The following is a 115,343-nucleotide window of genomic DNA, read 5'->3' as shown; positions in this document are numbered from 1 at the left end:
CGGAGATACCATGCCAGCCAGCGTTCGGGCTCAATGCCGGGGTTTTGCTTACCGAATAAGCGCAAAAAAACTGCGCGAAGCGTTGTGCACTTGCCTTTCTTTACGTTCGCTGATGCTGTTGTACATGCAGGCCCTCCTCACCCAGGTCGCACAGACGGCGGCGTGCAACAGGCTGCATCGACTGGACGAGCAATTGTGCCGGTGGCTGCTGATCGACATCGATCGTTCGGGCACTAGTGATTTGCAAGTGACCCAGCAACTTATTGCGAATATGCTCGGCGTGCGTCGTGAAGGGGTGACTGAGGCGTCCGGCAAGCTTTGCGAAGCCGACCTGATCCATCACAGTCGTGGCCACGTCCGGATCCTCGATCGAACAGGGCTCGAGGCGCGGTCATGCGAATGCTACGAGATCGTCAGACGCGAATTCGACCGGCTATTGCCACGACGCATCACGGCGATGGAAGTTACGCGCTGAGGAATGATCTATCCGCGTCCGAATGGGACACCTGGGCGGGCATCCAGAATGACGGCGCTGGGTTGCCCCTGCTGTCCCTGCGCCAGGCATATTATCGAGCGCAGGTCGCAGACCATGTGCTCAAAACAACCTGCCTGTAACCAGCCTTAGGTCTGCCGACGCACCAATTCGGACGGCAGGACGTCACGGGGTAGCATCCGCAGCGCGCCGGCGCGAGCCATTCAGCGCACCGGATCGAACCTATCTCGCCGTTCATTCTTGCCAACTCCGTTAGCGCTTCTTGAACGCCATCCATGGTGTTCGGCTGCACGCAATCGTTCAAATCGAACCTGACGATATCGTTATATCGGGGAAGGCCGCATTTGACTACCGGCGGCGCATGGAGCAAAAGAAGAAGGCGCGTCTCGAGATAAATGGACTGGCCCGATCTTTCGCGTCACGGCTGGAGTCTATTGCCACATCTGACGTCATACCGTACACGTACTGCTTCAGAGGCATCCGTTTTTCGCCTTGGTCGCAATTCTAGTACCATATGATGTTTGCCGCGACGACCGCAGCATCACGCCATCGCTCCTGCCTCTATGTGTCCTTCACGTTCGGCACGTTGCGCTACCGGCTGCGTGCGGTGGTTCCCGGTAAATCGCGCAGGAGGTGAATCGTTATAAATTTTCAATCTCGCCTCAATTGAAAGGACCCGGCAAATGTTGAGCGTTTTGACACATTTCTTATGCTTCACATTCGGCGTGATCATTGGCGTTTTCGTATGTGCATTATGTGTCGCACGTTCCAGAACGCCACGAGAAGATAAATAATTTTTTCTTCGGAACGCGCAAGGAGGCGGCTATCTCGAGTGCAGGGATGCAGCAGGACGAGAATTCCCCGTTCAAAACCGCGACCCTGCCCCGCCCGTGCAGTGCGCCCGTTCGTCAATTGCGCTCATCTGTCCGTTCGTTCCTGCCCGTACGGCGGCTGACGACCTGATTCACCACGGACCCGGCGATGCCTACTGGATAGCGTGCGTTCGCGCACAGTACGGCTGAATGCGACTCGCTATCGTCGTGGAAACGCATGACGTGCCGAAAAGTCGGTTACGGCATCCGGCAACGCCGTTCAATTTCCTCGCTGTTAGCATGTTGGGCATGCTCTCTCCCGATTCAACGACCTGATGTAAGACGCTGTAATCGTTTCGTAGTACCGATATAGTTGATTCAATGTATTTTACGGGGGCACTTCTATTATCGGCAGACGAAATACCGTTCCAATTTGAGGAATACGTCGATGGACCACTTGCCTTCCCTTTCGATTACAGTCCGATCGGTCGGTGAACGTCTTCATTTATTTGCCCGCGAAATGCCGAAGCTGATACGCGATTGCTAGGCGGAGATTGCTGCTGTCACCGTGTTGACGGTTACGCTCGCAAGTGCCTACGTGGTTTTTTGCAACGCAAATGTGCACGACCAACGCGCTCGTCCGTGTGGATCTGTCCGACCTCAATGAACTTGGGGTTTCGCCGCTGGATCGGCAAAACCTGCCACCAGCCCCGTCCTTGTCCAATGAGAAAGCAGCGATGCAAAGCCGTTCGGTTGCGGAGTCGGTCATTCAGCGCTTCGATTACGACATATCGACTCCTCCCAGGCCGTTTCTTATTCGGGGTGCAATCGCGGAGAAATTTGCTGTGAATGCCGACCACGATAAGAGCAGCGGTCTCGTCGAGATCACCTACTCCGTCGACCTTGCTCGCGACGTCGAGCTTGCGCAAACGATCCACGTCGACACGGTGGAAAGCGGCAAACAGCCGCTAAGACGGGATCCGCAAGGGGTACGTAGAGCGCCTCTCGGTCATATCGGCTTTATACAATCAGTGCTTCGTCCCCTGCTCGCCACTTTCGAACCACGTGGTTCGCTCTATGTCGAATCCGCTTGTTCGTCGTCGCGGCAGCGCTTGCTATGGCGTGCCTCGACACTCGGAGAGGCTTGAGAGAAACCGCTATGAAAAGGACGGAGAATACTCGAGTACTGGTGTTCGTGTATGCCGGATACATCATGAGGTACATCTACCTCATTGTTGTCATTCCCTTCTACGGGCGCGTACTCGGTCTCACCGAATATGGTCGCGTGCTGGCGGCGATGTCGCTGATGAACGTGATCTGGATGCTGGTGAGCTACGGCTTTACCGTTGTCGGCATGCGAGACGTGTCCAAGGCGCACGTGCGCAGCGAATACAACGCGATTTTTTCCTTGCATGTGAGCGCCCGCGTGCTGATGGGGTTGCTCGGCGGGATAGTGGGTCTGATCGCCACGTTCTGCTCGCCGGTTCTTTCAGAACGTCCGACTATCGGCATCCTCGCGACAATACTTGGCATCGTGTCCGGGTCGAATCTCGGCTGGCTTTTCCAGGGGCGCCATCGGTTTCGCACGCCGATCATCCTCGAGGTCGTTGGATTCGCGATGAGTCTCGTTTTAGTGCTCTCGATCGTCCGCAGTCCTTTGGATTCCTCATGGGTGTTGGGAAGTCTGCTGATCGCAGGCGTGAGCACTTCGATGATTGCATATGGTCTGACAATCTACGACATCGGACTACCGCGAATCCGGCCGACCGGCGTCAGTCAGCTAATCCGTAGCTCCACCATGCTGTTCTGTTACTCCACGGGATCAGTCATTCTGATGTCGTTTTCCACCTATCTGCTTACGCTTCTGTCGACACCGACACAAGTCGGCTACTTCGGTGCCGCGGAACGCTTTGCCACCATTGGACTGAGCCTCATGGGGCCGGCAGCGCAGGTTTTCGTTCCGACCATCTCGCGGCAGCTTGCGCAAGGCGACCATGACGGCGCGCGCGCGACGACTCATCGGGGCGGTGCATTGCTGATCGGCTACGGACTGCTCGCACTTTGCGGCGCGCTCGTCCTATCGCCATTGCTGTTGCCACTGATTCTCGGCGAGGCGTTCGCGCCGAGCGCTCCTGTATTGCAGTGCTTTGCGTGGATGTTTCCCTTTGCCGCATTCAATCAATTCATCAGCTTTTACGTGTTCGTTCCGCTAGAAAAGGACCGCTCGCTCGCTCTGGCCGGGGTGACGACCGGGCTCGCCAACCTCGCCGCGGCGCTCTATCTTGCACCTCGGCACGGTGCGATGGGCATGGCATTGGCGCGGGTGATCAGTGAGGCGACGCTCTCGATGATGCTGCTCGGCCTTGCAGGGCGCTTTGGCCTGTTGACAGACGTCAGGCGGAAGTCTGCTCGCGCGTTTGCGAAAGTGTGTTTTGCGTGCGGTGTCGGCGCGGGGGCGAGAGATACTGACGATGAAGGTTGACGAAAACAAAAAACACGCGGTCTTACGTTAGGCCACAAAAGTCCTCAAAAATAGCATAGACGTACCGCTGGGTTTGACACATCGCAAGACCGGGGCGCGCGCAGCGGCCGCAACTTAGGGCCGCCGCGACGACGTTCCTGCCGTTTCACCAATGTTGCGGCTAACTCGCGCGCAAAACGGCAGTGCACAACGCGTCAACGTCCTCATCATCGAGAATTCTTTCGCGGAGAAATTGCTCGAAGTGACTGATCACCGCCTCACGCGCCGAGCGCGAGAAGAGCGCGTGATCCACCCGCTCCAGCACCTTCACCCTCACGTTCTTCAGCTCCCCGAGTTCGCTGCCGTTGGGTCCAAAATAAATCGACAGCTCCTCGAGCCCTGCGTCGAGTGCGCCGTACACCAGCGACGTCTGCACACCTTTGTGCTCGAGGCCCGTCACGAGCCGACGGATCGCGCCGGTCGCGGTCGTTAAGCCCATGCCGCGTTCGAACGGGCCGCTTATGCGTGCAATGACGCGCGTACACCAGCGACGCGCGAGCTCGCGGAAGATCGTCATGCCGTTCGTCTGGCCCTTCAGCAGTCCGTACCACTTTCTCAGGTCACGTATTGCGCGCCAGTAGACGAGGCTCGATTCGACAGCGCGGGCTCCCGGCCGCATTTGCGCGCGGCGCCACACGAAGAACGGCATATTGACCGACATGCAGCCTACTACGCCGGGATGCGCCAAGGCTGTATGAATGCTGACATATGCACCCGAGCAGACGCCGAACATGACGACTTTCGGGTGGCCGGCCCCCACTAGCCAATCGACGCCGACCTTCGCGTCTGTCACACCGTGACGGGAGTAGACGACGCCGAGCGTCTGCGAATCGTCGCGGCGCTCGCTATCGCCAAGGCCGCCCAGGTCCATACGTAACGAGGCGATACCCTGCGCGGCAAGCCGGCGCGCCATCAGTACGGCCACACGTCCTTCGCCGACGCGATGAACCCCGCCGGTGTTGACGAACAACACAGCAGGGGCGCCCTGGAGTGCATGGCGCGGCTGGCAGAAGACGCCGACGTAGCGCGCACCGCCGAACACCACCGGCGTCTCATGGCCGCCCGCGAAATCGATTCTTGTGTCGGCGGCGGGTGCGAGCACGTTGGGCGCGGGCAGGGCTTGCATGGCGGGAGGCAAACCCAGCCACGCAAGCACGCTGTTAAATGCATTCCTGGGCGGTACGCTAAACCAGGGATCGACCAGAAACTTGTCATACTCGGAAAAGATCTGTACGTCCGCCTCGATACCCCGACGACGGTAAGACTCGAGCAGCCGGTTTATGTGTGGGTTGTCGCAGGTATCGTGGAGCAGCACACGCCGCGCGACATGCCGGCCGTCTTTCTCAAGGTCGACAGCGGCCAGTTGTTCGAGCGAGTCCGGATATAGCTGAAAACCATAGGCGCCGACAGCGCGCCCGTCGTCATCAGATTGCGCTACCTGGAGGCCGTTGGGCGTGCTGAGCCAGCTCTTATGCTGCATGCCCAGTTCCCGGATATAACGCCTGCCGGTTATAGCGGGCGCCACCATTACCAGGCTATCGACGCCGCCCATTTCTTCCGCTGCGATGGCCGCCAGCGTCGCCCCAAGGCGTACACCGCAAAAGATAAGGCGTTCGACGCCAGTCGTGGCCCGCAGATACGCTGCCGCTGCCTTGACGCTGTCGATCCACGCGCGAAAGAGGTCGGGGTCCTCCTCAGTGCCTTTCGAATCGCCAGTGCCAGGATAGTCGAAGCGCAGCGCGGGAATGCCAGCGCCCGCCGCCAGTGCTTCCGCAAGCTCGCTCCAACCACGGTAAACGCACAGCGCCTCGTTGCCGAAAGGGTTGCACAACACTGCGCCTATGGCGGCCTGCTGGCCTGCCGGCCGGTGAAGCCAACCCAGGCAGCCATCGAACGTTACCGGCGTCATCGTCGGATTACTTGTCATGGTTTGTCGGCGCACCGGTGCGTGGTTTCCTCCAGGTCCCTATCTCCTCCGGCACGAACTTGCCCGATCGTGTTCACGAGGGAATCGATACTCCGAAAGAGGTCATAGGTAATCAACTCACCTGGTATCTCTATGCCAAACAGATCTTCGATAGCCATCATTACACGGACCGAGCCAAGCGATGACAAGCCGGCAGCGTAGAGATCATCGCTATCGCTGAGGGTTTCGATTGGAACGTCCAGGCATACCGTTTCGGAGAGAATGCGGCGCAAGTCGGCTTTCATCTTTTTTCCCAAAATTTCGAACAATCTTCATAGGATCGATGTGCTAATGCTGTGTGCTGCAATTTCGCCTGGAAGCTCCGGTCGCTAAACGTTAGTCGACAGTCTGGTCGCGCATGTACTGTGCGGCGAGGACTTTCCTGTCAACTTTGCCGTTCACGTTAAGGGGTAACGTGTCGACGACAACAATCCTTTCAGGTACGGCGTAGGCCGGCAAGTGCAGCCGGCACGCCTGCAGAATCCCCTCGATATCGACGCGAGGATTCGTCGCGAAGGCGGTGAGGCCGATAGCACTGCCGACTTCGTTGAGCGGCCATGGGATGACCGCGCAAAGCGCAGCATGGCTGCACGCCTGGACCACATGTTCGACTTCCTCCAGTTCGATCCGGTTACCGCGAATCTTGACCTGAGTATCGAGTCGTCCCTGAAACACGATTCCGTGCCGCATGGATTCTCGCGCAGCGTCAGCGCTTCGATACCAACGTCGTGCGCACCGGCCCGGAAAGGCCGCCTCAACAAACCGACTGTTACCGGCTTCACCGGGTAGCAGATAGCCAGCTGCAAGCTGCGGGCCACCGATCAATAACTCACCTGTCTGCCCGGCGGCGACGGGTACGAGGTCGGCATCCACTATCACCAGCTCCATGCCCGGAACCGCCCAGCCGAGCGGTATGGACACTTGTCGCGGATCGTCGAGGAACGCGGCGGTGATCTCGAAGGAAGTGCAGGATACGGTCGCTTCCGTCGGCCCGTAAATATTCCTGAGCCGGCTGTTCGGTGCGGCCCGCATCCATGCCAGTGCCAGTGAGCTGGACAAGGGCTCGCCGCCGAACACCGAGACGCGAAGACTCGGAAATACACCGGGCCCCAATTTACGCAGTTGCCCCATGAAGCCGGCCACGGAAGGCACGCTGTTCCAGTGTGTAATCTCGTGAGTCCTGATGAAGCCCGCGTTATAGACAGGATCGACGGTTTCGGGAATGTACAGGCAGCCGCCGTTCGCCCAGCAGACAAACATGTCGTGCACGGACGGGTCGAAGCTCAGCTCGCAGAACTGCACGTAGCGCGCTCCGGGCCATTTCTCGTGTTCATCTTCCAGTTCCAATTGGCCTCGCACGTATGCATCGGCGCTCGCGTGTGAGATCGGTACGCCCTTGGGAACGCCGGTGGAGCCGGAAGTAAAGAGGATGTAGGCCAGATCCTGCGGCGTGCCCTCATGTCGCACATACGACGTGTCCGGCAGCCGCAATAGTCCATCGGCAATGGCCGGTAGGTGCGAATCGTCCGCATTCCGGTCGAGCAGGAAAATTCGCGGCAACTCATCGAGCAAGGACAACACTTCATCGAGTGCGGCCACACAGCGGCGATCGACAAGCATCAGCGGCGCACCGGATTGCTCGATGATTGCCGCGATCCGCGCGGCCGGCCACTTTGGGATAAGCGGCACATATGCCATACCGGCGTCTAGAATGCCCAACAAGCCAACGTAGGCGTCGACAGTGCGATAAGTGAACAGCAAACAGCGGTTCGCGCCCCCAGTCGGTACGGCCGCTCTCAGTCCTGCCGACACGCGACGAGCCTGAGATGCAATCTCGCCGTACTCGTAAAGGTGCTCGTCGACCCATAGCGCCGGACTTTCGGGCTGGCTAGCTGCGGTATCAAAGAAGAACGTATGCAGCATTTGAACGCCTCGATCTATCAAGGGTTGCGTTGGGTAACCTTCAGAATCTTAGGCTTCCAGACGATGTCCATGTTGGGCAGTCGTGAAGCCACAAGTTAGCCCTGGCCTTCCAGCTATTTCGAGCCTCATGTGCAGACGGTTGGCGCGGGTTTGGGTCATGCGGCTCGGCTACCGCGCTCTCAGCGATGGACTCGCCCGGCATTGCCCCCCGCTTTACAGACAACCCATAACAACCAAACGGCCGGCGAATGGTGTTCGCACGAAGCTTAAAATTCAAAGTTTCCGCCCTCTGTGCGATACCGCCCACAGACTTCGATTTAGGACAAGTGCGGAACACGGAGAACGCGTAAAACTTGCGGAGACTCCCGAGTTTTGCATGTGCCCCTGAAAACCGAGGCATTTCTTTGTTTTAACACGACCTCCGTCATATACGGCTATTTACACGATATTTCACGCGGACATTCGAACGTACGGCGCCGCACAGACGCCGGACCTCTCTGCACGCAACATTGCAGTTGCATCATCCGCCATTGCAAACTGTCGACGCTCGAAGTCGCCGATTGTTGCGACCTTCCGCTCTGGCGTGTGAATGCCTCGAGGTTATCGTCGGATCTGATGTGCAGGGTTGACGGAGGAAGCGAACAACGGTGCAGCGGCAACGTTGGGCAGCCTGGATGACCTGGTCCAGCGCGGTGCACGTCAGATCATCCAGCAGACGAGCGAGGCGGAATTGGCAACATTGCTCGAACGACGAGAACGTGAAGACACCTGGCGAGAAACGCCTGGTGGAACGCAACGATTATCTGCCCGTGCCCGAGCCCGAGGTCGTCACGACTATCGGGAATCAAAGAATTCCTGGCTTGAAATGTCGCTGGACCTGAAATGAAAAACGAGCGTGGACAGAATTTTCTGAAGCGCGTCGACCTGATTTTTGGTGGCGCCTTTTTGTACGTGCTAGGGGCGTTCCGCAAAAAGCGACGCCTACCGACCGAGTGCGTGACGGCAGGCGTGTTTGCCTTCGCTGCGATCGGCGACTCGATTTTGTCGTCGATAATTATTTCTGAGTTGAGGAAAGTAAAAAAGATCTCCAGAGTGGTGGTATTTGCTTCACGAAGCAACGCCCGCATCTATGAATTGTTCGATGGCCTCGACGAAATTGTCATCGTCCCTTTGACCAGCCCGTTGAATGCACTCAGGGAAATAAGAAAGCACGAAGTTGATGTCTTGATCGATACCTCGCAATGGCCGAGGATTTCGGCCCTATTGGCGGCTTTTGCGAGGACGAAATTCACAATTGGCTTCAAGACCAGGCGTCAATTCCGCCACTATGCTTACGATACAAGCATCGAACATTGCGACGGCCTTCATGAGCTGGATAACTTCAGAAGATTGTTACGCCCTCTGGGAATTGAGTCGACGGAATATCCGAGAATAACCAAAGATATCCGCCCCACTGGTTTGCCATTCGTCATTGACGATAAATATGTTGTTTTTCATCCATGGGCCGCTGGAACAAATTTTGAAATGCGCGAATGGCCCATGGAGTGCTGGCGCAACCTTGCACGTACATTGATTGATAACGGCTATGCCATTGCCATAACCGGGGGCCCGGAAGACGCCACACGGGCTCAGCAACTGGTTGACCTGATTGGCAGCCAAAAGGTCGTGAGCGTGGCAGCCAAAGTGAGCTTAACGGAGGTGGTTGGAATCGTAAGGCAGGCAGAGTGCATAGTTTGCGTCAACACCGGAATCATGCATTTGTCTGCCATGCTGGATACCCCAATGATCAGTCTACACGGTCCTACGAATCCGTTTCGATGGGGCCCTGTCAATAAAGAGCGTGGAGTCATTGCGGTGCCCAAGCGAGAAGGTGGAATGTTCCTGAATCTTGGGTTCGAATACCCCAGAAATGCAAAGTACGTGATGGGAAACATAAGCGTCGCTTCTGTCGCCGACGCTTTGAGTGAAGTCTATTCGATCAATCTAGGCCGCCATGACAAGAAACCCGCCGGTGAAGCTTTCGCCTCCTGATTTCGACCGCGCTCAATTAATGGTTGTGGGCGATGTCATGCTCGACTGGTATTGGCACGGCTCGACCTCCCGGATCTCGCCGGAGGCGCCCGTTCCTGTCGTCCATGTGCAAACCGAAGAGACGCGTGTCGGCGGCGCGGGAAACGTCGCGCTGAACGCGGCGGCACTCGGGGCTCATGTTCGTCTTCTCGGCCTCGCCGGGCAGGACGCGCACGCCGATCGAATTGAAGAGTTGCTGCGCGAAGGCGGTGTCGACGCCTTCCTCCAACGCGTCGTGGGCAGCAAGACGATTACGAAGCTTCGCATTCTTTCTCGCCATCAGCAGATGATCAGGGCGGACTTTGAGGACCATTTCCCCGCACGGAACGGCGATGAGTTGATATTCGCCTTTGAGCGGCAGTTGAGCGAAGTGGATGCCGTCGTCTTGTCCGATTACGCCAAAGGCTCACTGCACGATTCAAAGAACCTGATTTCCGCCGCCCGGCGCGCAGGAAAAACCGTGATCGTCGATCCGAAAGGAACAGACTTCGACCGTTATCGCGGCGCCACCGTCATTACGCCCAACTTTTCCGAGTTCGAAGCGGTCGTCGGGTCTTGCGAGAGTGACGCCGCTATCGAACGCAAGGGCGCCGCCCTTTGCGACGCGATCGATCTCGAAGCGGTACTCGTGACCCGCAGCGAGAAAGGCATGACGTTAATTGCTCGCGGCCATGCCCCGTTGCATTTGCCGACGCGCGCGCGAGAGGTGTTCGACGTGACGGGGGCGGGAGACACCGTCGTTGCCACGCTGAGTGCCGCGCTCGGTGCCGGTATGCCGCTGGACGAAGCCGTTGTGCTTTCCAATGTCGCGGCGGGCATCGTCGTGGCTAAATTGGGAACCGCAACGGTGCGCCGCCCTGAGCTTCAGCAGGCACTACAGCATGACTTGCATTCCGCGCGTCGACGAAACATTCTCGCGCGAATTTCCCTGCTACCTTGGCGAGTGAAACCTCGCTCTGAAAAGCCAAGTAGTGTGAGCACCTGACTCAGCGAGTCTGTGAGCGGTACGTCGACGAACTCGCACGGTGCGGACACCTTGTGCCGGCTGACAGCCCCTTCCCGATGCCCACCTCGCCTAGCATACCGGAGCGATATCTGATGAAACAGTTGGTGGAGGCGTCCAACGCGCGGCGGGGAGAAGCTGCTGTTGACGCCGCGCTGCCGGCGGACGCCCGCTCGGCGCAATACGCTCAGTGGCACGGTCCCGCTGCCGGGTTTGCAATCAATGGCAAGTTTGCGTCTCAACGCATAACAGGGGTGCAGCGTGTTGGTTATGAACTCGCGATGGCGTTCCAGCGCCTGTTTCCTGAGGATACCGAACTTCCTGTGTTGATTCCTGTCAACGCACGGACCGACGTTGTCTTGCCGAAGGCAAAAGTGGTCGGTCGGTGGTTGAAGGGTTCTCTGTGGGAACAACTGGCACTGCCTTTCGCGGCGGGCGGCCGAACGCTTCTCAGCCTTTGCAACATGGGCCCGTTATTCGTTCGTCGGCAGGTCGTGATGATGCATGACGTTGCGATCTACGATCTGCCGGAAAATTACTCGTGGAAGTACAGGCTTTGGTATCGCATCGCGTTTTCGCTCCTGAAGCGCAACGCCAGACACATCGTGACGGTGTCGGAATTCTCAAAGACACGCATCATGGAGCGCCTTGGCGTCGACGCATCACGCATTTCGGTGGTCTGGAATGGCGTGGACCACTTTGAAAAGATCACACCGGACACGGCGATTCTGTCACGGTTGAATCTGCAGAACGATCGTTACGTACTCGCCGTCGGAAGTCTCTCGGTAGGAAAGAACCTTTCACGCATAGTTGCCGCAATGGAGCGCCTGAGCGATCGCCGTGACTGGAAGTTTGTTGTCGTTGGTGGATGCGATTTGCGGGTCTTCAATCCACGAGCGAAGGCGAGTTACGACGTGTCGCAAAACATCATCGCCGCGGGATTCGTATCGGACGGTGAATTGAGAGCGCTGTATGAAAATGCAGCCTGTTTTGTGTTCCCCTCGCTATACGAGGGCTTCGGATTGCCGCCGCTTGAAGCGATGTCTTGTGGGTGTCCTGTTATCGTGTCGCGTGAAGCCTCGCTTCCGGAGGTATGCGGCGATGCGGCGATGTACTGTGATGCGCATTCGGTCGACGACATCGCGGACAAGGTCAGGCAGATGATAGAGGACGCCGCGCTGCGCGAAATCTGGCGCGAACGCGGAAGGGAACATGCTCGCGATTTCCGGTGGGAGCGGTCTGCACGTCAATTGCTCGACGTTCTGGAATCAGTGCGGACGTAACACCACGAACCCAATGAGATGCCGAGGGACACGTGCGTAACCTGAAGACCACCATCAAAAGTTTCGCTAGCGCCGTCGGACGACTTTCCGTCGTTTCGGCCATCGTCGACCGACCGTCCGTTCACGGGCTGATCGAGAAGATCCCAGGGTCGCATATTCTCTACGGGAATGGCTGGGACAGGCTCCATCCATTCGATCGCCGCTACGGCACCGATACCAGCGGATACGTCCCTGCCGAGGAACTGCTCGCGAACGAGTCCTTCCGCGACCACGCATTTCCATATGCCGGGTCGCAACCGAGCGTACTGCGCCTCGCGCTAGCAGCGCTGCCTCCCGTCGACTCCTGCACTTTCCTGGACCTCGGTTGTGGCAAGGGTCGTGCGCTGCTCGTTGCGTCGGAGTTCCCCTTCCGGGATATCTGCGGCGTCGAGCTATCGCCACCTCTGGCCGAGATCGCCCGCCGCAACGCCGCCATCATTGCCCAACGCTATCCGCAACGGACTGCCGTGCGGCTCGCGGTAGGCGATGCCAGCACCTTCCCTCTGCCCGCCGGCGACCTCGTACTCTTTTTATACAACCCATTTGGAGCCGAACTCATCGCCAAGGTCGTTGCCGGCGTGGAGGCGGCACTGGCTGCCGAGCACCGCAGCGTCTATATCGCCTACTACAACCCGGTGTTCGGTCACTGCTTCGACGCCTCACCGCTACTGCGCCGCCGCTTTGCCCGCGTGCTTCCATACGCCGCCGAGGAACTCGGCTATGGACCGGACAAGGACGACGCACTGGTGATCTGGCAAGGCGGGGCTGCCCCGTCCCCGATCGCACCCGCAGACGCAAGGATCGTGGTGACGTCAAGCGGTACGCGCGCATTGCTTGCCGCCTCTCAGCCGGCCGCGAGTTAGCTATTTCGTACGGCATCCTATCCATATTGCTCTTTCACGACCGACAGAAATTCAGCTCGCGCCCATGAATCTACACTCGAGATGAATGTGTAGATCCTTGCGATGCCATCCCCCACACCGCAAACCGGGTCGCTACCAGTACGAACGATCGTTCCTGGCTGATCGGGTCGGCTAAGCCTGCGAGAACAGATGCTTCAGGTTGATCTACTCTCGCAGCGGTTGCCAGAAGAAGCCTCCCTCCCTCACAAGCGTCTTCGGACCCACTTGCGCTTCGTTAAAAACATTCATCGAAAAGCATGACAAGTCGTTGTTTAGGCGGGGTTAACCATGGCATCGAACACGGCAACAATGAGGGTAAGCGCCCGTTGAAAACGTCGGAAGAAATTGTACAAATTCCATTGATAAGACAATTTAAAACAGTCGTTTCTACGCATTTGCGCGTTTCGCTAGATATCTTCTGTCACTAATTGACCTAGGCGAGGCGATTATTTCATATATCAGTCGAGAGAAGGACAAATTGTCTTCTGACGATTAGATGCAAGAAGCTATCGCTTTTTTCCGGCAATTCTGGCTTGTTTCAAGATTGAAACGTTTCTTTGCGAATATAATTCGTGCCTGTGGAATCTTATGTAGAAAGATCTACCGCCCACTTCGATGCCGTTCCATTGAAGCGCGCGGGGCGAGTGCCCTTGTCTCCTGTTCGCACGATCGGTCGCGTGGCGCTACTTGTAGCGTGCGCGCTCGCGACGTGTCGCTGCAGCAAACAGGTGAACGAGTTGTGCCGGCGAACCCGGAATGAGCAACTCGGCGGCAGTACCGCTGCGTAACCGGCAGCGGTTGGCAGCATTCGCAGTGAGCAGAATTGCTCGCCAAAAGATCGTAGTCCTTAGTGCCTGTAACTGAACCGGCAGGCACGCCATCCCTGTACTTCCCGTACTTTTTTGGCAACGACAAAGGATCAGTATGCTTTCAATATATTTAATTCGTAGTACGAATAAGTCAATAGAGTTCTCCGGAAGATCATTTCCGCGTGAGAAGCCCTCGAAGATACGCGCCGAGAATTGCGGTCGCTGACTCAGGTAGCGGGCGGACATCGTTCATCGCTCGCTTCGCCGAAGCGCGCACTGCACCGCGCGTGCAGATTTCGACTGGCGCCACCGTCGCACAGATGCCGGATAAGCAGGCGTAGATCCACGGCTGCGCCGTGTTATCGGTTCAGGCAAAAATGTGCTTCGGGCTCAAACTCGGCGGTTCGCTGACGTTCAAGAACACGCTTGCCGCGATGTAGCGCGGAGTTTAAGTCATCGATTCGGCGTGAATGTTCAATTCACGAATAGCAATAACAGTTTGGACACCTATCCATTCACTGGCGAAAGCTATGGAGTCTGGCGTCATGCCTGTTGCTGACGGCATCGCCTGAGGAATTTCGTCACAAGCAAACGTTTCATCCGCCTAATCCATACGTCGCCTCCGGACGACCTTGTTTAATTTTTTTGAGATTTTTTATGACAGTTAGTTTACCGGCCAAGACCTTGTCCGCCCTTCTCGTTTCGTGCTCCATTCTTGCTGCATGCGGCGGCGGCGGCTCTGATGGTTCCGATCCCACCGCGACGGCGAACAGATTGCGCCGGCCGGGATCGTCGACGCCCGCATCTTCGCCGTCGGCTGCATCATCGGCAACGCCGACCTCCGGTGTAATCTCGATCACGCAAGCGCCGTACAACGCGGACCCCACCGGCAAAACGGATAGCACGAACGCTATCCAGAATGCGTTGACTGCCGCAGCGGCGAATGGCAGTAGCGTGAGCATTCCGGCAGGGACGTTTGTCTATTCGAACATGCTCAATGTGAATGGCATTGCAGTCACGGGCGCCGGCAAAGCTTCGATCCTGAAGGCAACCAACGTCGCCAACGAGGCTATTCATCTGACTGGCACTGGCGCATCGCTATCCAATTTTGCGATGACGAGCCCGGCCACGACTCGTTCGAATGGCGCGTGGGAGACAGCCATGGTATGGATCGACGGTGCCAAGAATTTCAATGTTCAGGGCCTCACGATTACTGGCTCTGCCAGCGCCGGCATTTTTAACAACGGTGGCCAAGGCGGCACGATCCAGAACAATACGGTGCAGAACACCCTGGCCGATAGCATTACGAATACGAACGGCGCGAACGGCACCGTCATCAGCGGAAATCTGGTCACCGGCTCGGGCGATGATGGCATCTCGATCGTCAGCTATTCGAACGCACCTATCGTCCAGAACATCACCGTCAAGAACAACACGGTCAAGGGTCAGGTCTGGGGCCGCGGGCTGTCAGTGGTGGGCGGCAACAATGTCACCTACACCAGCAACGTCGTGGACAACACCGATTCATATGCCGACTTGTACATATCGGCGGAATCTGAATACAACACTTTTGGCGTATCCAACGTAACCGTCACCGGCAATACGTTTCTCCATGGCGGCGCGTCTCAAGGCACTGTAACGGTCTACAACTCACAAGGCTCTACCTACAGCATCAGCGGCGTGAACATGAGCGGCAACCAGATTGTCAATCCGGGCTTTGTTGGCTTCCAGTTCGTAGGCAACGGCACCGAGACAGGCACAGTCCAGAACAGCACCTTGTATTCGGCGCTCGGGTCACCGGCCTTGCAGAATAATGGCAATTCAAAATCGAATTTCCCTGTCACCGGCACGACCATGGCGGCGGTGTCCGCTTATAGCACCCCGATCGCAGCGGGTGGTGCAGGCGCCACGAATTAAGATCGTCAGCCGATCAACCCCGCTCCGGCGGGGTTTTTTTCGTCTGTTCTCTTCTAGGCAGCCACCTGAAACACAGCCACTGCATCGCGCAACGCGACAGCGTGCTCTTCCAGCGATTTCGCAGCCGCAGCGGCCTCTTCGACCAGTGCGGCATTGTGTTGCGTCACCTCGTCGATCTGTGTGATGGCCTTGTTGACCTGTTCGATACCGTCGCTCTGCTCATGCGCGGACGCTTCAATCTCGTTCATTACGCCCGTGACCCGTTGAACCGCGTCCATGGCTTCGTGAATCGTCTTCTGTGCGTCGGACACGAGCGATGCCCCCTGCTCCACCTTGGTGGCCGATTCGCCGATCAATTCCTTGATCTCCTTCGCAGCCGAGCCGGAGCGTTGCGCGAGGCTACGCACTTCCGAGGCCACCACCGCGAAGCCGCGCCCCTGCTCGCCCGCACGGGCTGCCTCGACGGCCGCGTTCAAGGCGAGGATGTTAGTCTGAAACGCTATCCCCTCGATCATGCCGATGATCTCAGCCACCTTCCTCGACGACTCGGAGATCCCATCCATTGTCTCCGTGACACGCGACACCACGGCGCCACCGCGCGTTACTGTTTCTAACGCGCCCTGCGCCAACCGGTTCGCCTGCTTCGCGTTGTCCGCGTTCTGCTTCACCGTTGCCGACAACTGCTCCATGCTCGCCGCCGTCTGTTGGAGTGCCGCCGCCTGCTGCTCGGTGCGTGACGACAGGTCGGCGTTGCCGGAGGCGATCTCGTTCGCGCCTTGCGTGATCGCCGTCGTGCTGCCGCGCACCTTTGCCACCGTTTCGACGAGGCCATCGCGCATCTTCGTCAGCGCGCTCAATAGCTGGCCCATCTCGTTGCGCGACCTGCTTTTGATGGCGATCGTCAGATCGCCCGCGGCAATGCGCTCGAAGTGTTTAATGGTCATATTGACGGGCTTGATCACCGCCGCCGACAAACCGACCCTCGCCATCACACCAATCACGATAGAAATCGCGCCGATCCCCGCGAACAGCAGCGTCGCAAGCTGGAACCGCTGGGCTCCCGTCTCGGCCTGCTTGCGCTGGCTGTCCGTCTGCAGGCGCTGCAGCGCGTCGATGGCCTTCGAATAGGTCGCGTAGAAGGCGTTCGCCGTTTCGCCCTGGATGTTGCGGAAGGTATTGAAGTCGAAGTCGTTGAGCGCCTTGAACTCCGGTTCGATCGCCTTATCGACGAGCGCGCTGCGCGCCTGCTCGACGTTCTGCGCGAGCTTTTTCTCGTCTTCGCTTGCGAACGGGCCGGCCATGTAGTTGCCGAAGTCCTTGTTCGACTCGACCAGCACCTTATGCGCGGCCGGCAACAGGTCGTCGGTCTGCTTGCCGACGCTGAAGAGCGTCTGATAGGAGCCGAGCGCGAGCTGCACTTGCAGCAGCTTCTCCGAGCTCGCCTTCAGATGCGACAGCGCCGCGGCGCTGTGCTGGGTTTCGTCGAGGCTGCTATTCGCGAGCTTGAGCGCGCCGTAGCCGACGCCGATCACGGTCAGCAGGAAAACGACGAATACGCTGATCACTAGCGTCAGGCCGCCACGAATGGTGATGTTGTTAAGCATTGGGTCTCCGGAACGTCTCATTGATCGGCGGCGAACCCCGTGATGCGTCGGCGATCGTCTTTTTCGCCGGCAACCAACACTTCACCGCATCTAGGTTAACGGCCCTCGCGAGACCTCCCTGCATAGGTGGAATCCATGACAGGCATAGCTTTGCGGGTAGCCAAAGCTTCACTATCTGGGATTTTTCGCCCACGTGGCGCGAACGCTGCTTTTCTGGGCGCCATGCGTTTCGTTTGTATAATTCGGCGTCTTCGCTCAGGCCCACTTTCATGCTTAGTTTTGCGCTCGGCTTCCTCGTTTCACTGCTGATCACGCTGTTGATCGTGCGCTATGCGCATTTGCATGAAAAATTCTCGACCGATACCGATCTGGCCGGCGTGCAGAAATTCCATGTGCGCCCGGTGCCGCGCATCGGCGGGGCCGGGATTCTGGTCGGGCTGATCGTGTCCGCCGTGCAGTTGCATCATGCGTATCCGGCTGTGTCGGGCGGCATCCTGGGGCTGATCGCATGCGGCATGCCGGCATTCGGCTCGGGATTGGTCGAGGATCTGACCAAGCGCGTCTCACCGCTCGCGCGGCTCGTCTGTACGATGGCTGCCGCCGCGCTCGCCTACTTCCTGCTGAATATCGCCGTGACGCGCATCAGCGTGCCGCCGCTCGACTTTCTGCTCTCGTATGCAGTGATCTCCTGCGCGGTCACCGTGCTGGCCGTCGCGGCGCTTGCCAACGCGATCAATATCATCGACGGCTTCAACGGCCTCGCTTCGATGGTCGCGTTCATGATGTTCGCTTCGCTCGCTTATGTTGCGTTCCAGGTGTCGGATCCGATCGTGCTGTCGGCGTCGTTCATGATGATGGGCGCGGTGCTCGGCTTCTTCATCTGGAATTTCCCTGCGGGGCTGATTTTCCTCGGCGACGGCGGTGCGTATTTCATCGGCTTCATGCTCGCCGAGCTGTCGATCATGCTGGTGATGCGCAATCGCGATGTGTCGGCGTGGTATCCGGTGCTGCTTTTCATGTACCCAATCTTCGAGACCTGCTTCTCGATCTACCGCAAGAAGTTCATTCGCGGGATGTCGCCTGGGATTCCCGACGGCGTGCATCTGCACATGCTGGTTTATAAGCGGTTGATGCGCTGGGCGGTGGGTGCGCGTACCGCTCGTGAGCTGACGCGGCGGAACTCGCTGACATCGCCGTATCTGTGGCTGCTATGCCTGATCGCAGTCGTACCGGCGACGTTGTTCTGGCGGCATACGCTGCATCTGTTCGGCTTTGTGGTGGTGTTTGCGGCGACTTATGTGTGGCTCTATATGAGCATCGTGCGGTTCAAGTCGCCGAGGTGGATGGTGGTAAGGAAGAGGAAGCGATAGTCAAGGCACATTCTCGCCTGAACGCAGCCGGCACGAATATCATCAGTTGCATCCATGAATCGCCAAGGGTCCGCAATGAACTGGACTTTTGGCGTTATCCCGATCGACATGATATCTATTTCGTCCGTCAAGCGAATCGCCTTGATGCTTCTCTCCGGTCAGCAGCTTTTGATAGCTCATGCCGCGCCACAAAAAGTCAAAAAATTACTGTGGTATTACGACTGGGCCACTATCGGTGACTCCATTATGGATCTGTCACAAAGGCTTCTGATCGACCCGTGCATATCCATCGATCTATGCATGCCACACGGTCCGGTGGAGCTTTTTGTCAGGGATGCCCGGTTCCGACGTGTGTCCCGTTCGCTGGACGACTGCGACGCGCGGTATGACATGGTGATAGTCCAAAGCCTCACTACGAAAACCATCTTAAAGAAGATTCAATACCATCCGTTCACTCCATGGTTTTCGATTATGGGGCACCGCAGGGACGAGAATTTTTCGAGGATTCAGCTTTCGTACGAACAGATTACGCGCGTGTTCAAATCGACGCTCGAATCTGGCCCAATCGCACCCACGTTGTGCATCTCTGACCAGGGTGTGGGAAGCGCAGAGATATTTACGATTGCGGTCGCGGTGGGGGGTGGCGACAAGCGACGCACGTACGAAAACTGGGCGATGCTTATCAAGCAGATTTCGTTGAGCTGGCCTAAGCAGGTCCCGAGCCCACGGTTCATTCTGCTCGGCACGGGCGAAATGGCGCTCGATACTGTGAGAGCGGTCCATGACGACATTGCTTGCGGTCATGTCGAGTCGCACGTAGACCTGCCGAATATCGCCGCGGCAGCCGAGTTGATAAAGCAGAGTTCCTTTTTTATTGGCGCGGATGGGGGGCTTATGCATATCGCTGCAGCACTCGGAAAGCCCGGTGTCGCGATATTCTGCCAAATCAAGCCCGAGTGGCGACTCCATTCCCAATCGACGATACGGACCGTTTCCGCTGAGCAGGATATCGACAGCGTTCCGATCGAGAGAATCGCCAGCGAGGTAACTAATTATTGTCGCGAGTTGCTGCGGTGAACTGACCCGTCAAGGTTGGACACTGATCCAACCTTTGAGGTGCAGTTCACGAGGCGCCTTTTTCACGCATGTGACAACAGCTGGACTCACCTGTGCAAGCTTCTACGAAGCCCGCGTGACTTGCGTGACGCTACCGACACTACGCAAAGCCGGTGCGGTAGCCGGCTGATACTCCGGCACCCAGCGACGCAGATCGCGGCGTACTTCGTCGTCGCTCGGCACGCGATGCTGCATTAGCCAGGGCAGAAGATTGTCGATGAAGCTGTCCGGCACTTCACGCGCCCGCGCGATGCGCAACTTCGGATGCGGGGTACGGGTGGTGGTTTCGTCGTCCGCCAGCAATTCTTCGTACAGCTTTTCACCGGGGCGCAGACCGGTGAACACCACACGAATCTGCTCCTCGGTAAAGCCGTAAAGACGGATCAGATCATGCGCGAGGTCGGCGATCCGCACCGGCTTACCCATGTCGAGAATGAAGATTTCACCGCCGTGCCCCATGCTGGAAGCCTGCAGCACAAGTTGCGACGCTTCCGGAATCGTCATGAAAAAACGCGTGATTTCCGGGTGCGTGACCGTCACCGGGCCGCCGCGCGCAATCTGTTCCTGAAACTTCGGAATCACACTGCCGGCACTGCCGAGCACATTGCCGAATCGAACGGTTTCAAACTGTGTGCGTTTTGCGCCCTGCTGCAACGCTGAACAAGCCATCTCCGCGAGACGCTTGCTCGCGCCCATGACGTTGGTCGGATTGACGGCCTTGTCGGTGGAAATCAAAACGAAATGGGCGACGTCGTGGCGAATCGCTGCGCGCCCCACGCGATACGTGCCGAGCACATTGTTGCGCACCGCCTGCCAGGTGTTCACCTCTTCCATCAGCGGCACATGCTTGTAGGCCGCGGCGTGAAAGACGATATGCGGGCAGTAACGCCCCATCACCTGATCGAGAAGCAACGAATCCTTCGCGTCGCCGATGATCGGCACTACCGATACTTCGGGATATTTATCGCGCAGCTCTTCGTTGAGGCGGTAGATCGAGAACTCGGAGACGTCGAACGCCACCAGTTGGACCGGTCCGAAGCGCAGGATTTGCCGGCACAGTTCAGAACCGATCGAGCCGCCCGCGCCGGTCACCATCACGACGCGGTTTTTAAGCAGCGCTTCGACGTGCTGCGTGTCGATCGTGACCGGATCGCGGCCAAGCAGGTCTTCGAGATCGATCTGCCGCACGCGCGACAGGAAAGCCTGGCCCTGGGTAAGCGGCGTGAGCGCCGGCAGCGTCATCGCGCGGACGCCCGCGCGCACGCACAGCGTGGCAATACGGCGATGCGCTTCTACCGAAGCAGAAGGCACCGCAATGATGACGTGCTCGACCTTCATTTCAGCCGTGATCTTGTGCAGATCGCTGATAGCGCCAAGCACACGGTAGCCGTAGATTTCGCGGCCCTGTTTGACCGGGTCGTCGTCGAGCAGACCGGCGAGGCGCCATTCTCCGGAACGTTTTAGCTCCCGCACCAGATTCGCGCCGGCGTTACCCGCTCCGAGCACCAGCACGGGCTTGCCCTGCCCGACGAGGCCGCCGTAGCGATAGAACTCCTTCGCAGCACGGTATAGCGCGCGCGAGCCGCCCATCGAGAGGAAAAGCAGCATGGGCGACACGATCAGGACAGAGCGTGGCACGACTGGGGCCGGCTGCAAGAGCGCCGAGCCAATGACGACCACCACCGCACCGACGCCAATCGCCTTGGCGATTCTCACGAGGTCGGGCAGGCTGGCGAAGACCCACATGCCCCGATACAGCCCGTAGCTGCGGAACATTACGGCGTAGATCAGCAGTACCCACACCAATGCATGGAGTCCGCTCGACCAGAACGGGGCCGGCACGGGTCCGTTGAAACGGATCACGTAGGCCAGCAGCCAGGCCAGAGCCACCGCACACAAGTCGAACGCAAACGCACTGAACGAAAGCCATCGGGCTTTGAATCTTTTCATTGCGCAGAACCTCAAGATTGCCCGGAACGGGACACGTGGCGGCGCCAGTAGCGATCAATGCACAGCCCGCCCAGCACGAGCACAGCAGCCCATGCGGCGACGACAAGCCATTGATAAACCACAGCAATACCTAGTGCCCATAAAGCAAGCATTATGCCCGCGACCATGAACAAATACCAAATTCGGGCCGTTGATGCGTGCCCGAAACCGCCCTGCACCAGTCTTTGATAGTAGTGTTCGCGGTGCGCCTGCCAAAACTTTTCACCGCGGAGTAGCCGTTTAAGCAGAGTAACCGACGCATCGCCGATAAAGGGAGAAAAACTTACCGCCGGGAACCAGATTGGCCACACGCCCTCGCGCCAGCCCCAGTACCCGAGGGCGCCAGCCAGAAAGCCCAAAGGGATCGAACCCGCGTCGCCGAGAAAAATCCGGGCGGGATGAAAATTGAACAGCAGAAACCCCGCTGCCGCCCCCGCCACTACCAGGCAAGCCAGCGCCAGCGCGGGGTCCGGATGGGTGGAAATGGACGCGGCGATCGCGTAGCCGCCAAAGCCGAACAGGGCCATACCACCGGCAAGACCGTCCGAACCGTCCATGAAATTGTACAAATTGACCAGCCAGATGAGTAAGAACGCCAGCCCTGCCAGGGCCCACCAAGGTGCAACGGCCGGGTAGACGACGATCAGTGCAGCCACGGCCGCCGCGTGGCCGCCAAACCGGACTCGGGCGGGCAAACCGCGGCGGTCGTCGATTTGCGACAACGCGGCGAGCAGCGCAGCCAGCAGCGCAGGCAACCATAGGGCGGGCGCGGCGAGCCAGATCAGGATCACGACCACCGGCACGATGCCCCAGCCGCCGACGCGCGGCGTTGGGCGCGTATGCAGAGAACGGTCGTTGGGGATGTCGGTGGCGAGGCGCCAGGCAAGGCCAGTCCGGAGCAGAAGCCATAGGATCCCCGCGCATGCGCACAGCGCTAATAGGCCCCAAAGAAACTGGTGCACAAAAGGGGCGGTAAGGAGCGAAGCGATCGGCATTGAGGATGGTTTAGTGCGTTGAGCGATACCAGGCGGCTGTCTCCAGCAAGCCATGTTCGACGGTATAAGGCGGGTACCAGCCGAGGCGCTCGCGGATGTGAGAGCTGTCGAGGCGTAGCTCACCGATCAAGCGGTCGATCTGGGCAGAGCGGCCGGTCAGGCGGCCGGCAAGGCTCAGCAAACCGACGGGAACGGGTATCAGGCGCGCCGGCGCGTGCAGTTGCATTGCAAGTGCCCGGGCCAGCTCCGAGACGCTTAGATCGTGGCCGTCAGTGACGTGGAAGGTCTCACCGGCAGCGCGTGGGTCGGTTGTGCAGTGCACGAGCGCGTCGGCCAGATTGTCGACGAACAGGAGGCTGCGACGGGCTGCAATTGAGCCGAGGGGCAGCGGAACGCCGTTAGCAATGGCACGCATCAGCTGCAGGAAGTTGGCGCGCACGCCGGGGCCGTAGACCAGCGGCGGACGCACGATCACGATTTCGAGGCCTGATTCACGGCCGTAGGCGATAAGCGCGCGCTCGGCTTCAAGCTTGGAGATGCCGTAGGGGTCGGTGGGCGCGGGTTCGTCTGCTTCGGTAATGGGCCGGCCGGCGCTGCTTTCTCCTACTGCTTTGATACTGCTGACAAAGACGAAGCGACGCGCGCCCGCGCGGCGGGCGGCAGCGGCGACGCGCAGGGCGCCTGTGACGTTGGTGGCGCGATAGGCCGCGAGAGGATCGGCCGTCGTTTCATGCTTCATGTGCACGCGTGCCGCGAGGTGGATAACCGCGTCGCAGCGCGTTGCCACTGGCCAGCGTTGGTCGATGCCTTCGAAGTCGTTCGCGTCGAAGAGCCATTCGCGGACGCCTTCGACGCTGGTTTGCGGGCGGCGTACTACGCCGACGACGCTGTCGCCGCGCTGCAGCAATGCTCGGGATGCCGCACGGCCAACGAAACCGTTGGCGCCGGTAATCAGCACGCGTTGAGTCATCGGGTGGCGTCCAACTGGCGACGTGACCACGCTCCGGCATGGATTACCCCGTCTACAAACGGCGGGACAGGCTGATGAGACACGATACAATCTGGCATCGGCGATGCTTCTGTGGAAGTCTGTTTGGGAACCGTATTGTATGCGGGCAGCTTTCGCTTCAACCCGGTTCTCGTAAGCGTTAGGCGCTAAAATGCGCGAGTAGTCAACGGGCTGAAAGCACGGCAGAGGTCTCGGGTCGTGATGATAAAACGGACGGGCCACTCAGACGCCAGTTCGAACACTTCTTAACATCTCAAACATATTCGCGCATGTGGAATTCGCAGTTTCGGTCTGACGTGCTCGACGACAGCACAATCAACTTCGCCCCAGAGCGACGTGGAGGCGCGGCGACCCGCGCTCCGGTGAGTCGACACTTAGTTACCACTGTTACCACTGGGCATTGCATCACGCCGCAGCGCGTACGTCCCGCGACGTGCCGGCCGGATCGCCATCAGGCATCTTACGGATCGCCGTTCCGCGCCGCGTGACCGCGAGCGCATCATGCGCGCCTGTGCGTTGGCAGGCATTGTCGATCTGAATAAAAGTTTGAGCAGATAGAGTCCCATCCATGAAAGTGCTGTTCGCCACTTACCCAATGGCCTTCCATACCCCCGGAGGCGGAGAAATACAGCTGCTTGCGTATCGCAAGCATCTACCCGCGCACGGAGTGGACGTCACGTTGTTCGATCAATGGAACCCGCGGTTCCTCGAACATGACGTGGTCCACTTCTTCTCGTGCGTTGGCGGCTCGGTCCATTTCTGCAACTTTGTTAAGCAGTTGGGCTTGCCCCTGGTGGTCTCGTCCAGTCTGTGGGTGACGGAGGAGACCAAGCATCTCTATCCGATTGGCGAGATCCATCACCAGTTTTCGTTGGCGGACCGCGTCGTTGCGAACTCCGACATCGAGTGCGAAACGCTCGCGCGGATCTTTGACCTCCCACGAGAAAAATTCGTCACGGTTCTGAACGGCGTCGAGGAAAGCTTTTACGAGCCGGTCGCGCCCGAGCTGTTTCGCAGTGAGTTCAAGATTCACGATCGCTTCGTGCTGAACGTCGGCAACATCGAGCCGCGCAAAAACCAGTTGGCACTGGTCAAGGCGATGAAATCGTTCCCCGAACTCAAGCTCGTTCTGATCGGCCATCAGCGTGATCCGGAATATGCGAAGGCGTGCTTCGCGGAGGGTGGTGACCAGCTTATTTACGCCGGTACATTAGCCCATGATTCGCCGGCACTTCGCTCCGCGTACGCGGCATGCGAAGTGTTCGTTTTGCCGAGCACGTTGGAAACACCGGGGCTCGCCGCACTCGAGGCTCATGCAGCAGGATGCCCCGCCGCGGTGACTGAGGTGGGGTCCACACGCGAATACTTCGGCGACGAGGTGGAGTATCTGGATCCCTCAAACGTCGACAGCATTGTTGACGCGATACGCCGAGTAGCAAAACCGCGAGGTTCGCGCACGATGCACGCCGCTGAGGCTCACCGTCGACACCTGAACTGGCAAACGGTGCTCACTCAATTAGAAACGACTTACCGCTCCCTGGTGTAAGAATATGAAATTTCAGTTGCGTCCTTTAAAGAACGTTGAGAAAACGTCGAGTGCGGCTTTTCCGTGGCTAGCGATCAATAACGATCCGCAGTTCTGGATCAAAGGCTGGAAGAAGATGGTGGGTAGACATGTCCGGGTCTCCTTTCAGTTGCAGACTGACAAGCTGCCAGCGTCGCCTTGCGTCCTTTACTACGACGCAGGCCACGGCATGTCCGAAGCAACGGCCGTCTACATGACAGTCGGTTCGGATGGCACGGTCAAGCAGGATCTGCTTCTGCCCTTCACCACGAACGCGTTGCGCCTGGATCCGATCGCACAAGCCGGTCTCTTCTCCATTAGCAATTTCAACATTGAGCTTCTGGCACGTGAGGTGCCGTTCGTTCTGCATCGGCCACGCCACATGCTGGCTTCGCAACCAGGCCTTGTCACAAACACACCCGCGCCTGTGGCCGACGGCCGTCGCGACTATCCGAAGTGGATCAAGTCGCACGAGCCACAACGTTCCACATACACCGCGCTGCGCAAGCGCGTGTCGGGCTGGAAGGACAAACCGCTATTCAGCGTGCTGATGCCGACCTACAACACGCCTGAGCGCTGGCTTCGCAAGGCAATCGATTCGGTCATCAACCAGGTGTACGACAATTGGGAGCTTTGCATCGCGGACGACAACTCCTCCGACCCCAGCGTTCGAAAAACGCTTACGGAGTATGCCCGCAAAGATCCGCGCATCAAGGTGACCTACCGCACCACGAACGGCCGCATCAGTGCAGCGAGCAATAGCGCGCTCGAACTGGTCACGGGTGAGTTCGTAGGCTTGCTGGATCACGATGACGAACTTCACCCGCTCGCACTGTTTTGTGTCGCAGAAGCAATACAGGAGCATCCGGAAGCCGCGCTGATCTACTCCGACGAAGACAAGATTTCGGTGGACGGCGTACGTTCCGAACCGTATTTCAAGCCAGCGTTCAACTATGACCTGTTCCTTAGCCAGAACATGATCACGCACTTCGGCGTGTACCGTGCTTCGGCAATGCGGGAAATCGGCGGATTCCGTGACGAGTTCAACGGCTCGCAGGACTACGATCTGGCGCTGCGATTCCTTGACTACTGCGGCGAAGGTGCGATTCATCACATTCCGCGCGTGCTCTATCACTGGCGCGTACACCCGCAAAGCACTGCATCCACGCATGAAGCCAAGCCGTATGCACACATCGCGGCAATGCGTGCAATCGACGAGCACTTGCAGAGAAAAGGTGTAAAGGGCCATGTCGAACCGGCGCCCGGAGCAAGCGGTTACAACAAGGTGTGCTACGAACTCCCGGATGCACAACCATCGGTGGAAATCATCATTCCGACGCGCGATGCTGCTCGTCTGGTTGAACAATGTGTGGCGTCGATTCGCGAAAAGACCACCTACCAGAACTTTCGTATCACGATCATCGACAATGGTTCGGTTGAACCAGCGACGCACGAACTCTTTGCCCGCTTGCAGGCAGACGGCGTCGTGACAGTGAAGCGGGACGATGCCCCGTTCAACTACTCGGCACTGAATAATCGCGTAGGGCTTGCGAGTACAGCCGATTTCGTCTGTCTGATGAACAACGATATCGAAGTCATCACGCCGGAATGGCTGAGCGAAATGGTATCGCTCGCGCTGCAACCGGGCGTGGGCTGTGTCGGCGCGAAACTACTCTATCCGAACGACACACTGCAGCATGCCGGCGTCATTATCGGTGTCGGGGGTGTTGCCGGTCACTCGCATAAACATAGCGCCAAGCCTCAGCCGGGTTACTTTTCGAGAACACTGCTGCGTAGTTCGATGTGCGCGGTGACCGCTGCCTGTCTCGTGGTACGGCAATCGATTTTCAAGCAGGTCGGCGGACTCGACGAACAACTACAGGTCGCGTTCAACGACGTCGACTTCTGCTTGCGCGTTCGCAAAGAGGGATATCGCAATGTGTGGACCCCTTATGCCGAGTTGTATCACCACGAGTCTGCGACTCGCGGATATGAAGACAATCCGGAGAAGATCGCCCGATTCAATCGGGAAGTCGCGTACGTGCAGAAGCGCTGGGGTGATTTCTTGCTGAATGACCCATGCTATTCGCCGAACCTGACGTTGGAACACGAGGACTTCTCCTTTGCGTGGCCCTCCCGAGTTGCCGACCTGATTCAGTAAAGAAATGACAAAAACAACCGAGTGGCTGGATCAAGCACGACACCCGTCCGAAAGCGAGCGGTTCGCGTTGCCCAGCGCCGTTTACTTCTTGCTTAAGTTTCGGGCGGACCTCGCTGAGTTTTCCTGCAAAACCCTTACCGACCGAATTGCACTGTATCTGTGGTGGGAATCAGTCGCGCGTACAGACTACCCAGACTTCGATTGGAAACCCCGATCGCAAGACCTTGCGTATGTCGAGCAACTCGACAATGCAACGCTAATCTCGGAACACCCCCGAAGCATCGCGTATTGGCTAAAGAGCACGGCGCCGAGCATTCTGGACGGAAAGCATCTGACCGCAACTTTGCTCGAGCCGGCCGATATCGACGGGCCAAGTGGCTTCGACTTACCTGCGTTTCTTTCGGTAATCGTCGAAAATCGAGCAGACTTGAAACAGGTTTTTGACCTGACTACAGTTGCCGGTCGACTGGGGTGCGTGAGCTGGTGGCAAGAGCGCGGTCAAGTCGAATACCCAAGGATCGCCTGGTCCCCGGCAGAGATCTTTCACGCACTTCTCGAAACACACGAAAGCAGTAATGCCGAAGAAGTGCCGTGCCCGCGTCTGCTACACCTCATCAGAAACGAACGCGCCGATTTGCGGCAAGCGTACGATCTCGGGACCTTCGCCGGTCGAATCGCATTTCTGGGCTGGTGGCGCGATCACAGAAAGGACCAATACCCGAGCATCAGATGGATACTTTCAGGCGTGCCTGAGAGTCTCTTTGAGCTCGATGACTTCGATAACGCCACGGGGATCCCTCTTCCCCGTTTTCTGATTCTGATGTGTCGCGATCGGCCTGATTTGCGGCAGGCGTTCGATCTGAAAACATTGACTGGACGCCTGGCTGCATTGACCTGGTGGGATAGCGAGGGACAGTTCGCCTACCCGGTTATTCAATGGTCGACAAACACCCTCTTGCCGACCTTGCTGGCATCGGAGTCGGCCCCCGGGACACCCGCTTCTGCCGTCCCCCAATTCCTTGAATCGATCCGGCAGGACCGCGCTGACTTGACGGCGGCATTTGACACCAGCACGGAGGCCGGAGCAACCGAGCTGGTCCGCTGGTGGCAAAACCACGGCAGAAACGAATATCCAACGCTGGGTTCGATCTCCATTGCTATCGTTGGCACCACTTCCGAAGGCGGCGGCAATCAATACGTTATGTCGATCGAGCGCGCCTGGCGCGCCCGCCCGTTCGGGGTCAACATTGTCGGATTTCCGCAGGGAGTGCTCGGGCTCGGCGAAGACGCAAGAATGGCGTCGAAAGCCCTTGGGCTCTCCGCTATTCCATGCGCGCTGATCAATGCGCCCATGGCGGGCCCGGCGAAACTCGATACGACCGTCGACCACTTGCTGAGCGTCAACCTCAAGTACGGGTTGAGCGTCTTTTGCCTGCCGCCGCCCGAAATGCTGCGACTTTCGCTCGAGGGCGGACGCAACCTCATTGAGGCTGACACGTACAAGATCGGCGCATGGCCGTGGGAATTGCCGCAGTGGCCGAGCGCCTTCGGCCAGCTTCATCGGCTCGTCGACGAAATTTGGGCGCAAAGCAGGTTCGTACAATCGGCATTCGCGAGGCAAGGGGAAACTGCAGTCCATCACGTTCCGATGGCAGTGAGCATCCCTGCGCCGGTGAATCCCGACCGTAGCCGGTTTGGCTTACCGTCCAACGAGTTCCTGTTCTACTTGATGTTCGACGGCAACTCGTGGCTGACGCGAAAGAATCCAATCGCCGGTATCCATGCGTTTCAGAAAGCATTTGGCGCCCAGACCTCCGGCGTCAGCCTGATCGTCAAAGCGATGAATGTGCGAGACAGCGATCCCACATGGCGCGCAGTGTGCGAACTCGCCGCACAGGACCCTCGAATCCGTATCGTCTCGGAGCGACTGAGCCGCCAGGATACGGTCGATTTTATGGCCGCATGCGACGCATATATCTCGCTCCATCGTAGCGAAGGGTTCGGGCGCGTGATTGCTGAAGCCATGCTATTGGGACAGCCTGTCGTGGTAACGAATTTCTCGGGGAATGTGGATTTCTGCGACGAGCAGACATCCTTTCTTGTAGATGGAGACCTCGTCCCCTTGCGCGCAGGCGACTATCTGTTTTACGAGGGTCAGTACTGGTGCGATCCCGAGGTGTCGACCGCAGCGGAACAGATCCGTACAGTCTTTGAAGACCAAGACCGCCGGAAACGCGTTGCCAAGGCCGGGCAGGCGCGTATTCTCCGCGACTATTCCATCGAAGCAGTCGCTCGTGCGTACGCCGATAGACTGGCGGAAATCAAAGCGGGAGTCGTGTCTCCATGAGAGTGCTGATCTGCGCGCCAGACATCTTCAGCGGCGACGCTGTCGGAAACCATTGCCTCGGCGTGGCTCGAACTGCGCGGCGGCTTGGCTTCGCAGCGGAGCTGTACGCACAGAATCACGATGCCGCTAACGAGAGAGTGCATCCTCTCAGCGAACTATCTTCCGCGGTTCAGCCCGACGATGTCCTCTTCCTTAGCTATTCAATTTTCGATCCGCGCCTGGATCAGATAACGAAGCTAAAGTGCAAGAAGATTGGCTATTTCCATGGCGTAACAGATCCGGAACTGCTGCGCGCTTTCGAACCGCGCACTGCTCAATTGTGCCAGGACGCGCTCGCCCAGTTGCCCGCCCTCGGAGCCTTCGATTTACTCGTTGCGAACTCGCATTTTTCTGCGCAAGCGCTTGAAGACGTAGCGGGGCATGCATCGATTGAAGTTGTCCCGCCCGTCTTCTCCGACATGCCCGCGTTCAGCCGCAATCCGGACTCGCGCACCGCACCGCACGCGAATGCCGAACTGTTGATGGTTGGCCGTGTCGTTCCACACAAGCGGATCGAAGATGGCATCGAGATTCTGCACAGGTTACGCAACCTCGGTGTGCCTTCAACGCTGTCGGTCGTAGGCAGCATGCCGAACTATGACTACTCGAAATACCTGATTAACTATGCTCGCGGACTCGGCGTGCTCGACCATGTCGATTTCAAGGGCACGCTGGATGACTGCGATCTACTTGATTGCTTCGAACGATCAGCCGTTCTGCTAGTGACCAGTCGCCACGAGGGGTTTTGCGTGCCCGTACTGGAAGCGATGCATTACGGGAAGCCCGTACTCGTGCGTGCGGGCACGGCAGCCGAAGAGTTGTGTCTCGCCGAAAGCATATTACCGTCTGACGCGCCTGCCGACTCATGGGCAACGCTGCTCGCGCAATTGGTCAATGTCACCGGCGCCAAGGCCGGGCAGTCGCGCGAAATCTACTTGAATCGCGCCAAGGATATCCTTCTAAAGACCAGCGATGAAGTGTGGCGCAATCTGTTCACACAGCTTGCGACCGGGAGAACGACATGACGGGTTTGAAATTCCTGCTCACCACGTACAGCACGGCATTCACTGTAAGCGGCGGAGGCGAGTCCGAGCTCGTACAGGTCGCCGAAATCATGAAGGCTTCCGGTGTTCATACGGACATTTACGGAATCGGCAGCCGGCCACTCAGTTTCTACGACGGAATCATCCATTTCTCGGTACACGCGGACGGAGAGGCCATTCTTCGAGAGGCCAGATTTAAGAACAAGCCTGTCTTCCTTTGGCCGAATGTCTGGTGGACCGACGCACCAACCCCTAACGAGGTTGCGAGAATTGTCGAAATCACTCGTGGTGTGCACAAGCTGTTATTCAAATCACAAGCGGAACTCGCCAACTTTACGCAGTATGTCTCCGTACCGGAAGACAAACTCCTGGTCATTCCGACATGCGTTTCCGATCGCTTTCTCGCTCCGGCAGACAACGATCTGTTGTCGACGATCTGCAATGCGACTAACTTCGCACTATGTCTCGGCCTGATTGAACCGATCAAGAACCAGTTGCAATTGATCCGGGCGTTGAACGAACTTAAGCTCGAAGGCGTGTTCGTCGGCGGTGCGAGAGACGACGAGTATTACCGGCAATGCGTCAAGGAAGCACACCCAGGGATCATCTTCCTACCCTTCGTGCAACCATGCAGTGCGCTCCTGCGTTCGATCATTTCCAACTGCGCAGTCATAGTTGAAGCTAGCATCGATCCGCCAGGCCGTTCGAGCCTGGAGGGCGCGATCATGCGCAAACCACTTGTTATTGGCGATGGCCCTTGGCAAAGGGAGCATTTCGCAGACGGTGTCTGGTATGCGCCCACTGATTCGGTACAAGGATTAGCAAAAGCGATCGAAGGCGCAATGACAGACGCGGATCGTGAATCGAAAATCTTGCAGACGTACGAACGTGTGCTGGACCGGCATTCAGCTTCAACCATTGGGCCACAACTCGCCGAGATGCTAGCAAGAGAAAGTATTTGACATGCCAAGAATCCCACGATTGCTGGTAGTGCAGCGAGTTTCGCTATCACACGACAAATTGATGTCGAGGTCGATTGCCGCCCGCTTTGGTCCCCTGCTCGGTTACATGGCCAATCACGGCATGATCGAATGGGAGGAAATTGTCGAAGGCGACATTACGATCGGCCAGCTCAGGCGTTTTGACGCGGTGTTGTTTAACAAGCACACCTCCAACCGGGCGGTAGACTTGATGCGCATGGCCAACGATCTGGGCCTGCGAACGATCTACGATATGGACGACTGGATCATTGACTTGCCGATGTACAGCGTCACTGATCTGAACGACGACCTGCTGGCGAACATAACCTGGCTGCTGCGACATGCTTCCGTGGCGACGGTGTCCAACGAAGCGTTGCGCAATAAATTGCAGCGTATTCGTTCGTCTGTGTCCATCATTTCCAACGGCTTTGATCACAGCGCTATTCCGTCGGATCCGAGCGATTGGCGAGAAGTCCAACCGCCGAAGATCATGTTTTCGAACACTGACGGCATCAAGCTTGTCCACTTCAGAAAGGACTTTTTCAAGGTCCTCGTGGACTTCATGAACCGGCATACGGAAGTGTCGCTGGAATTTTGGGGCGATGGATTTCCGGAAATGTCCCGGATTCCGCGCCTGGCGGCCAAGGGCTTTCTCGACAACGCGGCTTATAAGTCCGCCATACGCGACGCAGGTTATCTGTTCTCCGTTGTTCCGCTTGGCGGCCGGGAAGACCCCGAGGCGCTGTTCTTCAATAGTTGCAAGTCATGTATCAAATACATCGACTATGGCAGCCTCGGCATTCCGGGCATCTATTCGAAAAGCCCCGTATACGAAGATGCCGTGACGCATGGGGTGACGGGCTATCTCGTGAACAATACGGCTGACGAGTGGGCTGAAGCCATGGAACAGATGTATCAGGATAGCCAGTTGCGACAGGAGATGAAACGCAATGCGTTCGACGATGTGCACCAGCGGTTTGGACTTGCGGCACCCGCGCAGACGCTAATGGCACTTTTAACCAGCGAAAATTCAATCTAGTCGACTCAATCCGAACTATGGACCTTCTACTGATCAGGCACGGCCAGTCGACCGCAAATGCGCAAGGGCTGCTCATTTCGACCAACCAGGACCCGCTCACGGACCTGGGCAAAACACAATCCACACAGCTTGCGAAGACACTGGAGCGATTTGCTTATCAACCGTCCCCCATCTTTTCCAGCCCTTGGAAGCGTGCCCATCAGACAGCGCAAATCGTCTTCGGTGAATCAGCACCGATGAAGCTTGACGCCCGGCTTGCCGAAACCAATCCCGGCATCTATGCCACGTGGCGTGAAGCTGAGTTTAACGCTGCGTATCCGACGTTCAACGACGACATCACCAATCGCTATGAAGGCGGTGAGTCGCATCTGGATATGGCAGATCGCGTACGCAACTGGGTAGATCTCGAAGTACTGCCCCATGCCTCGGAGCCGGGAATAACAGCAGCAGTTGCACACGGCGGACCCATTAGCGTGGTTCTACAACACCTGCTGGGCATTCCTATCGAAACGCGCTACCCAAGCTTCACCGTGCCCAATGCGTCATTCACCTACCTGAAGTGGCGCAGCGACCTGAAACGCTATTGCGTGGAGCGCGTAGGCCAAGTATGAACAAGAGCGTTGCGATCTACGAGCCGCTTTACGCGAAGGATCAGGCACTCGCCGACCCTGAATTTATTCCCCTCGTGCGTGCGGAGAACGCACGGCCAGAGTGGCGTGAATTCGGGATCCTTGTCGACATGTATCGCAACAAGGTTCACCTACGCCACGACTTCACGGGCCTGTTCTCTCCGAAGTTCAGCCTGAAGGCAAAGATATCAGGCGCCCGCTTCCTCGAATTCGTGCAAGCGCAGGCTAACGCGGACGTCTGCTTCATCAATCCATTTCCGCAGATTGCCTATTGGTCGTATAACGTCTGGATGCAGGGCGAGCATGCCCATCCTGGACTTACCCGTGCGGCGCAAGAACTAATCGACGCTTGCAAGTTGGGTTGGAAGCTCGGCAAGACGCCGAGGCACGATTCCCGGTACCTCGCCTATAGCAATTTCTGGGTGGGATCCCAGCAGTTCTGGGAACGTTACGTAGGCGGCGTTCTGGTTCCGATCGCCGAATTTCTGGAGTCTGAACCGACACACGTCGCAGCACGGAACGTCATGGAGGAGACCAGCCATACGGATCCCGCACCCTTTCTGCCGTTCATCGTCGAGCGTCTATTTAGCACTTTCGTCTCGACTCATGCGGACACGAACACCGTTGCTTATCCGCTCACGCACGAGCAAATAAAGGGCTATTGCAACAACGATTTCGAGCGATTGCTGCTGGACCGCATGCGAGCCAAAATTGACGCCGCAGATTCTGGACATGCTTTCGGATCGGATCTCATCGAACAAATGGATACGGTGTGTGCGCTGTGGCAACAGCATTTCTTCGACTACTATGCTTTGCGACCGCATCCACATACGATGAATGTCGTTACTCGGGGTTAGCGTCGGGTGCTACCGACGCCAAGCGGCGTAGATTGGATTATTTCCTGATTAGAAACACGTCCTGGTGATTGTCCCAGCCGCCAGGGAGATGCTCGACGATAGTCAGGTCGTTTTCCGCGCAGACGTCTTTCACCCAATCACCGGGAGTGAGCGAGATGCCGTAGCTGTCACCAATGTAATCTACGGTCTTTGCCTCAAGTGAGTGATCGACTCGATAGTTCACAAAGCCAAACTGATTTGCGTCGTAGCTGTTCAACAGATGCTGACGTGCGGCCTCGCCGACTTGATAGCAATCCCCAATACCAAGATGTTCGCGCGATTTCTCACCGTGCGTGGTGACTACACCGACACCCCCTGGTTTGACCTTCGAAAAAAAATGTCCGATAACCGAGCGCGCGTTATAACTGGACAAATGGGTAACGAGCGAGCCTAGCGCAGCGACATCGAATGTTTCTGCAGGGATGTTTTTGAACTCGTACACAGGATCAGTGATGTGGTACCCAATGGTCCCAAAGGTTTCAACGCAGAAATCTACAGACGGGGCCATGATATCCGCCACATGAATGTGCGAGGGGTCAAATCGTTCCGCCAACTGACGCGTTACACGGCCATATCCGCACGGGAGTTCGAGAATCATCGGCGATTCGGCGCCAGCCAGTTCTGCCGCGCGCGCGACGAAATCGGCCATTTGCATGCCGACCGAAGCGTAGTGCTCGTGCGAACCGTGGAACATGTCATCGTTTGGGTGAATCGGCGCTTCGCGCATTGGCCCTGTCTCCATCTCCGGTTGGCCGAAGGTATGCGTTGCGCTTGCCGTTTCGACCGTGTAAGGATTGGTAATTGTACATGGCATGCATCGAAGTCGCGCTTCGCGCCTGCAGGACAACACTGAGCCATTATTCGCCTCCATCGAGATCGGCTCTCTCAATCATTCGCACTGAGTCACTGTGCTGGATGCGTCCGACCAAATCGCGCAGTTCATCGTCGGCGTGTGAACGGCTCTGACGCCACTCGGTACATCCGGGGCGTCCGTTGCATGGTAGTGCGTGCGTAGAGGTAGTTATGCCGGAGGATGAGCGGTCCTTGGACCTTGAAAGGCCAGCGATTAGATAGCGTCAAGCAGAGTTCGTGCTGAGCGATTCGGAGCACGAAACCCTGCAAGCGGTGAGAATGCGACGTAAGACCGCACAGGCCCTGGCATTGCAGGCAAGCATCGTGTTGGCCTCTGCCGATGGCACGGACAACACGACCGTTGCGGCGAAACAGCGAGTCTGGAAGCCGAAGACTTGGAACACAACCATTTTGTTACTATTCGCGCTGCCCCTCTTCGTCCGCGACACACATGAGCGCCACAATCAATCAAACAAAACAAGTTGCAGCTCTGGGCCTGCGAACCCCGATCAAAGTCCTCGCGGTGCTGTCGCTACTTATCGCAGGCTTGTCGATCATGCCGTTTGGACCTGCCATGAGCAGCGTCGAGGTCTGGACATATGCACTAAATGAGGCCGTCGCCAATCATCTCGTTTTTGGGCGAGACGTGATTTTCACGTTTGGTCCGTTTGCCTCGGTCTATACCCAGCTATACCATCCCGCGACCTACCCAATCGCACTCATCGGGAGCGCGATCATTGCGATCGGGTATTGCGCTGGCTTTGCCCTGCTCAGCTTCAACAATAGGCCGCTACTACTCCTGCTGCTTCCACTGCTGGGCGCCGAATCGTGGGTGCGGGATGCAACGTTGATGACGCCGCCGCTTTTGTTGATGCTCATCACGTTTCGTATCAGCCTGCCGCCCGGTAGCATCGCGCGCATCAAGATGACCTCGTCGGCTGCGCTGCTTGTCAGCGCAGTATCAATGTCGATCGGAATTCTGCCACTAATAAAGGCGAGCTTTTCTGGGCTTGTTGCGGTGGAACTCGCTCTCTCAGTGGTCATGCTCGTCTGCGGGCAGCATCTCAGGATGGCCGTAGCGGTTGTTCTGATCACGCTTTTATCAATGGCATCTGGTTGGGTTTGGACTGGCCAACCGCTTGACGCGCTACCGCAATTCTTCCTTGCCCAGGCTCCGATAATCTCGGGATATTCCGAGGCAATGTCTATAGAAGGGCACGTATCACAGGTCTATCACTGGCTTATAGCAGCATCCCTCTGTGTTTTGGTTTTCTACTTCTATGTGGCCCGTTCGCGCGGTTTGCTGGGTGCAATCGCGATTGCGGGCTTTGTGTTCTATCTGTTCGTGTGTTTCAAGTCGGGATTTGTGCGTCAGGACATGCACCCGCGTATCGCAGCAGCGGCGTTTATTACTGTCGGATTGTCGCTTGCACCAATGCTGACGGTCAGACAAGGGATCGTGGCCGCTCTGGTGGCGCTGTCCGGGTGGGGCGTGATTGAGCATTCAATGCCAGATTTTCGTCGCGACCTCGTGCTCCAACGAACGCATGACGTCTACAGGCCGCTGTTCGATACGCTCGCTAGGCGTATAACTGGACTGGACTCCTTCCCCCAGATGTTCGCTGCGACGAAACAGGAGATTCATGATCGGGCGCCGCTCCCCAACATCACGGGAACAGCCGACGTCTATCCGATGCGAATGGATATTCTGTTTGCGAACGACATTAAATGGGCTCCGCGACCGATCATTCAAAGCTACTCAGCGTACACACCGAAACTTGATCGAATGAACGCGGAACATCTGGTCGGTGTCAACGCTCCGCAGAACATCATGTTCACGGTCATTGCCATCGATCATCGGTTACCGTCAATTGAAGATGCGCTCAGCTGGCGCGAGTTGCTCAGTCGCTATTCGATAGTCGACCGGTTTTCGATAGCGAACCCGGATCAAAGTTATCTACGCATGGTTCGTAGAAGTGTGCCCATCGCGTCAGAACTGATGCCCCTGAGCGATACGGAAGCGTTGATCAATATTCCTGTTGCAGTTCCCCCAAGCGACGGCATCGTGATCGCAAAGATTGACATGCAGCCTACACTGCTTGGCCAGATAGCACTCGGTCTTTACAAGCTACCCGAAGTGTTCATCGAATTGACCTTGACCGATGACCGCATTTTCCGGTTTCGATACATTCCATCAATGGGAAAAACCGGCTTCGTCCTGTCGCCGCTGGTGAGGTCGAACAATGACTTCCTGGCGATGGCGTCGGGCAACGCCAACACGTTGCGCGTAAAGCAAATGACGTTGACGACGTCGGCGAACGTTCTATGGCGCAGGAACATACGCGTCGTCCTCGAAACCCTGCGCATTGATCCTCAATCTATTGCAACAAACCTGTTTTTGCCGCCGACAAAGTAGGCCGCAGTTCTCAGGCCTTTGGTGCCCTTGACCAACGCGCCGAAGACATAGTCCCGATCCTTGTCTTGGCGGACATGTGCACGTCGTGCCGGCATCGCACATGCTGATATGAAATCACCCTCCCTTGAACGATGGCGGCTCAGAATCTGTATTCAAGGAACAGCATTGCGTCCCCTTGATCCCGCTCGGAACGTCATCGCAAGTCCCGACAGTGTGGCGGCGTGTACGCTGGTACCTGGGGAACCCCTGTCACTTACGCGAAGTCCTCGGGGCATAAATTTCCCCACAACACGGCGCCGTTTTCTTATGGCGGCGCCTGAAACCCCACGATCCGAATGCCCAGGTAACGCATGTGATCCGATATGGCATACTCGCGCGACCATTCCCGGAGAATACGTTGTCGCGCACCCTCTCTATTTGGGCCTCGCTCCTTGCCGCCCTGATTGTCGCCACGTCCATTTATGGCGGGTATCACTTTTTCTCGCCCATCCCTTATGGAGATCAATGGGACGGAGAACTAGGGTTCTTCAAGGACCTCACTGAAGGCAACTACGCCGTTTTCTGGGCTCAGCACATGGAGCACCGGATTGTATTTTCGCGCATGCTCTTCTGGCTGGACATCGTTCTGTTCGGCGGTCGCAATGTTTTCACCGTTGTCGCGAACTACGTTTTGCTCTTCGCCGTGGCTCTTGTGCTATGGCGTGAATACCGATCCGGACACAAGGAATTACATCCTCCGCTGCTCGTCGGCGGCCTCATCCTCGGGTTCCTCCTGCTCTGGGTTCAAGCAGAAAATATCAAGTGGGGTTTCCAGAGCCAGTGCATTGCTGTCTATCTGTTCGCACTGATGGCCTTCGCGCAATTTTCCCGCTCTGACAACCGGCCACTTCGAATCTCGCTGGCGATGCTCTTCTGCGTCGCATCCACGCTAAGCATGGGTAACGGCGTCGTTGCCTTCGGCGTCATGGCGATCCAAGGCGTTCTGCAGCGTCGGCCTATCCGCGAATCTCTCATCGTGGCAGCGGGCGGCGCCGTGTGCGCACTGATCTATTTCCATGGGTACTACAAACCCGTTCTGCCGATCGATCCTGCGGCCGCACATATCTCACTTATTCGGCTCAAATTCTTCGCGGCGTTCATGGGGAATCCAACGTTTTTCGCGTGGAACACCATCGCCGCGATGATTTCATCCAATGCCATGGATTGGGGGACATGGAGTCTGAAGATATCTGCCCTGTTCGGCATTGTGTCGCTTGCGGTCGCAACAGTTGTCACAGTGCGTCTGTTCGCAAAGGCCCAGATCACCCCGTACAGGTCGTTCCTTATCGCCTCGTACGGGCTTGTTGTTGCGTCTGCGATGGGCGCTTCGAGCAGTCGCTGGATGCTCGGACTCGGCGCGTCGGTGTCGGGACGTTACACCACGCCGGTGGTAGTCAGCTTTGCCGTTCTCGCGCTTCTAGTTCTTGATGTCGTGACCACACGTCGCGCGCGGCTCCTGGCCTCCGTCGCCCCGCTCGCGCTGCTTACGTTCACCGCACTCTACCAATCCCAAGCGTTCGAAGACAATGCCTACCTGTTCAAATGGAAACTCGCGGTGCTGGGCCAAAAAATCGGTCTCGACCATCCCGAGTATGACGCGACGATCTATCCGGCTTCGATGCACGATTGGTTTGTAGCGAACGCAAATTTCGCCGCCGACTATGAAGTCGGACTGTACGGGCGCGGCTGGCTGCGCGACGCTGGAGTCGTGAAATTCGACGCCACCCGCGTGGATCAAAGCTTCTGTCTAGGGCATCTCGACGCAACGTCCACGGACAAGGGCGTTACACATGCGACTGGCTGGGCGACGACTGCGGACCGTGAGACGTTGCTTATCGTCTTGACTGACGTCGATGGAAAAACGATCGGATACGGCGTGTCGGGCCAGCGCAGACTGGACGTTTCCAATGCGGTCAAAATCGCTTCGCCAGACGCGGGGTGGACGGGATTCGCCAACGCTACTGAAGGGCCTGTCACCGCCTACGTCTACAAGCACGGCCACTTCTGCAAGCTCCCCTAAAATGAAATCCGCCCGACGATCCCCCTCGCCGGGCACCACGTCATGGTCGCCCTTCTTCGCATTCGCCCCTATGGTGACCTACCGGGAAGATGAGTAAAAGAGATCGCGTTTGTAGCTTCTCGTAGCTTCTCGTAGCCTTTCGTAGCTTCCGGCACTATCATGGGCAAGTTAGCGGGCAAAGGCGAAACCGTGGGCGAGCCACGCGCCGCCAGGTGCCGCAATATCTCTGCGCCCAGGGGTTTACCCAAACCAGCCACAAACCTGCGTCCCGATGTCATTCACATTCCGTTCACGACACGATCCCGTCTTTATCTAGTTCGCATACAGGCCGCGGACATCCAGCAGCGCAAGTATCAGCTTCAACCAAGACGGGTGGACGGCATCATTTCAGTGCTCACTTCGCGAGGAAATAGTTGATGAATCGCAAGCAGAAATTGCTCGACGGCCTGAATCTGAAACAACTGACTGGCATTGAGATCGGGCCTCTATTTCGTCCTGTAGTGACGAAATCAGAGGGCGATGTTATCTACATCGATCATGCCGATACCGAATCTTTAAGGAACAAATATCGGACCAATTCCGCGGTCGACATCAACGCGATTGTTGAGATCGATGCCGTATGGGGCGCCCAAACACTGCGTGAGTGTCTCAAGAACAGGACCGTAGACTACGTCATAGCATCTCACGTAATCGAACACGTCCCCGATCTGATCACATGGCTGGAGGAACTACACTCCATTCTGAATCGGCAGGGAGAACTGAGACTCGTCGTCCCTGATAAGCGTTTTACCTTTGATCTCATCCGCCGCGAAACGGAGCTATGTGACGTTCTAAGCGCCTACATTGCGCATGCCCGTGTACCGCAACCTATATGCATTCTTGACCATCTGCTGAACGTCTCTCACGTCGATCCCAAACGCGCGTGGGACTCCGAATTGAACGCAGAATCGGTCGAGCGTTGCCATTCATTTGCCGACGCAATTCCACCTGCAACCGATTCGTTCCAAAACGGCACGTACCACGATGTGCACTGTTGGACGTTCACACCCCGCTCTTTCGCAAGCCTGTTTGAAGGTCTGGCACGCGCCGGACTCGTTCACTTCGCCTGTGATAACTTTTTCGACACAGAGCGCTATGAAATCGAATTCTTTGTCACGCTAAAAGCCTCGGAAGATCAACAGCAGATCGTCAACAGCTGGGCCGCCATGAAGAGCGCTACGAAGACTTCCGGGCCACACGATGCTGCCTCGAGTAGCGAGCCGCTCGCAGATCTACTCAACCTTGAGCGGTCACGCAATCTCGCGCTCTCAAGAAAATTGGAGGCGGCACACCGGACGATCCAGGACCTCCGAGACTCCACCTCGTGGAGAGTAACTGGACCGCTGCGGTCGTTGGGTTCAACGTTGCGCCGAAAGAGGCAAAGGGCGTAGTTGATGCAGCCCTAGTGCGATCGAAACGACAGTTTTTTGTGACCAATGTAGCTGGTGAATACGGGCACGATCACACCCACAAGGTGAGCGATTTCCTTCTTGTGCCACACAACTCCGAGCCACGGCAAGAAATGAAACGCCAGCACCACGCTCACCACCCACGTCTGCAACACGGCGACGAGATTCACCAACGTAAAAAACATCGCAGATCGCGATGTGGAGTGAACACTCTCCGTAAAGACGAATAGCTTCGTCAGAATGAAGGCGGTGATCATGCCTGCGATATACGCAAGTACGATCGCCGCCGTAAACGGCATCCAGTTGTTGAAGATGATCCGGCTGCCGAAATTCACTCCAGCCGCAACCCCGCCAGCCAGAAGAAATTTGAGGAAACGAGGCGACACCAGTCGCCCCTTCGCGGTCCCTGCGGGCATCGTCACAGCATCCTCGCCATCTTTCGCGCCAGACCGATACTTTCGGAAATGCCGCGATCTTCCGGGTAGTAATAGGACGTATCGGCCACCAAAAGCCCCTTCACCGGAAGCTGGATCGGCGGAAGCCGATCAAGGAACCCCGGCTCGCAAATCGGCTGTGCGTAGCGGTAACGACTCGCGCGAACATCGATGAAATCGTCGCTGGTCAATGCCGGATTGATTTTCATCAGGTAGCGTTTCACCTTGTCGATGAAAACACTGTCCGCTTCCTGGTATTTTGCATGCTCGCCCGGCACGTAAAACGGAACATACACAATGTGCTCACCAAGCGGGCGGAGATTGGTGTACTCAACAATGCCAGGAATATCCATATCCGGATCGTTGACGTTCAGCCAGAAGTTCTTCGTTACCGCCTTCTTCAGCTTGGCGATCACACAAACTACCGCCACGTTCTTCATGCTCTGGAACGCGGCCGAAATGTCAGCCGGCAAATCCGGAATGACACGCGGGACATACGGCAGCGGAATCGTGCTGATAACCTTGTCGAAGGGCAGCACTTCACCGTTGACCTGCACGCCCTTCACGGCGCCGTCTTCGATCACAACTTTCTGTGCCGGCGAACCCAAACGGAATTCACCGCCGTTAGCCTCGATATAGCGACGCATGCCCTCGAGCAACGTATCCGAGCCGCCCTCAAGATAGCCAAGCTTCTCACGGAACAAGTCGTAGCGCGAACGGCCGATACGGCGAATGCGACTCCAGATCCACGCTGCCGACAAGTTGTACGCATAGTCGTAGAACTTGTAGTCGAACAGCCGGCGCCACAACACTTCCCACGCCTCCTCACCAATCCAGCGACGAATCCAACCGGACGCTTCTACGTGGTCGAGCGGGCGCCAATCATCGCGCTTGGTGGACAGGAACGCGTGAAGGCCGTAGCGAATCTTCGCCGTCAAACTCAGCCCTTTGAACTTGAGCAGCGCGATCGGGTTTCCCCAAGCCTGCACATGTCCCTGGTAGTAATAGCCCATCTTGGTCTCGACCCACTTCAGTTGGTCCTCGATACCAAGTTCACGCAGCACCTCAAAGAACGCTTGATCGGAGATCGCGTGGAAGTGGTAATAGCGCTCGATCGACAACCCACCGAAATCGAAGCATGCGGCCATGCCGCCTACGCGGTCGTCTGCTTCGAATATAACGGGCTTGCGCCCGTCTTTAACCAATTGATAAGCAACCCCGAGGCCCATGGGGCCCGCGCCCAACACCGCGATCTTTTCGTCTGTCATCACTATTTCCTACATCAAAATTCAAGCGCGATCTGGCTGTACACAGGGTCGTTGAAAGTTTCATGCATCGCCTTGGCAAATGGCGTGGCCTTGATCTGGAATATGCCCTCCCAGTCGATCACCTCGAACTCATCGCCGGCAGTCAACGCTTTCAACTGATCCGCCGTGAAAGGCGGGTTCTTGTCGAACAGCGCGTACACCTTCAGCAGCGCATAGAACAGTCCGTATGGAATGCGCACGATCGCGCAACGGGATTTCGTAGCCGCCTTGATTTGACGAATAATGTCGATGTAGTCGACTTGCTCCAACCCCGTGATGTTGAACACCTTGCCGCTGATGCGCGATTCGATGCAACTGATAATCACGTTGCAGAAATCCCCTGCGTAGAGCGGCTGACGCATGTAACGCCCACTTCCGGGAATCGGAAAGACCGGCACGCGCTGCATAAAACGCGAAAGCCAGCCAAGATGCTTGCGGTCGAACCAGCCGAACATGAGTGTCGGGCGCAGCACGACGCATTCAATGCCTGATGCCAGCACCATCTCTTCCTGCTGCTTCTTGGTGTCAGTGTAGAAATCGTCGCCCACGGATTCCACGACAGATGAACTGATGTGCACCGTGTACGGGATATTGAATTGCTTGATCGCCGCCAACACGTGAGTCGTAGACGTCAAATTGTTGCGGATGAATGGCTCGATCGTCGGGCCACCAATCTGGGCCTGCAGCATCACGACAACGGCCGCGCCTTCAAAATAACGAGTCCAGTCGCCCGGCTCAGCCAGATCCGCGTACTCGACCGTGATGTCAGGATGTACGCTGCGCAGGACTTCGATATTGGCGCGGTGTTTGTCGAGTACGACCAGATTCGTATACCCGCGCTGCTTGAGACGAGCGACAAGGTTCTGGCCGACGAGGCCGGCGCCGCCTGGGAGAATGATGCGCGTATCGTTCATTGATCTATCGTTCAGATTACTCGAGTTTAGGTAATGCGCCGCACACGGGCTAGCACATGCTCGCGTCAGATAACGCGACATTTTAAGCTTGGTGAAACGCCCCTTCTTAATTGGGGCTGCAATTCAAATTCATCACCGGCGTCCGGTTCGAACAGTAGCACCAACACTACTGGGCAACTTGCTCCTGCACTTTCCCTGCCTCGGTCAACGCACAGTAGGTATCTCCGTGTTTCGCCAGGACGCGGATGGTCTTGTCATCGGCACGGAAAAAGCCGGTCCAGCCAACACGGTCACCCTTAAACTTCAGTACCGTCTCGACGTCTGGCCGGTGCCTGCCGACAATCCCATAACCGCGCAAGTCGTTTTGCGCATTGACGATGACAACTTCCGTCGGCTGCACTTTCGCATCCTGATCGTAAATCCAGCCACTGGCCATATATCGACCCGGCGTGCCGGTCGGCTTGATCAGATCGATCGCGCCTTCACACGTGCGACTCGCCGTAGTTTGTTCAGGCGCGCAAGGATAGTCTCGCGAGCATCGCTTGAAAATCGACAGGCCTCGAGCCTGCGCGGCTTGCGAAGTAATCCGAAGCGCCTCGACCCCAGGATACACAGCATGTGTCCATTCGCTATCGTATACGTCCTCGCGCACTGCAAGTCCGGCCAACTTCCGGGCAAACAACTGATCCCGGTCCGGCCGGAAGGCTGCACCCTGATACGACAAAACCGTGGCAAGCGCCAAGGCAAACAATCCAGCGTTCACGGCGCGAGCCTGCAGGCGCGGTGCGTTGACCCAGAAGTAAAGCAGAAGCGACAACCATGCAAATAGCGATGACGTGGTGTAGCGATGCGCAAACGCAGATTCGATACCAAAGGGTAAGCGTCCCCCGGCGGTAATGAACGCGCAGCCGCATACAAAAACGGCGAAGGCGAGCAATGCGGGCGCGCGAACGTCTTGGCTGCGCCCGAGCCACAAACCAACCAGTGTAGCGACCACGACAATGGCGCCGGCCAGATATGTCAGCGAAAGCCGCGCCGTCGCGGCCCAGACTGGAGCACCCAGATAAAGCAGCACGTACTCGACCATCTGTATCGGATGATGGAGTAGAGAGCTCAGCACGCTTCCGTGCACTGGCGGCGATGCGTAATGCCTGAAGTATGCAGCCCATACCACAGCGGTTACGAGCCCTATCAACGCGATGCGCTGCTTTGACAGACCGAGATAAAGTGAAAAAACCAGCAGCACCGGCAGCACCAACAGGCCACTAGCCATCCAGCACGCGGCGAGCGCGCCATATAGCAACGACAGCAAAAACTGACCGCTTCGTCCAGACGCATTACGGCTACGCGCCAATGCATCGAACGCCAACATCGCGAACAGATAGACGCCGAACCACTGGTTTTGGAATCCCCACGTCAGGTTCTCGTCCTGTATCCAGGAGAACGCCATTGTTGCTATTGCGCCAGCAAGCGCGATCCCTGCTGTCCATGTCAAGCGGACATCGCGCGATACGATCCGGCCAACCGTTGCTGCCAAACCCGCGAGCAAGACGAGATTCGCCACGAGATCGACGACATTACGTCCGCCGAACCATCGAATATCCGTCCAGAAAATCAGCCTGGGCAAGAGCAGTCTATGTTCGTTGTGTTGCTCCCACAGCACAGACCAGTTGTCTGCGAAGCGTATGTAACCTCCCAGGGAGCCGTCCCATTGATCCCAGAACGGTACGGGCGAATAGCTTCTCACCACGCCGATGACGCAACTGACAATGACGAACAAGCCGCAGAATCCGAGTACCCACGCAGCAGTTGCAGTCAAACGCATCCTCACAACGACGCCCTCTTAAACAAGAACCCCGGCACCGACCGAATGATCAACATGATCCCCGACCAGAACCACGGCGTATAAATCGAATCCTTCTTCTTCTCGACCGCACGAACGATATCGTTCGCAACGCGCTCAGGCGTGGCGACAAGCGGTCCCGGCAACGGCATACCGGCCGTCATCGGCGTATCCACGAAGCCCGGCTTGATGGTCAGCACGTGCACGCCCGACTTGAACAGCCTTGCGCGCAAGCCTTCACAGAACGTAGACACTGCAGCCTTCGCGGTGCCGTAGACGTAGTTCGAAGGCCTGCCCCGATCTCCTGCCACCGACGAAATCACCGCAATCACGCCAGTCTTCGCGCTTTCCATGATATTGGCCAGCGGCGTCAGCAACGCAATGACCGACAAACCATTGGTAGACAGCTCACGCAACGCGACCTTCACATCCTGTTCGCAAGCTTTCTGATCGGACAACGTGCCATGCGCGATCAATGCGACATCGATACCGCCAAGCGTACCCACGCACGCATCGAGCATCGCCTGATGGGCATCGAAATCGTTCATGTCCAGCACGTGGCTCGTGGCCGCCTTGGCGCCGCGCGCCACGAGATCCGCGGCGATCTGTTCCAGGCGTTCCGCCTGCCGCCCGACGAGAAACAGCGTCGCGCCTTCGGACGCCCAACGGCGCGCGCAGGCGATGGCAATTGCGGAAGTCGCACCGACTATCAGGACTTTTTTCATGTTTGTGTTGTTCGTTGCCAAAAACGGGACATCAACGCGGGATCGCGCAATGCCTCCAACTGATGCCACGCCGGATACGCGAGCTGGAAATCGCTCGCCGACATATGCGCGTCCTTCGCCGGGTACAAGCGTCCGCCGGCTTCCCGGACAATCGCGTCGAGGCGCTCAAACAGCCGACGATTGCTTTCATCGTGCTGCGGAAAATCCAGCGCGAGCGACGCCCCTTCCATCGGAAAAGACAACAGCCCCGGCGAGACCGCATCGCCGCAGCGCTTGAGCACGGCGAGAAACGAGCCCGTCCCGCTTTGCCCGATTGTCTCCAGAATTGCGTGCATGGCGTCGCGGGAGTTAACCTGGGGCAGCACGCACTGATACTGTTGGAACCCACGCTTGCCGTAAATCCGGTGCCATTCGAGCAGGCTGTCGAGCGGATAGAAATAGCTGTCGTAATCGACTTCGCTTTGCACCGTTTTCTGCTGCTGGCGGTTGTAGTACAGCGCATTGAATGCGCGCAGCGTCAGTGGATTGATCAGCGAGATCGGCGGCGTGATCGGCACGGCGCGGGTCTTCTTGACCGGAAGTTGCAGACCGCCCCGCTCCGCATGATCGCCAACCATGAAGATGCCACGTCCGAGCGACGATCCACGGCTCAGGCAATCGATCCATGCCACGCTGTACTCGTGCTTGCTGTCGAGCTCTTCCGACAACGCAAAAAATTCGTCGAGATTGCCGAAGCGGATGCTCGTTACCGACACGCGGCTCGAGCGAATCGGCATCAACTGAATTTCCACCCAGGCAATCACGCCGGTAAGTCCGAGGCCACCAATCGTTGCGGCGAAGAACTCGGCATTCTCGTCCGGCGAGCATTCAAACGCCTCGCGCTCCGAACGCAACAACGCAAAGCGGCGCACGTGACGGCCGAACGTACCTCGCGCGTGATGGTTCTTGCCATGCACGTCGTTGGCTACTGCGCCGCCCAGCGTCACGTACTTTGTGCCAGGCGTGACGGGCAGCATCCAGCCACGCGGAACCGCGATTTGCAAAATGTCGTCAAGCGTCGCACCAGCCTCCGCGCGCACCACGCCAGTTTGCCAGTCAGCCGTGATAAAGCGATCGAGCGGCCGCGTATGCACAACCTGATCACTCGCAGCGAGACAACTGTCGCCGTAGCTACGGCCATTGCCATAGGCCAGCGTCGTGCCGTTTGCGCCGGCGACCTGCGCCAGGACCGGTTGCAGGCGGTCGCGCCACTGCACGGCATGGCCCGCTTGTGGATGATCTGGGTAACGCCCCCAGGACTTGAGCGGCTTCGTCATATGGCGAACCAGAACACCAGCCCCATCAGAGCGACGGTCAGCAAACTCGTGCGGTCTTTCGCGGCGAACACGACTGGGTCGTCATGCATCAGCCCGCGATGCGTGATGAGCCATGTGCGACTGATCCAGTAGAGCAACAACGGACACGCCAGCCAGATCACCTGCGGATGGCTGTAGAGATGCGTTGTCTTCGAGTCTTGAATGTAGAGCGCGAGCACCAGCACCGAAAGATAACCGGAGGCGGCGCCGAGTGACGAAATCATCGGCAGGTCATCGGCTACGTAGCCGCGGCCGCGCGCTTTCGCGCCACCTGCTGCGCGCGTCGCATGCAATTCGGCATAGCGCTTCACCAACGCCAGGCTCAAAAACAGAAACATCGAGAAGCCCAACAACCAGAACGTCAGGGTCATCCGGAACGCCGCTGTACCGGCGATGATGCGCGCGGTGTAAAGCATCGCCAGCACTACGACATCGAGAATCACGCGGCGCTTGAGCAGAAACGAATACAACATCGTCAGGACGTAATAGCCTGCAAGCACGGCAGCAAACCGCCACGGCAGCATGATCAGCGCACCCGCGAACGCACCGATCGCGAGGACGGGAAACGCCGCCATGCCCCAGACGATCGACAACGAACCCGAGGCAAACGGACGTCGTCGCTTGGTCGGATGATGCCGGTCATCATCGAGATCGAGCAGGTCATTGAGCAGATAGACACTCGACGCGCAGAGACCAAAGAGCACGAACGCGAGCACGCCACGCAGGTCGAGTTCCAGCGACGACACTTGATGCGACGCCAGCAGCGGGATGAAGATCAGCAGGTTCTTAAGCCACTGGTGCACGCGCAGCGCTTTGAGCCACACGCGGAGTGGGTTCTTGCGGGTCTGCAGCACGCTCTCGACGTTGCCGATTTTCTGCGCGCGCCGCGCTACGCCAGGCGAAGGATTCACGACATAGGCGCGCTCAGCCGCTTCCCAGACCGCGATATCGTCGTGTGAGTTGCCGGCGTAATCGAAACCCTTGTTGCCGAACTCGCGCACCAGCGCATCGCGTTTGCGGCCTGACGACAGATTGACCTTGCCGTCGGTGGCAAGCGTCTTGTCGAACAAGCCGAGATGCCCCGAGATCGCCTCGGCGTAGCGGGCGTCGCTGGCAGTCGCGAGCACCAGCGAGCGGCCGGCCGCACGCTCGCGCTTGAGCCATTCGATCACTTTCGGGTCATAGGGCAACGTCGCCACGTCGACGTGCGTAGCCGCGGCAAGCTTTGCCTTGAGATGCGCCTTGCCGCCCTGGGCAATCCAGACCAACGGACGATAAAAGCGCAACGGGTTCGCCTTCAGATAGGCAAAACCCGTCTCGATCAGCATATCCGATCGTATCAGCGTGCCGTCCAGATCTACGGCCAGTGTTTTCCATTGCATTTCGCTAATCCTTCCCCTCGCCGCGTCACGCGACTTCCCGGTATAGCGCACTATATGCTTTGCCAAGCGCCGCTCCTGAAAACAGCGTTTCGTAACGCGCACGAGCGGCGCTTCCCATAGCCGCCGCTACCGCATCGTCGCTCAGCAGCACATTCATTGCGCCAGCCAGTTCTTTTGATTGTTCCGGTGCGACGACAAAACCCGTCACACCATGTTGATTGACGTAGGACGTTCCGGATCCCACCTCGCAGCACACCATCGGCTTACCAAACATGGCGGCCTCCGCCAGCACCATGCCGAATGCTTCAGAACGCAAGTGCGACGGCAACACCATCGCGCGGCATCCCTTGAGCAGGGCGACCTTTTCTTCGTGCGTCACCTGTCCGGCAAAAACGACATTGGTCGCGCCTAATTGCTGCGCCAACGCCGCCAGGCGCTCCCGTTCCGGACCGGAGCCCGCAATCACGATTTTCGCATTCACATGGCTTGCTGCCTCGATCAGCGTGTGCAGGCCCTTGTAATAGCGCAACACGCCGAGCGCGAGAAAATACGGCTCGCCGGCCGCAAGACCGAGACGGTTTGCGATGTCGCGTTGCGCATCCACGGAATGCGGCTCGTCGCGGTAATCGATAATGCCGAGCGGAATGGTCTTCAACCGCTCCTTCGTCACACATTCCGTCAGCGCCTCGCTGGTCTGCGCATAGGCAGGCGAGGTTGCAACCACTGCGGACATGCTGCGTAGCGTCCGCCGCATCAGCGGCCCGTAGACGGCGCCTAGCGCCTTCTGTCGCACAATATCCGAGTGATATGTCATCACTGTGGGCTTTTTCGTTCGGCCCAGCAGATGCAGTACATCGGCGAACGGCCACGGAAAGTGGAAATGCACGACGTCGGCCCAGTCGGCCATCTGCCGGTACTTCATCAATGCACCCGGGCCGCCCAGATCGCACGACGCCGGCGCCGCCCAGGATTTCGCGCGTACGACGCGCCCTTCGGGATAGTCGATCTCGCCTGGCTCGGGTGTCGGCGACAAAGTCAGAATGCGGGGCTCGACACCGCACTCGCGCGTCGACAGCGCAATCTGGCGAATCGCTTCCTGCAAGCCACCTGGCGGATCGGGGAAATAGGTACGGTAAACATGAACCACTTTCACGTGCGCACCTCCGCGCCGTGGTGCTGTTGCACACTGCCGTTGCCCGATTCACGGCCATGGAAAGTGATCTGTAGCATCTTGTCCAGCCGGCGCTCCCACGTGTTGTCGCCCACCGCTTCCCGCGACTCATCCGCGCTCAGCTTGCCGCGTGCAAGCTGTTTCTCGATTGCAGCGATAAAGGCTTCGAGGTCGCCCCCTACTTCGAGACCCGCACGGGGCTCTTTTGCAAAGTCCAACGGGGTCGACACCACCGGCAAGCCCGCCGCGAGGAACTCATAAAACTTCATGGGGAACATCGAACGGGTGTATTCGTTCAGCAAGGTCGGCAGCACGCCGACCTGCATGCCGCGCATATAGCGCGGCAAAGTCTGATAGCTGCGATAGCCGAGCAGATGCACGTTCGGCAAGCGCGCCAGTTGCGCGAGCAATTCGCTGCGCTGCCCTTCACGCTCCTCGCCGATGATCACCCATTGCCACTGCGGCCGGGCCTGCGCGGTCTGCAGGAGCAACGGAAAGTCGACCTTGAAGTCGGACAGCACGCCGTGATACACCAGCCGCGGCTCCGGAATCGCGGCAAGCTCGGGCGGCAGCGCCCCTTCTGCACGCGCCTCGCCGAAATGCGCTTCGTCCACCACGTTGCCGAAAAAATGCGTGTTGGGGTTAAACGGCTGGCACGTTTCCTTCAACGACATCGCCGTCGTGAAGACCGCCTCGCAGCGCCCCACCAGCGCTTGCTGCGCGTTGCGGAACGCCTCCACGTCGACGCCGGGAATCGCCGCGATATCGTCGACGCAGTGATACACGAGCGGCCCGCGAGGCAGCGTCGCAATCGCATCGAGCATATACGGGTGATAGGTCCAGACGACAGGATCCCTGAAGCGCTGTGACTTCGCGAATCGGGTCACGGAAAAGCGCAGCAACGCCTGGTTCAGCGAGCGCACGAACGGCAGGTGATGCCCGGCCGGCACCATCAACGGCGACAACACCCAAATGTTCTCGGCGCGCCGCGGCGGCCCGAGTACGAGAGACTGCACGCCACGCCACAGACGACGCCACAAGCGAGCCCAGTCACGGCCGCTGCCGACCTTAGGCGAACGGAAACCGACGCTCTCCACGTAAAGCACCCGCCAGCCGCGTGCGGCCAGAATGCTCGCCGTATGCTGCTTGTTCGTCCAATACGGTTCGTCCCAATCGGCGGTCGAAAACAATACGCAATCCCGCGCGGCAAACGCCGTGTCCTTGCCTTCAACCACTGAACACCTCGACCGGCCGACCCAGCAGACTGTCGAGAATACGCTGCGAGGCCAGCCCGTCACCGTAAGGGTTCGCGCGATTGCGCAGCGCCTCGCGGCGCGCCGGATCGTCGAGCCAGCCAATCACCGCGCTTTCGATGCTGTCCGACGCCTGACCGGCCAGCGTCGCAAAACCTGCATCCACGCCTTCGCGCCGCTCGGTGTGATTGCGCATCACGACCACCGGCACGCCAAAGGTCGGTGCTTCTTCCTGAATGCCGCCGGAGTCGCTGACAACGACCGCGCTGCCGCTGATCAGATAGAGGCTGGTCGGATAATCGACCGGCTCGATCAAGGCGAGGTTGGGGATGCCGTTCAGTTCGCGCAGCACAGGCTCGCGCACGGCGGGATTCAGGTGTACCGGGAAGATCCAGCGATAATCGCTATAGCGCTGACACAGATCGCGCAGCACGCGGCAAATGTCCTGCAACACGTCACCGAAGTTTTCGCGCCGGTGACAGGTCACGAGGATGTGCTGCTGCTCGTCGCCCGTCCATGGCGGCAGCGGACTTTGCGGCGGCGTCGCGTCCCAGCTCCGGCGCACTGCGGCAATCGCGTCCACCACCGTATTACCGGTAACGACGATTTTTTCCGCGGCCACGCCTTCGCTCAACAAGTTCTCGCGGGCCAGCTCAGTAGGCGCGAAATGCAGCGTCGTGATGCGACTCAACAGGCTGCGATTCGCTTCTTCGGGGAACGGGCTCTTGAGATCACCTGTGCGCAATCCGGCTTCGACGTGGCCCACGGGAATGCCGCGATGAAATGCAGCGAGACCTGCGCAAAACGCCGTCGTCGTATCGCCTTGCACGATCACCCAGTCCGGGCGCACTTGCTCCAGCGCCCGATCGAGCGCGGATAAAAGTCGCGCCGACAATGCGTTCAGCGATTGCCCGGGACTCATCGTATCGAGCGTAATGTCCGGTTCGATGCCGAAGAATTCGAGCGCCTGCGCAGCCATGTCCTTGTGCTGACCGCTCGCGCAGACAATGGTGTCGACTTCGGCACGCAAGGCACGCACCACTGGCGCCAGCTTGATGACCTCGGGCCGCGTGCCCATTACCACCATGACTTTCATTGCAATGGCTTCCCTGCCTCGACCTGCACGTGAGCACCGCGAAACTCGACGCCCAGCGTCAACGGCGAAGCGCCATTCGACGGCGTCAGAATGCGGAACGTACCACCCTCTTCGACGACCTGGGTCAGTGACCTGAACTTCAGAAAATCGAGCGCCGCGTCCTCATGCATGAAGAGCGGTTTTTGCGCCTTGCTCCTGATGTACGCGATGAATTTCTCGTGGGCATCGATGCGCAATGCCTCATCCGGCCAGCCATATGCGTAGCGCTCGGAGAACGGATGGTCGAGATAACCGAACAGCGTATTGGTGGCGTAAGCGTAGTCGAAAGCCTGCTTGAAAATGGCAAGCTTGTCGCCCTCGTTGAGCATGCATTCGCCGTGCAGCATGCACTGCTGACTGTGTCCGATGAAGCCTGCCGGCAAGCCGGCCAACGCGCCGCCACGTGCAGTCAGGAACTCAGGATCATTGCGGATGATCCCGCCGATGCAGCCTTCGTAGCCGGCATCGGCGAGGCCGCGCATCGCATACGGTGGCGACTGGTGAAACGGCGATACGGCGTAACGCACTGGAACGCCAGTCACCGCTTCGAGCAAGGCCGCCGAATGAGCGCCTTCCGCGAGGGCGCTTTCATAGCTGCCGCCCCAGTTCGGCGCATGGGTCGCCGTGTGTGACAGCACCGCGCCCTGTTGCCTGTCGGCCAGCAGTTCACGAAGAATGCCGTGATGCTCCGTGCGACTCAGGTTCTGCGTGTGAACCGCCAATGAGAAAGGCACGCCCAGGCGCTGATAGGTTTCCCACAACGGACGCGCCGACTCGACGTCTTCGTCGCAATCGAGTCGCGACGTAATCGCCGCGTCGTAACCCCACGGCAACTCGCTCAGCACCGGCTGACACGGCAGCGTGTCCGAACGGTAGCCCGACAGAAAATTCTCGACCATGCGCCATTCGAACGAATCGCATGGGCCGACTGCGCGGTTGAACCACAGCACACTTGATGCGCCGGTGTCCCACAGCGCGGCATACGAAAACTGCCGCTCGCCGTCTACGACGACAGCCGCGAGTTCCGCCTCGGCGGGCACATGGGCTGCTTGCGCGACTGCCCAGATCGAGCCATCGCTACGAATCGCGCCGAAACCGAGGTTGTTCCACTCGTCGGTGAAGTCGAAACGCTCGAACGGGCGATGCCATGGCTGGCCACCCAGCGTCTGCGCCAACTCGCTATAGCGCACCACCGCGGCGCTTTCACGCGCCTCGCCCGCGGGCGCCGACGCGCTGCGGCTCGCGCTCGCCAACTCGGCCGGCACGTCCGTCGACTGATAGCGCAGATAGTCTGCGAGCGCCACCGGCATCCGGCCGAACACGACGAGCTTGCGGGGCCGTGCGGTCAACCATGCGATCAGGTCCGCACTCCAGCCGTCCGGTGCGTCGACCGCGACGACCACGTCCGGCGCGTTCGAACGCAACGTGCTGCGGGAGATCGATTGCGCCTGGGTGGCGCTGACGGAGCGCTGCACGGCCGCCAGCACATACCGGCCGGCTTCCGCTGTCGCGTCGGAGAAAAGAATGCCGATCATGCAGTGACCACGTGACGAAATTTAGCCCGGCTGCCGACGCGCACCAGATCGTCGTGCCCAACATAGGCAATTGTGAACGCGTCCTGCCAGAAGTGACGCAGCTTGTTGGTCGTTTCTTCTGCGTTCGCTGTCGGTTCAAGCACGATTCGCAAGGTGGGCGGCTCGGTTCGCAGATCGATCTGGAACTCCTGAATCCCGCCGACGCGATGGTCGAGCATGTCCTGAATATGGTGTGTCGGGTGCGCCACGCCGTTGATCGGCACGACGTCGTGAATGCGTCCGACAACGTCTGTCAGGAAGAAGCCCTTTTCGGTCTCCTGCACACGCGCCAGATCGCCCGTTGCGTAGCGAATCAACGGCATCAAGCGGTTACGGAAACCCGTGAACACGAGTTCATGCGCGCCATCCGGATTGCCCTCCGACACACGGCTTTCCGGCCACCCCTCGGATTCGAGAATCTGGAAACCGCCCTCATGGCCGTCGAGTTCGTAGGCCATCACGCCGAGCTCGGCGAGACCGTAGCGATCGATCACCCGGCAGCGCAACGCCTTCGCGATCATTTCGCGAGCGTGCGGCTCGAGCAATTCGCCGCTCGATTCAAACACCGCGAACGCTTTACCGCCACCGTACTTGCGCTGCACGTAACAAGCGAGCGCATACATGGTCGACGGATGCGAGTGCGCGAGATAAGGCTTGCGACGCTTGAGCGTCTGCCACATTTCTTCGAGACCCTGATCGTCGATCCGGTCGAAGAAAATGTTGCTGCGATTCATCGCGAAACATTTGAAGTCTTCGCGTGACGGCCATTCAGGCATCACCTGATCCGGGAAACGACAGGCAAAGTGCAGTTCCGAACGATGGCGCAGCTTGCCGATCCGCTCACGCGCGTAGAACGTGACCGCCGACGAGTAATCCGCGCCTTCCTGGTCGTAGAAGATCGTGGTCGACAACCCCGTCGAACCGCCGGTCTTGCACACGTGATGGCGGCCCGCTTCGAGCGGGATCGACAGCATGCGCGGACCCTGCTCGCGGATGATGTCTTTGGTCAGATACGGGAGCTCTTCCAGATACCGCGGGTCCTGCTTGACCTTGGCCGGATCGAACTGCTTCGCCTGGAACAGGTCGCGGTAATACGGCACCTGCGCACCGGCGAATTCGAGGATGCCGGCCAGCCGCTCGAGCGCGATGCGACGACGATGCGGCATCGGCAACGTATAGTGCTGCCGCAGCTCTTCGATCTTCGGACGCACGCTGCGTTTTTCGCGACTTTCCGCGATCGGATACGCAATGTAGCCGCCCGCGAAACCCTTTAACGTGCGAAACGGCTGGCGCACCAGCAGGGACTCGGAATACCGCAGAAATGGATGGTTAGCTCGCATGAAATTCGAACCTTGTTGCGCCTGTGTGGCTCCCGCCAAACGCGCTGCGGGAGGTTCGCGGGCGCGTTCAGTGGCACTGTTGTCACTGTTGTATTAGGCGCGAAGCCTGTCTACGGACCGAAGCTCGGCACCCGCATCACACTCTTCTGAATGGTCACACCGGGCAGTGCCGTGGTCACGCGACCCGTTCAGGCACGCCCGCTTGCGGCGTTAGTGCGGCAAGCGCGCAGTTTCGCTAATCAACGGCCCCTCGCTGACTTCCGGTGCGATCACCGGTTCGTCCGAGACCATCTTGCCGTGTTCCATGGAAATCTTCCGGTTGCATACTCGTGCCACCAGATTCGGATCGTGGGAAGCCACGACCAGCAGCGATGCCTTGCCCACCAGGCTCTCGAGACGTTCGGCCGCCCTGATGCTGAACTCCGCGTCGCCCACGCTCAGCCACTCGTCCATGATCAGGATGTCGGCTTCGACACTGGTCGAAATCGCAAACGCAAGGCGCAACATCATCCCGCTCGAATAGGTGCGCACCGGCAGATTCAGGTAGTCGCCCAATTGACTGAAATCGGCAATTTCGTCGATCTTGCTGCGGATGCGCGCCGGCTTCAGGCCGTCGAGAATGCCGCGCAGATAGATGTTTTCGAAGCCGGTTGCATCGGGGTCGAGGCCCATCGACACATCCAGCAGCGAGGCAATCTTGCCCTGCACCCTGAGCTCGCCGCGTACCGGTGCGTACACGCCCGAGAGCGTGCGCAGCAGGGTTGTCTTGCCCGAGCCGTTGTGGCCGATCAAACCCACGCGCTCGCCTTCGGTAAAGCTGAAGCTGAGGTCGTCGATCGCCTTGACGATCGCATGCCGACCGGCATCCTGGCCGATCCGGCCACCCGTCGTGAGATTGAGCACCGCCTTTTTCAACGAGCGATGCGAGTTCTCGTAGATCGGAAATTCGACGGAGATGTTACGAGCAACAATCGATGAAGAACTCACAATATCAAAGCCAGTAAGGAACGCGATTACGGAAACGTTTCATCAGGAATTGCGCAAAGGCAAAACCGACAATCAACAGGCCAATCGACCACGCCCACGACTGCCAATGCGTCGGACGTCCGGTCAGCGGCGCACGCACCGTTTCGATCAGGTGATAAAGCGGGTTGTATTCGGCCACCCACGCGCGGTTTTTCAGAATTTCCGGGGACCACATCACAGGGGTGAAGAAAAACACGACCTGGATCAGGTTGGTGACGATCGGCGGAATGTCGCGAAAGCGCGCGCACAGCACACCGAGCGTCACGCCGAGCCAGACGCCATGCAGCAGCAGAATGGCGAGCGCGAACGGAACCAGCAGGAATTCCCAGCCAGGCCAGCGCCCAAAGATGAGCAGCAGCACCACGACCACCGGCAAGCTGTGCAGCAGAATCACAAAATTGCGCCACGCAATGCGACATACGTGGACGGTAAGTGGCAAGCGGATCTGCTTGATCAGGTAGGCGGCGCCAATAAAGGCAATGCAGCCCTCATTGGCTACCGCGGACAGATACGCCCACACGACCAGACCGACCGCGAGGTACGGAAGATAGTTGGAGATTTCCTGATGCAACAAGGTGGAATACAGCGCACCCAGCACCACCACCATGATGATCGTGCTCAACGTAAACCAGAACGGGCCGAGTACCGAACGGCGATACCGTTGCCGGATATCGTGCCAGCCCAGCGTACCCCACACCCGCACCGCCTTCATGCCAACGATCAGATCGTCGCTTTCATTGTGACGAGTCAGATCTTCCGAATCGTTGCTAAAACTAATATCCATCTCAAGTACGTCCGTAAATGTCTTCAAAGCGGACGATGTCGTCTTCGCCAAGATATTCGCCGCTCTGCACTTCGATCATCACGAGCTCGACCACGCCCGGGTTCTCGAGGCGATGTTTGTGACCCGCCGGAATGTAGGTCGACTCATTGGTCGAAACGAATAACTCCTTCTCTCCGTTCACGACCTTGGCCATGCCGCTGACCACGACCCAATGCTCGTTGCGGTGATGATGCATCTGCAAGCTGAGACTTCCGCCCGGCTTGACCTCGATGCGTTTGATCTTGAAGCGAGGGCCCTCTTCCAGCACCGAATACGTTCCCCAGGGCCGATGCACCGTGCGATGCACCTTGTACGTTTCGTGACCACGCGACTTGAGTTCGGCAAAAATCTGCTTCACGTCCTGCGCCCGGTCTTTGTCCGCGATGAGCAGCGCGTCCGGCGTATCGATCACGATCAGGTTCTCAACACCCACTGCGCCGATCAGCCGGTCGCCGCCACGCAAATAGCAGTTCTTGACGTCGAACAGCAACGCTTCGCCTTCGATTCGATTACCGCTGCCGTCCGCCGGCGAGAGATCGCTGAGTGCCGTCCACGAACCGACGTCCGTCCAGCCGATGTCGCAGCGAACCACCGCGGCCTGCTCGCACTTCTCCATCACCGCATAGTCAAACGACACGTCCGGCACAGCGCCAAAAGAGCCCGGCTCGAGACGAACCTGCGCGCCATCCTTACCCGCGGCGGAAGGCGACTTCTCCATGCACTCGGCAGCCGCGCTGAGAATCTCGGGGCAGTGCTGCTTCATTTCCTTCAGGATCGTGCCCGCGGTGAAGCAGAACATGCCCGAGTTCCACACGAACTTGCCCGAGGCAAGATACTCGCGAGCCTTCTCGAGCGACGGCTTCTCGACGAAACGCACCACCTTGTCGCCATCCGCCTCGATGTAGCCATAGCCGGTTTCAGGCGTTTCCGGATGCACGCCGAAGGTCACCACCTTGCCCGCCAGCGCCAGCTTCTGCGCAGCAGCGACAGCCGCGCCGAACGCTTGCTGGTCGGTTATCAGGTGATCGGCGGCCAGCACCAGCATGACCGTCTGGTCGCCGTGCACTTTCGCCGTATGCAACGCCGCCGTGGCAACCGCCGCAGCGGTGTTGCGGCCGAACGGTTCGAGAATGAACGAGGTTGCACAGCCTTTCGCGTTCACTTCTCGGAAATCGTCTTCGGTCTTGAAGAACAGATCGCGGTTCGTTACCGTGAGCACTTCCTTCACGCCCGGCAGTGCCACTGCGCGCAAGAACGCCTTTTGCAGCAAGCTTTCGCCATCCGCAAGGCGGATGAACGGTTTCGGGTGCGACTCGCGCGAGACCGGCCATAGTCTCGAACCCGCCCCGCCACAAAGAATGATCGGTAACAAACTCACAGAGTCCTCTCAGTACCGTATTTATTACGGAAGTGCCACGACCACGAATAGTCAGCACAACCCACAAAATCAATGGGCCGTGCGACGATCCGCGCGCCCTGAACGTTGACGCGCCAGGCCCAGATTCAGGGCCGGCGCGAGCCTTCCAGACTGACCGATATTCTACCCCCGCCCCCTTTCACTATCGTCAGACAGCTAAGGCGCCACGCCGCTTGGCGAGCTTCGCGCAAGGGCGCGTGCTATGCGTTAAGAACGGGCTGCGGGCGATCGTGGAAAAGCGTCGGTCAGGCACAGCGTCAAGGCATCGCGCCAATGCGGCGCGGCAAGCCCGAACACCTGTGCCAGCTTCTCGTTCGACATGCGTGAATTGGACGGACGCTTTGCCGGCGTCGGATAGTCGGAAGCGGGAATCGGCAGCGCCTTCGGCCGGTTCGGCAGATCCGCGAGCTCGAAAATGGCCGACGCGAAGCCGTGCCACGAAGTCGCATCGCCAGCGCACAGGTGATAGATGCCCGAGCGCTCGCTCCACCACGTCGCGCTGTCTTCGGCAGCAAAAGCCTGTGCGCTCAGATGCGCGCTGAGCGTCGCGATGGTATTGCTCCAGGTCGGTGCGCCGAACTGGTCGGCAACAACCTTCAACTCCGGCCGATCCGCGCCGAGACGCAGCATGGTGAGCAGAAAATTCTTGCCGCGAGTGCCGTACACCCAGCTCGTGCGCAGCACCAGGTGATTCACGCCAGTCGCGGCGATTGCCTGCTCGCCCGCGAGCTTGGTGCGGCCATACGCGTTCTGAGGATCGGTGGGGTCGTCTTCGACATAGGCGCCGTCTTTCTCGCCGTTGAACACGTAGTCGGTCGAGTAGTGAATCAACGCTGCGCCGAGCTTTTTCGCTTCTTCGGCCAGCACACCCGGCGCCTCGCCGTTGATGCGCATGGCGAGATCGAATTCCTCTTCAGCCTTGTCGACCGCGGTGTAGGCCGCCGGGTTGACGATCAGCGCAGGCCGCACGTCGCGAACAACGGCACGGACCTGGTCCAGATTGGACAGATCCAGCGTGGCGCGATCAACCGCGACCACGTTGCCGAGTCCTTGCAGCGTACGCGCGAGTTCGAAGCCAACCTGGCCATTTACACCGGTGACGAGAATCGTCCGCTTGGCATCATGTGCGCTCATGCGGCAACCCCTTAGGCGAAGACTTCAGCATCGGCAAGGCGCTTGCCTGCCGCATCCTTCGCAGCCAGCAACGGCTCGAAGTCGATCGGCCATTCGATGCCGACCGCCGGATCATTCCAGACGATGCTGCGCTCGTGTTCGGGGAACCAGTAGTCGGTGGTCTTGTAGAGGAACTGCGCCGATTCGGACAACACGACAAAGCCGTGCGCAAAACCAGGCGGCACCCACAGTTGCCGATGATTCTCCACCGACAGCGTCACACCCACCCACTTGCCGAAATTCGGCGAACTCTTGCGGATGTCGACAGCAACGTCGAACACTTCCCCTTCAACCACGCGCACGAGCTTGCCCTGCGCATGCTGAATCTGATAGTGAAGGCCGCGCAGCACGCCTTTCGCCGAACGCGAATGGTTGTCCTGCACGAACGTGACGTCTTTCTCCACGTGCTCCGCGAACTCCACCGCATTGAAGCTTTCGTAGAAATAGCCTCGCGCATCGCCGAACACTTTCGGCTCGATGATCTTGACTTCCGGCAGCGCCGTAGCGGTTACTTGGATGGCCATGCAACGTGATCCGTAAGAAGGTTTTGCAGATACTTGCCGTACGCGTTCTTCGCAAGCGGCTTGGCCAGCGCAAGCAGTTGCTCACCGTCGATCCATGCCTGCCGGTAAGCAATCTCTTCCGGACACGCAACCACCAGACCCTGACGCTTTTGCAGCGTCGCGATGAACGTCGCCGCTTCGATCAGCGAATCGTGGGTGCCCGTGTCGAGCCACGCATAACCACGGCCCATGATCTCGACATTGAGCGCGGCGTTGGCCAGATAACGCGAATTGACGTCGGTGATTTCGAGCTCGCCGCGCGGCGACGGCTTGATGTCCGCCGCGATATCGCAGACCTGCTTGTCGTAGAAGTACAAGCCGGTAACGGCGTAGTGCGAGCGCGGTTTGACCGGCTTCTCTTCGATCGACAACGCGCGGAACTGCTTGTCGAATTCGACGACGCCATACCGTTCCGGATCGTGCACGTGATAAGCGAAGACGGTAGCGCCCTCGTCTTTCTCATTGGCGCGTTCCAGCTGCTTCGCTAGATCGTGGCCGTAGAAGATGTTGTCGCCGAGAATCAGCGCCGACGGATCGTTGCCCACAAAATCGCGGCCGATGATGAACGCCTGCGCGAGGCCGTCCGGCGAAGGCTGAACCGCGTACTGAATGTTCATGCCCCACTGGCTGCCGTCGCCGAGCATGGCTTCGAAACGCGGCGTATCTTCCGGCGTGGAGATGATCAGCACGTCGCGAATCCCCGCCACCATCAGCGTGGACAGCGGGTAGTAGATCATCGGTTTGTCGTAGACCGGCAGCAACTGCTTGGAGACGACATGCGTGATCGGATACAGGCGCGTGCCCGATCCACCCGCGAGAATAATGCCTTTGCGCGCCATTGCCGTGCCCTTACGCGCGCTGCGCGTAGTTGGTCTCAACCCACTTCCGATACTCACCCGAAGCGACTTCGTCAGACCACACCTGATTGTCCAGATACCACTGAACCGTCTTGGCGAGGCCGGTTTCGAACGTCTCCGCCGGCTTCCAGCCGAGTTCGCGTTCGAGCTTGCGGGCGTCGATCGCATAACGGCGGTCGTGGCCGGGACGATCCTTCACATAGGTGATCTGGTCGCGGTACGAGGCACCCGCCTTCGGACGCAACTGGTCGAGCAGATCGCACAGCGTATGCACGACGTCGAGGTTCTTCTTTTCGTTCCAGCCGCCGATGTTGTACGTCTCGCCCGGCGTGCCGCGCGCGAGCACTTCGCGGATCGCGCTGCAATGGTCGCCCACATACAACCAGTCGCGCACGTTCTGACCGTCGCCGTACACCGGCAGCGCCTTGCCGCTGAGCGCGTTGGCGATCATCAGCGGAATCAGCTTTTCAGGGAACTGGTACGGACCGTAGTTGTTCGAGCAGTTCGTGGTGAGCACCGGCAGGCCATACGTGTGATGGTAGGCGCGCACCAGATGGTCGGAACCCGCCTTGGTGGCCGAATAGGGGCTATTCGGCGCGTACGGCGTGGTTTCGGAAAATTGCGGATCGGTAGCGGACAGCGAGCCGAACACTTCGTCGGTCGAGACATGCAGGAAACGGAACGCGGCCTTGTCGGCCTCGCCGAGCGTATTCCAGTACTGACGGGTGGCTTCGAGCAGCGTGAAGGTGCCGACCACGTTGGTCTGCACGAAATCAGCCGGGCCGTGAATCGAGCGATCCACATGGCTTTCAGCGGCAAAGTGCAGCACGGCGCGCGGCTTGTGCTCGGCAAAGAGCGCATCCATCGCGGCACGATCGCAGATATCGGCACGCGCGAACACATGCCGGGGATTGCCCTGTTGCGACTTGAGCGTACCCAGATTGCCGGCGTAGGTCAGTTTGTCTACGTTCAGCACCGCTTCGTCCGACGCATCGAGCCAGTCGAGCACGAAATTGGCGCCGATAAAGCCGGCACCGCCCGTTACCAGGATCATGAATTTCCCTTCTAGATGTTGGCGGCAGATCGGCATCGTTTCGCCGATCTACGCACCCCGCGTGGTGGAGTCCGAGTTTTTGTCAGCGCTTGGCGCCGCCCCTCGTACAGCGGGCAGGCGCTCAAACGCCAATCTTATAAAGCCCTGATTATAAAGCCGCCCGGGGCAAAAACTAGAACCCTAACAACTTGAAACAGCTTGACAAGTTTGGTTTCCATTCCCTACCACGGGAATGGTTTGGCGCGACCTAGCGGCACAAGATAACGGCAGATACCCGCAGATACCGCCGGTTGCACCAACTAAGCGGCCAACATCCAACGTAGCGTATCCATGAAAGGAATCGCCTCGACCTTCGGCACCAGCGAGCGCAGCTTGGCGGGCGACCCGGCCAGCATCTTCACGTCGGTTTGTCGCACGAACGCGGGATTGATATGGACTTCGAGCTCATGCCCGGTCAGATCGCTCGCCGCCGAGAGAATGTCCCGCAGCGTGTACGGCGTGCCGGTACAGACGTTGACCGTTTCAGCAGCGGCCTCCGAGTCGAGCAAAGCCTCATAGGCGTTCGCCACGTAGCGCACGTCCGAGAAATCACGCGCCACGTCGATATTGCCGAGCTCGATAGCCGGCTCGCGCCGTGCGAAATGCTCGACGATCTTCGGCACGAGGAAGTTCGAGGCCTGGCCGCGGCCCGTGTAGTTAAACGGCCGCACGATCAGGATGGGCAGGCGGTCGAACCAGGTCCGCACCATCGTTTCCATGGCCGCCTTGCTGGCGGCGTAGTGGTTCACTGGCGTGACGGGGAAGGTTTCATCGATGGCGTCGCTGGTGACATTGCCGTAGACATTCGCGCTGCTCGCGATCAACAGCTTGCGCGGCGTATGGCCGACAGCCGCACAGGCCTCCAGCAGATTCAGCGTGCCGATCACGTTGACGCGGTAAAAGTCGAGCGGATCGTTATGGCCCACGAAGCTGATCGCCGCCAGATGCACGATGTAGTCGGGCCGCGCGGTTTCGATCGCGCGCCGGCAGGCATCGGGCGACGTAATGTCGAGCCTGAGGCGCGTCGGCGTTTCAGGCTCGTCGCGCCCGGCCACTGTTTCGATCACGGTATGGCCGCGGCCGAGCAGATTGTCGCCCAGATAGCGGCCCGTGAAGCCACTCGCCCCGGTGACGAGCGTGCGGATAGATTGATTCGCATGAATAGACGACATGCTTTCTCCGTTCACGAGGGTCATCCTGTTGTAGTGCAATATCGCGCGCGGCCCTTGCGGTACGCCTGACAAAGCCCCTGGGAATGCCACTTGCTGGAGGTTCCCGACGGCGCTTGCCACGATATACGTGCTTCAAACGGGCTATTATGTCACGCTAATTTGCTGCACCGCCCAACGCGGCACGCCTTGTTCGTAACCGCGTGTATCGAACTGCACCGACTTTCCGATGACATCCTCCACCGCTTCCACCGTCGCTTCTCCTGCTGCGTTTAGTGCCGGATCTGCTGCCATTTCGCAGCCGCACCTGCTACCGCTCGCCTTCGGCGACCTGCAGGGCTGCCGCACGCCGTTCCAGCAATTGCTGGCCAAAGCCGCGCCGCCCGAAGGCACGCCGCTGTGGTTCGCGGGCGACCTGATCAACCGCGGCTCCGAATCGCTCGCCACGCTGCGCGACATCATCGCGCTGGGAGACCTCGCGGTGCCGGTGCTGGGTAACCACGACCTGCATCTGCTGTCGGTATCGGCGGGGATTCGCAAATCGAAGAAAGGCGACACGATCGACGATATTCTCGCCGCACCGGATGCCGCAGACCTGCTCGAATGGGTCCGTCACCGTCCGCTCGCGCATTTCGAGCACGGCATGCTGATGGTGCATGCGGGCGTACTGCCGCAATGGGACGCCGCCCTGACGATGGAACTCGCCGACGAATTGCAGCGGGCGCTGCGCGCACCGAACTGGAAGGAAACGCTTGCGGGACTCTACGGCAACGAGCCGAATCGCTGGACACCAGGCATCAAAGGCATCGAGCGGCTGCGCCTGACGTGCAGCGCGTTGACGCGCATCCGCTTCTGCAATGCCGAAGGCGCGATGGATTTCAGCACCAGTGGCGGCTTGAATTCCGCGCCGCCGGGCAGCATGCCGTGGTTCGACGTGCCGTCGCGCAAGACCGCTGACATCACGGTGGTGTTCGGCCATTGGGCCGCGCTCGGTTTGACCTTGCGCGACAACCTGATCGGCCTGGATTCCGGCTGCGTATGGGGTGAGAAACTTTCTGCCGTACGTCTTGCGCAAAACCCAGTGGAGCGCACGCTGACGCAGGTCGACTGCGAGGCGTGCCGCACGCCGGGCGGCGGCAACTAAGTCGACCCGCTAGGCCGACCGGCCGGACTGATCGACGGGATCGATCAGCACCGGCGAAACGTTGGAAACATCTGACGCGTTGTGCGTGCTGGGCGAATTAGGCGATGAAATCGGTGCCGCGATCGCAGCACCAGACCTCGTCATGCCGCCCTGCATCTCCCGCAACGCCATAGCAATCACCCCTTCCGCCTCAGCCGTCAGCGCGCGCCGATCCGCACCCGGCGCAAGCGGCGCGCCGACATACACGTGCGCGGTCAACGGCCCGCCGCGCAGCAGCATGTTCAGCGAATCAGCCAGCGTCAAATCGTCGATATACGCGGGCGCGGTGGATTGCCGACCCTGTGCATCTTCATACATGATGCACAGCGGCTGCACCGGCACCGAGGCCGACACGGCAGCCTGGAACATATTCGCGTGAAACGGCAGTAGCGCCAGACCGTTCGTTGTTGTCCCTTCAGGAAACACACACATCAACTCGCCCGCGCTCAGGCGGTCGGACAGTTCGTGCATGATCCGCTTCGCGTCGCTGCGCTTCTCGCGCTGGATGAACACCGTGTCCAGTTGCTGCGCCAGCCAGCCGACCACCGGCCACTGCCGGATCTCGGCCTTCGAGACAAACGGCGTGGGCCGCCACGCATTGATCACGTAGATGTCGATCCACGAGATGTGATTGGCGACCACCAGCGCACCGCGGTCGAGCCGCGCGCTGTCGTTATGCACGACGAGCCGCATGCCGCATAGACGCAGCATTTTCAGCGACCATTCGCGGTTGAGCGTCTGCCGCCCATCCGCACCGACCTTGGAAAAGCGCGTCGCAACGATCCACATGCCATGCAGCAGATGGGCGACGAGACGGGCCTTGCGTAACGCGAGCTTCATTGTCGGAGCTTTCCGTAACTGGGCAATGCCGCGAATATTAGCGCTGTTCGAACGCAACGTGACCGGACACAATCGTCGCCTGCACGCGCGCCGGCAGTTCATAGCCGAGGAACGGCGTGTTGTGCCCCTGGCTCTTCAATGCACGCGGCTCGACGCGCCAATACGCGTTGCGATCGAACACGCAAAGATCGGCGACAGCGCCCACGGCGATGCGGCCAGCCGCCTCCAGCTTCAGCACGTCGGCCGGCGCCGTGGTGATGCGGTTCAGCGCCTTGGCCAACGGCACGCCCGCTTCGTCGGCCCATTTGACTGTGAGCGACAGGAACAGCTCGAGGCCCGTCGCGCCCGGCGTGGCTTCGGCGAACGGCAGCAGCTTTTCGTCGTCGTCGACCGGCGTGTGGTCGGAGCAGATCGCGTCGATCGTGCCGTCGACGAGACCCGCGCGGATCGCTTCGCGATCGCGCTGCTGGCGCAACGGCGGATCGAGGCGGAACTGCGCGTCGAAGTAGCCGATATCGAGGTCGATCAGATGCACATGGTTCACGGTGACGTCGCACGACACCGGCAAGCCCTCGGCCTTGGCCGCACGCATCAATTCGATGCCCGCCGCCGACGACACATGCGACAGATGCACCCGTGCTCCCGTCACGCGGACCAGTTCGAAGATCGTGTGCAGCGCGATCGTCTCAGCCGACACCGGCACGCCCGACAAGCCCATGCGCGATGCCAGCGCACCGCTCGCAGCCACGCCGCCCTTGCCGAGATAGGCATCGACCGGGCGCAGCCACACCGTGTAGCCGTAAGTCTTCGCGTACTGCAGCGCACGCATCAACACCTGCGTATCGACCACCGGCACATCGGCCTGCGAAAAGCCGATACAACCCGCCTCGGTCAGCTCGACCATCTCGGTGATGACCTGACCTTTCAGGCCGACGGTTAACGCGCCGAGCGGATACACGTGCGCCTGGTTCAGATTGCGCGCGCGGAACTTGAGCATCTCGACGAGGCCCGGTTCATCGAGCGTCGGATCGGTGTCCGGCGGACATACAAGACTCGTCACGCCACCCGCGAGCGCCGCAGCCATTTCGGATTCGAGCGTCGCCTTGTGTTCGTAGCCCGGTTCACGCAAACGCGCGGACAGGTCGACCAGGCCCGGCACGATATGTAGGCCTTTAGCGTCGATCGTCTTCGCTGCGATGAAATCAGCAGGCGCGTTGCCGATGGCGACGATCTTGCCCGCTGCGATAAAAATGTCCTGCTGCTGTTCGGTGCCCGCTGCCGGATCGACCAGCGTGCCGCCTTGAATATGAATCTTCATGCGCTGCCTTATGTTTGCCCGGCGGTTTGCCCGGCGGTTTAGCCAGGCGTTCAGCTAAGTTCTGCGTGACTTGTCGCGTGTGTGGGTGTGTGCCGTGGCAAGATCAATCGTGATTGCCCGCGACGATTCCCATCACCGCCATACGCACCGCGATGCCGAATGTCACCTGGTTCAGAATCACCGATTGCGGACCGTCGGCCACCTGCGAATCGATTTCGACGCCACGATTCATCGGCCCCGGATGCATCACGATTGCATCGGGTTTGGCGAGCGCGAGACGCTCCGGCGTCAAACCCCAGCTCTTGAAGTACTCCTGCGCCGACGGCAGCAATGCGCCGCTCATCCGCTCGTTTTGTAGACGCAGCGTGATGATCACGTCGACGTCTTTCAGGCCTTCTTCGAGGTTGTGGAACACACGCACGCCCATTTGCTCGAGGCCGCCCGGCAGCAGCGTGCGCGGACCGATCGCGCGCACTTCCGGCACGCCGAGCGTAGTCAGCGCATGAATGTCCGAACGCGCGACCCGCGAATGCAGAATGTCGCCGACGATCGCCACGCGCAGATTCGTGAAATCCTTCTTGTAGTGGCGGATCGTGTACATGTCGAGCAGACCCTGGGTCGGGTGTGCGTGACGGCCGTCGCCGGCATTGATCACGTGCACGTGCGGCGCACAGTGCTGGGCGATCAGGTACGGTGCGCCACTCGAGGCATGACGCACGACGAACATATCGGCATGCATCGCCGAGAGGTTGTTGATCGTGTCGAGCAGCGACTCACCCTTGCTCGTCGAAGAAGCATTGATGTTCAGATTCAGCACGTCTGCCGACAAACGCGTCGCGGCGATCTCGAAGGTCGTGCGGGTGCGCGTCGAGTTCTCGAAGAACAGGTTGAACACGGACTTGCCGCGCAACAACGGCACCTTCTTCACTTCGCGATCGGTCACGCTGACGAACTGGTCGGCGGTATCGAGAATGTGATTGACGATCGCCTTCGGCAAACCTTCAATCGACAACAGATGTTTGAGCTCGCCGTTCTTCGTGAGCTGCGGATTGCCCTTCAGGAAGCCATAACGGAAGCGCTCGGTGGCGCGATCGGCGGAATCCTGGGAGGCCTGGGTGGCGGTGTTCATGGGGTACCTGCTTCAAATACGAGCTTCAACGTGTTCGGCGTTGATGCCTTGCTCAATGCGCAAAGCTGCGTTCAATCGACGCGTGCTTCGGTGTGAAAGGTGAAACGCGGCGCGCCCTCGGCGGCGTCTGCTTCGCGGGCGAGCACGAGCGTCGCATCGGCCGGCACATCCACCACGCCGCCGACAAAACGCGCCGCCACCGGCAACTCGCGTCCGCCGCGGTCGGCGAGCACCGCCAGTTCGACCGATGCCGGCCGCCCGTAGTCGTACAGCTCATTCAACGCCGCGCGAATCGTCCGGCCGGTGTACAGCACGTCGTCCACCAGCACGATGCGGCGCTTGTCCACGGAAAACGGCAACGAGGTCGGACTTGCCTGCGAGTGCAGGCCTTTTTTCGCGTAGTCGTCGCGATGCAGCGCGACATTCACCACGCCGAAGCTCGGCGCCTTCAGATCGCGCGCGAGGCGCTCGGCGAGCCACGCGCCGCCGCTGTAGATGCCGGCCAGCACGGGGCCATCGGCAGCGCTGAAGGCGTCACCATACGCCGCGCGAACCTGTTCGAGCACGGCGCGATAAAGCGCTTCGGCGTCAATGGAACTCATGGTCGTCGGAAAGTCCGTCTAGGTATTGCTGGAGGATGATGCTGGCGGCTTCGGCGTCGAGCATGTCGGCGCGGCCGTTGCCGGCGCGGATTTCCGCCTTCGCCTCGACCGACGAATAACGCTCGTCGACCCATGTCACCGGCAGATTGAAGCGGCCATTCAGCTGATTGCCGAAGCGCTTCGCGAGTTGGGTCATTTCGTGCGGCGTGCCGTCCGGGTGCATGGGCAAACCGACCACCAGCGCGTCCGGCTTCCACTCGCTGATCAGCTTGCCGATCGCCTCGAACCGGTATTCGCGGCTGCGGTTCTGCACGATCACAAGCGCCCGCGCGCTGCGGGTGAGCGAATTGGCCACCGCCACGCCGATTCGCTTTTCACCGTAGTCGAACGCAAGCAGCGTCGCTTCACGTCCGGCTCCCAGGCTCATGCGTGACCTGCTTCGCCCGACAGCATCGACAGTGAAATGCCGAGCAGCGCGAGCGCGGCTTCCAGACGCTCTTCGGCGGGCACGTCGAAAACGATTTTCGGGTCGGCTTCAACCGTGAGCCAGCCGTTCTTCGAAATCTCTTCTTCGAGCTGACCCGCGCCCCAGCCGGCATGGCCGAGCGTGAGCAGAAAGCGCTCCGGACCGGTGCCGCTCGCGACGGCTTCGAGCACGTCTTTCGACGTGGTCATTTCGAGCCCGCCCGGCACCGACATCGACGACGTATACGCATTGCCGTCTTTCGGATCGTGCAGCACGAAGCCGCGCTCGGTTTGCACCGGGCCGCCGAAATACACGGGCACATGAAGAAGGGGTTCGATCTCGAGCTTGAGATCGATGCGACTGAAGAGCGCTTCAAGGTCGATATCGGTCGGCCGGTTGATCACGAGGCCGAGCGCGCCGCGCTCACTGTGATCGCAAAGGTAGACCACCGTTCCTGAAAACGTGGGATCGGCCATGCTCGGCATGGCGATCAGGAACTGGTTGGTCAGATTGATGCGATCGGTACTCTTGGACATAGTTCGGATTTTAGCAAAGACGGTGCAGGATGGCGGGCTTTGAGCGCGGAACCGCGATGTGCGCGATGAAGTGCGCCGCGAGCCATCGACGGCGAATCAAGTTGCACTCTATCACGCACGCAGGCCTTGTCCATGGTGCGGTCAGCGGTGTTTAGGACACGCATATCGCGTGCCTCCGGGTTCGAACATTGCGCCTCGCCGTTGCCGGCAGAGGATGCGCGCCGGCGCGCCGGGCATGCTGCTGATCGATACCTCAGCCAGCCATTCAGGCGCCGCCCTGCTCGATCGAACGCGTCAACGCGGCCAGCGCGGCGTTGCTGCCTGTCGGCGCGACGCCCGCAGCGACTTTGTGCAGCATCGCACGCAACGCTTCGGCAGCCTGCTCGAGCGCGCTCGCCGCTGGCGCACCGACGATGACGTGGGAGCGCACCGCCGGCGTCGATACGCCGGCGTGCGCGCGGCGGCGCCAGGCGAGTCCGAGTGCATCGGCAACCAGCGCGACGTGGCCGAGGCCCAGCGCGCACGCAGCGGCACCGAGCCGGTAGGCGGCGTCGCCCGCCTGCAACGCTTCGCTCGGATCGGCCTTCTCGGGCTGGTCGGCCGCGCGGGCGTGCTCGGTCAGCGCAGAAATCGAGGCATCGGCCGTTTGCAGGAAATCCTCATACGCGTGCGCGTTGACGGTCAACACGCCCAGCTCACGCGTCAGCGCGCTGCGGGTCGCGCTGACCGCCTGCGCCTGCACGGCGCCAGCTTCCCAAAGCATTTCGGATGCCTGGGTGCCCGCAACGTGCCAATCGACCGTCAAGCCATAGTCATGCAGCACTTCGACCTGATCGGCGTCTTCCGCTGCAGCGCCGAACAGTGCGTAATCGCGCCACAGCAGCGCCAGCGTCGCGCGCACCAGCGAACGCGGCGCGCGCTCGATGCCGTGCGCATGATCGGCCAGGGTGAGGTTGCAGCGTGCATAGAAACGCCGAGCGTCGGCCTCTCCGGTGGCGCGGCCGCTGACGCGCAGCGCCTTGGCGCAAGCTTTGGCGAGGCGCCAGAAATCGTAGGGATCCGGGCCGGCGAGTTCGTTAAAGACGGCGTCGAGCTCGTCGAGCGCAGCGTTCGTGAACGCCAGCGCGGCACCACTGCTATCTGGCTGCGAGCGCAACACCGGCAGCAGGGCGCGCTCGTAGCGCGCCCGCAAATGGGCGAGCTGATCCGCGGACTGGTTATGCAGCGACACCGGCGGCACCGGGCGTGCGCTCAGCGCGAGATCTTCGAAAGCGACGGTCGAGCCGGGGGTGTGCTCCGACAGATGGGCACACAGCGCGTGATAGTGATTGAACAGCGTGGGCGAGCAGGACAGCTCGCGCAAATTGTGGCGCTCGAGCGCCGCGCGGAAATCGTGCAATGCCGCGCCGAACACGGGCCGCGCGCTGTCCGCGTCGGCCGGATCGCCCTCGGCCAGAGGCGAGAGCCGCACCAGCGCGTCCGCGAAGCGCTGCGCGCTGAGCCAGCCGGCCTCGCGCAACGCGCGCGACGCGCGCAGCAGCGCCGACGTGCTCTCTCGGTGTTGTTCGAACGCCAGCAACGCCTCTGCCAGCGCCAGCTCCGCAGTGCGGACAGCGCCGCCGCGCGGATTGGGCAATGCATCGAAGGAATCGGGTGCAGCGGATCGAAGAGTCATGGGCAGGCGACAGGAAGCTGACGGGCCGCCCCTTCAGCGCTGCACGAGAGACTGATCGGCTAACGCGCGAACTGGCGACAGGACAATGACAGATTACCGCTGCGACACGGTGCAACCGGGGATGTTCCGCGCCACCGCGTTGGGGCTGCGCTCCGAGCGCATGAACGGCGTTTGATCCGGCCGACGCCGCCTGTAAAACGCCGCGCCGCAACGACACGGCATGGCGCTCAGCTGGAGACTGCCGTTTGCCCCTCGGACCTCAGATCTGGACCATCTCGAAGTCTTCCTTGCGCGCGCCGCATTCCGGGCAGGTCCAGTTAATGGGAACGTCCTCCCAGCGCGTGCCCGGCGCAATGCCTTCCTCCGGCAAACCGGCTTCTTCGTCGTAAATCCAGCCGCAAATCAGGCACATCCAGCTTTGATATTCCATTCTTGTGTCGCGTCGTAGAGTCCGTGGAAACGGGAGCCATGATGGTACCGTGTTGCCGCCCCAATGCCTAGCAATCAGAAACGCGCAATCGTAGTGTGCGGCGGCCTTTGGCTAGAGGGTTGCGTCGGTTTGGCCAGCGCTTGCGCGTAGGATCGCGCCTGGTTGCCGCTTACGTGCCGCTGGCTTGCAGCAACCCGGCGAAGAATGCGAAAAAACGCCCTCATGACAGTTTAGGCCGCATAATTGAGCCGATTGCGCACCGTCTGCGCCTAAATACAGCTCCTTTTTGTAAATCTTCATGCCCAGCGATACGCCTCCGATCGTCCTCACCTTCGGCCTTTCCGATCCCACCGGCGGCTCCGGCCTGCAAGCAGACCTGATGACCCTTGCCAGCATGGGCTGCCATGGCGTCTCCGTGCTCACGGGCTATACCGTGCGCGACTCGGCAAGCTGCGATGAAGTTACCGGGCTCGATCCTGAAGTGGTTGCGACCCAGGCCCGGATGCTGCTCGAAGACATGCCGATCGCCGCGTTCAAGGTCGGCGCATGCACGCGCGCGGAAGTGGTGAGCGCGATTGCCGAGGTGGTCGCCGATTACGACGACATCCCGCTGATCCTCGCCCCCGATTTCACGCTCGACGACGAACACGTGCTCGCCGCCGACGAACTGCGTGAAGCGATCGCCGACCTGCTGGCGCCGCAAACCACCTTGCTGGTCGCCGATTCGGCTACGCTGCTCGCCCTCGCCCAACCGGACGGCGACGCCGAAGCACCGAGCCTCGACGCAGCGATCTCGCATCTGCTGTCGCAAGGCTGCGAATACATTCTGTCGACGGAAACCGGCACGCACAGGCTCGTCAATACCCTGTTCAGCGAAGACGGCCAACTGCGCCAGGATATGTGGGACCGCGGCGCCCATCGGATCATGGGCATTACCGACACGCTCGGCGCCGCGATTGCCGCCTTGCTGGCCAACGGCCAGGAGCCCGCCGAAGCCGTGCGCGAAGCGCAGGAGTATCTGTATCAGGCGATGCGCAACGCATTCCGGCCAGGCATGGGCGCGTATCTGCCGGACCGCTTCTTCTGGGCCCGCAGCAGCGACGACGACACGCCGCCTGCAACCGGCAAGGACGCAGCACCGGGCGAAGCACGGCATTAATTTGACGACTCGAAGCGTCTGCTGCACGAGCGGCAGGCGTCTCCACTTCAACCGAGGCCCGACAACAGCCCCGGTAAAAAAACCCGCATTTCTGCGGGTTTTTCGTTCTGGGAAGCGCGCCTTTCGGCCGCTTGCCACCATCTCGCCTTTCTCCGTCTTAGCGATGTTCGACGTGGAAAGCTCCGCGCCGGCGGACACGCCCTGTGCGTGATCTCTCCCTCAGGCCCCGCCTCAGCACATGGCCAAGCTCGGCTTCCTCGCAAAACCAAACGGAACTACCGCTCCTTTCACAACGCCAACACACGTTTTAACTTGTAATTAAACGTTACAGCACCGGCCTTATCGTCGAGCTAAACTTTACATTTCGTAAAACAGACATATAGCCCCATGGCCGCACCGATTTTTTTCATCCATCCGCCAAAGAGCGGCGGATCGACCGTCATCTCGTTTTTTGACCTGAATAAGGGCAAAGATCAGTTCGTGAATTTCGAATGGGATCGAGAAGGCTGGGAAAGCAGTCACGCCAAGTTGATGACCACGAGGATTGGCGGAGGCCATCAGCCGTATGGCATACACAGGAACCTGAAGAGCGCGCTGACGTATTGCACGATTCTGCGCGATCCGCTTGCACGTCAGATATCGCACTACTGGTACGCAGCCAACGGCAAGAACGGCGACGTTCTGCGAGGAGCCAGCGTGTCGGCAACCGAAGCCCTGGTTCGGCGCGGCGCCATTTCGCTCGATGAGTGGGTCAGCGAATCACTCGCGGGAAAAAACCTGTTTACCCAGATGTTGAGCGGCCATTCCGTAGTCGACGAAAGCAGCCTCGAAGTCGCGCGGACCCATGTTCTCCAACATTTCGCGGCAACCGGCGTCTGCGAGGACATGAGCGAATTTTTGCTTCGGCTCTGCGGAAAGACCGGGCTCGAATTGCCCTTTTTTTTCGAAACCAACAAAACGAGTGGCTCGCCCAAAAACAGAACTCATGTGAGCGAAACGGCGAGGCAAACGTTTGTTTCGGAGAATCGCTTCGATTACGAGATATTTCGGGACGTCAACCAGGCGATAGCGCAACACGCCCAGCAAGCGGGCGACGTGTTTTCAAAAGCCCTGGAATCGGTGCGCACCATTCAAAAGGCGATCAATCAGCTCGAAAATCCGTACGAGCACAGTTCGATCGTTTTCGGTTTTGACGAAAAATTCCTCTCGAAAGTGGTGAGTGTGATCAACCAGTTTGACCTCACGCCCATCAAGGAATACATAGAGTTCGCGCAGAGCCGGCCACGCACTACCGCCGACATGTACGACGGTTTCGTCGACACCGTCCACAACGGTGTGATTTCGGGCTGGGCAGTCAATCTCAGCCGGCCGGAAGAAAGAGTTCCGCTCGAAGTCCGCATTGGTACGGAGGTCGTCGCGAGAGGTTCGAGTGGCGAGTATCGGCCCGACGTTGCTGGCGCGGGATACCCAAGCTCCCACGCTGGATTTTCAATTCCTCTGCCCGCGGGCGTATCAGACGGTTTTCACGTCACGATCGAAAATTCGCCGGAGCGCCTGCACAACGCAGGAGTCTGGCGGCAAGGTTGGCACTGCGCCGCCTGAGTCGAGAGAAAACAATGGGACAGTCCCTGCCTTTTCTACAACGCTTCCATGGTGAAGTGACTGCCCGCGACCGGATGCAAATGTTCCGCCACAAGCCGGTTACGATCTGGCTGACGGGGCTATCCGGCGCGGGTAAATCAACAATCGCTTTCGAACTCGAGCAGCATCTCGCGTCGCTAGGCCACGCGTGCTATGTCCTCGACGGGGACAATGTCCGCCACGGTTTGGCGTCCGATCTCGGCTTTGACAAGAAAGACCGGCGCGAAAATATTCGCCGGGTGGCGCACGTGGCCCAGTTGATGAACGATGCAGGCCTCATCGTTATCGCGGCGCTCATCTCACCCATGCGTGAAGACAGAGCGATGGCGCGCGATATCGTTGGCCCCGGCAATTTCATCGAGACCTATCTTTCCGCCTCGGTCGACGCTTGCGCCCGTCGCGATCCGAAAGGTCTCTATGCCAAAGCCCGCGCCGGCGAGATTGCGTCGTTTACCGGCGTCTCGGCACCCTATGAAGTCCCGGCTGATCCTGAGTTGAAGATAGATACGGCAATGTCGACGCCGGCCGAGAGCGTAGCGCATATATTCAGCTACTTGCGCGACAAGTGCCTGATGAATACCGATTCCAAAGAGCGCTAGTCATATCGAACCGGCTTATCGTTTGCCCCAAAACAAAAAACCCGCATTTCTGCGGGTTTTTTGTTTTGGGAAGTACGCCTCGCGACGCACTTCCCCATGTGTTTCCAACTGAGCCTCAAACGAGGCCCAATCGAAATTACATGTCCATGCCCATGCCGCCCATGCCGCCGGGCATACCGCCGCCCATCGGAGCGTCGTCCTTCGGCAGTTCGCAAACAGCTGCGTCGGTGGTCAACAGCAGGCCAGCGACCGAAGCTGCGTTTTGCAGCGCCGTGCGCGTCACCTTCGTCGGGTCCACGACACCTGCGTCAACCAGGTCGACGTACTCGCCGGTTGCAGCGTTGTAGCCGTAGTTGCCCGTGCCAGCAGCAACAGCTGCCACCACGACGCTGGCTTCTTCGCCACCGTTCGTGACGATCTGACGCAGCGGCTCTTCCATCGCGCGCAGCACGATCTTGATACCTGCGTCCTGATCGGCGTTAGCGCCCTTCAGGCCAGCGATTGCCGTACGTGCACGGATCAGTGCGACGCCGCCACCAGCCACGATGCCTTCTTCCACAGCTGCGCGCGTTGCGTGCAGTGCGTCTTCGACACGTGCCTTCTTTTCCTTCATTTCGACTTCGGTCGCGGCACCGACCTTGATCACTGCAACACCGCCAGCCAGCTTGGCCACGCGCTCTTGCAGCTTTTCACGATCGTAGTCCGACGTTGCCTCTTCGATCTGCGTGCGCACTTGCTTCACGCGCGCTTCGATCGTTGCACCTTCGCCAGCGCCGTCGATGATCGTCGTGTTTTCCTTGCCCACTTCGATACGCTTCGCTTGACCCAGTTCAGCCAGCGTTGCCTTTTCGAGCGTCAGGCCGGTTTCTTCAGCGATGACTTGACCGCCGGTCAGGATCGCGATGTCTTCCAGCATGGCCTTACGACGATCGCCGAAGCCCGGAGCCTTGACAGCAACGGTCTTCAGGATGCCGCGGATGTTGTTCACAACCAGCGTAGCCAGCGCTTCGCCTTCGACGTCTTCTGCGATGATCAGCAGCGGACGGCCAGCCTTGGCGACTTGTTCCAGTACCGGCAGCAGATCACGAATGTTCGAAACCTTCTTGTCGTGCAGCAGCACGAACGGGTTTTCGAGCACAGCAACTTGCTTGTCCGGGTTGTTGATGAAGTACGGCGACAGGTAGCCGCGGTCGAATTGCATACCTTCGACAACGTCCAGCTCGTCTTGCAACGACTTGCCGTCTTCAACGGTGATGACGCCTTCCTTGCCAACCTTGTCCATCGCTTCAGCGATGCGGTCACCGATCGACGAATCGCTGTTTGCCGAAATCGCGCCAACTTGAGCGATTTCCTTGTTGGTCGTGCACGGCTTGCTGATCTTGCGCAGTTCTTCGATCGCTGCGGTCACAGCCTTGTCGATACCGCGCTTCAAGTCCATCGGGTTCATGCCCGACGCAACGTACTTCATGCCTTCGCGGACGATCGACTGAGCCAGAACCGTTGCGGTCGTGGTGCCGTCACCTGCGTTGTCGCTGGTCTTGGAAGCAACTTCCTTGACCATTTGTGCGCCCATGTTCTGGAGCTTGTCTTTCAGTTCGATCTCTTTCGCGACCGAAACACCATCCTTCGTGACCGTCGGGCCGCCGAAGCTGCGTTCCAGGACAACGTTGCGACCCTTCGGGCCCAACGTGACCTTCACAGCGTTCGCGAGGATGTTCACGCCTTCAACCATCTTGGCACGGGCGGAATCACCGAATACGACGTCTTTAGCTGCCATCTTCTAACTCCTTGAATTCTTTGGGATATGACCGGGAAAAGTAGCGACTGGCGCTTACTTCTGCACCACGGCCATGATGTCTTCTTCGCGCATCACGAGCAGTTCGTTGCCGTCGACCTTGACGGTCTGGCCTGCGTACTTGCCGAACAGGACGCGGTCACCCACCTTCACGTCGAGTGCGATTTGTGCACCCTTGTCGTCACGCTTGCCCGGGCCGACTGCCAGAATTTCGCCTTGATCCGGCTTTTCTGCTGCGGCTTCGGGGATCACGATGCCCGACGCGGTCTTGGTTTCTTGATCCAGACGTTTGACGATCACGCGATCATGCAAAGGACGAAGGTTCATACATACTCCTCTCTTGATTGAGACTGAAGAACGCTGAGAAAACCCGGCTGGCTGAGCCAACCGGCGATGTTGTTAGCACTCTCGTGCAGCGAGTGCTAATTATATGGACGGGTCGTGACAAATTCAAGAAGGGATGTTGCTTTGACAGTTGTCGATGTCGAGATTCGCTCACGCCCGAACCCTGCACCGCAGCGAAAGCCGGACAAACCGGAAGGATCACCTTTAAATACAGCAGGTTATCCGTGCGCACCTGCCACCATCACGTTGCGCCTTGCGTGCTCGCGGGCGGCCATTCCTTGGCCAGGTGAGCGAAATCGGTGTGTAATCCCTGGACCAGGGAAATCCCTTGACCCGTCGCCAATCGAGATATTTCGCTCCAACCTGGACACGATAGCCGTGCGGTTGGCGGAAGAGACGAGAGCGCTGTCGCCATGTTGGCGAAGACGTCGTCACGCTATAGGAAAAGCCGCGGGCTGAAAAGCCATCGTACCGATCGGTTCAGTCAAGGCTTTCGGTCTGCGCCCGCTCCAGGTCGGCGTGCGCTTCATCCACCTTGCGTTGGCGCTCGGCAATTTTCTTTGGGCTTTTGCCCTGAGCCCTGGCTTCCTGCAAATCGTGTTCGCGTTCCGCCAGTTTCTTCTGTGCCTGGGCGACTTTGCGCTGACTCGCGTTGCGTAACGCCTCATCTGTGCAGTTGGCATTCATTCGGCCAAGCGCGGTTTCCAGGCCGTCGACACGATTTGCGTTGCCATGCGCTTGAGCGTACGTAATCTCCCTCTCCAACGAAGTACGTTTTGCATCACAACCACCCGCTTGCGCCCAGACAAGCGCTGGACACGCTATTGAGGACAACAACAGAACTTTGAGGGCTGTCTTCATCTACTACCTCGATAGATGGTGATTGAGGCGTTCGATTGGGGTTAATCGAGCGCCGGTCATTCATCATACTATCCGACCCGAACGCGTCTTCCTGCCGAATCCGACATCCAGCGATTTGACTTGCATCCCGATCAAATACTGTATAAATTAACAGTACTGTGTTTATATACAGGATCGGTCATGAATCAGCTCATACGCATCTTGAACGACGGTGATCGCGAAACGCTTGCGTGGTTGCGCAAGCATGTCGGAGACGTACGCGTGGCTGCCGCTGCGCGACATCTGGGAGGCAACGGCAAACCCTACCTGTCAGCGGTGTGCCGCTATCTTGGCGTACGTCCACCAACGCCTCATCAGCGTATCCGGCCTGTTGAAGACTGTACGGTCGGCGACAACTATCTTGCCCAGATCCGCCAGTTATTGGCGCAGCGAAACCAGGCGTTGTTGAAGCATCAAATTTGATGCTGCGAATTGCCGCGAGTCCTCAGGAAGATAACAGCATGATTAACGACTCTGCTCTTGATATGGATGTTCACGACATCAATCCTGTCGCTCTCGAACGCGCACTCCGCAGCGCGTCGCTCGACCTCCAGCAGATCATTGCCACGGTCGCAGGTCGTCACCTCGACAGTGGCCGTCGCCGTTACTCAACCAGCGCGCAATTGCCGACCTGGCGCACGCTGCTGACAATCGACGAACAGGTCTTTGAGAATCGGGGCTTCCAGACGCGGCACAACGAGACAGTGCGCTCCACGTTTATCCGGTTTGAGGACAGTCGTTTGTCCGGAATGGATCTCGACGAACCCGTCGACTGGCGGCGTGACGACGACAACTTGCCAGCCGTGTACCTGCTCGTGCGCGCACTGGTACAGGCGGACGCTACCAATGCGGCCACTCAGGACTAATGCGCCGATTCAACTTTGAACTCCCGATCTGCGCCCCGTCACCATCGAAACAATAACGTTTCAAGATCGCCGATCGAGAGTTCGGTCGAGTAAGCAACAACAAAAAAGCCCGCGTCATGCGGGCTTTCTTTAGGGTGCCTATCGATTAGAACTTATGACGGATACCGACGGTTACAGTAGCCTGCTTGCTGGAACCCGAGTCGCCGGTTGCCGAGCCGATCACAGCGACAGCGGCCGTGCCCGACGAGTCTTGTGTTCCCGATGCGGTCGTGTAGCCAGCCCATGCGTAGACATCCGTACGCTTGCTAAGCGAGTAGTCTGCTGCAACAGCGAACTGGTTGTACTTTGCCGACGAATTGCCGCTCGACTTCATGTACACGTAGCCAATCTGGGTCTGCAGCGGTGCCGATACCTGCCACACGGCGTACACCGAACCCGTGTTGTACTTTTCCGTCTGCGTGAATGTCGAACTGGCGTCTGCAGTGTATTCGGCATGGCTGTAGTAGCCGCCCAGGGTCACCGAGCCGAACACGTAGTTGCCGCCGATACGGGCATTGTTGATCGACGCCGCAGTGGAATACGCCGCGTTGACGGCCGTGTTGAACAATGAATCCCACGTCGTCGTACCGCGGTTCGCGCCGTTGCCGTTGCTCAGGTGATAGTAGCCCGCTGCCAGGTTGACGGGACCGTTGCTGTATGCGGCGGCGGCGGCGTAGCTCTGACCCGAGCCCGTCGCGCCAGCCACTCCGCCCAGCGAGTACATGGTTTCGAACTGGAAGCCGGACCAGGTCGGCGACGTGTACTTGATCGAGTTATTGACCCGCGCGCTGTTGTCGGCGTTGTCGATGTCACCCGGCGAGATGAACACGCCACCGAGGAAGCCATCGCCCTGCACCGGCTGAACCAGGTCAACCAGCGGATCGTATTGACGACCGGCCGTGAGCGTACCCCACTTGTCACTGCTCAAGCCCACGAACGCTTGACGGCCGAACAGGCGGCTACCCTGGCCGAGCTTGCCGTTGGTCGAATTAAAACCGTTCTCCACCTGGAAGATTGTTTTCAGGCCACCACCGAGGTCTTCTGAGCCTTTCAAGCCCCAGCGGCTACCGGACTCGTTGCCCGAAGTCATGCTGAAGGACTTGCTACCGCCGTCGTTTGAAACGTAGGTCAGGCCTGTATCAACGATGCCGTACAGCGTGACGCTGTTTTGCGCATGAACAGTCCCGGTTACGCCAAGCATTGCCAGCGAAAGAGTTGCCAGTGTGGTCTTCTTCATCTGCGTCCTTAAGTTTGTATTGATGAACCTGCGGAGCGCAGAATAACTGGCGGTAAAACGTGATCGAAAATAGTGTTGGGTAAACACGACCAAAAATTAGGAATAGAAACTTTCTGCATCTTTCTCTTTCTGCGTCTTTCTCGCAGACAAGAAAAAAAAGCTATGCAACTTCGCATAGCTAAGGTCTGGATCTGCGTGGATTACAACAAAAGAAAAGACCTCCAGACGCCCGCAAATCTAATGTCCGGGTTCCGGAAAGTAAACAGCCGAAATGGGTAATTCCATTTCCAAAACTTCCCACCCTTCTCTCGTCGTCTTGCGGTTGCAAGCGTGTCTGCGCCAGCGGTGGCGGAACACTGAAGCGGCATGCGATAAACGAATAAGCGCCGGCTTAGCTGCCGCACGCATGAATCAGGAACTGCTGGAACGCCAAAGCCGGCGCATCGAGCGTTGCGCCCTTGCGCCACAACATCCCTGCATCCATCTGCGGGATCGCGTTGAGAATCGGCCGGGCGTCGATCCGCTTGCCTTCCAGTGACCAGGGCCGAAACACCATGTCCGACAGAATGGTCACGCCGAAGCCATGCGCCACCAGTCCTCGCAATGCCTCCATTGAACTCGTGCGAAATGCGATGTTCGGCTCGACACCGTTTTCTTTCCAGTAACGCAGCGTCGCTCGTTCGCTTTCGTCGACGGTGATGAGGATATACGGATACGCCGCAATGTCTGCGAGCGACGGCGAGTTCACCTGTGCCAGCGGATGGGTCGGCGCAGTCCACAACTGACGCCGTGAACGGATCAGCACGTGATGCTGAAACCGTTTGAGATGATCCACATTCGATAGCAACGCCACGCCCAGATCGATGTCGCCGTCGAGTATGGCCTGTTCGATCTCGGGACGATCGGCGTCCCGCAGATCCAGCTCGACGTGTGGGTAAGTCGCACGAAACCGCCCTAACAGTTCCGGCAGGAAATAGCCGAGCAAGGTGTACGAGGCAGCAATGCGCACCGTGCCCTTAAGGTCGTGCGAACGAAACGGCGCCTTGTAGATCGCGTCGCGTACCGAATCGAGGATGTGACGCGCGTGATTGAGAAAGTCCTGCCCGTCCGGCGTCAGCGCGACACCCTGCGGAAGCCGTTCGAAGAGCCGGGTTCCCAGCGTCTCCTCCAGCGCAAGTACCGCATTGGTAATCGCGGATTGCGACACATGTTCGGCCGCCGCCGCCATCGAAAACTGCCCGTTTTGCGCGGCCGCAACGAAGTAACGCATCTGCCGCAAGGTGACGTCTTTTGACATGTGTTTTTCGCATAGCAGGGTTCGGTATTTGTGATTTTACGATGGGAATTCGGCTTCCTATACTCGCCAGGACAATAAAGCTTCCGGAGACGCCGCCCATGAACGCCCCCCTATCGCCCCCGCTGCACGACGCGCTTGCCACCGTTTCACTCGACGACAAATACACGCTTGAGAAAGGCCGCGTTTATATGAGCGGCACCCAGGCGCTGGTCCGCTTGCCGATGCTGCAGAAAGAACGGGACCGTCGCACGGGGCTGAACACGGCGGGTTACGTATCGGGCTATCGCGGCTCCCCGCTCGGGGCGTTCGACCAGGCACTGTGGAAAGCGAAGAAGCATCTGAAGGAACACGACGTCGTGTTTCAGCCAGGGGTTAACGAGGATCTCGCCGCCACCGCGGTGTGGGGCACGCAGCAACTCAATCTGTGGCCCGACGCGAAAGTCGACGGCGTATTCGGCATGTGGTACGGCAAGGGACCGGGTGTCGATCGCACCGGCGACGTCTTCAAGCATGCCAACTCGGCAGGCACCGATCCGCATGGCGGCGTGCTGGTGCTGGCGGGCGACGATCACGCGGCAAAGTCGTCGACCGTTGCGCACCAGTCCGAGCACATGTTCGTCGCGAGCGGCATTCCGGTGCTCTATCCGGCGAGCGTGCAGGAATATCTCGACTATGGCCTGCACGGCTGGGCCATGAGCCGCTATTCCGGTCTGTGGGTCGCGATGAAATGCGTGACGGACGTCGTTGAGGCCAGCGCGTCGATCGACATCGATCCGGACCGCTTGCAGATCGTGTTGCCGGATGACTTTGAAATGCCCGAAGGCGGGCTGAACATCCGCTGGCCCGATCCGCCGCTCGCACAGGAAGCGCGTCTGCTCAACCACAAGTGGTATGCGGCGCTCGCCTATGTGCGCGCGAACAAACTGAACCGCGTGGTGATCGATAGCCCGACGCCGCGTCTGGGCATCATGACCGCGGGCAAAGCCTATCTCGACGTGCGCCAGGCACTGGCGGACCTGTCGCTCGACGACGACACCTGCGCACGGATCGGCATTCGCGTGCTCAAGGTCGGTTGCGTGTGGCCGCTCGATGCCCAGAACGCGCGCGATTTTGCTACGGGGCTCGACGAGATTCTGGTGGTCGAAGAAAAACGCCAGATCCTCGAATACGCGCTGAAGGAAGAGCTTTACAACTGGCGCGACGACGTGCGCCCGAAGGTATTCGGCAAGTTCGATCAACGCGATGACGCAGGCGGCGAGTGGTCGGTCCCGCGCGGTCAGGCGCTGTTGCCGATGCAATACGAACTGTCGCCGGCGCTAATCGCGAAGGCGATCGCGCGGCGTCTTGCGAAGGCCGATTTGCCTGCGGATGTACGCGCCCAGATCGAAGCACGTATCGCCATCATCGAAGCGAAGGAACGCGACGCAGCCACGCCGCGCACCGTCACGGAACGGCAACCGTGGTTCTGCTCCGGGTGCCCGCACAATACGTCGACGCGCGTCCCCGAGGGCTCACGCGCGCTGGCCGGAATCGGCTGCCACTACATGACCATATGGATGGACCGCAACACGGAAACCTTCAGCCAGATGGGCGGCGAAGGGGTGGCGTGGACCGGCCAGATGCACTTCACCAACGAACGTCACGTGTTCGCGAATCTGGGCGACGGTACTTACTTTCACTCGGGTTTGCTGGCGATCCGCGCCTCGATCGCGGCTGGTGCCAATATCACCTACAAGATTCTTTATAACGACGCGGTCGCGATGACCGGCGGCCAGCCGATCGACGGCGTGCTGACGGTGCCGCAGATCGCGTTCCAGGTGACGACCGAAGGGGCGAAGCAGGTGCTCGTCGTCACCGACCAACCCGAAAAATACGCTACGGGCGTACGCTTGCCGGAAGGCGTGAAGGTGTATCACCGCGACGAGCTCGATCGTCTGCAACGCGAGTTGCGCGAGGTTGCGGGCACCACGATCCTGATCTACGACCAGACCTGCGCGACCGAAAAGCGCCGGCGCCGTAAGCGCGGCACCTATCCGGATCCCGCCAAACGGGCGTTCATTAACGACGCCGTCTGCGAAGGCTGTGGCGACTGCTCGGTGAAATCGAATTGCCTGTCTGTCGAACCGCTGCAAACGCCGCTTGGCACCAAGCGCAAGATCAATCAGTCGTCGTGCAACAAAGACTTCTCGTGCGTGAACGGCTTTTGCCCGAGCTTCGTCACCGCTGAAGGCGCGCAGTTGAAAAAGCCGGCGAAGGCAGATCGTGGCTCCGCGCTTCCGGACTTCACCGCGCTGCCGCGTCCGGAGATCGCTAGCCTTGCCAAACCCTATGGCGTACTCGTAACGGGTGTCGGCGGCACCGGTGTCGTGACGATCGGCGGCCTGCTCGGCATGGCCGCACATCTCGAGAACAAAGGCGTGAGCGTGCTCGACATGGCGGGCCTCGCGCAAAAAGGCGGCGCTGTACTGAGCCACGTGCAGATCGCAGCTACGCCGCACGAGTTGCACGCAACCCGCATCGCGACCGGCGAAGCGCGCCTTATTCTGGGCTGCGACGCGATCGTGTCAGCGTCCGCCGAAGTGCTGGCGCGCACGCAACGCGGTGTCACCAAGGCGGCGATCAACAGCGGTGCAACGCCGACCGCACAATTCGTGCGTGATCCGCAGTGGGCCTTTCCCGGCGATCAGATCCAGGGCGACCTGCGCGACAGCATCGGCGATGACTGTGACTTTATCGACGCCAATCGCCTCGCGCTCGCATTGCTTGGCGACACGCTGTACGCGAATCCGCTGCTGCTGGGTTTCGCATGGCAACGCGGCTGGCTGCCGGTCAGCTACGAAAGCCTCGACCGCGCCATCGAACTGAACGGCGTGGAAGTCGACAAGAATCGCCTCGCGTTCGAATGGGGCCGCTTTGTCGCGCAGCATGGCGAAGCAGCGGCCGATGCATTCGCGCCGCGCGCCAATCAGCAACAGGCAATCGTGGTGCAGATGCCGGAGTCGCTGGAGCGTCTTATCGAGCGTAACGTCGAACTGCTGGGCCTCTATCAGAATGAGCAGTATGCCGCGCGCTATCGAGCGGTAATCGAACAGATGCGCGCCAAAGAAACCACGCTCGCCGCGGGTTCGAAGCTACGCCTCACACCGGTGGTCGCGCGCAATCTGGCCAAACTGATGACCTACAAGGACGAATACGAGGTTGCGCGTCTCTATGCCGACCCGGCGTACTTCGACAAACTGCGGGCACAGTTCGAAGGCGAACCTGGCCGCGATTACAAGCTCGGCTTTTACCTCGCACCACCCTTGCTGGCCAAACGCGACGAACAAGGTCACCTGAAAAAGCAACGCTTCGGGCAATGGACACTCCCTATGTTCCGCGTGCTCACGAAGCTCAAATTCCTGCGCGGCGGTGCGTTCGACGTGTTCGGCAAGACTGCTGAGCGGCGCGGTGAACGCACCCTGATCGAACAGTACATCGCGTTGATCGACGAGTTCTGTCGCACGCTGGACAACAACCGTCTGGACGTCGCGATGCGGCTTGCCAATCTCCCCGATGAGATTCGCGGTTTCGGTCACGTCAAGGAGCGCAACGTCCTGGCCGCTGCGACGAAACACGACAAATGGCTGGCGGAATATCGCAACGCGGGTGACCAGGCAGAATTCCAAGCGGTGAGAAAGGCAATCTGACAACCTGGTCACCCAGTCAGCGTGGCGGCACACGGCGGCCAGGGAATTCCCCTGGCTTTTCGCCGCGTTTGCCGCCCTTTCACGCCGGAGTGTCGTGATTCGACTGCAGGATGGCGTTTTCGCGCGCTATACGACGCCTTGCGCCGACGTTCCCCGGTGCTACCCTCAAGAAAGCAGCCTTCGCGGAAGTGAGCCGCCGTTCAGCGGCAAAATCAGCAGCCACGAGAACATACCGCGAAGCGCGATTGCCGGCGAACGGCGAAACATCGCTGCGGGAGCGACTGCGATGGGAATCAGAACATATACGGCATTGACGCTATGGGTGTTTAGCAGTGCTGCTTTCGCATGGCAGCCACTCGTCTATCCCATCCGAAGTCAAAGCGCTTATCAGCGCAGCATCGACACCGCGATGTGCTACGCCACTGCCAACAAGCAGACGAAGATCAACATCGCGCACGAATCGCAGCTTCCACCGCGCAAACCTGTGGCAACCAAAACGTCGTCGACGGGTGCCCCGTCGCGGCCACCCTTGCCCCAAAGCAGTTTTTCGGCGACCCCGCCGGGCGCAAGCATGCCCGCAGCGGCAGCCGCCCCTGCCGCAAGCGGGGCCGGCGTGAGCACGGCAACACCCGCTGCAGCGACCAAGTCAGCAAGCTCGACCACGGCAACCGCGACGACCGCGGCCGCCACGCCGGCATCGGCAACCAGCGCGGATAACGGCGCCTCGGAGACGGCAGCAGCCAGCGCGGCACAGACAGCCGCGGCATCCGGCGTGAAGTTGCCGCCGCTGCCGGCGCCTGAACCGCCAATGACACAGTATTGGGCCGCGTATGGCGCGTGCATGCAAGCGCGGGGTTACGTCGTCGCACAGTAATCCCGATTGCAAGCCTCGCTGCCGTGCCTGGTTCTTTTTGATTGTGGCGTCGGCATTCGACGCCCCTTTGCGAAACGGCAATGCTTAGCGACGTTACTTCCGATCAGCATGATTACCCCCAATGCGAGCACTGCGGTGCGTCGCTAGCCGGTCGCTTTACGCCGTGCACCGAGTGCGGCGCGCGTCCGGTCGATTCGCTCGGCGCGCGCCGCACGCCGCCTGCCCCCTTGAAAATGCCGCTGGGCGACACCCAGCCGATGCTGGCGACCCGGCTGATAACGCCGCGAATCTGGCGCCCGTCTTCACGAGAGCTAACCGATCCGTATTCCGTCACTAGCGAGACACCGGTCGCCGCCCCCGTCGTGCACAGACTGCGCCAGCCGGTTGTGCTCGGCGTCTCGATGCTGCTTGTGGCGTCTGCCGTGTACCTGGGCTTCATTCACACCAACGACTCGGACGACGGCACCCCTATCGCAGTGTCCGGCAAAGTAAAGACCCAGCACGTCAAACCGCCGGTTGTCGTCGCTCAGCGGTCCGCGCCGGTCTTCGTTGCTCAACGGCCCGTGAAGCCCGCGCCCGTGCGATCGCCTCCTGTCCCGCCAACCGCTGCCCCGCCACCGGTTCCGCGGCGCGTGATGACTGCATCGGCCGAAGTAAGACACAACCCGGGCGGCCAGACCTACAACCCGCCCGTCAAACCTCGCGTAGATGCCACGAAGCAGATCAGAGCCGCCCGCGCCAATCTGCAGCAGAACAATCTGTCGGCGACGAAAGCGCGGTTGGCGGCAGCCATGGCGGCCCAGCCGGACAACCCCGACGCACTGCGCATGCGCGAAACCGTGACGGCGCGTGAACAGCAGCGGGACGCTCTCTTAAGCGTGGCGAGAGGTTGCGGCTATGTCGCACGATGGGCGTGCGTCTGGCACAAAGCCGGCGATGCGCTGCAGGTCGATTCGAGCAGCAAGGAAGCCCAGCGCCTGCTGACCCTCGCGATGCGCGAGTCCGAACTGGCAAGCGCGTGGCCGTCGACGCCCGCGCCCGAGTCGACGCTCGACGAACGCGGTCTCTCGATCAGCCACCATTGAAAGATCAGGTGTCCCGGCGCAAGCAACAAGCATGGAACAGGCAGGATCCAGCCGAAGAACTAACGGGCCGGCACGGCGAGATGGCTACTGACCTGATGCGCGATTGCCCGATAGCGGGCCGCCGTATCCCTGAGCGTCAGGCCGGCAAGCGAGCGTTGCGCCCGCGCCTGCCCTAGCGCCGCGACCACGGCGTCCGCATAGCAGGGCACATCGTTGGTATCGACGAGTTGCACACCGGGAAAGCCGTTCGCGAAGGCAAACGACGGAATCCTGCTCGCGACGATCGGAATACCGGAAGCCAACGCCTCAAGAAATGCCACGCTGTGCGCCTCGGAGCGCGAGGGCATGACAAACACGTTCGACTCCGACAGCACGCTCGCCACATCGGTGCGCGGACCCGCCACCACGACGCGATGTGCGATCCCCAACTCCTGCACGAGGCCAATCACGGTGCGCTGATAATCCGGATCTTCGACTACGCCGTACAGCACGAGGCGCGCGTCCGCCACCCGCTCGAGCACCTGACCAAAAGCGCGCACTGTCAGAAGTTGATTCTTCACCGACGCATAGCGCCCGATCTGCACGACCTGGGGCGCCCGGCCGCTATGTCCGGCGCCATCGGTGAACGCGAAGCGGCCGAGGTCGACCCCGTTGGGCACCACGGTCATCGAAGGATGCGGTCCGATGGCCTGCACGTAATCGGTCATGCCTTGTTGCGATACGCTGATCACGACCCGGGCACGTCCGGACAGGATGTGCTCGACGCGCCGGAACAGCGGCCGCTCGAAGTCGTTGGTCGCCGAATGCATGACGTAGACGACCGGCACCCGCAGCGGTAACGCGCGCGCATAAAACGAAGGAATCGTGGCGTGCGCGAAAATCACGTCCGGGCGAAACCGCCGCACCGTGAAGAACAGATTCCACAATTTGCCCGCGAGGCGCCTGCGCCGTGAAGGAAACCAGCACTGCACGCCGTGCCGCTGCAGTTCGTCCTGCAAGGTCAGGAATTCGGTGTGCACGGGCAACAGCGAAGCTACACACACGGCCATGCCTTCGGCGCTTTGGTCGATAGCGAGATCCTTGGCGAGGACTTCGGCGCCCGATAAACGCGGCGCCAGAACCAGATGTAAAACGCGCATCATGAAGTCCTTGCGGTCAGCGTTCTGAACAGCATCCACGCCGCGGCGCAGCCAAGGCCAAGGGTCATGGACCAGGCAATGCCCGTCACGCCCCACCAATGAACCGCTGCAGGCACGCTCGCCAGCAGCACGACAACCTGAATCAACGACGCATGCACCGTCGCCTTCGCGTCACCCACCGCGCGCAGATAAGCAACCAGTACGGCAATCAACGCGCCGATCGCCATATTAATCACCAGAATTCTGAACAGTGGTACCGCAGGCAACCACGCCGCGCCGAGAATTAGCGAGAAGAGCGGCTCGGCAATCAACCTTAGCACCGCGACGAACCCCGCGAGCCCGATCGCGATCACGAGCAGGTAAATCTTGATCAACCGCGATGCGGCGTGCGGACTCCGGCGATGACGTGCCGCGAAGGTGGGAAAGAGGTATTGCGACATCGCGATGGCGGCGTCGGCGAGCAGCATCTGCGCGAGCCGCGACGACATCTGATAGCTACCCAGTTGCGCCGGGCCGAGCAGTTTGCCGACCACGACCTTGTCGAACTGGTTGAGAAGCAGGTTGATCACGCTGCTCGCCCAGATCCAGCGACTAAAGCCCACGTAGTGACCAATGCCCGACCACACGGCGCGGATCGGCGGACGCGGTTTCATCGTCGCCCAGGTCAGGATGCTTTTCAGGCTCTCGCCGGCCACGAGGCCGAGCAGCACCGAGGCCGCACCGGCGCCAAAATACGCGAGGCCCAGTCCGACCGAACAATCGACAAATGCCGCCCCAACCTCGACGCCGGCAATATGCTGGAAGCGCCGCTCGCGCTGCACGAGGTAGTAAGTGGGCGACGCGAGACCGCGTAACAGCGGCAGTAGCGCGGCAAGCTGAATCAGCACCAGTGAGCCGTTGAGGTGGAACTGACTGCTCAGCAATGGTGCAAGCGCGACCAGCAGCAGTGAGATGAGCACGCCGCGCGCGGTCAGCGTCGTCCACACCGCGCCGAGTTGCGAACGCGATGGCGGATGTTCGCCTTGAATGACCGCTTGCGCCAGACCCGTGTCCGACAACGCCTCGGCAATCGCCACCGCGAGCAAGGCCACGCTCACGCTGCCGATCGCCGCCGGCCCGAGCATCCGGCCAATCGCGAGAAATTTGATTGCTACGAGTCCACGCACAGCGAACTGCTGCAATAGCACCCACGTCGCCGCGCTTGCGCCGAAGCTGGCCGCTATCGAGAGCGCCGGAAGCCTGATCGCCCGCAAGCTGTTTCTCCGTCGAATCGGAACGCCGTTGAGTCGGCCATAAGCAGCGATTCAATGCATCGCTGCGAAATGCCGCCGGCGCATAAATTGTTAGGTTGCACCAGCAAGCTGGCGAGTTTTTTCATCGAATTCCATATACGACCTTACAGCGAGAGAATCGGCAACAACCGCCATCAGCTAGGTCAGTTCAGCCGAAGCCATTGCGCGCTAGTACGTTTACCCACAGAACGGGTCAAATAGACGGATTCACTGACGCCGCCGATGCTAACGTTGTTCAGCTAGCGCCCCAGACAGCCGGCGCAAGGGTGCTTTTCCACAACGCATTCGACCACTGAAGACCACTGAATCAATGGAACAAGACTACGTCCTGATTGTGGAACCCAACCTCAGCGGTCACCGCTGGCGCTACGTCGAGTGGACCATGCAGGCCTGCACGGAAGCCGGCTATCCCTGCATCCTCGCAACCGAATCCGCCAACGAAGACCATCGGCTCGCCAGACAGATCGTCGCCGCGAACCGCACGGATCTGCAGATTGCGTTCGTCGATCCCGAGGAGCGGCCCCGCGGGATGTTGCGCCAGTCGAACCAGTACTCGCGCTTTCACCGCTATTTCAAGCGCGTGTATCGAATCGTCAGCCACGCCCAGCCGATCAGGCTGGTGGTTGTGCCTTATGTGGATTACTTCTTCTATGCGTTGCCGTTTCTCGGTTCGCCTTTTCGCAAGACTCCGTGGATCGGCATCACGATGCGCTCGACCTTCCATCATCACAAGGTCGGCATCAAGTCGCCGGATCGACCGATTGTGAATGCGGTCAAGGCGCTGCTTTTCAAGCGCGCCGTCCGCTCCGACGGGTTGCGCACACTGCTGACGATCGACCCGACTCTGCCGGAATGGTCCGCACACAACACCTCGAAAAACAGCGCGGCCGTCGCCTATGTCGCCGACCCATTTCCGGACGAGCACGCGGAAAATCCGGTGCTGGCCCGTGAGCGTCTCGGACTGGACCCCACGCAGCGTTATCTGCTGGTGTACGGCTCGATCACTGAACGCAAGGGGATCTACGAACTGGTCCACGCGTTGACGCGTCTGGAGCATGCGCCCACGCTGATCGTCGCGGGCGAGCAGGATGCGGGCACGCGCCATTTCATGCGCAATCATGTGCGCGGCCTCACGCCCGCGCCACTGGTGCTCGACTCGTTCATTGCGAACGACGTCGAGCGCGATCTGTTCTCCGCCTGCGACGCAGTCTGGCTGGGCTACAAGGGACACTACGGCATGAGCGGCGTGCTCGTGCAGGCGTACCGCTTCGGTAAGCCCGTGATTGCAACGGAAGACGGACTGATCGGCTGGTTCAGCCGGCGCTGCGAACTGGGGCCCATTCTGAAGGACCTGAGCTCCGCCTCGATCGGTAAAGCGATCACCGAAACCATGACCTCGTGGCCGCACGAGCCCGAGGCCGTTCCGGCGGCACGCGAAGATCTGCTGTCACGGCATACGCTTGGCCAATTCAAGCAGACCTTGCTTCGGCAGATGGCCTGATCGGGCAAGACGCCTTCTTCGACACACCCTCACCTCGACAGAGACTCGGCGCGGCTGGCGCGCGATGCGCTATGTCATCGCGCGGCGCCTGACGCGAGGCCAGGCCGCACACGGTTGAACGTACTCAGGTACTCAGGACAACTGGCCGCCGGCAACAGGCACTTCTTCGCGCACCGAACTGTTGCGCTTTGCCGGGAACAGCGCGTTGCGCATCAGCAGGAACGGATACTCGATCGCGCGTGTGGTCACGTAGCCAATCGCAATCGCGAAAGCGAACTGCGCGGTAAGCGCCACAATCCAGATGACGCTCGGCGCGAGACCCATAGCGGTCATTTTGCGAATCAGCATGTCGCCCGGGGCGAGCGCAAGCGAATGCCACAGGTAAATGCCGTACGAATAGAGGCCGATCCAGGCAATCCCGCGATACACCCAAGACGTTTTGAACGATCCGGAATACTCCAGCACGAACACAATTAGCGCGGCAAAACCGAGCGCCTGAATCGTATAGCCGATGCTTTCGTCGAGCGCGATGTGTTTCGTCGCAAGGGCGAGCCACGCGCACAGCACCACAACGCTGGCGATCAGCAGCCATTTGCGCTTCGCGATCTGATGGTAGACGCCCGGTTTCATCCAGTAGATCGCGGACAGAATCACGCCGACCAACAGACTGTCGATACGGTATTGCGTGTACGCGAATGCCCCTTCCAGGTTGCCGCCCGCCACCGCAAAGCAGCGCGCCGTGAGCACCACCGCGCAGATTCCCGTGAGTACACCGACGATCGTCCACGCGCCGAGCCGCCAGCGCGCGAACAGCAACAGCAGCGCCGGCAGGACGAGATAAAAGTGTTCTTCGACCGCGAGGCTCCAGGTCTGGGTAATCGAGGTGCCCAGATAGTTCTGCAGGTGGGTCAGGTTCTGGATCAGAAATGTATTCCACGGATGGCGCCCGGCCAGCACGTGAAACGCGATCAACACGTAATACGCGGGCCAGATGCGGAAAATTCGCCGGACGATAAAGCGCTTGGCGTCGACGTTACCCGTTTCGGCGTACTGTCGAAGCAACAGGCCGCCAACCAGAAAACCGCTCAGCGTGAAGAACAGATTAACGCCTTCCCGCCCGAAATTCTTCAAGGGGTATTCAACGATCTCAATCAGGAAGTTGCCGGTCTGAACGACGTGAAAGTGAAAGCCCATCACCATGATAATGGCGATGCCGCGCACGAAATCCAGCTCGATGGCCCGACCGGCTGTTACGGATCTCGCCCCGCCGAATAATTTCATGTTGTTCTCCCCTGTCACCATTCGTGGGCGCATGTCCCTTTTTGCATCTTCGGTGGCGGCACGCGTGCGTGCGCGCCAACATCAAGGCATTGGCCGACAACATCAGCAAGTGTGCGCGCGTCTTGCAGGGAACGCCCTTGCCACTGTCGCCAGAACCCAGGCAATCGGCGACGAAAGTGGGTGGGCGGCGCGGCCACATGGGGATATTCCCGCACAATGACCCGATGCGAGACTGTCCGCTTTAGACCGCGACAGCACGGGGAGGAATCAGCAATGCGCCATCAGTATGCGACGCTCTGGATATGGTTATTTCTGTTACCGCTTGCGCTGGACTATAAAGCGCCCGACGCCAATGTAGGCCACTTCGTCCAGTTCGTATTCGTGATCCCGGTGATTGCTGCGGGCATCGCTCTCGTGCTGATCGCGCCACGCTTTCACAACGGCTCACGGCTGCGCTCGGCAGTCACCTTCAGCGTGCTGCTGTGCGTGCTCGGCAGCATCGTCGCCCAGTTTGTTCAGGATAACGACACCGGCAACTATCTGCGCGTTCTCCTGCCGTTCCTGCTGTTCTTGCTGGGCTACCTCGTGGCCTGCCGTCCGTGGAGCGAATACAGAATCTCGCAGTTCGAGAAAGCCGTGTTCGTCGCCAACGTGATCTGTCTCGTGTTTACCTTCGTCTACGGCCTGGCCACGGCCGGCGACCTCGAAGACGCACGCTTTCGCATCATCTCCGTGACGCTGCTGGGCCTGCAAGGCGTGCTATTGCACGAATTCGTCGTCGCCAAACGCTTTTCGTTTTTCACGATCGCGGTGTTCGCGCTCAGCGTGATCGTCGAGTTGCTGAGCGTGACGCGCAGTTTGCTTGTCGGCACGGTTCTGCTGTTCCTGATTGCGATGGCACTGAGCGCACCGTCGATCCAACTTGTCTGGCGCACGGCCGCACGCAGCGTGATAACCGGTGCGGTGCTGGCCGGCGTGGTCGGTATCGTGGCAGTGACTTTTCCGACCGTCACCGAGCATTGGACGCAGCGCATTTTCGCGTCTGAGGAAACCGTCACCGGCAAGGATCCAACCACGATCACCCGTCTCGCCGAGATGCGCGACCAGTACGATCAGGTGACGGCGTCGCCGGAAACGCTGCTGTTCGGCGAAGGCTACGGACACTACTACCGCTATTCCCCCGTCTACCTGCCGGACCTTGCCGGCCAGATCAGCGAGAAAGATTTTTACGCGATCAACGAATGGCCGGCGGGTCACAATTTCTGGGTCTATCAACTCTTCGCGGGCGGACTGCTGTTCGGTATCGCCATGCCTTTGGCGACGCTGGCCGCACTGGTAATCTGCTTTTTCTCGTACCGCTACTGGCGCTCGGTGGTTCCCGATGCGCCCATGCTTCCGGTGCTAGGCCGCGCGATCATGCTGTTTGCCGCGCTACCGGCCACATCGATCGGCGGCAATCCGCTCGGGCCGCGTTTCTCCGGGCTGATATTCGGCCTGGCCCTGGGACTGATGATCGCCACGCATGCGCGATTGCAGCGCGCGCTGCCGGCGCGGGTGAGGCGCGCACCGACTCCGCCGCATTTGCGCCCGGCCGCCATGCCTGAACTACCAGGCAGAATCCAGCCCGGCACGGGTCGCGCGGATCTCGCGACGACCCTCGGCATGTCGCCCGTGGCAAGCACCGCGCCCGGCTCCAGCCAGTTCGGCGCCCTCGTGTCGCGCACCACGTCGACGCAAAACGCCAATCGACGGAATATCGTCCGATGAAAATTCTCCATCTGCTTGCAAGCGTCGATCCCCGCGCCGGCGGCCCGGTTGAAGGCGTTCGCCGCAGCGGCGCGGCGATGCAGGACGCCGGGCACGAAATCGAAGTGGCCACCTGCGATGCGCCCGGCGACACCTACCTCGCGGCCTTTCCGTTTCCGGTCCATGCGTTCGGCCCCGTCAATAACCGTTATAGCTACAGCGCGCAACTCGCGCCGTGGCTCGCCGCCAACGCGAACCGCTTCGACGCGGTCATCGTGCACGGCTTGTGGCAGTACCACGGCTTCGCGGCATGGAAAGCGCTGCGCCAAAGCAACGTGCCCTATTACGTGTACGTGCACGGCATGCTCGACCCCTGGTTCAAACAGGCCTACCCGCTTAAGCATCTGAAGAAATGGCTGTACTGGCCGTGGGCCGAATACCGGGTACTGCGCGACGCACGCGCCGTCATCTTTACGACGGAGGAAGAGCGCGAGCGTGCCCGTCAATCGTTCTGGCTATACCGGGCGCACGAGCGGATCGTGCCGTACGGCGCGACCGTGCCGCCGCTCGACGCAGCGCCTCTGCGCGAAGCGTTCCTGCAAGCCGTGCCCGGCTTGCGCGGCAAACGCATCGTGTTGTTTCTCGGCCGCGTGCACGCGAAGAAAGGCTGCGATCTGCTGATCGATGCGTTCGCGCGTATCGCCGGCCGCGACCAGTCGCTGCATCTCATGATTGCGGGTCCCGACGAGACCGGCTGGGTGGCCAACTTGCGCGCCCAGGCTCAGGCCGCCGGCATCGCGCACCGCCTCAGCCTGCCGGGCATGCTGCAAGGCGATCTCAAGTGGGGCGCGTTTCATGCAAGCGACGTGTTCGTTCTGCCCTCGCATCAGGAGAACTTCGGTGTTGCGGTTGCCGAGGCGCTCGGCTGCGGACTGCCGGCGCTGATCTCCGACAAGGTCAACGTTTGGCGCGAGATCGAAGCGGACGGTGCGGGGATGGTGGCTGCCGATACGGTCGACGGTACGGAAAAGAATCTCGTCCGCTGGCTCGAACTCGACGACACCGCGCGCGCCGCCATGCGCGTTCAGGCAACTCGCACTTTTGAAGCACGCTTCCGGGTCGAGACCATGGTCAGCGCGTTGACCGCGCTGCTGGAAACAAAAGGCAGCATCGGCGAAACGCGCGAAAACGCGCTCAGCACGCTGCGCGGAGCCACAACTCAACCAGGCCGGTGACGTTGGGATAGCAGCGCGCGCCGCGAGACGCGCGCCGTCACCGGCCGTTCTTCACTACTCCTTCATCAACGGCGTCAAGGTCGAGGCTGTGATCGGCACGGTTTCGGCTTGAGGCTACCAGGAAACCGGCTGCAGCCTGCCGTCGAACTTTGCCGTGCCATTCGCAGGAATCACGACCGCACGCGAAGCATTGCCGTAGTACAGGTTTGTCCGCGTTCCTCCCACGCTGGTGAGCTTGACCGACGACAACGCGCCACTGGTCCACGCCAGGTCCACCGAAAACCCGCCTTTCGCCCGCAGCCCCTTGACGCTCCCGGTGCCCCATTGCGACGGCAACGCGGGCAGCAGCGTGATGCGATCCATCCTGCTTTGCAGCAGCATTTCCAATATCGCCGCCGGACCGCCGAAGTTCGCATCGATCTGGAACGCCGACGAATTGCTCGACAGCGCGTAGGCGTCGAACATGTTGGCAAACGTGCCATTCACCCCGTCGTTACCCGCCGAGTAATTCAACAGCTTCGGAATCATCGAATAGCAGGTGGCGGCATCGTGGAAATGCGCCCAGCAGGCGATGCGCCATGCCAGCCCCCAACCGAATGAGTTGAAACCGCGTGCGGTGAGCAGCGCCTTCACGCCGGCCACGAGCGTCGGATCGCTGTCGAGCGTGATGCGCTCGCCTTCAAACCACCCGATCAACGGCGACAGGTGCCGGTGCCCCGTTTCGCCGACAACACTGTCGCTCATCCATTCCTGAAGCTGCCCGGTCGTCGGGCTCACTTTCGGCAGATAGAGGTTCGCCTTCAGAGTCGCGAGGGTCTGCGCGAAATCCGCATCCTTGCCGAGCAGTTGGCTCGCCGCGACCGTGTTGGTGAACAGATCCCACACGAGTTCCTGTGCATAGGTAATACCGAGCTGCTGGTGAGGACCCTGCTCCGGCGACCAGTCCTTGTCGTCGATGAGCAGCCCCGTCGCCGGATCCCGGATCAGGCGCGCCTGCCAGAACTCGCAGGCAGATTTCATCACGGGGTAGATGTTCGCCAGATAGCGCTTGTCCAGCGTGTACTGATAGTGATTCCACAGCGTGCGGCAATACCATGCGCTCGCCGGCGGGCTCCAGTCCCACCCGATCGAGCCGTAGATGCCGGTCGAAATCGCCACCGTCCAGCCCGCCACCTTGCCGTTCGAATTGCTGTAATTCACGTTGGCGGCATCGTTGAAATGATTCCGGGTGGACTGGACCCACGACGGATATTGCCCGGTGACGTAATCGGCAAACGGCAGCTGACACTCCGGCAATCCGGCGCGATCGGCGAGCCAGTAGTTCATCTGCACGTTGATATCGGTGTGGTAATCGGCCATCCACGGCGGATTGTTCGTCGTGCTCCACAATCCTTGCAGATTCGCGGGCATCGAGCCGCGCGACGACGAGATCGTGAGGTAGCGTCCGAATTGAACGTACATCGCTTCGAGTTCGGGATCGGCCAGTGCGGGGTTCGCCCCGCGCGCCTGCAACCGGGCCGGGATCGTCAACGCCCTCTGCGCGGCGCTCGAGGTGCCGAGGTTCAGTTCCATGCGCCCGAAGAGACCGCGATAGTCGCGCACGTGGCGCCACAGCAGATCCCAGTAGCCCCGAGCCGCGGCATTCGTCACGTCGGCGATCGTGGCGCTGCGCGGATTGATACCCGTCAGGTAACTGTCGACGTAGCGCCCGGTGTAGTCGGTGCGTGCCGCAACGATGATGGTGAGCGCAGGACAATTCTGCAGCGTGATCTGCCCAGTGGCGGAGTTGAACCGCGCAACGCCCGCATCCGGAATAACCGACAGGTACGTGGCGTACAACTCTCCGCTACCGCTGACCGAACCCGAAAATGACAGCGCATGATTCGACTCGCCGACGGTCTGGGTACCCTGCCCGTCGATCAGCGACACGGTGCCGTTATAGGTGCCGCCGTCCGAGGTGAGCCGCACGACGATCACATTGTCGGGAAAGCTGCTGAAGATCTCGCGCCGGTAAGTCCTGCCGCCGACGCTGTACTGCGTGCGCACGAGCGCATTGCTGATGTCGAGCGAACGCTGGTAGCTCGTGGCGCCGGCGTGAGCGGGCAGATCGATATAGAGCCTGCCGAGCGACAGGTAGGTGCCCATGCCGGTTGTCGTATAGGACAGGTCGACGACGTCCTTGCTGCCCGACCATAGCGTGATCTCGTTCAGGTAAAGCGCCTCCCTCTCGCTTGCGCCGCCTGCCAGCGCGCCCAGACGACCATTCCCGACCGGCAGGCCCTGAAACTGGATGCTGGATTCGACGGCGGGTTGATCGTACTGGAACAGCAACGCCTGATCGGCGGAGAGGAGCGGTGAAGCAGCTTGTGCGGAAGTGGAGAGTGAATCGGTACTCGGGAAGGTGCCGGTTTCGCTGGCCTGTGCGGAACGTATCGCCGCATGGTTGCCGGTGCCGCCGCCTGCCACCGGCAGGATGGCGGCTACACCGCCGAGTTTGAGGAGCCTGCGACGCTTCTGGTTTACGGACGTTTTCATCCTGTCTCCTGGTTCGCGAAGTTTCCCCGAAAAATCCACCTATAAATATTTTGTGCAAATATGCACTTAACAGGGATTCTCCAGACATTAGGCTTTTCCCTCGGTACGCGTGCAGCAAAGCGGTACCGAAATTGGGTTGCCTGCCCGGCGCACAGACATATGCGATAGGTCCGGCGGGCGTTTTGTGCACCTGCAAAACGCTGGCGCCGCAGGGGTGGGGACGTCGAAATAACGTGTGGAGAGCGAGGGAACTTCAGGAGGTATTTCCCGCTATGTGAGCGGGATGGCAAAACGCGGCCGCGGCAAAGCAGTCGGGCGACGGCTTGCCGCGATGCAGGCCACCGTCAGTAGGGCGGCCTGGGTCGGAATCAATATCGGTGACGGCGCCGCGAAGCGCGCGCCGTCACCGATTGTTCTTCACTGCTCCTTCATCAACGGCGTCAAGGTCGAGGCTGCGATCGGCAGGGTTTCGACTTGCGGCTGCTGCGGCTGCATCGACATCAGGGAACTGTTGGCGGCGTCGCCCCGCGTATTGCCGACAATATCCGGAACATCGAGTTGCCGCACCAGATGACCCGCGAGGCGTAGCGCAAGCGCGGCGATCGTGATGGTCGGAAAGTTGGCGCCGACGGTTGGAAACACCGAGCTGCCCGCCACATAAAAATTGCTCATCCCATGCACTTTGCAATCGCGATCGACCACGCCTTCACGTGGCGAATCGTGCATGCGCGTGGTGCCCATGTGATGCCACGTGCCCTCCAGTTTCGCCGGCCAGCGACGGCCTTCGAGCGGCGCGTCGAGTTCGACGTCCGCGATGCCCGCCATCTGCAACTCCTGTGCGAGCAACGCGAACGTTCTGTCGAAGGTGCGTTGCACCTGTTCGCCCAGACGCCACTCCACCTTCACGCGCGGCATGCCGAACCGGTCGCGTTTATCGGCCGACAACGTGACCCGGCTATCGGGATCGGGCACCGCTTCGACGATCGCCTGCAAGGTCACGTCGGTGATCAGCGCCGGCCATTGCAACAGCCGCGTCAATCCGTAACCCACGGTGTGCAGCGGATGCGCGATCATCGTCGCGACATCGGTTTTCAGGCTGCGGCCCGGCTGATCCTTCTGCAATAGCGCTTCCTTGCAGTGGATCAGCGCCTCGGACCCTGCGGTTCCTTCGCCGTACCAGCGCGAATAGAGCCACACGCGCGAATTCAACAGCTTCTCGCGTTCCATCAACTCCTGCTTTGGCGCGAACTGTGAGGATATCTTCGTGCCATGCGCCGACACCGCGGCGTTCTGATAGTGATACTTGATGTCGTACAGCTTATTGCGTGCGTTGCCCGGACGAAAACGCACTTTGCCCGACATCATCCGCGGATGATCCATGAAGTAGCGGCCCACCAGATCATTGGCATTGCCGAGGCCCGCCGCCTGCACGTTGTTCGAAGCAAGCAGAAGCCGCGCATTCTCGATGCCGCCCGTGGCGAGCACGAAAATCCTCGCGGTCACCGTCATCTTGCGTCCACTGATGGTCGCCACCTGAAGCCGCGAAACAGACGTACCGTCAGCATCGGCGTCGATATTCTGGACATTCGCATGCAGAAACACGCGCACCCGCGCCGAACGCGACAGTTCGTCGCGATAGGCCTTGCCGAAACGCACAGGAGGGCTGAATTGCGCGACGGTATCGCGCATATCGCCGGTCGCAAGCGGTATGCGGCGCACGTCATGGCGTCCGATCTCGCGCTCCCAGTATGCAGGGTCGAAATTCTGCGGGCCGAGCTTGAGCAGTTCATGCGTACGCGCATAGTACGGCACCAGTTCGTCGAGTCCGAACGGCCAGCCGCTGTGGGGAATCCAGTCGCGCTTGTCGAAGTCCCATGGATCGAGCGGGCGGCACCAGCCGCCCCAGCAGTTGCTGCTGCCGCCGAAATAACGGCTGCGCGAGCCGTCCGCGAACGAATAGGGAAGCCCGGCGTTCTCGCCGCGATAGAGGTCGCGGGTTTCGTCATCAGGCCCGAAGCCCCCACTTTCGAGCATGCAGGTGTCGACCCCGGCCCTCGACATCTCCAACGCAAGCGTAATGCCGGCCACACCTCCGCCGATGATGCAGACCGTCGTCTCAATGACCGTGTTGTGTTCAACAGTGCGAGTATCGATGAACATCCCTACTCCCCATCTTCTTCATGCATGTCTGAGTGCGTCAATCCGGCTACTCAACCAACCGGGGCTGGCAAGCAAACCACGCACACGTCGTTGCCGAACGCATCGCCGGCGTTGCCGCAGGTATCGATCAAAGGCATCGATCGACAATCCGATTGCGGCCGCCGACATTCCGGCTTCTCAACGACCTGGCCTCCTCAGCGTATAAACGCTGCGGTTCTCTCTCTGTGCTTCAGGTCACGGAATCGAAACGGTTCCGGATAAAACGACATGGATTGCCGCCATACACGCCCTCTGGATCGAGCGAACGATGCACGACGGACAAGGGCGTCACCACGGCCGACCGGCCGATCGTCACACCCATCTGCACAACACATTTCGACGTGATCCAGACACCGTCCTCGATGACGATCGGCGCGACGCGCAGATCCATCGTCGTACTCATATCGTGAGAGCCGGCACTGAGGAACGTCCCCTGGGAAATGCAGACATTCGAGCCGATACGGATCAGCGCCTGGTTGTAGATCCAGACGTCGACGCCGAACCAGCAGTTGTTCCCCACCTCCAGGTTCCACGGCGACTTCACGCGTAATGGATGCACGAAGCGGCAACCCGTGCCGATCTTCGCGCCGAACAGGCGTAACAGCGCAACGCGCACCGACGAGAGCGGCAGCAGCTTGTTGTTGATGACGCAGGCTTCCAGGACAAACCAGATGATCTCGATCAGGGCACCGCGCTTCGCGCGATAGTTTCCCTTTCCAGCCAGACTGAGATCGATGACACGGCCATCCTCGCGAACGCCTTCGACTTCCGGCATACGCCCGATCTGCGGATCGTCGGCAGCGTTACCCATCAGATTTCTCCAGACCACGAACGGCAATCGACATACCCGTGCATCACGCTTACATTATGTTTCGACTCCTTACTGAAGCCCGCTTCATGGCCGTACGAGCAAGCGTTTTGGCGGCTGCACGCGTACTGGTTGGCGCACGATAGCTCTATTGCGACCGCATCTTCCTGGGGCATCCGATGACCATCCCGTTCCGGCACATAACACCCTCGCTGCTTCTCGCCATGGCGACCTATGCCGTACCGGCGCTCGCGCAGAACGCAGCAGCGCCCGCGCCGGCTCCGCCGGCCCTTGCCGCTACCGCTGCGACCAGCTACGGCACCCCCGCCCCCGCAGCGCGCGCCAAGCCGGGGGTGGCGAATCGCAACAGCGAGGCGCAGTTGCTCGGCGCCCCACGCGATTACGGTTCGCCAGACGCGCAGCAAGGCAACACCGCCGACGCCCAGCAGGCAGCCCTGCTCGATGAACAACGCATGACGGTGCTGGGCGGAGCGCAGCCTGCCGTGCGCAAGCAGCCCAACAAGGCGCAGGCCGCTGGCAACGGCAAGGTGCGCGTGGCCGGCCAGCCAGGCGGTCCGAATGCAGCCGACCGCCTGATGCCCGATGGCGCAGCGAAAACCACTTACGCCGATCCGTTCGATGCTGGCAAGCACGCGGTCTACAAATCCCCGTGGTGATATCGCGTTCATGAGATGGCCGCGTACCGGATCAATCCGGCGCGGCTTCCTCCGTTGTAGCCGGCTTGCGCCGCCGGGCCGTCCCGGTCGACGGCCTCGGGCCACCGAAATACGGTGTCTCCACGTTCGCATGCTTGCCACGTGTGCCATGAACCAGCGTCGCGAGCCGCGCTTCGAAGGTGCCAATCGTCGACTCCGGCGATAGCGCGCGCTCCGCATAATTGCGTGCCGCCTTACCCAGCGCCGCACGGCGTTCGGGATCGCCTGCGAGCACCGTGATTGCCGCCGCCAAAGCCTTGACGTTATCCGGCGGCACGACCACGCCGCGCGGCGACACCGCGTCGTAGAGACCCGTGCCGCGCCGCGCCATGGCCACCACCGCGCGCCCGCTTGCGAACATGCCGGTGAGCTTCGACGGCATCACCAGATCCGCGGCATCGCCACGTTGCGGCAGAACATGAATGTCGGCGAGATTGAGCAGCTCGTTCAGACGTTCCATGGGTTGCAGCGGAATGAACATGCAGTTCGTCAATCCTGCGCAGCGCTCCAGCAAACTCTCTTTCGCCGCGCCGCTGCCGCAGAAAACGAAGGTGAGGTCGGCACGTGCGGCGAGCGATGCCGCCGCATCGGCGAGCGTTTCGATGCCCTGTTTCGCGCCCATGTTGCCCGAGTACAGCACCACCTTCTGGTCGATAGGAATGCCCAGCAGTCGCCGGTAATCGCTCGCTCGCGTCAGCGGAAAGATGGTCGACACGTCGACCCAGTTGGGCAGGCACACGACCCGCGAAGGCTCGACGCCCTTGACCACCGCGCGCGAACCCATCTGCCGCGTAATCGACGACACAGTATCGAAGCATCGCAGTAGCGTGCTTTCGATCCAGCGTGCCACACGCGCTGCGAATGAGCTTTTCAGAAGACCCAGATCGAAAGCGGCATCGACCTCGAAGTCCTGAATATGCAGCCACGCACTCGCGCCCGCGAGACGCGCGAACGCCAGCGTAGCGGGCGCGCACATCAGGGTCGGCGCGATCAGCATCGCAGCATCGGGGCGCCATAGCATCTGCCGGGCGAGCAGCGGCAACGAACTCACCGCGAAGCTCGCCAGATGCAGCATCCGCTTCAGCCCGCTCGGACGGGCCGGCACCCACAGCGGCGCGCGCCAGATCGTCACGCCGTCGCGCGTTTCGCGCTGATACCGCCATGACACATAGTTCGCCGCCACGCGCCACTCAGGGTAATAAGGCGGCGCGCACACCACGCGAACCTCGTGGCCACGCCTGGCCAGAAGCACAGCCATCTCTGCGGTGTACTTACCCACCCCCGTCAGTTCAGGCGCGTAATTGATGCCGTAGATCAGAATCTTCATTGGAGCTGCCCGGACGGGTTAGAGCTTCGCATGTGCGACGGGGCCGTGAGGCGCCTCAGTCGCTCAGCATCATGGCGCAGCCACGCGCGATATTGGCGGCGGCAGAAGGCGGATCGAAACGGCGGATCACATCCATGCAGCGGCGCGCCGTGCCGCCGGCGTCGGCGAAAGCTTCCATCGCCTTGAGCATCGTGCGCTGCAATCCGGCGACATCGCCCGCCGTGAATGCATAGCCGCTCACGCCATCGATCACCAGTTCCGGCACACAACCACAACTCTCGCTGACCACCGCAGGGCAACCGTGCGCTAGCGCCTCGTTGACGACGAGTCCCCACGGCTCGCTATAGCTCGGCAGCACCATGCAGGTCGCGCCGTAGTATTCGCGGGTGAGCGGTTCGTCCTGCAAACTGCCGGCGAAAGTGACCGCGTCGCCCAGTTCGAGATCAGCCACCTTCGCGTGCAGCGCGTCCGCCATCGGTCCCGTGCCGACAATGCGCAACTTCGCTGCCGGAATGCGGCGCCGCATTCCGGCGAACGCCTCGATCAGCGTGCCGATGCCCTTCTCTTCCGAGAGACGGCCGACGTACAGAAACACCGGCGAGTTGCCCGCGCGTGCTGCGACCCGCTCGACCAGCGCGCGCTCCGGCGAAAACGATCCAGGCATTGCCGCGGCCTGGCATGGCACAAAAATCTTGTCGCGCTTCGCGCCGAGTGACTCAAGATACTCTCGGCTGCGTTCGCCGAAACCGAAGTAGCCGTCGCAGAGCGAAAAGAACACACGCTTTGGAATCGACGTCAGCAGCTTCTTGGGCCGGTCGCGCGCGGTCGAATCGCAGAACACCGCGCGCCGCTTGCCGGTCACGATGCACGCCGCCAGCATTGCCCAGTATTCCGGACGGTGGTAGCCCGGCAGGACGATCAGATCCGACTTGGTCCGCAACACTTCCCAGGTGAGCCGCGCGATCATCTTCATCGTCGGCACATCTTCGTAGCAACCGTCGAACAGCTTCTGCATCGGATAGCGATGGTACGAATAGTCGACGTCCGAAAAACCAACACGGTCGTGCTCGGTATCCGCAATCTGCACCATCGAGTAGCGAATCGCGCCGGATGCCGAGATGTTATGCAAGGCGGAGAACACGACACCCTTGTGACGCGACCATACGACATTGTGGAAGATCGTGACTGACGCAGTCATTTTTATGCCACTCCTCGAAAATCGTCCCTGTGTGCGTTGCGCACTATTCGTGCGAAACGCTCCACGCGCGCCCTCGTTGCCGGAATCGCGCCCAGCGGCCCTTCATCAGTGCGCGCCTAAACGTGCATGACGGCGGCGGCGGTCGAACCCGCGTGTAATTCAACGAATTCCCGATACGTGGACGTGATGCCCTCTTCGAGGCCAATGGTCGCGTGCCAACCCATGTGCGCGAGCCGCGATACGTCCAGCAGCTTGCGCGGCGTGCCGTCGGGTTTGGACGCGTCGAACACGAGCTCACCCTCGAAACCGGTCACCTTGCAGATGCATTCGGCCAGTTCGCGAATCGACAGGTCTTCACCCACCCCGACGTTGAACAGGCCTTCTGTCACGTTGTGTTCGAGCACGAAGAGCGTCGCCGCGGCGAGATCGTCGACGTGCAGAAACTCACGGAGCGGCGTGCCCGAACCCCACACCGTCAAGGTCGCGGAACCGTTCACCTTCGCTTCGTGCGCTTTCCTGAGCAGAGCGGGCAAAACATGGCTGCTGTTCAGGTCGTAATTGTCGTTGGGGCCATACAGATTAGTCGGCATCAACGACACGTACTGTGTGTTGTATTCGCGGTTGTACGCCTCGCACAGCTTGAGGCCGGCGATCTTCGCAATCGCGTAGGCGTCGTTGGTCGGCTCGAGCGGCGAGGTCAGCAGATACTCCTCGCGGATCGGCTGCGGACACTGCTTCGGATAAATGCACGACGAACCGAAGAACACCAGCCGCTCCACCTGCGCGCGAAACGCGGCGTGAATCACGTTGGTTTCGATCACCAGGTTTTCATAGATGAACTCGCCCGGCTGTGACGCATTGGCGAGAATGCCACCCACGCGCGCGGCCGCGAGCAGCACCACGTCGATCTTTTCCCGCTCGAAAAAGCCGTTCACGGCAGCCTGATCCTTGAGATCGAGCTCCGCCCTCGAACGCGTGACGACGTTGTGATAGCCCTCGGCATTGAGCAGCCGGACCAGTGCGGAGCCGACCATGCCACGGTGGCCCGCCACGAAGATGCGTGCTTGTTTGTTCATCGCCGTTACTCGTGATGTTCAAGTGCCGTGAAACCGGCCAGCGTGACAAGCGCGTCACGTCTCGCAATCTGATAGTCCGCCCGCACCATTTCCTTGACGAGCGCGCTGAACGGCGTGGTCGGCTTCCAGCCGAGCTGCGCATGGGCTTTCGACGGATCGCCCAGCAGCGTCTCGACTTCGGCGGGCCGGAAGTAGCGCGGATCGACGCGCACGATCACATCGCCTGGCGACATCTTGATTTCGCGCCCTTCCACCTTTTCGACAATGCCGACTTCATCCACGCCGGTGCCTTCGAAACGCACCGTGACACCCAATTCAGCGGCGGCATGCTTAACGAACTCGCGCACGCTGTACTGCACGCCGGTGGCGATGACGTAATCCTCCGGCCGTTCCTGTTGCAGCATCCGCCATTGCATCTCGACGTAGTCGCGCGCATGGCCCCAGTCGCGCAACGCCGACAGATTGCCGAGATACAAGGTCTTCTGCATGCCGACCGCGATGCGCGCCACGGCGCGCGTGATCTTGCGCGTCACGAAGGTCTCGCCGCGCACCGGCGATTCGTGATTGAACAGAATCCCGTTGCAGGCATAGAGCCCATACGCCTCGCGATAATTGACCGTGGTCCAGTACGCAAACAGCTTGGCGACTGCATACGGGCTGCGCGGATAGAACGGCGTGGTCTCGGACTGCGGCACCTGTTGCACGAGGCCGTACAGCTCCGAGGTCGAGGCCTGATAGAAACGCGTCTTGTGCTGAAGCCCCAGAATGCGGATTGCTTCGAGAATCCGCAACGCGCCGAGGCCGTCCGCGTTAGCGGTGTATTCCGGTTCCTCGAAAGAAACCGCCACGTGGCTCTGCGCCGCGAGGTTGTAGATCTCATCGGGCTCCACTCGCTGGATCACGCGCAGAATGCTGGTCGAGTCGGTCAGGTCGGCGTGATGCAGGAAGAGTCGCTGGTCCGGGTCGTGCGGGTCGCGATAGAGATGATCGATCCGGTCCGTATTGAACAGCGATGACCTGCGTTTGATGCCGTGTACGTCGTAATCCTTGGCGAGCAGCAGCTCGGCGAGATACGACCCGTCCTGTCCAGTAATGCCGGTGATCAGCGCGACCTTGCGTTTCATGAACCCCTCCCCTCGTTGAACTTTGCGATGCCAATGCAACAACACGATCGAATGAACGGCCCCGTCATGGAGCCGCCACCTCAACCGGCGATGCTGTCGTATCCGTAATAACCGCCTTGATAGCCGGAACCGAGGAATGCCCCTTCCTGAGGCACATCGGTCAACAGCACGCCTTTGAGCGATACGCCGCCGTTGAGCAGCCGCTTGGCGGTCTCGGCAATCTCGTTCAGCGGATGGCGGCCATGTCGCACCACCAGCAGCGTCGTGCCGGCGTGCTTGCCGATCACCGTCGAGTCGGTCACGGCAAGCACCGGCGGTGTGTCGACGATCACGATGTCGTAGTGCGACTTCAACTCGTCGAGCATCGTTTGGAAACGCTTGCTCATCAGCAATTCAGACGGATGCGAGGGCAGCGTACCCTTGGCGAGCACGTCGAGTCCGGGCAGCACGTCACGCTGGACCATCGACGCCAGATCCCCACCGCTCAGCACGTCCGAGAGCCCCGGCTGATGGGCGATGCCGAAATGCGAATGGACGTCGCCGCGCCGCATATCGCCGTCGATAATCAGCACCCGCTTGTTCGCCGACGCCACCAGCGCCGCCAGATTCACCGACAGGAACGACTTGCCGGTATCGGGCCGCGAACCCGTGATCATCACGACGTTGTTCTCCGCGTGATCGAGCGACAACTGCAACGAGGTCCGCAGATTGCGCACGCCTTCCACTGCGATGTCTTCCGGCGCCTGCTGCGCGAGCACGTGCAGCCCGCGACGGCGCAGCATGACGTTTTCCTGCAAACGCAATTGAGTCTGGCTGCGCGGCACGATCGCGAACACCGGCACGCCGAGCACCGCTTCGAGTTCGTCCGGACGTTCCACGCCGCCGTACATCGCGCGTTTGAAGAAGGTCAGCATGATGCCGATCAGCAAGCCACCGCCGAGCGAGATCAGGATTGCCAGCACGCGCTTCGGGCGCACCGGCTCGTCAGGCGTTTCGGCGAAGTCCACCACCCGCACGTTGCCCACCTGGCCGGCTTTCGCCACCCGGAGTTGCTGCGCGCTATTCAACAGATTGGTATAGAGCTCCGTGTCGACGTGCACGTCGCGCAGCAGACGCAACGCAGTCTGCTCGGTATCCGGCATCACGGCCACGCTGCGGTTCATGGTGGCCGCCGCACCCTGCAATGCCGCGATCTGTGCATCGAGCGCGGCTACCGCCGGGTGATTCGCCGTGAAGCGTTGTGACATCTCCGCGCGTTGCTGCTGCAGATCGAGCAGCTTCGTCTTGTTGTCGACGACCTGCTGAAGCAACAGGCGGCTTTCTTCACCGAGATCGACCGTGCCGTGCGCGTTGCGGAATTTGTTGTAGCGTTGCTCGGCGTCGTCGAGTTCCTTGCGCAAGCCAGGCAGTTGCTGGTCGAGGAAGGCCAGCATGTGTTCCGCTTCGGTCGAACGGCTTTCCACATCCTGACGCACGAATTCGCGCGCCATGCTGTTGACGATCGCCGCCGTCAGCGCAGGGTCGCCACCTTCGAGGCTGGTGCGGATCACGCCGGACTGCAGCGTGGTTTCGGCCACCACTAGCGCCTTTTGCAAGCGGTCCACGGTGCCCAGCGTCGAGGCGCGCTGCAGTTCGAAACGCGCGCCAGGCTCGCCGACCAGCTTGTCGACACGCAACGCGATCGGGCCGTCGGCGGTGTCGGTTTGCACGGTTTCGCCGACGCGACCGGAGAGAATCGCGATACCGTTCTTGTCGCGCAGCACGTACGAACCCGCATCGCCGGCAATCAGTGTGAAGGTCGTGTCGTAAAAGTCCTTCGATGTGTCGAAGCGCGACACAGCAATGCTCTCGTTACCCCACGCGAAGCCCGACAGGTTGACGAAAGAAGGCAGCTTGAAGCCCCACTGGCCGTTCACCAAGCCCGCGATCATCCCGCCGATGAACGGCATATAACGCGGCGAAGCCGTGATGTCGAGGTGCAGGTTCTTGACCGTTTCCTCGGTGACGAGACGCGACTTCAGCAACTCGATCTCCGCCGCCGTCGAAGGCTTGGTGTCGAACATGCCGGTGAGCGGCGGCAAGGAATCCTTGCCGTTCGCGTTGGCATTGGCCGTCTTGTCCTCGACGTGGAACAGTACATCCGCGCGATACGTCGGCGGCGCAAGGAACGCATACGCGCACCCCAGCGCGAGTGCGATCAGCGTCACCATCACGATCGTGCGCCAACCTCTCACGATCGTGCGCAGATAGTCCGACAGGTGCAGCTCGTCCGGTCCGGACACGTCGGTATAGCGGTTTTCGAAATTAATTGCCATTTTGTTCACCCAACAAAGCCCGGCGGTTCATGGTCACGTTGCACGGTTGTTATTTCGCAAGAACGGCACCCGTTACAGCCGCATTGATCGCCGGCAGCAGCAGGTTCAGCACGCGGTTGAAGCGGACCAGCCCGCCTTGACCGACATAGACGACGTCCTTCGGTTGAAGCTCGAACTGATTGGCGAGGATCATGGACACCGGCGAGGTCGCATCGAGGTGGTAGACCTGCGGTGATTCGCTGGTCGAATTGCGGATCACGAACAACTGTCTGGCCGCCGCCGTGTTCGAGTCGAAGCTGCCGCTGTCGGAAATGGCCTGCGAAAGCGTCAGCGAACCGTTACGCATCGGCATGATGGTCGCCGGCTTGTTGACCTCGCCCATCACGTACACGCCGCTGTCTTCGCGCGAAGCCACCCGCACAATGTCGCCGGCCTGGAGGTAGATGTCCGACGGATTGCGGCCGCGCTTGATCAGGTCGTCCACGTTGAGCGGATACGTCACGCCGTTGCGGATCAGCTCAACGCGGCTGCGATCCGCATTCGCGCTGAAGCCGCCGCCCTGGTTGATCACGCTCGTCAACGACAGCGGAATGTCGGTGACCGACTGCGCGCCGGGGGTGCGTACTTCACCGTCGACATAGACCTGCGCGTTCCGGAACGAGGCCACCCGCACCGTCACCTCAGGCTTCTGATACACGTTGCTCAGACGCTTGTGCAGCTCCTTCTGAATCGTCCCGACGTCTTTGCCGGCCACGTGCACCGTGCCGGCATACGGAAACTGCACGTCGCCGTTCTCGTCGATCAGAAAGCCGGGTGCGGCATCCGACGTCTTCGCGTTCTGCGCGGGCTGGCCAAGTGCCGCGGCGAGTTCCGGGTGATCCCACACGACGATCTGCAGCACGTCGCCGGGGCCGACCTTGTAAGCGGTCGGTTTGCCGAATAGCGCGGTCGTCTGCGGCGGCAGCACCGCGGCCGTCTGCGTCGCGTTCATTTTGCGCAGCAGCGCGAGATTGATATCGGTAATCGGAATCTGCTGTTGCTGCGATGCTTCCGTGCTGAAGTCTCCACCCGTGTCCTGGACCGCGGCTGGGGTAATCATCTGTTGACCCGGTACGATTCCGCATCCGGAAAGCAGTGCTGTAACTGTGAAAATCACGAGACTTCCCGTGCGTATACCAAGCGAGCTCATGGTGTTTCCTCCTTGCGCCAGGGACTGTCCTCGGGGGAGGTAGAGCCCAGCGTGCTTGTTAACTACTTAGTAATCAGTAAGCGTTTCGATGCGCCAGTCCGGCAACAATCGTCGCGCCGATAATCCGCATATCAAGTGCGAACGACCAATGCCCCAGGTAGTACAGGTCATGTTCGACGCGACGCTCCATCTTCTCGATGCGGTCGGTTTCGCCACGAAAGCCGTTGATCTGCGCCCAGCCTGTAATGCCCGGCTTGATCCGATAGCGATTGATGTAGCCGGCGACCACTTTCTGATAGAGGTCGTCGTGCTCGAGTGCATGGGGACGCGGTCCGACGACCGACATGTCGCCACGCAACACGTTGAAAAATTGCGGCAGTTCGTCGAGGCTCGTGCGGCGTAGAAATGCACCGACTCGCGTGACGCGCGGATCGTCGCGCGTCGCCTGTTTGAGCGTGCCCTTCGGCTCGGCATGCAGTCGCATCGAGCGGAATTTGTAGATCGTGAAGACGCGGCCGTCCGCGCCTTTACGCTTCTGCTTGAAGAGAACCGGGCCGCGCGACGAGAACTTCACCGCGATCGCAATGGCGAGCAGGATCGGCATGAGGCCAATCAACGCCGTAGCGGCGAACAGGCGGTCGAAGATTTCCTTCTTCAACATCGAGCTGGCCGACAGCGGCGAGGCAACGAGGTTGATCGCCGACACGCCGAGCAGATCGATCACGCCGCTGCCATCGAACAACGCAATGCTGCGCACGTCCGGCATGAAGCGGATATTCACCAGATCGTCGCGAAACTCGCTGATCAGTTTGCAGATCAGCGGCTCTTCGGCGAGCGACAACATCAGCCAAAGCTCGTGCACATCGTTGGTGCGAATGTAGTCGGCAAGCGCATCCACCGTCTCGCAGACAGGTACCCGCGTGCTGGTCACAGCAGACACGTCAGGGCGCGTGTTGTAGACGGCCGTCGCGCGAAAACCTGTGCCGGGCGCCGAATCGATCCTGCGGATGATCGCGTCGCACTGCGAGCCGCTGCCGACGATCGCGACCTGATGCAGATTCAGGCCGGCAGTACGCGCACGCGCCAGCACCGCATGCGTGATCAGCCGGTAAGCGATCAGCAGGCCGCCCGTCACCGCGGTCCAGTACGAGAACCACAGCCGCGAGACGAAGTCGATGCGGTGCAGCGAATACATCAGCACCAGCGCGCTGCCCTGCACAATCAACCACGCGAGCGACACCTGCCCGGCCAGCGCGAGCTTGGAGCGGCCGCGCCATGATTCATACACGCCGAACGCTGGAAAGATGGCCAGCGCAAAGGCGGCGGAAAACATCGCGAGCGCCCAATAGAACCCGGATTGCGCGAGGTAATCAAAGCGGATCTGCGACGCCACCGCCGCACCCACTAGTACCAACGCGACATCGAAAACTCGCGCGAGCAAATCCTGAAACTTGCGCATTTTGCTTACCTCGTTCTTCCCGTTCGTTCTTTTCCGCACATGAATCTGGGGCGCTGTTAGGAGCAGCGGCCGTAGTTGTCGTTGAACCTCACAATGTCGTCTTCACCGAGATAGGTGCCTGACTGGATTTCAATGATTTCGAGCGGTACTTTCCCCGGGTTTTCGAGCCGGTGACGTGTGCCGAGCGGGATGTAGGTCGATTCGTTTTCGCTCAGCAGGAACTGTTCTTCGCCACGCGTGACGAGCGCCGTGCCGCGCACGACGACCCAGTGCTCGGCGCGGTGGTGATGCAGTTGCAGCGAAAGCTTCGCGCCCGGCGTGACGACGATGCGCTTCACCTGGAAGCGTTCGCCGTGGTCGATGGAATCGTAGAAACCCCACGGGCGCCGCACCTTGCGATGCGCGTCGGCCTCGGGAGCGTGTTGCGCCTTGATGCGCGACACCAGGCCCTTGACGTCCTGCACATGCGAGCGGTCGACCACCAGCACGGCGTCCGCCGTTTCGACGACCACCACATTGGTCGTGCCCACACAGGCGACGAGCCGGCCTTCGGAATGTGCATAACTCGACACCGCGCCTTCGAACGTCACGCGGCCGCGCCCGGCGTTGCCGTTGGCGTCCTTATCCATCGCGGCCCAGACGGCGTCCCAGGAACCGAGGTCGGACCAGCCCGCGTCGAGCCGGACAACGACGCCTGACGGATTCGCGCTGGACTCTTGCGGGTCAGTGACAGGGGGCACGGCTGTTTCGTCCGTGGTGCTCGCGTCGCTCGCATCGCTCACGTCAGTGAGGCGTTCCATCACGGCATAGTCGATCGAGTCAGCGGGCGAACTCAGGAAAGCGTCCACCAGCGGACGGAAATACGCACCTTCGCTGCAGCCGTTCATGAATGCGCGTTCGCAGGCTGCGTGCATCTCGGGCTGCAGGCGCTTCAGCGTATCGAGCCACACACGTGCCCGCACGACAAAGATCCCGGCGTTCCACCAATACGTGCCAGCAGCGACGTACTGCGCGGCAATTTCCTCCGCCGGCTTCTCGACGAAGCCGTCGATCGCATAACCGCCATCAGACAATTCCGCGCCGATGCGGATATAGCCGAAGCCCGTATCGGGGCGCGTGGGCGGCACGCCCAGCGTGGCGATCAAACCGCGTTCTGCGTACCTGGCCGCACGTTCCAGCGCGCCTTGTAGCGCCGGCACATCCGCAATCGAATGGTCGGCCGGCATCACGATGAGAATTGCGTCGTCGCCGTTCGCGCACGCAAGCGACGCCGCCAGCGTCAATGCCGGCGCCGTATCGCGCCGCGCCGGCTCGACGATCAGACGGGCGTTCACGCCGTTTTCAAGAAGTTGCTCGGAGATCACAAACCGGTGTTCTTCGCCGCACACGATGATCGGCGACACATCTACGTTCCAGCCGGCGGGAAAGCCATCCATCCGCCGGGCGGTCGCCTGCAGCAGCGAGTCGGAGCCGACCACGTCGATCAGTTGCTTCGGATAGTTTTCACGCGACACCGGCCACAGCCGCGTGCCCGAGCCACCTGCAAGAATGACCGGGACGATGCGCGCGCAATGCGCACCGGCGGTCCCGGCACTGGCGCCGTCCGGGTTCGCCGACGCAGCGCTCACAACTCCCTTAGTCAACATATTCGGATTCCTTATAATTCTTTGAGATCAAGGAAATACTTACCGAAGCATGGTACGAGACGTACTACGTATTGGGCGCGCTCAGCGCGGTTCGCGGCGCGCGCTATCCGCCGACCATACGGCGGCTTTGAATCCGGAACTCAGTGGGCGAAATTCTCATCCGCTTGCGGAAGACTTTCGCGAGGCGATCGCCGTTGCCCATGCCGGTGCGCCGGGCAATCTTGTCCACCGGCAATTCCGACTCGGTCAGAAGGCTGCAGGTCACCGCAAGGCGCTCATGCAACAGGAAACTCGAGGGCGTGATACCCATTTCCATCTTGAAGCGGCGCAGGAAGTTGCGCTCGCTCATCGCGGCGAACTGAGCCGCATCGGCAATCGAAATCGATTGCTGGCAATTCTCTTGCAGCCAGCGGGCCGCCGCACGCACTTTGTCGCCGGGGCTCAAACCACCGTCTTCACCAAGCAGCGGTGCGAGGTTCGAGCACGAATCGGCAAGCAAACGCTCGGCCACCGTGCGGGCAGTCGCGCCGCCGAGATCGCGCTTGATCATGGCGAGCGCGCTTCGCATCGATTCAAGCCGGTCACCCGCATCGCCGTTCTGCTCGGTCTGGCGCGACGACATCGACTGCGGTTGGTGAAATTCGCCGCTTTCCTTGCCGTCCGGCACATAGGCCGCTTCGAGCAGCGCGCGCCCTTCCGCGATCGGCCGGATCATGCCGGTGTTGCGGCGAACACGCCGTAACCAGGCAATCAGCCGCTCGTCGCCGGCTGCGGCGAATGCGCCTTTGCCGCCGGCTACATACAATGCGTCGAAGCCGCCGTAATGGCGCGCGTCGAGTCCGTCGGTCCAGACCCGCAGCGCCGATGACGAGGTCACCATGCCGCCGTCGGCCGACAGGAAGGAAACGTCATACAACCAGCCACCGGATCCGGACGATGCCAGTTCGTTAGCAGCCTGAAACACTTCGGCAACCACGCCCGCGCCCTGCAGCGAGCAGTCGTTGAACATCAGGATTGCGATGCGACGCATACCTTTGTTCGGTGCGTGCACCCAGCGCAACATGGCAGACTCGAGACTCGCGCAGGTCATAGTCATCCTCTCAACAGAAAACGGATCTACTTTTCAACCTTGAACGCCCACACAGAGAAATGCTCTGTGCAGTGCATCATAGCCATCCGTAATCAAGCATTTAGCCGCCATGACCGAAAGTGCAGACATGTTGGCGCTTCGAAATGGTGGCCAGCCAGTTATTTTCGGAACAATCGATCCACTACTATTTTTTCAATGAATTAAATACCGATTCTGCATATGAATGAATTTACATTCCGCGAATCTTAAAGCTAATTAATGTGATTTTTTTGTGCGGTGGCACACATACAATCGCAACTCGCAATGCTTGAGTTGCAATTTGATCTGCCCGGAATTCTGCAGATTTGAAGTGACTTCTTTCCGCCACGTCACCAGAATGAGAGCAGCCCCGTTGCTTGCACCAGTCATCGCTCTTACCGGATGCCCGAAGGGCTTTCTTCTGACGATATATTTGGTCGGCAGGGACATATAAACTAGCATCCAATATAAGCACTTTTCGAGAGAGAAAATTATTTAATTCGTTGTTATTGGATCTGGAGAATATAAACAAGACGATTAATGTTTCAAACGTGAAACACGGCAATAAGACAACTTTTGCCCGCCCGGCAATAGACGGGCCAATGGCGGATTGTGTCTGATGAGAGCCGGTATGTTTCCGCCATCGAATTGCGGAAATGGCCTATGAGGTTTCCGCAACAGATTGCGACACGAGGTAGCCTGAGGCGGGTCTGACCTGGTCAACTAGCAATCCGGCGACGCCCTTGTCGTTGGAATACGCCGGAACTTATACGTCGAACCACGCGGGGAACACATGTCTGATGTATGTGAATATCGCGCGCTGCAACCGCGTTTCGGCGCCTGTGCGGCCCAAGGGTCAGTGTTGCGCCTTGCCGCCTCGGTGGCGGCATTTATCCTGC

The 115,343-nt window shown here is 59.9% G+C and carries 93 protein-coding genes and 1 pseudogene (2 of these 94 only partly in view); 36 read left to right on the top strand and 58 right to left on the bottom strand.

Going from position 1 to position 115,343, the window contains the following annotated elements:
* Positions 1 to 475: the 3' portion of a Crp/Fnr family transcriptional regulator gene (locus PQQ86_RS03460; protein ID WP_408270042.1), read on the top strand. Its footprint begins 263 nt before the window's first position; 475 of the gene's 738 nt are visible here — the last part of the coding sequence; its start codon lies beyond the left edge, outside the window; its stop codon occupies positions 473 to 475.
* 35 nt (positions 476 to 510) lie between these two features.
* Here the strand turns inward: PQQ86_RS03460 and PQQ86_RS03455 are convergent.
* A pseudogene (locus PQQ86_RS03455) lies at positions 511 to 696 on the bottom strand (IS5/IS1182 family transposase); the annotation flags it as partial.
* A gap of 338 nt (positions 697 to 1,034) precedes the next feature.
* Entirely contained in the window at positions 1,035 to 1,226 is a 192-nt protein-coding gene (locus PQQ86_RS03450; RefSeq protein WP_408264960.1) for a hypothetical protein, read from the bottom strand.
* A gap of 696 nt (positions 1,227 to 1,922) precedes the next feature.
* Between PQQ86_RS03450 and PQQ86_RS03445 the strand changes: the two genes are divergently transcribed.
* Positions 1,923 to 2,453: a hypothetical protein gene (locus PQQ86_RS03445; protein WP_408264959.1), complete on the top strand. Its 531-nt coding sequence runs from the start codon at positions 1,923 to 1,925 to the stop codon at positions 2,451 to 2,453.
* Between the two features lie 11 nt (positions 2,454 to 2,464).
* Positions 2,465 to 3,787, top strand: a complete 1,323-nt coding sequence (locus PQQ86_RS03440) for a lipopolysaccharide biosynthesis protein (RefSeq protein WP_408264958.1) — start codon at positions 2,465 to 2,467, stop codon at positions 3,785 to 3,787.
* A gap of 160 nt (positions 3,788 to 3,947) precedes the next feature.
* On the opposite strand, the gene PQQ86_RS03435 is transcribed toward PQQ86_RS03440, so the two are convergent.
* The 3 genes from PQQ86_RS03435 to PQQ86_RS03425 form a co-directional block, all read right to left on the bottom strand.
* Complete coding sequence (locus PQQ86_RS03435; protein ID WP_408264957.1) at positions 3,948 to 5,753, bottom strand: serine aminopeptidase domain-containing protein; 1,806 nt, start codon at positions 5,751 to 5,753, stop codon at positions 3,948 to 3,950.
* Positions 5,750 to 6,037, bottom strand: coding sequence for an acyl carrier protein (locus tag PQQ86_RS03430; RefSeq protein WP_408264956.1), 288 nt, complete (start codon positions 6,035 to 6,037; stop codon positions 5,750 to 5,752). The genes PQQ86_RS03435 and PQQ86_RS03430 overlap by 4 nt, the downstream gene beginning before the upstream one ends.
* Positions 6,038 to 6,128: 91 nt before the next feature.
* Complete coding sequence (locus PQQ86_RS03425) at positions 6,129 to 7,715, bottom strand: AMP-binding protein (protein ID WP_408264955.1); 1,587 nt, start codon at positions 7,713 to 7,715, stop codon at positions 6,129 to 6,131.
* 882 nt (positions 7,716 to 8,597) lie between these two features.
* Between PQQ86_RS03425 and PQQ86_RS03420 the strand changes: the two genes are divergently transcribed.
* The 6 genes from PQQ86_RS03420 to PQQ86_RS03400 all read left to right on the top strand — a co-directional run bounded on the left by PQQ86_RS03420 (position 8,598) and on the right by PQQ86_RS03400 (position 15,738).
* Positions 8,598 to 9,746 carry a glycosyltransferase family 9 protein gene (locus PQQ86_RS03420; RefSeq protein WP_408264954.1) on the top strand — a complete coding sequence of 383 codons (1,149 nt, stop codon included), beginning with the start codon at positions 8,598 to 8,600 and terminating at the stop codon, positions 9,744 to 9,746.
* Complete coding sequence (gene rfaE1 / locus PQQ86_RS03415) at positions 9,709 to 10,770, top strand: D-glycero-beta-D-manno-heptose-7-phosphate kinase (protein ID WP_408264953.1); 1,062 nt, start codon at positions 9,709 to 9,711, stop codon at positions 10,768 to 10,770. The genes PQQ86_RS03420 and rfaE1 overlap by 38 nt, the downstream gene beginning before the upstream one ends.
* A gap of 113 nt (positions 10,771 to 10,883) precedes the next feature.
* The gene (locus PQQ86_RS03410) at positions 10,884 to 12,071 is read left to right on the top strand and encodes a glycosyltransferase family 4 protein (protein WP_408264952.1); all 1,188 of its coding nucleotides are present in this window, start codon (positions 10,884 to 10,886) and stop codon (positions 12,069 to 12,071) included.
* 32 nt (positions 12,072 to 12,103) lie between these two features.
* Positions 12,104 to 12,973 (top strand): class I SAM-dependent methyltransferase, encoded by an 870-nt coding sequence (locus tag PQQ86_RS03405; protein WP_408264951.1) that lies wholly within the window; start codon positions 12,104 to 12,106, stop codon positions 12,971 to 12,973.
* Between the two features lie 102 nt (positions 12,974 to 13,075).
* Complete coding sequence (locus PQQ86_RS39770; RefSeq protein ID WP_507028554.1) at positions 13,076 to 13,135, top strand: APAP(6x)LPVTG-CTERM sorting domain-containing protein; 60 nt, start codon at positions 13,076 to 13,078, stop codon at positions 13,133 to 13,135.
* A gap of 1,238 nt (positions 13,136 to 14,373) precedes the next feature.
* Positions 14,374 to 15,738 carry a glycosyl hydrolase family 28-related protein gene (locus PQQ86_RS03400; protein ID WP_408264950.1) on the top strand — a complete coding sequence of 455 codons (1,365 nt, stop codon included), beginning with the start codon at positions 14,374 to 14,376 and terminating at the stop codon, positions 15,736 to 15,738.
* A 53-nt stretch (positions 15,739 to 15,791) separates the two neighbouring features.
* On the opposite strand, the gene PQQ86_RS03395 is transcribed toward PQQ86_RS03400, so the two are convergent.
* Entirely contained in the window at positions 15,792 to 17,342 is a 1,551-nt protein-coding gene (locus tag PQQ86_RS03395) for a methyl-accepting chemotaxis protein (RefSeq protein WP_408264949.1), read from the bottom strand.
* Positions 17,343 to 17,611: 269 nt separating this feature from the next.
* Between PQQ86_RS03395 and PQQ86_RS03390 the strand changes: the two genes are divergently transcribed.
* Both PQQ86_RS03390 and PQQ86_RS03385 read left to right on the top strand, forming a co-directional pair.
* Positions 17,612 to 18,712: an MraY family glycosyltransferase gene (locus PQQ86_RS03390; protein WP_408264948.1), complete on the top strand. Its 1,101-nt coding sequence runs from the start codon at positions 17,612 to 17,614 to the stop codon at positions 18,710 to 18,712.
* A 75-nt stretch (positions 18,713 to 18,787) separates the two neighbouring features.
* Positions 18,788 to 19,789 carry a glycosyltransferase family 9 protein gene (locus tag PQQ86_RS03385; protein WP_408264947.1) on the top strand — a complete coding sequence of 334 codons (1,002 nt, stop codon included), beginning with the start codon at positions 18,788 to 18,790 and terminating at the stop codon, positions 19,787 to 19,789.
* Positions 19,790 to 19,891: 102 nt separating this feature from the next.
* Here PQQ86_RS03385 and PQQ86_RS03380 read toward each other — a convergent pair whose 3' ends face one another.
* Genes PQQ86_RS03380 through PQQ86_RS03370 form a run of 3 tightly spaced genes read right to left on the bottom strand, consistent with a single transcriptional unit; the run spans position 19,892 to position 23,782 of the window.
* The gene (locus PQQ86_RS03380) at positions 19,892 to 21,778 is read right to left on the bottom strand and encodes a polysaccharide biosynthesis protein (protein ID WP_408264946.1); all 1,887 of its coding nucleotides are present in this window, start codon (positions 21,776 to 21,778) and stop codon (positions 19,892 to 19,894) included.
* An 11-nt stretch (positions 21,779 to 21,789) separates the two neighbouring features.
* Complete coding sequence (locus PQQ86_RS03375) at positions 21,790 to 22,812, bottom strand: MraY family glycosyltransferase (RefSeq protein WP_408264945.1); 1,023 nt, start codon at positions 22,810 to 22,812, stop codon at positions 21,790 to 21,792.
* 10 nt (positions 22,813 to 22,822) lie between these two features.
* Positions 22,823 to 23,782, bottom strand: a complete 960-nt coding sequence (locus tag PQQ86_RS03370) for a UDP-glucose 4-epimerase family protein (RefSeq protein ID WP_408264944.1) — start codon at positions 23,780 to 23,782, stop codon at positions 22,823 to 22,825.
* Positions 23,783 to 24,389: 607 nt separating this feature from the next.
* Here PQQ86_RS03370 and PQQ86_RS03365 point away from each other — a divergent pair.
* Genes PQQ86_RS03365 through PQQ86_RS03330 form a run of 8 tightly spaced genes read left to right on the top strand, consistent with a single transcriptional unit; the run spans position 24,390 to position 34,480 of the window.
* On the top strand, positions 24,390 to 25,367 hold the full coding sequence (locus tag PQQ86_RS03365) for a glycosyltransferase family 4 protein (RefSeq protein WP_408264943.1): 978 nt from the start codon (positions 24,390 to 24,392) through the stop codon (positions 25,365 to 25,367).
* A 4-nt stretch (positions 25,368 to 25,371) separates the two neighbouring features.
* Positions 25,372 to 27,546: a glycosyltransferase family 2 protein gene (locus PQQ86_RS03360; RefSeq protein ID WP_408264942.1), complete on the top strand. Its 2,175-nt coding sequence runs from the start codon at positions 25,372 to 25,374 to the stop codon at positions 27,544 to 27,546.
* A gap of 4 nt (positions 27,547 to 27,550) precedes the next feature.
* Positions 27,551 to 29,893: a glycosyltransferase family 4 protein gene (locus PQQ86_RS03355; protein ID WP_408264941.1), complete on the top strand. Its 2,343-nt coding sequence runs from the start codon at positions 27,551 to 27,553 to the stop codon at positions 29,891 to 29,893.
* Positions 29,890 to 30,957 (top strand): glycosyltransferase, encoded by a 1,068-nt coding sequence (locus PQQ86_RS03350; protein ID WP_408264940.1) that lies wholly within the window; start codon positions 29,890 to 29,892, stop codon positions 30,955 to 30,957. Before PQQ86_RS03355 ends, PQQ86_RS03350 begins: the two co-directional genes overlap by 4 nt.
* On the top strand, positions 30,954 to 31,937 hold the full coding sequence (locus tag PQQ86_RS03345) for a glycosyltransferase family 4 protein (RefSeq protein WP_408264939.1): 984 nt from the start codon (positions 30,954 to 30,956) through the stop codon (positions 31,935 to 31,937). The genes PQQ86_RS03350 and PQQ86_RS03345 overlap by 4 nt, the downstream gene beginning before the upstream one ends.
* A gap of 1 nt (position 31,938) precedes the next feature.
* Positions 31,939 to 32,994, top strand: a complete 1,056-nt coding sequence (locus PQQ86_RS03340) for a glycosyltransferase (protein WP_408264938.1) — start codon at positions 31,939 to 31,941, stop codon at positions 32,992 to 32,994.
* A gap of 17 nt (positions 32,995 to 33,011) precedes the next feature.
* Positions 33,012 to 33,605 (top strand): histidine phosphatase family protein, encoded by a 594-nt coding sequence (locus PQQ86_RS03335; RefSeq protein ID WP_408264937.1) that lies wholly within the window; start codon positions 33,012 to 33,014, stop codon positions 33,603 to 33,605.
* On the top strand, positions 33,602 to 34,480 hold the full coding sequence (locus PQQ86_RS03330) for a hypothetical protein (RefSeq protein WP_408264936.1): 879 nt from the start codon (positions 33,602 to 33,604) through the stop codon (positions 34,478 to 34,480). The genes PQQ86_RS03335 and PQQ86_RS03330 overlap by 4 nt, the downstream gene beginning before the upstream one ends.
* Positions 34,481 to 34,517: 37 nt before the next feature.
* Here PQQ86_RS03330 and PQQ86_RS03325 read toward each other — a convergent pair whose 3' ends face one another.
* The gene (locus PQQ86_RS03325) at positions 34,518 to 35,246 is read right to left on the bottom strand and encodes a methyltransferase domain-containing protein (RefSeq protein ID WP_408264935.1); all 729 of its coding nucleotides are present in this window, start codon (positions 35,244 to 35,246) and stop codon (positions 34,518 to 34,520) included.
* A gap of 576 nt (positions 35,247 to 35,822) precedes the next feature.
* Here PQQ86_RS03325 and PQQ86_RS03320 point away from each other — a divergent pair.
* The 3 genes from PQQ86_RS03320 (at position 35,823) to PQQ86_RS03310 (ending at position 41,276) form a co-directional block, all read left to right on the top strand.
* The gene (locus PQQ86_RS03320) at positions 35,823 to 37,787 is read left to right on the top strand and encodes a hypothetical protein (RefSeq protein ID WP_408264934.1); all 1,965 of its coding nucleotides are present in this window, start codon (positions 35,823 to 35,825) and stop codon (positions 37,785 to 37,787) included.
* Between the two features lie 397 nt (positions 37,788 to 38,184).
* Positions 38,185 to 39,846, top strand: a complete 1,662-nt coding sequence (locus PQQ86_RS03315) for a hypothetical protein (RefSeq protein ID WP_408264933.1) — start codon at positions 38,185 to 38,187, stop codon at positions 39,844 to 39,846.
* Positions 39,847 to 40,262: 416 nt separating this feature from the next.
* Entirely contained in the window at positions 40,263 to 41,276 is a 1,014-nt protein-coding gene (locus PQQ86_RS03310) for a methyltransferase domain-containing protein (protein ID WP_408264931.1), read from the top strand.
* Positions 41,277 to 41,287: 11 nt separating this feature from the next.
* Here the strand turns inward: PQQ86_RS03310 and PQQ86_RS03305 are convergent, their stop codons facing one another.
* The 20 genes from PQQ86_RS03305 to PQQ86_RS03210 all read right to left on the bottom strand — a co-directional run bounded on the left by PQQ86_RS03305 (position 41,288) and on the right by PQQ86_RS03210 (position 63,851).
* On the bottom strand, positions 41,288 to 41,710 hold the full coding sequence (locus tag PQQ86_RS03305; RefSeq protein ID WP_408264929.1) for a GtrA family protein: 423 nt from the start codon (positions 41,708 to 41,710) through the stop codon (positions 41,288 to 41,290).
* Between the two features lie 2 nt (positions 41,711 to 41,712).
* Complete coding sequence (locus PQQ86_RS03300; RefSeq protein ID WP_408264927.1) at positions 41,713 to 42,996, bottom strand: NAD(P)/FAD-dependent oxidoreductase; 1,284 nt, start codon at positions 42,994 to 42,996, stop codon at positions 41,713 to 41,715.
* Positions 42,997 to 43,010: 14 nt separating this feature from the next.
* A complete protein-coding gene (locus PQQ86_RS03295) occupies positions 43,011 to 43,949 on the bottom strand; it encodes an NAD-dependent epimerase/dehydratase family protein (RefSeq protein WP_408264925.1) in 939 nt (312 codons plus the stop codon).
* Positions 43,950 to 44,115: 166 nt separating this feature from the next.
* Positions 44,116 to 45,729, bottom strand: coding sequence for a hypothetical protein (locus tag PQQ86_RS03290; RefSeq protein ID WP_408264923.1), 1,614 nt, complete (start codon positions 45,727 to 45,729; stop codon positions 44,116 to 44,118).
* Between the two features lie 47 nt (positions 45,730 to 45,776).
* Positions 45,777 to 46,517, bottom strand: a complete 741-nt coding sequence (locus PQQ86_RS03285) for an SDR family oxidoreductase (RefSeq protein ID WP_183801791.1) — start codon at positions 46,515 to 46,517, stop codon at positions 45,777 to 45,779.
* Positions 46,514 to 47,833 (bottom strand): FAD-binding protein, encoded by a 1,320-nt coding sequence (locus PQQ86_RS03280; RefSeq protein ID WP_408264920.1) that lies wholly within the window; start codon positions 47,831 to 47,833, stop codon positions 46,514 to 46,516. The genes PQQ86_RS03285 and PQQ86_RS03280 overlap by 4 nt, the downstream gene beginning before the upstream one ends.
* On the bottom strand, positions 47,830 to 49,254 hold the full coding sequence (locus PQQ86_RS03275; RefSeq protein WP_408264919.1) for a UbiA family prenyltransferase: 1,425 nt from the start codon (positions 49,252 to 49,254) through the stop codon (positions 47,830 to 47,832). The genes PQQ86_RS03280 and PQQ86_RS03275 overlap by 4 nt, the downstream gene beginning before the upstream one ends.
* A gap of 25 nt (positions 49,255 to 49,279) precedes the next feature.
* Positions 49,280 to 50,407, bottom strand: coding sequence for a glycosyltransferase (locus tag PQQ86_RS03270; protein WP_408264918.1), 1,128 nt, complete (start codon positions 50,405 to 50,407; stop codon positions 49,280 to 49,282).
* Positions 50,404 to 51,660 carry a glycosyltransferase gene (locus PQQ86_RS03265; RefSeq protein WP_408264916.1) on the bottom strand — a complete coding sequence of 419 codons (1,257 nt, stop codon included), beginning with the start codon at positions 51,658 to 51,660 and terminating at the stop codon, positions 50,404 to 50,406. The genes PQQ86_RS03270 and PQQ86_RS03265 overlap by 4 nt, the downstream gene beginning before the upstream one ends.
* Positions 51,653 to 52,774, bottom strand: coding sequence for a non-hydrolyzing UDP-N-acetylglucosamine 2-epimerase (wecB, locus tag PQQ86_RS03260; RefSeq protein WP_408264914.1), 1,122 nt, complete (start codon positions 52,772 to 52,774; stop codon positions 51,653 to 51,655). The genes PQQ86_RS03265 and wecB overlap by 8 nt, the downstream gene beginning before the upstream one ends.
* On the bottom strand, positions 52,771 to 54,348 hold the full coding sequence (locus tag PQQ86_RS03255; RefSeq protein WP_408264912.1) for a polysaccharide deacetylase family protein: 1,578 nt from the start codon (positions 54,346 to 54,348) through the stop codon (positions 52,771 to 52,773). Before PQQ86_RS03255 ends, wecB begins: the two co-directional genes overlap by 4 nt.
* On the bottom strand, positions 54,345 to 55,727 hold the full coding sequence (locus PQQ86_RS03250; RefSeq protein ID WP_408264910.1) for a phenylacetate--CoA ligase family protein: 1,383 nt from the start codon (positions 55,725 to 55,727) through the stop codon (positions 54,345 to 54,347). The genes PQQ86_RS03255 and PQQ86_RS03250 overlap by 4 nt, the downstream gene beginning before the upstream one ends.
* 210 nt (positions 55,728 to 55,937) lie before the next feature.
* Positions 55,938 to 56,714: an ABC transporter ATP-binding protein gene (locus PQQ86_RS03245; protein ID WP_408264908.1), complete on the bottom strand. Its 777-nt coding sequence runs from the start codon at positions 56,712 to 56,714 to the stop codon at positions 55,938 to 55,940.
* 4 nt (positions 56,715 to 56,718) lie between these two features.
* On the bottom strand, positions 56,719 to 57,537 hold the full coding sequence (locus PQQ86_RS03240) for an ABC transporter permease (RefSeq protein ID WP_175052588.1): 819 nt from the start codon (positions 57,535 to 57,537) through the stop codon (positions 56,719 to 56,721).
* A 1-nt stretch (position 57,538) separates the two neighbouring features.
* Positions 57,539 to 58,954, bottom strand: coding sequence for a mannose-1-phosphate guanylyltransferase/mannose-6-phosphate isomerase (locus tag PQQ86_RS03235; RefSeq protein ID WP_408264905.1), 1,416 nt, complete (start codon positions 58,952 to 58,954; stop codon positions 57,539 to 57,541).
* 246 nt (positions 58,955 to 59,200) lie between these two features.
* A complete protein-coding gene (gene rfbD / locus PQQ86_RS03230; RefSeq protein ID WP_408264903.1) occupies positions 59,201 to 60,127 on the bottom strand; it encodes a dTDP-4-dehydrorhamnose reductase in 927 nt (308 codons plus the stop codon).
* 11 nt (positions 60,128 to 60,138) lie between these two features.
* Positions 60,139 to 60,690, bottom strand: a complete 552-nt coding sequence (gene rfbC, locus PQQ86_RS03225; RefSeq protein WP_408198084.1) for a dTDP-4-dehydrorhamnose 3,5-epimerase — start codon at positions 60,688 to 60,690, stop codon at positions 60,139 to 60,141.
* Positions 60,675 to 61,568 carry a glucose-1-phosphate thymidylyltransferase RfbA gene (gene rfbA, locus PQQ86_RS03220; protein ID WP_408270039.1) on the bottom strand — a complete coding sequence of 298 codons (894 nt, stop codon included), beginning with the start codon at positions 61,566 to 61,568 and terminating at the stop codon, positions 60,675 to 60,677. Before rfbA ends, rfbC begins: the two co-directional genes overlap by 16 nt.
* A gap of 10 nt (positions 61,569 to 61,578) precedes the next feature.
* Complete coding sequence (gene rfbB / locus PQQ86_RS03215) at positions 61,579 to 62,640, bottom strand: dTDP-glucose 4,6-dehydratase (RefSeq protein WP_175052585.1); 1,062 nt, start codon at positions 62,638 to 62,640, stop codon at positions 61,579 to 61,581.
* Positions 62,641 to 62,939: 299 nt separating this feature from the next.
* On the bottom strand, positions 62,940 to 63,851 hold the full coding sequence (locus PQQ86_RS03210; RefSeq protein WP_408264900.1) for a GDP-mannose 4,6-dehydratase: 912 nt from the start codon (positions 63,849 to 63,851) through the stop codon (positions 62,940 to 62,942).
* 226 nt (positions 63,852 to 64,077) lie between these two features.
* Here PQQ86_RS03210 and PQQ86_RS03205 point away from each other — a divergent pair, with 226 nt between their 5' ends.
* Positions 64,078 to 64,992, top strand: a complete 915-nt coding sequence (locus PQQ86_RS03205; protein ID WP_408264898.1) for a symmetrical bis(5'-nucleosyl)-tetraphosphatase — start codon at positions 64,078 to 64,080, stop codon at positions 64,990 to 64,992.
* 9 nt (positions 64,993 to 65,001) lie between these two features.
* Here the strand turns inward: PQQ86_RS03205 and PQQ86_RS03200 are convergent, their stop codons facing one another.
* The 8 genes from PQQ86_RS03200 to PQQ86_RS03165 all read right to left on the bottom strand — a co-directional run bounded on the left by PQQ86_RS03200 (position 65,002) and on the right by PQQ86_RS03165 (position 72,027).
* On the bottom strand, positions 65,002 to 65,871 hold the full coding sequence (locus tag PQQ86_RS03200; RefSeq protein ID WP_408264896.1) for a lysophospholipid acyltransferase family protein: 870 nt from the start codon (positions 65,869 to 65,871) through the stop codon (positions 65,002 to 65,004).
* A gap of 37 nt (positions 65,872 to 65,908) precedes the next feature.
* Positions 65,909 to 67,189 carry a dihydroorotase gene (locus PQQ86_RS03195; protein ID WP_408264894.1) on the bottom strand — a complete coding sequence of 427 codons (1,281 nt, stop codon included), beginning with the start codon at positions 67,187 to 67,189 and terminating at the stop codon, positions 65,909 to 65,911.
* 103 nt (positions 67,190 to 67,292) lie between these two features.
* On the bottom strand, positions 67,293 to 68,318 hold the full coding sequence (locus PQQ86_RS03190) for an aspartate carbamoyltransferase catalytic subunit (RefSeq protein ID WP_408264892.1): 1,026 nt from the start codon (positions 68,316 to 68,318) through the stop codon (positions 67,293 to 67,295).
* A 71-nt stretch (positions 68,319 to 68,389) separates the two neighbouring features.
* Positions 68,390 to 68,920, bottom strand: a complete 531-nt coding sequence (pyrR, locus tag PQQ86_RS03185; RefSeq protein ID WP_408264890.1) for a bifunctional pyr operon transcriptional regulator/uracil phosphoribosyltransferase PyrR — start codon at positions 68,918 to 68,920, stop codon at positions 68,390 to 68,392.
* Positions 68,907 to 69,347: a Holliday junction resolvase RuvX gene (gene ruvX, locus PQQ86_RS03180; protein WP_408264888.1), complete on the bottom strand. Its 441-nt coding sequence runs from the start codon at positions 69,345 to 69,347 to the stop codon at positions 68,907 to 68,909. Before ruvX ends, pyrR begins: the two co-directional genes overlap by 14 nt.
* Complete coding sequence (locus tag PQQ86_RS03175; RefSeq protein WP_054041678.1) at positions 69,344 to 69,922, bottom strand: YqgE/AlgH family protein; 579 nt, start codon at positions 69,920 to 69,922, stop codon at positions 69,344 to 69,346. Before PQQ86_RS03175 ends, ruvX begins: the two co-directional genes overlap by 4 nt.
* A gap of 265 nt (positions 69,923 to 70,187) precedes the next feature.
* Positions 70,188 to 71,597 (bottom strand): FimL-related protein, encoded by a 1,410-nt coding sequence (locus tag PQQ86_RS03170; RefSeq protein WP_408264886.1) that lies wholly within the window; start codon positions 71,595 to 71,597, stop codon positions 70,188 to 70,190.
* Positions 71,598 to 71,856: 259 nt separating this feature from the next.
* Complete coding sequence (locus PQQ86_RS03165; protein WP_007178992.1) at positions 71,857 to 72,027, bottom strand: rubredoxin; 171 nt, start codon at positions 72,025 to 72,027, stop codon at positions 71,857 to 71,859.
* A 298-nt stretch (positions 72,028 to 72,325) separates the two neighbouring features.
* Here PQQ86_RS03165 and PQQ86_RS03160 point away from each other — a divergent pair, with 298 nt between their 5' ends.
* From PQQ86_RS03160 to cysC, 3 genes are all read left to right on the top strand, one after another.
* Positions 72,326 to 73,186 carry a hydroxymethylpyrimidine/phosphomethylpyrimidine kinase gene (locus PQQ86_RS03160; protein WP_054041676.1) on the top strand — a complete coding sequence of 287 codons (861 nt, stop codon included), beginning with the start codon at positions 72,326 to 72,328 and terminating at the stop codon, positions 73,184 to 73,186.
* Positions 73,187 to 73,882: 696 nt separating this feature from the next.
* The gene (locus PQQ86_RS03155) at positions 73,883 to 74,788 is read left to right on the top strand and encodes a chondroitin 4-O-sulfotransferase (protein ID WP_408264883.1); all 906 of its coding nucleotides are present in this window, start codon (positions 73,883 to 73,885) and stop codon (positions 74,786 to 74,788) included.
* Positions 74,789 to 74,802: 14 nt separating this feature from the next.
* Positions 74,803 to 75,426 carry an adenylyl-sulfate kinase gene (cysC, locus tag PQQ86_RS03150; protein WP_408264881.1) on the top strand — a complete coding sequence of 208 codons (624 nt, stop codon included), beginning with the start codon at positions 74,803 to 74,805 and terminating at the stop codon, positions 75,424 to 75,426.
* 136 nt (positions 75,427 to 75,562) lie between these two features.
* Here the strand turns inward: cysC and groL are convergent, their stop codons facing one another.
* The 3 genes from groL to PQQ86_RS03135 all read right to left on the bottom strand — a co-directional run bounded on the left by groL (position 75,563) and on the right by PQQ86_RS03135 (position 78,427).
* Complete coding sequence (gene groL / locus PQQ86_RS03145) at positions 75,563 to 77,203, bottom strand: chaperonin GroEL (protein WP_408264879.1); 1,641 nt, start codon at positions 77,201 to 77,203, stop codon at positions 75,563 to 75,565.
* A 54-nt stretch (positions 77,204 to 77,257) separates the two neighbouring features.
* Positions 77,258 to 77,548, bottom strand: a complete 291-nt coding sequence (gene groES, locus PQQ86_RS03140; protein WP_007178996.1) for a co-chaperone GroES — start codon at positions 77,546 to 77,548, stop codon at positions 77,258 to 77,260.
* A 498-nt stretch (positions 77,549 to 78,046) separates the two neighbouring features.
* Positions 78,047 to 78,427 carry a DUF1090 domain-containing protein gene (locus PQQ86_RS03135; protein WP_408264877.1) on the bottom strand — a complete coding sequence of 127 codons (381 nt, stop codon included), beginning with the start codon at positions 78,425 to 78,427 and terminating at the stop codon, positions 78,047 to 78,049.
* Between the two features lie 180 nt (positions 78,428 to 78,607).
* Here PQQ86_RS03135 and PQQ86_RS03130 point away from each other — a divergent pair, with 180 nt between their 5' ends.
* Together PQQ86_RS03130 and PQQ86_RS03125 are read left to right on the top strand one after the other, a co-directional pair.
* On the top strand, positions 78,608 to 78,889 hold the full coding sequence (locus PQQ86_RS03130) for a CppA family protein (protein WP_408264875.1): 282 nt from the start codon (positions 78,608 to 78,610) through the stop codon (positions 78,887 to 78,889).
* Between the two features lie 38 nt (positions 78,890 to 78,927).
* Positions 78,928 to 79,332, top strand: coding sequence for a DUF2471 domain-containing protein (locus PQQ86_RS03125; RefSeq protein WP_408264873.1), 405 nt, complete (start codon positions 78,928 to 78,930; stop codon positions 79,330 to 79,332).
* A 145-nt stretch (positions 79,333 to 79,477) separates the two neighbouring features.
* Here PQQ86_RS03125 and PQQ86_RS03120 read toward each other — a convergent pair whose 3' ends face one another.
* On the bottom strand, positions 79,478 to 80,608 hold the full coding sequence (locus tag PQQ86_RS03120; protein WP_408264871.1) for a porin: 1,131 nt from the start codon (positions 80,606 to 80,608) through the stop codon (positions 79,478 to 79,480).
* 391 nt (positions 80,609 to 80,999) lie between these two features.
* Entirely contained in the window at positions 81,000 to 81,905 is a 906-nt protein-coding gene (locus PQQ86_RS03115; protein ID WP_408264869.1) for a LysR family transcriptional regulator, read from the bottom strand.
* Between the two features lie 98 nt (positions 81,906 to 82,003).
* On the opposite strand from PQQ86_RS03115, the gene PQQ86_RS03110 reads away from it, so the two are divergent.
* The 3 genes from PQQ86_RS03110 to PQQ86_RS03100 all read left to right on the top strand — a co-directional run bounded on the left by PQQ86_RS03110 (position 82,004) and on the right by PQQ86_RS03100 (position 87,550).
* Positions 82,004 to 85,591, top strand: a complete 3,588-nt coding sequence (locus tag PQQ86_RS03110) for an indolepyruvate ferredoxin oxidoreductase family protein (protein ID WP_408264867.1) — start codon at positions 82,004 to 82,006, stop codon at positions 85,589 to 85,591.
* Between the two features lie 286 nt (positions 85,592 to 85,877).
* The gene (locus PQQ86_RS03105) at positions 85,878 to 86,465 is read left to right on the top strand and encodes a hypothetical protein (protein ID WP_408264865.1); all 588 of its coding nucleotides are present in this window, start codon (positions 85,878 to 85,880) and stop codon (positions 86,463 to 86,465) included.
* Positions 86,466 to 86,545: 80 nt separating this feature from the next.
* Positions 86,546 to 87,550: a hypothetical protein gene (locus PQQ86_RS03100; RefSeq protein ID WP_408264864.1), complete on the top strand. Its 1,005-nt coding sequence runs from the start codon at positions 86,546 to 86,548 to the stop codon at positions 87,548 to 87,550.
* Positions 87,551 to 87,609: 59 nt separating this feature from the next.
* Here PQQ86_RS03100 and PQQ86_RS03095 read toward each other — a convergent pair whose 3' ends face one another.
* The gene (locus PQQ86_RS03095) at positions 87,610 to 88,689 is read right to left on the bottom strand and encodes a glycosyltransferase (RefSeq protein WP_408270037.1); all 1,080 of its coding nucleotides are present in this window, start codon (positions 88,687 to 88,689) and stop codon (positions 87,610 to 87,612) included.
* Positions 88,689 to 89,942 carry an oligosaccharide flippase family protein gene (locus PQQ86_RS03090; RefSeq protein ID WP_408264862.1) on the bottom strand — a complete coding sequence of 418 codons (1,254 nt, stop codon included), beginning with the start codon at positions 89,940 to 89,942 and terminating at the stop codon, positions 88,689 to 88,691. The genes PQQ86_RS03095 and PQQ86_RS03090 overlap by 1 nt, the downstream gene beginning before the upstream one ends.
* A 349-nt stretch (positions 89,943 to 90,291) precedes the next feature.
* Here PQQ86_RS03090 and PQQ86_RS03085 point away from each other — a divergent pair, with 349 nt between their 5' ends.
* Entirely contained in the window at positions 90,292 to 91,482 is a 1,191-nt protein-coding gene (locus PQQ86_RS03085) for a glycosyltransferase (protein WP_408264860.1), read from the top strand.
* 132 nt (positions 91,483 to 91,614) lie between these two features.
* Here PQQ86_RS03085 and PQQ86_RS03080 read toward each other — a convergent pair whose 3' ends face one another.
* Positions 91,615 to 92,763: an acyltransferase family protein gene (locus PQQ86_RS03080; protein ID WP_408264858.1), complete on the bottom strand. Its 1,149-nt coding sequence runs from the start codon at positions 92,761 to 92,763 to the stop codon at positions 91,615 to 91,617.
* A 273-nt stretch (positions 92,764 to 93,036) separates the two neighbouring features.
* Here PQQ86_RS03080 and PQQ86_RS03075 point away from each other — a divergent pair, with 273 nt between their 5' ends.
* Positions 93,037 to 94,530 (top strand): O-antigen ligase family protein, encoded by a 1,494-nt coding sequence (locus tag PQQ86_RS03075; protein WP_408264856.1) that lies wholly within the window; start codon positions 93,037 to 93,039, stop codon positions 94,528 to 94,530.
* The gene (locus tag PQQ86_RS03070) at positions 94,527 to 95,744 is read left to right on the top strand and encodes a glycosyltransferase (RefSeq protein ID WP_408264854.1); all 1,218 of its coding nucleotides are present in this window, start codon (positions 94,527 to 94,529) and stop codon (positions 95,742 to 95,744) included. Before PQQ86_RS03075 ends, PQQ86_RS03070 begins: the two co-directional genes overlap by 4 nt.
* A gap of 114 nt (positions 95,745 to 95,858) precedes the next feature.
* On the opposite strand, the gene PQQ86_RS03065 is transcribed toward PQQ86_RS03070, so the two are convergent.
* The 3 genes from PQQ86_RS03065 to PQQ86_RS03055 all read right to left on the bottom strand — a co-directional run bounded on the left by PQQ86_RS03065 (position 95,859) and on the right by PQQ86_RS03055 (position 101,289).
* On the bottom strand, positions 95,859 to 98,279 hold the full coding sequence (locus tag PQQ86_RS03065) for a glycosyl hydrolase family 95 catalytic domain-containing protein (RefSeq protein ID WP_408264852.1): 2,421 nt from the start codon (positions 98,277 to 98,279) through the stop codon (positions 95,859 to 95,861).
* A 417-nt stretch (positions 98,280 to 98,696) separates the two neighbouring features.
* Positions 98,697 to 100,439, bottom strand: a complete 1,743-nt coding sequence (locus PQQ86_RS03060) for an FAD-dependent oxidoreductase (RefSeq protein ID WP_408264850.1) — start codon at positions 100,437 to 100,439, stop codon at positions 98,697 to 98,699.
* A 229-nt stretch (positions 100,440 to 100,668) separates the two neighbouring features.
* Positions 100,669 to 101,289 carry an LbetaH domain-containing protein gene (locus tag PQQ86_RS03055; RefSeq protein WP_408264848.1) on the bottom strand — a complete coding sequence of 207 codons (621 nt, stop codon included), beginning with the start codon at positions 101,287 to 101,289 and terminating at the stop codon, positions 100,669 to 100,671.
* Between the two features lie 176 nt (positions 101,290 to 101,465).
* On the opposite strand from PQQ86_RS03055, the gene PQQ86_RS03050 reads away from it, so the two are divergent.
* Positions 101,466 to 101,963, top strand: a complete 498-nt coding sequence (locus PQQ86_RS03050) for a hypothetical protein (protein ID WP_408264846.1) — start codon at positions 101,466 to 101,468, stop codon at positions 101,961 to 101,963.
* 31 nt (positions 101,964 to 101,994) lie between these two features.
* Here the strand turns inward: PQQ86_RS03050 and PQQ86_RS03045 are convergent, their stop codons facing one another.
* From PQQ86_RS03045 to PQQ86_RS03005, 9 genes are all read right to left on the bottom strand, one after another.
* Complete coding sequence (locus PQQ86_RS03045; RefSeq protein WP_408264845.1) at positions 101,995 to 103,329, bottom strand: glycosyltransferase WbuB; 1,335 nt, start codon at positions 103,327 to 103,329, stop codon at positions 101,995 to 101,997.
* Positions 103,330 to 103,384: 55 nt separating this feature from the next.
* Positions 103,385 to 104,527 carry a glycosyltransferase family 4 protein gene (locus PQQ86_RS03040; protein ID WP_408264843.1) on the bottom strand — a complete coding sequence of 381 codons (1,143 nt, stop codon included), beginning with the start codon at positions 104,525 to 104,527 and terminating at the stop codon, positions 103,385 to 103,387.
* A gap of 116 nt (positions 104,528 to 104,643) precedes the next feature.
* Positions 104,644 to 105,603: a GDP-L-fucose synthase family protein gene (locus PQQ86_RS03035; protein WP_408264841.1), complete on the bottom strand. Its 960-nt coding sequence runs from the start codon at positions 105,601 to 105,603 to the stop codon at positions 104,644 to 104,646.
* Positions 105,604 to 105,608: 5 nt separating this feature from the next.
* The gene (gene gmd, locus PQQ86_RS03030; protein ID WP_408198173.1) at positions 105,609 to 106,727 is read right to left on the bottom strand and encodes a GDP-mannose 4,6-dehydratase; all 1,119 of its coding nucleotides are present in this window, start codon (positions 106,725 to 106,727) and stop codon (positions 105,609 to 105,611) included.
* An 80-nt stretch (positions 106,728 to 106,807) separates the two neighbouring features.
* Complete coding sequence (locus tag PQQ86_RS03025; RefSeq protein WP_408264838.1) at positions 106,808 to 109,042, bottom strand: polysaccharide biosynthesis tyrosine autokinase; 2,235 nt, start codon at positions 109,040 to 109,042, stop codon at positions 106,808 to 106,810.
* A gap of 49 nt (positions 109,043 to 109,091) precedes the next feature.
* Positions 109,092 to 110,231, bottom strand: coding sequence for a polysaccharide biosynthesis/export family protein (locus PQQ86_RS03020; protein ID WP_408264836.1), 1,140 nt, complete (start codon positions 110,229 to 110,231; stop codon positions 109,092 to 109,094).
* 73 nt (positions 110,232 to 110,304) lie between these two features.
* Positions 110,305 to 111,690 carry an undecaprenyl-phosphate glucose phosphotransferase gene (locus PQQ86_RS03015; protein WP_408264834.1) on the bottom strand — a complete coding sequence of 462 codons (1,386 nt, stop codon included), beginning with the start codon at positions 111,688 to 111,690 and terminating at the stop codon, positions 110,305 to 110,307.
* Positions 111,691 to 111,746: 56 nt separating this feature from the next.
* On the bottom strand, positions 111,747 to 113,336 hold the full coding sequence (locus tag PQQ86_RS03010; RefSeq protein WP_408264832.1) for a sugar phosphate nucleotidyltransferase: 1,590 nt from the start codon (positions 113,334 to 113,336) through the stop codon (positions 111,747 to 111,749).
* Between the two features lie 103 nt (positions 113,337 to 113,439).
* Positions 113,440 to 114,426, bottom strand: coding sequence for a helix-turn-helix domain-containing protein (locus tag PQQ86_RS03005; protein ID WP_408270034.1), 987 nt, complete (start codon positions 114,424 to 114,426; stop codon positions 113,440 to 113,442).
* A gap of 811 nt (positions 114,427 to 115,237) precedes the next feature.
* Here PQQ86_RS03005 and PQQ86_RS03000 point away from each other — a divergent pair.
* Positions 115,238 to 115,343 carry the start of a hypothetical protein gene (locus PQQ86_RS03000; protein ID WP_408264830.1) on the top strand. 2,201 nt of this gene lie beyond the right edge of the window, so 106 of the gene's 2,307 nt are visible here — the first part of the coding sequence; the start codon lies at positions 115,238 to 115,240; its stop codon lies beyond the right edge, outside the window.

Origin of the sequence: Paraburkholderia sediminicola, from assembly GCF_046026675.1 — a bacterium.
Lineage (GTDB): Bacteria > Pseudomonadota > Gammaproteobacteria > Burkholderiales > Burkholderiaceae > Paraburkholderia > Paraburkholderia sediminicola_F.
The sequence above is the reverse complement of the archived record's forward strand: the minus strand, read 5'-3'. Positions and strand labels throughout refer to the sequence as shown.

Coding starts and splice junctions, on each gene's coding strand:
- PQQ86_RS03450 (WP_408264960.1), bottom strand. CDS start 1,226: ATGATCACGCCGAATGTGAAGCATAAGAAATGTGTCAAAACGCTCAAC.
- PQQ86_RS03445 (WP_408264959.1), top strand. CDS start 1,923: ATGTGCACGACCAACGCGCTCGTCCGTGTGGATCTGTCCGACCTCAAT.
- PQQ86_RS03440 (WP_408264958.1), top strand. CDS start 2,465: ATGAAAAGGACGGAGAATACTCGAGTACTGGTGTTCGTGTATGCCGGA.
- PQQ86_RS03435 (WP_408264957.1), bottom strand. CDS start 5,753: ATGACAAGTAATCCGACGATGACGCCGGTAACGTTCGATGGCTGCCTG.
- PQQ86_RS03430 (WP_408264956.1), bottom strand. CDS start 6,037: ATGAAAGCCGACTTGCGCCGCATTCTCTCCGAAACGGTATGCCTGGAC.
- PQQ86_RS03425 (WP_408264955.1), bottom strand. CDS start 7,715: ATGCTGCATACGTTCTTCTTTGATACCGCAGCTAGCCAGCCCGAAAGT.
- PQQ86_RS03420 (WP_408264954.1), top strand. CDS start 8,598: ATGAAAAACGAGCGTGGACAGAATTTTCTGAAGCGCGTCGACCTGATT.
- rfaE1 (WP_408264953.1), top strand. CDS start 9,709: ATGACAAGAAACCCGCCGGTGAAGCTTTCGCCTCCTGATTTCGACCGC.
- PQQ86_RS03410 (WP_408264952.1), top strand. CDS start 10,884: ATGAAACAGTTGGTGGAGGCGTCCAACGCGCGGCGGGGAGAAGCTGCT.
- PQQ86_RS03395 (WP_408264949.1), bottom strand. CDS start 17,342: ATGCTTAACAACATCACCATTCGTGGCGGCCTGACGCTAGTGATCAGC.
- PQQ86_RS03390 (WP_408264948.1), top strand. CDS start 17,612: ATGCTTAGTTTTGCGCTCGGCTTCCTCGTTTCACTGCTGATCACGCTG.
- PQQ86_RS03385 (WP_408264947.1), top strand. CDS start 18,788: ATGAACTGGACTTTTGGCGTTATCCCGATCGACATGATATCTATTTCG.
- PQQ86_RS03380 (WP_408264946.1), bottom strand. CDS start 21,778: ATGAAAAGATTCAAAGCCCGATGGCTTTCGTTCAGTGCGTTTGCGTTC.
- PQQ86_RS03375 (WP_408264945.1), bottom strand. CDS start 22,812: ATGCCGATCGCTTCGCTCCTTACCGCCCCTTTTGTGCACCAGTTTCTT.
- PQQ86_RS03370 (WP_408264944.1), bottom strand. CDS start 23,782: ATGACTCAACGCGTGCTGATTACCGGCGCCAACGGTTTCGTTGGCCGT.
- PQQ86_RS03365 (WP_408264943.1), top strand. CDS start 24,390: ATGAAAGTGCTGTTCGCCACTTACCCAATGGCCTTCCATACCCCCGGA.
- PQQ86_RS03360 (WP_408264942.1), top strand. CDS start 25,372: ATGAAATTTCAGTTGCGTCCTTTAAAGAACGTTGAGAAAACGTCGAGT.
- PQQ86_RS03355 (WP_408264941.1), top strand. CDS start 27,551: ATGACAAAAACAACCGAGTGGCTGGATCAAGCACGACACCCGTCCGAA.
- PQQ86_RS03350 (WP_408264940.1), top strand. CDS start 29,890: ATGAGAGTGCTGATCTGCGCGCCAGACATCTTCAGCGGCGACGCTGTC.
- PQQ86_RS03345 (WP_408264939.1), top strand. CDS start 30,954: ATGACGGGTTTGAAATTCCTGCTCACCACGTACAGCACGGCATTCACT.
- PQQ86_RS03340 (WP_408264938.1), top strand. CDS start 31,939: ATGCCAAGAATCCCACGATTGCTGGTAGTGCAGCGAGTTTCGCTATCA.
- PQQ86_RS03335 (WP_408264937.1), top strand. CDS start 33,012: ATGGACCTTCTACTGATCAGGCACGGCCAGTCGACCGCAAATGCGCAA.
- PQQ86_RS03330 (WP_408264936.1), top strand. CDS start 33,602: ATGAACAAGAGCGTTGCGATCTACGAGCCGCTTTACGCGAAGGATCAG.
- PQQ86_RS03325 (WP_408264935.1), bottom strand. CDS start 35,246: ATGCGCGAAGCGCCGATTCACCCAAACGATGACATGTTCCACGGTTCG.
- PQQ86_RS03320 (WP_408264934.1), top strand. CDS start 35,823: ATGAGCGCCACAATCAATCAAACAAAACAAGTTGCAGCTCTGGGCCTG.
- PQQ86_RS03310 (WP_408264931.1), top strand. CDS start 40,263: ATGAATCGCAAGCAGAAATTGCTCGACGGCCTGAATCTGAAACAACTG.
- PQQ86_RS03305 (WP_408264929.1), bottom strand. CDS start 41,710: ATGCCCGCAGGGACCGCGAAGGGGCGACTGGTGTCGCCTCGTTTCCTC.
- PQQ86_RS03300 (WP_408264927.1), bottom strand. CDS start 42,996: ATGACAGACGAAAAGATCGCGGTGTTGGGCGCGGGCCCCATGGGCCTC.
- PQQ86_RS03295 (WP_408264925.1), bottom strand. CDS start 43,949: ATGAACGATACGCGCATCATTCTCCCAGGCGGCGCCGGCCTCGTCGGC.
- PQQ86_RS03285 (WP_183801791.1), bottom strand. CDS start 46,517: ATGAAAAAAGTCCTGATAGTCGGTGCGACTTCCGCAATTGCCATCGCC.
- PQQ86_RS03280 (WP_408264920.1), bottom strand. CDS start 47,833: ATGACGAAGCCGCTCAAGTCCTGGGGGCGTTACCCAGATCATCCACAA.
- PQQ86_RS03275 (WP_408264919.1), bottom strand. CDS start 49,254: ATGCAATGGAAAACACTGGCCGTAGATCTGGACGGCACGCTGATACGA.
- wecB (WP_408264914.1), bottom strand. CDS start 52,774: ATGAAAGTCATGGTGGTAATGGGCACGCGGCCCGAGGTCATCAAGCTG.
- PQQ86_RS03255 (WP_408264912.1), bottom strand. CDS start 54,348: ATGATCGGCATTCTTTTCTCCGACGCGACAGCGGAAGCCGGCCGGTAT.
- PQQ86_RS03250 (WP_408264910.1), bottom strand. CDS start 55,727: ATGCGAGCTAACCATCCATTTCTGCGGTATTCCGAGTCCCTGCTGGTG.
- PQQ86_RS03240 (WP_175052588.1), bottom strand. CDS start 57,537: ATGGATATTAGTTTTAGCAACGATTCGGAAGATCTGACTCGTCACAAT.
- rfbD (WP_408264903.1), bottom strand. CDS start 60,127: ATGAGCGCACATGATGCCAAGCGGACGATTCTCGTCACCGGTGTAAAT.
- rfbC (WP_408198084.1), bottom strand. CDS start 60,690: ATGGCCATCCAAGTAACCGCTACGGCGCTGCCGGAAGTCAAGATCATC.
- rfbA (WP_408270039.1), bottom strand. CDS start 61,568: ATGGCGCGCAAAGGCATTATTCTCGCGGGTGGATCGGGCACGCGCCTG.
- rfbB (WP_175052585.1), bottom strand. CDS start 62,640: ATGATCCTGGTAACGGGCGGTGCCGGCTTTATCGGCGCCAATTTCGTG.
- PQQ86_RS03210 (WP_408264900.1), bottom strand. CDS start 63,851: ATGTCGTCTATTCATGCGAATCAATCTATCCGCACGCTCGTCACCGGG.
- PQQ86_RS03205 (WP_408264898.1), top strand. CDS start 64,078: ATGACATCCTCCACCGCTTCCACCGTCGCTTCTCCTGCTGCGTTTAGT.
- PQQ86_RS03200 (WP_408264896.1), bottom strand. CDS start 65,871: ATGAAGCTCGCGTTACGCAAGGCCCGTCTCGTCGCCCATCTGCTGCAT.
- PQQ86_RS03195 (WP_408264894.1), bottom strand. CDS start 67,189: ATGAAGATTCATATTCAAGGCGGCACGCTGGTCGATCCGGCAGCGGGC.
- PQQ86_RS03190 (WP_408264892.1), bottom strand. CDS start 68,318: ATGAACACCGCCACCCAGGCCTCCCAGGATTCCGCCGATCGCGCCACC.
- pyrR (WP_408264890.1), bottom strand. CDS start 68,920: ATGAGTTCCATTGACGCCGAAGCGCTTTATCGCGCCGTGCTCGAACAG.
- ruvX (WP_408264888.1), bottom strand. CDS start 69,347: ATGAGCCTGGGAGCCGGACGTGAAGCGACGCTGCTTGCGTTCGACTAC.
- PQQ86_RS03175 (WP_054041678.1), bottom strand. CDS start 69,922: ATGTCCAAGAGTACCGATCGCATCAATCTGACCAACCAGTTCCTGATC.
- PQQ86_RS03170 (WP_408264886.1), bottom strand. CDS start 71,597: ATGACTCTTCGATCCGCTGCACCCGATTCCTTCGATGCATTGCCCAAT.
- PQQ86_RS03165 (WP_007178992.1), bottom strand. CDS start 72,027: ATGGAATATCAAAGCTGGATGTGCCTGATTTGCGGCTGGATTTACGAC.
- PQQ86_RS03160 (WP_054041676.1), top strand. CDS start 72,326: ATGCCCAGCGATACGCCTCCGATCGTCCTCACCTTCGGCCTTTCCGAT.
- cysC (WP_408264881.1), top strand. CDS start 74,803: ATGGGACAGTCCCTGCCTTTTCTACAACGCTTCCATGGTGAAGTGACT.
- groL (WP_408264879.1), bottom strand. CDS start 77,203: ATGGCAGCTAAAGACGTCGTATTCGGTGATTCCGCCCGTGCCAAGATG.
- groES (WP_007178996.1), bottom strand. CDS start 77,548: ATGAACCTTCGTCCTTTGCATGATCGCGTGATCGTCAAACGTCTGGAT.
- PQQ86_RS03135 (WP_408264877.1), bottom strand. CDS start 78,427: ATGAAGACAGCCCTCAAAGTTCTGTTGTTGTCCTCAATAGCGTGTCCA.
- PQQ86_RS03130 (WP_408264875.1), top strand. CDS start 78,608: ATGAATCAGCTCATACGCATCTTGAACGACGGTGATCGCGAAACGCTT.
- PQQ86_RS03125 (WP_408264873.1), top strand. CDS start 78,928: ATGATTAACGACTCTGCTCTTGATATGGATGTTCACGACATCAATCCT.
- PQQ86_RS03120 (WP_408264871.1), bottom strand. CDS start 80,608: ATGAAGAAGACCACACTGGCAACTCTTTCGCTGGCAATGCTTGGCGTA.
- PQQ86_RS03115 (WP_408264869.1), bottom strand. CDS start 81,905: ATGTCAAAAGACGTCACCTTGCGGCAGATGCGTTACTTCGTTGCGGCC.
- PQQ86_RS03110 (WP_408264867.1), top strand. CDS start 82,004: ATGAACGCCCCCCTATCGCCCCCGCTGCACGACGCGCTTGCCACCGTT.
- PQQ86_RS03105 (WP_408264865.1), top strand. CDS start 85,878: ATGGGAATCAGAACATATACGGCATTGACGCTATGGGTGTTTAGCAGT.
- PQQ86_RS03100 (WP_408264864.1), top strand. CDS start 86,546: ATGCTTAGCGACGTTACTTCCGATCAGCATGATTACCCCCAATGCGAG.
- PQQ86_RS03095 (WP_408270037.1), bottom strand. CDS start 88,689: ATGCGCGTTTTACATCTGGTTCTGGCGCCGCGTTTATCGGGCGCCGAA.
- PQQ86_RS03085 (WP_408264860.1), top strand. CDS start 90,292: ATGGAACAAGACTACGTCCTGATTGTGGAACCCAACCTCAGCGGTCAC.
- PQQ86_RS03080 (WP_408264858.1), bottom strand. CDS start 92,763: ATGAAATTATTCGGCGGGGCGAGATCCGTAACAGCCGGTCGGGCCATC.
- PQQ86_RS03075 (WP_408264856.1), top strand. CDS start 93,037: ATGCGCCATCAGTATGCGACGCTCTGGATATGGTTATTTCTGTTACCG.
- PQQ86_RS03070 (WP_408264854.1), top strand. CDS start 94,527: ATGAAAATTCTCCATCTGCTTGCAAGCGTCGATCCCCGCGCCGGCGGC.
- PQQ86_RS03065 (WP_408264852.1), bottom strand. CDS start 98,279: ATGAAAACGTCCGTAAACCAGAAGCGTCGCAGGCTCCTCAAACTCGGC.
- PQQ86_RS03060 (WP_408264850.1), bottom strand. CDS start 100,439: ATGTTCATCGATACTCGCACTGTTGAACACAACACGGTCATTGAGACG.
- PQQ86_RS03055 (WP_408264848.1), bottom strand. CDS start 101,289: ATGGGTAACGCTGCCGACGATCCGCAGATCGGGCGTATGCCGGAAGTC.
- PQQ86_RS03050 (WP_408264846.1), top strand. CDS start 101,466: ATGACCATCCCGTTCCGGCACATAACACCCTCGCTGCTTCTCGCCATG.
- PQQ86_RS03045 (WP_408264845.1), bottom strand. CDS start 103,329: ATGAAGATTCTGATCTACGGCATCAATTACGCGCCTGAACTGACGGGG.
- PQQ86_RS03040 (WP_408264843.1), bottom strand. CDS start 104,527: ATGACTGCGTCAGTCACGATCTTCCACAATGTCGTATGGTCGCGTCAC.
- PQQ86_RS03035 (WP_408264841.1), bottom strand. CDS start 105,603: ATGAACAAACAAGCACGCATCTTCGTGGCGGGCCACCGTGGCATGGTC.
- gmd (WP_408198173.1), bottom strand. CDS start 106,727: ATGAAACGCAAGGTCGCGCTGATCACCGGCATTACTGGACAGGACGGG.
- PQQ86_RS03025 (WP_408264838.1), bottom strand. CDS start 109,042: ATGGCAATTAATTTCGAAAACCGCTATACCGACGTGTCCGGACCGGAC.
- PQQ86_RS03020 (WP_408264836.1), bottom strand. CDS start 110,231: ATGAGCTCGCTTGGTATACGCACGGGAAGTCTCGTGATTTTCACAGTT.
- PQQ86_RS03015 (WP_408264834.1), bottom strand. CDS start 111,690: ATGCGCAAGTTTCAGGATTTGCTCGCGCGAGTTTTCGATGTCGCGTTG.
- PQQ86_RS03010 (WP_408264832.1), bottom strand. CDS start 113,336: ATGTTGACTAAGGGAGTTGTGAGCGCTGCGTCGGCGAACCCGGACGGC.
- PQQ86_RS03005 (WP_408270034.1), bottom strand. CDS start 114,426: ATGACCTGCGCGAGTCTCGAGTCTGCCATGTTGCGCTGGGTGCACGCA.